This is a genomic window from Cohnella sp. CFH 77786 (genome assembly GCF_019400745.1).
In the GTDB taxonomy this organism is placed as follows: Bacteria; Bacillota; Bacilli; order Paenibacillales; family Paenibacillaceae; genus Cohnella.
In genome coordinates this window covers 173,015-288,357 of record NZ_WJIB01000002.1, presented here as the reverse complement: position 1 = coordinate 288,357, position 115,343 = coordinate 173,015, and the positions used below count along the sequence as shown (strand labels likewise).

70 protein-coding genes (1 of these 70 cut by a window edge) are annotated in these 115,343 nt (G+C 50.6%); 13 read left to right on the top strand and 57 right to left on the bottom strand.

Annotated elements, in window-relative coordinates; genetic code table 11:
• The first annotated feature begins 311 nt into the window (after window positions 1-311).
• Window positions 312-2,021, top strand: coding sequence for an RICIN domain-containing protein (locus tag GE107_RS04110; RefSeq protein ID WP_219638217.1), 1,710 nt, complete (start codon window positions 312-314; stop codon window positions 2,019-2,021).
• 53 nt (window positions 2,022-2,074) lie between these two features.
• Here the strand turns inward: GE107_RS04110 and GE107_RS04105 are convergent, their stop codons facing one another.
• Both GE107_RS04105 and GE107_RS04100 read right to left on the bottom strand, forming a co-directional pair.
• On the bottom strand, window positions 2,075-4,948 hold the full coding sequence (locus tag GE107_RS04105; protein ID WP_219638216.1) for an ABC transporter permease: 2,874 nt from the start codon (window positions 4,946-4,948) through the stop codon (window positions 2,075-2,077).
• Between the two features lie 45 nt (window positions 4,949-4,993).
• A complete protein-coding gene (locus GE107_RS04100) occupies window positions 4,994-6,052 on the bottom strand; it encodes an efflux RND transporter periplasmic adaptor subunit (protein WP_255570169.1) in 1,059 nt (352 codons plus the stop codon).
• 301 nt (window positions 6,053-6,353) lie between these two features.
• Here GE107_RS04100 and bglS point away from each other — a divergent pair, with 301 nt between their 5' ends.
• Entirely contained in the window at window positions 6,354-7,070 is a 717-nt protein-coding gene (gene bglS / locus GE107_RS04095) for a beta-glucanase (protein WP_219638215.1), read from the top strand.
• A gap of 109 nt (window positions 7,071-7,179) precedes the next feature.
• Here bglS and GE107_RS04090 read toward each other — a convergent pair whose 3' ends face one another.
• Entirely contained in the window at window positions 7,180-8,772 is a 1,593-nt protein-coding gene (locus GE107_RS04090) for an extracellular solute-binding protein (RefSeq protein ID WP_219638214.1), read from the bottom strand.
• A gap of 112 nt (window positions 8,773-8,884) precedes the next feature.
• Between GE107_RS04090 and GE107_RS04085 the strand changes: the two genes are divergently transcribed.
• Together GE107_RS04085 and GE107_RS04080 are read left to right on the top strand one after the other, a co-directional pair.
• The gene (locus GE107_RS04085) at window positions 8,885-10,612 is read left to right on the top strand and encodes a cache domain-containing sensor histidine kinase (protein ID WP_219638213.1); all 1,728 of its coding nucleotides are present in this window, start codon (window positions 8,885-8,887) and stop codon (window positions 10,610-10,612) included.
• Window positions 10,613-10,616: 4 nt separating this feature from the next.
• A complete protein-coding gene (locus tag GE107_RS04080) occupies window positions 10,617-12,263 on the top strand; it encodes a response regulator (RefSeq protein WP_219638212.1) in 1,647 nt (548 codons plus the stop codon).
• A 55-nt stretch (window positions 12,264-12,318) separates the two neighbouring features.
• On the opposite strand, the gene GE107_RS04075 is transcribed toward GE107_RS04080, so the two are convergent.
• The 8 genes from GE107_RS04075 to GE107_RS04040 all read right to left on the bottom strand — a co-directional run bounded on the left by GE107_RS04075 (window position 12,319) and on the right by GE107_RS04040 (window position 26,366).
• The gene (locus GE107_RS04075; protein WP_219638211.1) at window positions 12,319-13,176 is read right to left on the bottom strand and encodes a carbohydrate ABC transporter permease; all 858 of its coding nucleotides are present in this window, start codon (window positions 13,174-13,176) and stop codon (window positions 12,319-12,321) included.
• Entirely contained in the window at window positions 13,173-14,141 is a 969-nt protein-coding gene (locus GE107_RS04070) for a carbohydrate ABC transporter permease (protein ID WP_219638210.1), read from the bottom strand. Before GE107_RS04070 ends, GE107_RS04075 begins: the two co-directional genes overlap by 4 nt.
• Window positions 14,142-14,215: 74 nt before the next feature.
• Entirely contained in the window at window positions 14,216-15,637 is a 1,422-nt protein-coding gene (locus GE107_RS04065) for a sugar ABC transporter substrate-binding protein (protein WP_370636235.1), read from the bottom strand.
• A 138-nt stretch (window positions 15,638-15,775) separates the two neighbouring features.
• On the bottom strand, window positions 15,776-16,645 hold the full coding sequence (locus GE107_RS04060) for a glycoside hydrolase family 16 protein (RefSeq protein WP_219638209.1): 870 nt from the start codon (window positions 16,643-16,645) through the stop codon (window positions 15,776-15,778).
• A complete protein-coding gene (locus tag GE107_RS04055) occupies window positions 16,642-21,069 on the bottom strand; it encodes a carbohydrate binding domain-containing protein (RefSeq protein WP_219638208.1) in 4,428 nt (1,475 codons plus the stop codon). The genes GE107_RS04060 and GE107_RS04055 overlap by 4 nt, the downstream gene beginning before the upstream one ends.
• 199 nt (window positions 21,070-21,268) lie before the next feature.
• Window positions 21,269-22,903 carry a response regulator gene (locus GE107_RS04050; RefSeq protein ID WP_219638207.1) on the bottom strand — a complete coding sequence of 545 codons (1,635 nt, stop codon included), beginning with the start codon at window positions 22,901-22,903 and terminating at the stop codon, window positions 21,269-21,271.
• Window positions 22,896-24,641, bottom strand: coding sequence for a sensor histidine kinase (locus tag GE107_RS04045; protein WP_219638206.1), 1,746 nt, complete (start codon window positions 24,639-24,641; stop codon window positions 22,896-22,898). The genes GE107_RS04050 and GE107_RS04045 overlap by 8 nt, the downstream gene beginning before the upstream one ends.
• A gap of 18 nt (window positions 24,642-24,659) precedes the next feature.
• Window positions 24,660-26,366, bottom strand: coding sequence for an extracellular solute-binding protein (locus GE107_RS04040; RefSeq protein ID WP_255570168.1), 1,707 nt, complete (start codon window positions 26,364-26,366; stop codon window positions 24,660-24,662).
• A 414-nt stretch (window positions 26,367-26,780) separates the two neighbouring features.
• Here GE107_RS04040 and GE107_RS04035 point away from each other — a divergent pair, with 414 nt between their 5' ends.
• Window positions 26,781-28,490: a cellulase family glycosylhydrolase gene (locus GE107_RS04035; protein WP_219638204.1), complete on the top strand. Its 1,710-nt coding sequence runs from the start codon at window positions 26,781-26,783 to the stop codon at window positions 28,488-28,490.
• 84 nt (window positions 28,491-28,574) lie between these two features.
• On the opposite strand, the gene GE107_RS04030 is transcribed toward GE107_RS04035, so the two are convergent.
• Window positions 28,575-29,411, bottom strand: coding sequence for an AraC family transcriptional regulator (locus GE107_RS04030; RefSeq protein WP_219638203.1), 837 nt, complete (start codon window positions 29,409-29,411; stop codon window positions 28,575-28,577).
• Window positions 29,412-29,532: 121 nt separating this feature from the next.
• On the opposite strand from GE107_RS04030, the gene GE107_RS04025 reads away from it, so the two are divergent.
• Complete coding sequence (locus tag GE107_RS04025; protein WP_219638202.1) at window positions 29,533-31,029, top strand: alpha-L-fucosidase; 1,497 nt, start codon at window positions 29,533-29,535, stop codon at window positions 31,027-31,029.
• A 96-nt stretch (window positions 31,030-31,125) separates the two neighbouring features.
• Window positions 31,126-31,902, top strand: coding sequence for a hypothetical protein (locus GE107_RS04020; RefSeq protein ID WP_219638201.1), 777 nt, complete (start codon window positions 31,126-31,128; stop codon window positions 31,900-31,902).
• 451 nt (window positions 31,903-32,353) lie between these two features.
• Here GE107_RS04020 and GE107_RS04015 read toward each other — a convergent pair whose 3' ends face one another.
• The 24 genes from GE107_RS04015 to GE107_RS03900 all read right to left on the bottom strand — a co-directional run bounded on the left by GE107_RS04015 (window position 32,354) and on the right by GE107_RS03900 (window position 74,044).
• On the bottom strand, window positions 32,354-33,637 hold the full coding sequence (locus GE107_RS04015) for an alpha-L-fucosidase (protein ID WP_219638200.1): 1,284 nt from the start codon (window positions 33,635-33,637) through the stop codon (window positions 32,354-32,356).
• A gap of 23 nt (window positions 33,638-33,660) precedes the next feature.
• Window positions 33,661-34,611, bottom strand: a complete 951-nt coding sequence (locus tag GE107_RS04010; protein WP_219638199.1) for a carbohydrate ABC transporter permease — start codon at window positions 34,609-34,611, stop codon at window positions 33,661-33,663.
• A gap of 15 nt (window positions 34,612-34,626) precedes the next feature.
• Complete coding sequence (locus GE107_RS04005; protein WP_219638198.1) at window positions 34,627-35,544, bottom strand: carbohydrate ABC transporter permease; 918 nt, start codon at window positions 35,542-35,544, stop codon at window positions 34,627-34,629.
• The gene (locus tag GE107_RS04000; RefSeq protein WP_219638197.1) at window positions 35,541-38,093 is read right to left on the bottom strand and encodes a DUF5696 domain-containing protein; all 2,553 of its coding nucleotides are present in this window, start codon (window positions 38,091-38,093) and stop codon (window positions 35,541-35,543) included. The genes GE107_RS04005 and GE107_RS04000 overlap by 4 nt, the downstream gene beginning before the upstream one ends.
• A gap of 17 nt (window positions 38,094-38,110) precedes the next feature.
• The gene (locus tag GE107_RS03995) at window positions 38,111-38,734 is read right to left on the bottom strand and encodes a YIP1 family protein (RefSeq protein WP_219638196.1); all 624 of its coding nucleotides are present in this window, start codon (window positions 38,732-38,734) and stop codon (window positions 38,111-38,113) included.
• Entirely contained in the window at window positions 38,715-40,151 is a 1,437-nt protein-coding gene (locus GE107_RS03990) for a hypothetical protein (protein WP_370636256.1), read from the bottom strand. The genes GE107_RS03995 and GE107_RS03990 overlap by 20 nt, the downstream gene beginning before the upstream one ends.
• 48 nt (window positions 40,152-40,199) lie before the next feature.
• The gene (locus GE107_RS03985) at window positions 40,200-41,069 is read right to left on the bottom strand and encodes a carbohydrate ABC transporter permease (protein WP_219638194.1); all 870 of its coding nucleotides are present in this window, start codon (window positions 41,067-41,069) and stop codon (window positions 40,200-40,202) included.
• 8 nt (window positions 41,070-41,077) lie between these two features.
• Window positions 41,078-42,034 (bottom strand): carbohydrate ABC transporter permease, encoded by a 957-nt coding sequence (locus tag GE107_RS03980; protein ID WP_219638193.1) that lies wholly within the window; start codon window positions 42,032-42,034, stop codon window positions 41,078-41,080.
• Window positions 42,000-44,963 carry an extracellular solute-binding protein gene (locus GE107_RS03975; RefSeq protein WP_219638192.1) on the bottom strand — a complete coding sequence of 988 codons (2,964 nt, stop codon included), beginning with the start codon at window positions 44,961-44,963 and terminating at the stop codon, window positions 42,000-42,002. The genes GE107_RS03980 and GE107_RS03975 overlap by 35 nt, the downstream gene beginning before the upstream one ends.
• 44 nt (window positions 44,964-45,007) lie before the next feature.
• A complete protein-coding gene (locus GE107_RS03970) occupies window positions 45,008-46,399 on the bottom strand; it encodes an ABC transporter substrate-binding protein (protein ID WP_219638191.1) in 1,392 nt (463 codons plus the stop codon).
• A gap of 406 nt (window positions 46,400-46,805) precedes the next feature.
• A complete protein-coding gene (locus GE107_RS03965) occupies window positions 46,806-47,720 on the bottom strand; it encodes a family 43 glycosylhydrolase (protein ID WP_219638190.1) in 915 nt (304 codons plus the stop codon).
• Window positions 47,721-47,764: 44 nt separating this feature from the next.
• Entirely contained in the window at window positions 47,765-48,820 is a 1,056-nt protein-coding gene (locus tag GE107_RS03960) for a glycosyl hydrolase family 28 protein (protein WP_370636234.1), read from the bottom strand.
• Between the two features lie 621 nt (window positions 48,821-49,441).
• Complete coding sequence (locus GE107_RS03955; protein ID WP_255570166.1) at window positions 49,442-51,118, bottom strand: extracellular solute-binding protein; 1,677 nt, start codon at window positions 51,116-51,118, stop codon at window positions 49,442-49,444.
• On the bottom strand, window positions 51,115-53,448 hold the full coding sequence (locus GE107_RS03950) for an AraC family transcriptional regulator (protein ID WP_219638188.1): 2,334 nt from the start codon (window positions 53,446-53,448) through the stop codon (window positions 51,115-51,117). Before GE107_RS03950 ends, GE107_RS03955 begins: the two co-directional genes overlap by 4 nt.
• A 230-nt stretch (window positions 53,449-53,678) precedes the next feature.
• On the bottom strand, window positions 53,679-60,743 hold the full coding sequence (locus tag GE107_RS03945; protein ID WP_219638187.1) for a LamG-like jellyroll fold domain-containing protein: 7,065 nt from the start codon (window positions 60,741-60,743) through the stop codon (window positions 53,679-53,681).
• Between the two features lie 164 nt (window positions 60,744-60,907).
• Window positions 60,908-62,548 carry a DUF3502 domain-containing protein gene (locus GE107_RS03940; RefSeq protein ID WP_219638186.1) on the bottom strand — a complete coding sequence of 547 codons (1,641 nt, stop codon included), beginning with the start codon at window positions 62,546-62,548 and terminating at the stop codon, window positions 60,908-60,910.
• A gap of 55 nt (window positions 62,549-62,603) precedes the next feature.
• Window positions 62,604-63,485, bottom strand: a complete 882-nt coding sequence (locus GE107_RS03935; protein WP_219638185.1) for a carbohydrate ABC transporter permease — start codon at window positions 63,483-63,485, stop codon at window positions 62,604-62,606.
• Window positions 63,486-63,501: 16 nt separating this feature from the next.
• Window positions 63,502-64,482: an ABC transporter permease gene (locus GE107_RS03930; RefSeq protein WP_219638184.1), complete on the bottom strand. Its 981-nt coding sequence runs from the start codon at window positions 64,480-64,482 to the stop codon at window positions 63,502-63,504.
• 275 nt (window positions 64,483-64,757) lie between these two features.
• Window positions 64,758-67,142 (bottom strand): helix-turn-helix domain-containing protein, encoded by a 2,385-nt coding sequence (locus tag GE107_RS03925; RefSeq protein WP_219638183.1) that lies wholly within the window; start codon window positions 67,140-67,142, stop codon window positions 64,758-64,760.
• 247 nt (window positions 67,143-67,389) lie between these two features.
• Window positions 67,390-67,674, bottom strand: coding sequence for a hypothetical protein (locus GE107_RS26345; protein ID WP_255570164.1), 285 nt, complete (start codon window positions 67,672-67,674; stop codon window positions 67,390-67,392).
• A 242-nt stretch (window positions 67,675-67,916) separates the two neighbouring features.
• Window positions 67,917-69,533: a DUF3502 domain-containing protein gene (locus tag GE107_RS03915; RefSeq protein WP_219638182.1), complete on the bottom strand. Its 1,617-nt coding sequence runs from the start codon at window positions 69,531-69,533 to the stop codon at window positions 67,917-67,919.
• Window positions 69,534-69,587: 54 nt separating this feature from the next.
• On the bottom strand, window positions 69,588-70,469 hold the full coding sequence (locus GE107_RS03910; protein ID WP_219638181.1) for a carbohydrate ABC transporter permease: 882 nt from the start codon (window positions 70,467-70,469) through the stop codon (window positions 69,588-69,590).
• Between the two features lie 16 nt (window positions 70,470-70,485).
• A complete protein-coding gene (locus GE107_RS03905) occupies window positions 70,486-71,463 on the bottom strand; it encodes an ABC transporter permease (protein WP_219638180.1) in 978 nt (325 codons plus the stop codon).
• A 295-nt stretch (window positions 71,464-71,758) separates the two neighbouring features.
• Window positions 71,759-74,044 (bottom strand): glycoside hydrolase family 127 protein, encoded by a 2,286-nt coding sequence (locus GE107_RS03900; RefSeq protein WP_219638179.1) that lies wholly within the window; start codon window positions 74,042-74,044, stop codon window positions 71,759-71,761.
• Window positions 74,045-74,293: 249 nt separating this feature from the next.
• Between GE107_RS03900 and GE107_RS03895 the strand changes: the two genes are divergently transcribed.
• Complete coding sequence (locus GE107_RS03895; RefSeq protein ID WP_255570161.1) at window positions 74,294-75,052, top strand: AraC family transcriptional regulator; 759 nt, start codon at window positions 74,294-74,296, stop codon at window positions 75,050-75,052.
• Here the strand turns inward: GE107_RS03895 and GE107_RS03890 are convergent.
• Window positions 75,038-75,871: an AraC family transcriptional regulator gene (locus GE107_RS03890; protein WP_219638177.1), complete on the bottom strand. Its 834-nt coding sequence runs from the start codon at window positions 75,869-75,871 to the stop codon at window positions 75,038-75,040. The two genes, GE107_RS03895 and GE107_RS03890, sit on opposite strands and share 15 nt — an antisense overlap.
• A 123-nt stretch (window positions 75,872-75,994) precedes the next feature.
• Here GE107_RS03890 and GE107_RS03885 point away from each other — a divergent pair, with 123 nt between their 5' ends.
• Together GE107_RS03885 and GE107_RS03880 are read left to right on the top strand one after the other, a co-directional pair.
• Complete coding sequence (locus GE107_RS03885; protein ID WP_219638176.1) at window positions 75,995-77,818, top strand: alpha-galactosidase; 1,824 nt, start codon at window positions 75,995-75,997, stop codon at window positions 77,816-77,818.
• 1 nt (window position 77,819) lies between these two features.
• Entirely contained in the window at window positions 77,820-78,593 is a 774-nt protein-coding gene (locus GE107_RS03880; RefSeq protein WP_219638175.1) for a rhodanese-like domain-containing protein, read from the top strand.
• On the opposite strand, the gene GE107_RS03875 is transcribed toward GE107_RS03880, so the two are convergent.
• The 3 genes from GE107_RS03875 to GE107_RS03865 form a co-directional block, all read right to left on the bottom strand.
• Window positions 78,590-80,962: a glycoside hydrolase family 95 protein gene (locus GE107_RS03875; protein ID WP_219638174.1), complete on the bottom strand. Its 2,373-nt coding sequence runs from the start codon at window positions 80,960-80,962 to the stop codon at window positions 78,590-78,592. The genes GE107_RS03880 and GE107_RS03875 overlap by 4 nt on opposite strands.
• Before the next feature lie 21 nt (window positions 80,963-80,983).
• Window positions 80,984-82,549 carry a glycoside hydrolase family 43 protein gene (locus tag GE107_RS03870; protein WP_219638173.1) on the bottom strand — a complete coding sequence of 522 codons (1,566 nt, stop codon included), beginning with the start codon at window positions 82,547-82,549 and terminating at the stop codon, window positions 80,984-80,986.
• A gap of 197 nt (window positions 82,550-82,746) precedes the next feature.
• Window positions 82,747-85,464, bottom strand: coding sequence for a glycosyl hydrolase family 95 catalytic domain-containing protein (locus GE107_RS03865; RefSeq protein WP_219638172.1), 2,718 nt, complete (start codon window positions 85,462-85,464; stop codon window positions 82,747-82,749).
• 156 nt (window positions 85,465-85,620) lie between these two features.
• On the opposite strand from GE107_RS03865, the gene GE107_RS03860 reads away from it, so the two are divergent.
• Complete coding sequence (locus GE107_RS03860; RefSeq protein WP_219638171.1) at window positions 85,621-86,496, top strand: helix-turn-helix domain-containing protein; 876 nt, start codon at window positions 85,621-85,623, stop codon at window positions 86,494-86,496.
• Here the strand turns inward: GE107_RS03860 and GE107_RS03855 are convergent.
• From GE107_RS03855 to GE107_RS03845, 3 genes are read right to left on the bottom strand one after another with little or no spacing between them, the layout of a single operon-like run.
• Window positions 86,493-86,639: a helix-turn-helix domain-containing protein gene (locus GE107_RS03855; RefSeq protein ID WP_255570160.1), complete on the bottom strand. Its 147-nt coding sequence runs from the start codon at window positions 86,637-86,639 to the stop codon at window positions 86,493-86,495. The two genes, GE107_RS03860 and GE107_RS03855, sit on opposite strands and share 4 nt — an antisense overlap.
• A gap of 30 nt (window positions 86,640-86,669) precedes the next feature.
• Window positions 86,670-88,121 carry an alpha-L-fucosidase gene (locus tag GE107_RS03850; RefSeq protein ID WP_219638169.1) on the bottom strand — a complete coding sequence of 484 codons (1,452 nt, stop codon included), beginning with the start codon at window positions 88,119-88,121 and terminating at the stop codon, window positions 86,670-86,672.
• Window positions 88,118-91,135, bottom strand: coding sequence for a glycoside hydrolase family 2 TIM barrel-domain containing protein (locus tag GE107_RS03845; RefSeq protein WP_219638168.1), 3,018 nt, complete (start codon window positions 91,133-91,135; stop codon window positions 88,118-88,120). Before GE107_RS03845 ends, GE107_RS03850 begins: the two co-directional genes overlap by 4 nt.
• A 146-nt stretch (window positions 91,136-91,281) precedes the next feature.
• Between GE107_RS03845 and GE107_RS03840 the strand changes: the two genes are divergently transcribed.
• Window positions 91,282-92,154, top strand: a complete 873-nt coding sequence (locus GE107_RS03840; RefSeq protein ID WP_219638167.1) for an AraC family transcriptional regulator — start codon at window positions 91,282-91,284, stop codon at window positions 92,152-92,154.
• Between the two features lie 189 nt (window positions 92,155-92,343).
• Here GE107_RS03840 and GE107_RS03835 read toward each other — a convergent pair whose 3' ends face one another.
• From GE107_RS03835 to GE107_RS03810, 6 genes are all read right to left on the bottom strand, one after another.
• Entirely contained in the window at window positions 92,344-93,657 is a 1,314-nt protein-coding gene (locus tag GE107_RS03835; RefSeq protein ID WP_219638166.1) for a family 43 glycosylhydrolase, read from the bottom strand.
• Window positions 93,658-93,675: 18 nt separating this feature from the next.
• Entirely contained in the window at window positions 93,676-94,665 is a 990-nt protein-coding gene (locus GE107_RS03830) for a GNAT family N-acetyltransferase (protein WP_255570159.1), read from the bottom strand.
• Window positions 94,666-94,785: 120 nt separating this feature from the next.
• The gene (locus GE107_RS03825) at window positions 94,786-97,134 is read right to left on the bottom strand and encodes a glycoside hydrolase family 95 protein (protein ID WP_219638165.1); all 2,349 of its coding nucleotides are present in this window, start codon (window positions 97,132-97,134) and stop codon (window positions 94,786-94,788) included.
• Between the two features lie 45 nt (window positions 97,135-97,179).
• Window positions 97,180-100,332, bottom strand: a complete 3,153-nt coding sequence (locus GE107_RS03820) for a discoidin domain-containing protein (protein WP_219638164.1) — start codon at window positions 100,330-100,332, stop codon at window positions 97,180-97,182.
• 79 nt (window positions 100,333-100,411) lie between these two features.
• Window positions 100,412-101,917, bottom strand: coding sequence for an arabinosylfuranosidase ArfA (arfA, locus tag GE107_RS03815; protein ID WP_219638163.1), 1,506 nt, complete (start codon window positions 101,915-101,917; stop codon window positions 100,412-100,414).
• Window positions 101,918-102,095: 178 nt separating this feature from the next.
• Window positions 102,096-103,856, bottom strand: coding sequence for a cellulase family glycosylhydrolase (locus GE107_RS03810; protein ID WP_219638162.1), 1,761 nt, complete (start codon window positions 103,854-103,856; stop codon window positions 102,096-102,098).
• Window positions 103,857-104,098: 242 nt separating this feature from the next.
• Here GE107_RS03810 and GE107_RS03805 point away from each other — a divergent pair, with 242 nt between their 5' ends.
• On the top strand, window positions 104,099-104,959 hold the full coding sequence (locus tag GE107_RS03805) for a helix-turn-helix domain-containing protein (RefSeq protein WP_219638161.1): 861 nt from the start codon (window positions 104,099-104,101) through the stop codon (window positions 104,957-104,959).
• Window positions 104,960-105,058: 99 nt separating this feature from the next.
• Here the strand turns inward: GE107_RS03805 and GE107_RS03800 are convergent, their stop codons facing one another.
• From GE107_RS03800 to GE107_RS03765, 8 genes are all read right to left on the bottom strand, one after another.
• Complete coding sequence (locus GE107_RS03800) at window positions 105,059-106,570, bottom strand: glycoside hydrolase family 43 protein (RefSeq protein WP_219638485.1); 1,512 nt, start codon at window positions 106,568-106,570, stop codon at window positions 105,059-105,061.
• Window positions 106,571-106,589: 19 nt separating this feature from the next.
• Complete coding sequence (locus GE107_RS03795; RefSeq protein ID WP_219638160.1) at window positions 106,590-108,347, bottom strand: type 2 periplasmic-binding domain-containing protein; 1,758 nt, start codon at window positions 108,345-108,347, stop codon at window positions 106,590-106,592.
• A gap of 167 nt (window positions 108,348-108,514) precedes the next feature.
• Window positions 108,515-109,405, bottom strand: coding sequence for a carbohydrate ABC transporter permease (locus GE107_RS03790; RefSeq protein WP_255570157.1), 891 nt, complete (start codon window positions 109,403-109,405; stop codon window positions 108,515-108,517).
• Window positions 109,406-109,436: 31 nt separating this feature from the next.
• A complete protein-coding gene (locus GE107_RS03785) occupies window positions 109,437-110,171 on the bottom strand; it encodes an ABC transporter permease subunit (protein ID WP_255570156.1) in 735 nt (244 codons plus the stop codon).
• A 563-nt stretch (window positions 110,172-110,734) separates the two neighbouring features.
• On the bottom strand, window positions 110,735-111,679 hold the full coding sequence (locus tag GE107_RS03780) for a glycoside hydrolase family 43 protein (RefSeq protein WP_219638159.1): 945 nt from the start codon (window positions 111,677-111,679) through the stop codon (window positions 110,735-110,737).
• A 19-nt stretch (window positions 111,680-111,698) separates the two neighbouring features.
• Window positions 111,699-112,622 carry a carbohydrate ABC transporter permease gene (locus GE107_RS03775; protein ID WP_219638158.1) on the bottom strand — a complete coding sequence of 308 codons (924 nt, stop codon included), beginning with the start codon at window positions 112,620-112,622 and terminating at the stop codon, window positions 111,699-111,701.
• 14 nt (window positions 112,623-112,636) lie between these two features.
• The gene (locus tag GE107_RS03770; protein WP_219638157.1) at window positions 112,637-113,608 is read right to left on the bottom strand and encodes an ABC transporter permease; all 972 of its coding nucleotides are present in this window, start codon (window positions 113,606-113,608) and stop codon (window positions 112,637-112,639) included.
• 82 nt (window positions 113,609-113,690) lie between these two features.
• Window positions 113,691-115,343 carry the 3' portion of an extracellular solute-binding protein gene (locus tag GE107_RS03765; protein ID WP_219638156.1) on the bottom strand. 45 nt of this gene lie beyond the right edge of the window, so only the last 1,653 of its 1,698 coding nucleotides appear in the window; the start codon falls outside the window, past its right edge; the stop codon is at window positions 113,691-113,693.

Here is a 115,343-nt window from a genome sequence, read left to right as displayed (position 1 = left end):
TTTCCTTCGCATTCCCACACCTCGCATGCTCTCCTTGATCGTAATCTTCACCTTCCAAGATTAGCGCTTTTTTTCGCCCGATACGACCGGTCGGATCGGGCGAAAATACCTGACTAACCGTATTTCCATGCGCGAGAAGCCCCCGCAGGCCTTCTTCCGGGGAGAATACTCGCCCTTCGGGGTACGATCCGGCAACATGCAAATCAAAGGGTATATTTGACATAATTAGGCAGGTTTTCGCCTTCCTAATAGAAGTAGTAAATTCAGTTTGGCAGCGCATACATCCTAAAAATCGAAGGAGATGAGCAGTGATGAGGAAGGGTAAGACAAACTGGTTGACGAAGCTGTTTCTGCTAGCGGCGCTTCTACTGACGCCGTCGATGCTGAAAGGCCCTCCGGCGGAAGCATGGACGGGCATGCCCATGTCCAAGCTCCACGTAAGCGGCAACCAGCTGGTCAACAGCAGCGGACAGCCCGTGCTGCTAAGCGGGTGGCATCAGCCCACCGGCTCCTACTGGACGTACCAGAACAGCAGCTATTACCTGAATCAGAACGGCGGCAATCGGCATGCGGCGATTCTAGCCTACCTGAAGGACATCACCGACACCTTTACCAAAACCTCCAGCCTGTACGGAAGCACTCACGGATGGTACATGAATCAGGTACGCCTGTTCATCGACCGGGAGGACATGGGCGACGTCGCGGCCGGCACTTATAATTTCGCCGGGCTGCAGGCCGCCACCCAGAATGTCATCATTCCGTACATTAACTACGCCAAGACCAAAGGGGTTTATGTTACGCTGGGTCTTGACTTCACGATTCTGAATAACCAAGCCACCACGCAAGCCAATCTGGACAAGTTCAATCAAATCTGGGGATACCTTTCCTCCCAATCGGCCATTAAGAGCGCCGACAACGTCATGTTCGAACTCATCAACGAGCCCGTTCTGTCTTATGCGAATGGGGGCTGGGGAGGAAACCCCGCCGAGCCGGACTTCGTCGATCATTGGAACGCGCTTAGAACATTCCAGAACTCCATCATTTCAACCATTCGTAACAATGGGGCGGATAACGTCATCTGGGCGGCTGGCCTTGGCTGGGACCAATACTATCAACTGTGTGCTTCGCACCCGCTTACCGACCCCTTGAACAATGTCGGATATGCCGTTCACTGGTATCCCGGCTACGGCGCCCATGACGATTACGCGCCTCTTCAGCAGATTTGGGACAACACCATCAAGCCTTGCGCGGCGAATTATCCGATTAATATCACGGAGACAACCTGGTTCAAGAGGTTGCCGGGAGACTCTTCCTATTGGGAGCTGTTCAACGGCTCGAACGAAGGCTTCGGCAAGAATACCAAGGCGATCTTCACGGCGGCCGGCAATGTCAGCATCGCCGTCCATATGAACGGGTTCCTGTTGGAGTCCGGCACGAGGAGCTCATTCGCCGACCCGACGGCAGGCTTAAAGTATGATGGAGATCCGTCGAGGGATGGCATGGCCCGATTCCTCTTCGAATGGTATTACGAGCGGGCGCAGCTGCATCCATGGAACGGAATATGGAACGGAGTGCTATCCGGGTCAACCTACAAAATCATCAATCGCGCCTCGGGCAAAGCGCTGGATGTGCCGGGCGGCGCCAATACCAACGGCTTGCAGCTCCAGCAATATACCGACAATGGCGCGACCGCGCAGCAATGGGTCTTGACGGATATGGGCACGTACAACAACTACTACAAGCTGCGAAGCGTCAGCTCTTCCGACGGCAAGGTCATGGATGTCCGCAACGGAACGTCGAACAACGGCGAAGCGATTCAGTTAATGACGGATAATAACAATGCCGCTCAACAGTTCCGATTGTTCAAGCTGAGCAACGGGTATTGGAGCATCGTCAACGTAAACAGCAATAAAGCCGTCGAGGTGGCCGGATCGTCGACATCGAACAATGCGCTCATTCAGCAGAACCTTTACAGGGGCAACCTGAATCAGCAATGGCAATTGGTCAAGATCAACCCATGATGAACACCGCCGGAGCTTGCTGCTCCGGCGGTGTTTTTGTATTGGATCATCATTTACTCCTCTCCCAGCTTCAGCGCCTGGGCGATCCGGATCCGGCCGAGGCGGAAGCCGAGAATCAACAAACCGATCGCCAGCGTAAACGAGACAATGCCGTAAAGCTTGAGGTAATCGGCGAGCCGGTGCACGATCTCGAACGGCGGTACTTGCTCCCTTGTCGCAAAGGACATTTGGAACAGGGGGACGAACATCTCGCTGACCAGGTTGCCGATCAGCACGCCGATGACGACCGCCGCGCCGGAGGTCAGCAACTGTTCTCCGACGAGCATTCCGATGAGCTGCGGAAACGAGATCCCCATCGCCCTGAGCATTCCGTATTGAAGCGTTCGTCCGGACAAGACGAGCACCCAGAACAGTAGAAAGCCGAAAAAGCTGATTAGCATCGAAATGACGAACCCGAGCGTCATGACGCCATTGATCGCCAGGCGGAACGGATCGGACTTGGACCGAATCAACTCCTGCTTGGCATCCCGGAGACTGGTGACCGGTGTTCGGAGCTTCTCCAGCCGGTCATAAATCTGCTGGCTGGTTGCGCCGTCCTTCAGCTTCAGCCATACCTCATACGGTTCGGCGGCCAGGCGGTCCTGGATCGTGTTCAGATGGCCGACGACCAGATGAGGCAAAGGGGCTCCCTCGCGATTCGTTCCGTCTTCGCCGGTCGGAAGCGGATTCCAGCTCGGCCAATAATCGACGATTCCGTAAACGGTGAATGCCGCCTCGTCGAGGCCGTCCCACGAGAGGCGAATCGGATCCCCCGGCTTGATCTTGGCCGCATCGGCGAGCGAACGCGAGACCAGCACCGCTCTCGGATTCGGCGCGATCAGATTGAGATATCGGTTGATGTGGTGATCGAGCAAGTCCTCTTTCATCCAGGCCGTTTTGCCGAAATCCATCGTATCGATTCCGAACAGCGTGGTATTGCCGGTTTTATTGTTGCGTCCGGCGGCATAGGCGACCTTTTCCTTCTTGAAGACCCTCGCGGCCGCCTCCACTCCCGGAAGGTCCTGGAACGGCTTGAACGGCGGCTCGACATACCGGACTCGTCTCGTTGCCGCGAATTCCTCACCGGTCCGGGGCTGTTGAACGGAACCGTATGCCGCCGACGGCGGCGCATCGCTCTCCCAACGCGTCGTCAGCGCGATGTCGGCCCCGACGGCATATTGAATCTTGCTTTCCATGTTGTCGTTGATCGTTCGTGCCGCATTCGCGCTGAACAAGCCGGTAGCTGCCGTCATGATCAAGAAAACCATGATCGTCAGATACTGCCCGGACGATCGGCTGATCTGAATCAGCGTATGGAAGAGCGCCGGCGGCCACCAGCGCCGGCCCGCCCAATAGACGAAGCGGATGAACCACGGGTATACCCGCAGGACCAGAAGGCCCGCACCCAGCGCGAATAGCGCCGGCATCAGGAACAGCAGCGGATCCGATTGAAGGGCGTCGGCGTTCAACGCCAAGCGCTTCAGATCCTCCTGCCGGACGTTGAAATTGTACAGGAGATAACCGGACAGGCAGACAAGGAGGATGTCGATTCCCGTCTTATGCCAGAACGGCAGCTTGGTCAGGCGCGCCGCTTGCTGCTTGTGGGCTACGATGCTGACCCGCGTCGCCAAGAAAGCCGGAATCAGAATCAGCAGAATGGCCCCGCCAACCGCGGCTGCCGCCATCCGATAGGCGCTTCCGGTCAGGGTGACTTCCAGCGCCGAGCGTTGAACGAACTCCAGAAATCCGTTCGAAGCGCCCAGCAATCTCGTGAACAGGACGCCGAGGAACGGTCCGGCGGCCAGCGCGCCTAAACCGAGCAGCATACTTTCCAGAGCATAAGCCGTCATGATCTGGATACGGCTCGCTCCCCGGCTGCGGAGCACGGAAATTTCCGTTTTCTGCCGCTCGATGATGAGATTTGCCGTCATATACAAGTAGAAGACAAGCATCAGCATGACGGGAGAATACAGCGACAGCAGCATGACGTCGAGCTTCTCCTGTTTCCCCTGATAAGTAACGACCGTCTTGCTCGCGGGGATGTTGACTTCGGCTACTCCGAGACGTCCTGCGAAGTAGCGCCGGATATCGCGGTCCGCTTGAAGGAAAACGCCGATGCGGTCGATGTTCAGTTGCGTGTAATCCATGGCCAAACGCCATTCCAGATCGGAGACTCCGGCCTTGCCGCCTCTCGTAAATTCGCGTTCGAACTGCTCGAACGGAATCAGGAATCCGTCGGCGTCTTTCGATGTCAGAAACGGCAAATACGGATCGGCCATCGGATTCGTCTCCATGATGCCGACCGGAACGACCCGGTATTTGACTTCGTCCGGAGATTCCGCAATCAGCTCTTCCCCAAGCTCCCGTTTCGCTTTGAACAGGAAGCTCTGCGTGACCAGGGCCTCGAATACTCCGTCCGTTCGGACCGATGGCATTCTGCCGTCGATCAACCTCACGCGCTTTTCCATATCGGTAAGCGACTTGAAGCTGCCGTTCGTTTTCTGCGCTCTCTTCTCCTGCTGCGACGCGTCGGCTCCGTATACCTTCATTTTCTGCGTGGACCGCTGCCGGTAGAATGACAGAGCCTGAAGTCCCATCCGTTTCGGAATCGTCTGCACGAATCGGTCCGCGCGTTCGATCGCCTGCGCCGTCTTCCTGTCCATTGTCGAAGAAGAGACGGACGTGGCGATCCGAACGAAACCCGGGTACGTAACGCTCAGGCTTTGCACCTGCTGCAGTTCTTTCTGCAGCGTCCGCTGCAGGATGGCGTGAGAGTAGAGCGGCATGGAACTGAATAGGGCTACGCAAACCGTAAGGCCGAACCACAGGTTCAGCTGCAGCCATTTGTTGTTCGCCATCTTGCGGAAGATCATCAACCATAACGCCATGTGCATACCCCATTCTTGCACCCGGTTGTTCCGGGCCAGCATCGATCAGTTGTTCAATACGATCTTCTGACCCGCCTCCAGGCCGCGAACGATCTCTACTTCGGTCGGCGTCGTCAGTCCGACTTCGACATCGGCTTCTTTCCGGCGTTCCCCCTCCGCGACCTGCACGTAGTAGCGCCCCATGTAGGAACGGACCGCCGAACGGGGCAGCACGATGACGTTCTCCCGCTTCTGAAGCTCGATCGTAAGTTCGGCGACGTCGCCGGGGTGAACTCCCTCGGGCGTGCCGTCCATGCTCATGACGAGCGTCGACGCGTTGCGATCGGCCTTCGCCTTGTCGGTGGAGACAGGGGCGTTGGAAGGAGATTGCAGCACTTTGCCTTGATAGTCTTTGCCTTTGTATTTCAGACTGACGGGCATGCCGACTTCCACCGGTAGCAGGTCCTTCGCATTCGCGGCCGTATACGTCAGCTGCAGCCCGGACGGGTCCGCAACGGTGAGGATCGGCTGATACGGGTTGACGTTATCGCCCTCTTTGAGCGTATCGAGGAAAATGACGGTTCCCGAGATCGGCGCATACAGATTCGCTTGGTCGAACCGGCTCTCCAACGCCCCGAGCGAAATCTTCTCCCGCTCCAAGTCGATTTCCCGAAGGCGCAGATCGGTATCGTCCGCTCCGGACACCTTCGCTTGTTTGTACAGCAGCTGCGCGCGTTCCACGTTCAGCCTCTGCAATTTCACCTGCATATCCAAATCGCCCGTCTCCAGTTCCGCGAGCAAGTCGCCGGCCTTCACCCGGTCGCCCAGGGCAACGCGGATCGATTTCAGACGCCCTCCCGATGCTTTGAACGACAGCGTTTCGGTATGGGCGGAGACGAATGTCGCCGTGCCTTTGAGATAAGTTTGAATATTTCCCCTTGCCGCCTCGACCACGTCGAACGTCTCTTGTGCCGGTTGGACAAGCGGGGGCGCCAGCGCCTCGTCTTCGGCGGGAAAAAGCGAACAGCCGGCAAGCGTCAAAGAACCTGCAAGCAGCGCTGCCGCCATCGTCGCGGTGATAACTCGGCTTCCCGAGCGGCGATTCGTTGTTCGACTGCGAAACAATTTATCCATCCTCCAATGCGATAACTTAATCGGCAAGCTCCATTGCCCGGATCGTTCGTCGTCAAAGCAACCGTCATGCCGGGCCGATGAACCGGATCGCGATCAGACAAAACTTTATCGGTTTCATGCAAGCGGAACAACCTGCCGATGATTTCTTCCTTACCTTACGGATTTGCGCACAAGCTCCATGACCACCACCTTGAATTATTGTTATCGAACTTAAATCATTGTCATGGCAGCGCTATCATTTTACGCAGTATGATCAATTTGCATCTCTACCTAATTATAGGAGGTTTGATGGATGAGAAAAAGTCGTTTGACTGGCGCAATTTCGCTCATCGCTTTGTTGTGCATCCTGTTTGCCGCACCATCCTCGGCAGCAACGGTATTCTGGGAGCCGCTCACTTACTTTAATCCGGCAACCTGGCAGAAAGCGGACGGTTACTCGAACGGAGGCATGTTCAACTGCACATGGAGGGCCAATAACGCGACCTTCACGTCAGGCGGACAGCTTCGCTTGGCACTGACGAGCCCTTCATACAACAAATTCGATTGCGCGGAGTACCGTTCGGTGAATAGATACGGTTACGGGCGTTATGAGGTCAGCATGAAGCCGGCCAAAAATACGGGAATCGTCTCCTCCTTCTTCACCTACACCGGGCCCTCGGACGGTAAACCGTGGGACGAGATCGATATCGAATTTCTCGGCAAGGACACGACCAAGGTTCAGTTCAATTACTTCACGAACGGCGTCGGCGGACACGAGAAGATCGTCGATCTCGGTTTCGACGCTTCGCAGGGCTATCATACTTACGCCTTCGACTGGCAGCCCGGCTACATCAAATGGTACGTGGACGGAGTGCTGAAGCATACGGCGACAAGCAACATCCCTTCCAATCCGGGTAAGATCATGATGAATCTATGGAACGGCCAGGGCGTGGACGCATGGCTCGGCTCCTATAACGGAGCGAATCCGCTGTACGCCTATTACGACTGGGTTAAATACACGAGCAACTGATTCGGTCGCAAGCCGGTGAACCGACGACCCTGAATCACTCAAAAAAGACCGTCATCGCGGCAGCGGCTTCTCCGGGCGGAGAGGGCGCCATGCGATGACGGTCCCGTTCTTAAGGCGATTCCGAAACGGAAGATTTAGAGGCTGCATACCACTCGTTTACCTCCCGGGTAATCCGGGCGCCGCCGAATTCGAACCATCGGTTCGCGAATGCGTCGAACGCGTCCGCCGAGCCGTCTCCAAATAAGATGGCCTCGAACGACTTCTGCTCAAGCTTTTGCAGCAGTTCCCAATTCTTCTTCATGGTCGGCGTCGGCGGACCTGTGAACTGATCCTTGCGCGAGGCGTCCCGTTGCGATAATAGGACTTGCTCCACGTCTTTGGGCATAGCCTTGACGACTTGCGACGGGATGCGCGCTCCGTCGAACGTGAGCGTATAAGAAGCGACGCGGATACCTCCCAACGGCAAATCCGCCGGATCGTCCGTGGGCTTGCCGTCCTTGACCGTCCAATCGTAGCCTTCCGCGAGTCCGTATTGGAATTCTCCCTTGGAGGCTGCATAATAGTCGAACAAGTAATTTTGGTATTTGAAAAAAATTTCGGGGTGCTTCATTTTTTTGTTGATCAGGATGGCGCCGTTAACCGGCTGCGTGCCCCGCCGAAGCGCGATATGACTCGGGCCTGAGGGGATCGGGATCGCATCGTACCGGGCGCCGGCGTCCGTCTTCTTCAGTTCGGCAAGCGGCCAGCCGGACATCCAATAGGGTCCCGCTACGATGCCGGCTTTGCCGGTGACGAACAGCTGAGCCGCTTGCGTCTCGTCATACCATTGGCTTTCCGCCGGCACGTAGCTTTTCGCGATCCAGGATTTGAGAAGACGAAGCGCTTCCTTCATGCCAGGCTGAACGGAGCCGTAAGCAAGCATTCCGTTTGCCGATCGATTCCACTGTTTCGGTACGGCGCCGTATGCGCCGAAAATCCAACTGCTGTCGGCCATCCATGTGTTGGCCCCGTGTGCGAAGCTTACCGTCAAGCCGAACGTATCCTTCAGGCCGTCGCCGTCCGGATCCCGCTCGGTGAATGCCTGCATGACTCGCTCCAACTCTTCCATCGTTCGCGGCACGCCGAGATGGAGCTTGTCCAGCCAATCTTTGCGAATCCACAGGACCGGGTCGGAATTGTAATCATAGTCCAGAATCGGAATCGCGTATTTACGACCGTCCCGGGTCAAGGCATCCCAGGCCGCAGGGTCCTCCCGCATCGCCGCCTTCCATGTCGGAGAGGCATACCGGTCGAACAACCCGCCGACCTCCGCGAATTGCCCGGAATCGATCAGCTCCTGAATGACCGTTGACTCCCGAGTGGTTACGATGTCGGGAAGCGTGCCTTTGGCCAATTCAATCCGGAGCTTGTTGCCATAGGCGCCGTTCGTATCCTGTATCGTCCATTTGTAGCGGATGTGAATGCCCAGCCGTTCCTCGGCCCAACGAGTGTGCACATTATTTTCAAGCGTTTCCCCGTCCGCGAAGACGATGTTGGGGGTAACGGCTCCAACCGTCTCCAGTACGACCGGCGGGTCGAACTTTCCGAGCGCTTCGTCAAAAAAAGCATCCGGGTTATGATCCGTTGCGGTCGCTCCGCCCGGGCTGGATCCATCGCAGCCGGCGCATATGACGACCGCAAGCAAGAACGCGTACCAACGCATGCCGGTTCACTCCTATCGCGATCAACTTTCGACGACATCATAGCATATCCCTGCGCTTGCGGCATGATATAATTAAATAAAGTGCGAAACGTTTCCACAGAGGATGGTCATCTTGCGCAAGCATTTGAATCTCTTTGTCAAAATGATGCTGCTATTCGTCTCCGTCATCTTCATTACGCTGTTGCTTTACGGCCGTTCCTATCAGAACGACGTTAAAGTCATCACGCAGCAGGTGACCGCCTCTGATCTCAGCCATCTGAAGTTCTTCGTCCAGCAGCTCGACGGCAACATCGATCAGCTGGCGACTGCCGCTTATACGCTTCTTCGCGATCCCACCGTCCGCGACTACGAGCAGATCGGTCGGCTAGACCATCTCATCGACCGCAACCAAACCATCCGAAACGTGCTGGAGAAGCTGTCGCTTCAAGCCGTGACGAGCAACCTGGAGAATACCATCACGGTCTACAACGTGCAGGAGAAGGAATATCTCTCTTCGGATTCGGGTTCGCGTTTCGACGTTTCGCAATTATCGTCGCCTCTATCCAACGGATGGACCTATGCCGCCCAAACCGGGCAGCGTGCATCGGAAGGCGAATTCCGCATGCTGTTATCCGATCCGGCGGATTATGCGTCCAGCCCTCAGTCGGCCAACATGATCATGGAGATCCGATTTCCGGTCTCCAATTTGCAGAAGCTGCTGGGCGATATTCAATCTCCTTACGGGGGATTCACCTTTCTCTATCGTCCGGGGACGGGGCTTATCCATCCCCCGGGCACGGACTCGAACGTTGTTCAAGGGCTCGTGTCCAGTCTGGGCACTCTGTCCTCGCAGAAGAACGACTATTCGATTCTCAAATATAAGGACAAGCGCTATCTCGTCAGCACCGTCCGGTCTTCCTCGCTTGGCTGGCAGGTTATTCACTGCTCGCCGCTGGAACAGATGCTGAAGCCGCTGGAGAGCAGCCGCGGCTATTTTTTCACGGCATCGCTCGTCCTGCTGGGACTTGGCATCCTGTTCTCGCTGCTGCTGTTCCGCCAAATCCAACGCCCGATTAACGCGTTGCTGAGAGTGGTTAACCGGCTGAAGGAAGGGGATTGGTCGTCGAGGATCAGGCTGAAAACCAATAACGAATTTTCCTTGTTGAACGAGTCTTTTAATGATATGGCCGCGCAGATCCAATCACTCATCGAGCGAGTCTACATGGAGCAGCTTCGTGCCAAGGACGCATACCTGAAGCAACTGCAATCTCAGATTAATCCCCACTTCCTGTACAACTGCCTTTTTTTCATCAAGAGCAAAGCCGGCGTCGGAGACACGGCAGCCGTGACCGCAATGGCGCTCAATCTCGGCGAGTACTATCGTTATATCACCCGTCTGGACCATACCATGACGACAGTAGCGGAAGAGTTGAAATTGCTTGAAAGCTACCTTTCGATCCAGAACTTGCGCAAACAACGCATCGATTATCGGATCGAAGCGCCTCAAACGGTGCTCGGCGTGGCGATCCCGCGCTTGCTCATCCAACCGCTCGTGGAGAATGCCATCGTTCACGGCATCGAGAAAAAGGCAGGCGCCGGCTACATCGGCATTACAGGCGAAATCAATGGCGATGATTTGGAAATCACCGTTGAAGACAGCGGCGCCGGCATGAGCGACAACGATATCGCCGAATTGCTTGCCAAACTGAACGAGCCCGAACGGGGCGAAGTGAGCTGCGGCCTGTGGAACGTACAACAGCGCCTTAAGCATCAATTCGGTCCCCGCTCGGGGCTGTCGATTCAACCCTCCGAGCTGGGCGGCATCCGCGTGAAACTTCGTATTCATAAGAAAGAGGGTTAACCGCTTGCTGCAAATATTGCTGGTAGACGATGAACCGTACGTCGTGGACGACCTGTCCGTCACGATCCCCTGGCAGGAGCTCGGCTTCGAGCAGGTGCATATAGCCTATTCCGGTATGGAAGCGCTGGAGATTCTTCAGCGGCATCCCATCGATATCCTGGTTACGGATATCAACATGCCGCAGATGACGGGAATGGAATTGATCGATCTCGTTCGCGACCGTTGGAAGCATATCAAATGCTTGTTGCTTACGGGCTATGCCGAATTCGAATACGCCAAGCAGGCGATCGAGCGGCAAGCAAGCGCTTATCTGCTGAAGCCCGTAGCCGACGAACAAATGATCGATACGCTAAGGCAACTGCAACAACAGGTTCGCCTGGAATGGGAGGCCTGGTCCTCCCAGCAGCGAACGACGCAGACGCTTCGAGAGCACCTGCCGTTGCTGCGGGACAAATTGCTAAACGAGCTGCTCCTGGGCAGGCGCTTACCCGGGTCCAAGCTCGCGGACAAGATGGACAAGTTCGGTCTCCCCTTCTCCATCGGCGATCGCGCTTCGCTGCTCGCCATTCGGCTCGAGGCGTTCTTCCAACAGCAGGACGTAAACAGTCTGCTGCTGTTCGAATTCGCCATCGTCAACATCGCCAGCGAGCTCCTTCAGGATCACTTTCGCTTCTGGTCGTGCAAGGATACCCACGATTATCTCGTTTTCTTGGTGGCTGCGAAGCCTGGCGCCGATAGGGAGAGCGAAACGCAAGCCGATTCGGAGGCCGCCGCCGCGAAGTCGAATGCCGCTCTTCTCGAGCGAATCGCTTATCAATTGCAAAAAAACGTAAGCGCGCTTCTCGGCGGGGGCATCTCCGTTGTAACGACGGATTGGGGCGTCTTTCCGGATCGGACGCGCGAGCTGTACCTCTCCGCCGTAACGACGATTCGGCAGCGGATCGGACCGGAGACCGGCGTCTGCCTGTCAGGCGGTGAGCCGGCGCTCCCTGCCTCGATCCCGTCACTCCAATCCCTCTATGAGCCGCCCACGCTGTTCCACCTGTTCGAGACCAATAACTGGGATGCGATCGAGGATAAGCTTGCTTCCATTGCCGCCGAGTTGAATCGTCGGGAGGATCTGTCCCCCGAGCATGTTCAGGAAGCTCGCCATTACCTCGAGAGCGTCTTCTACTACATCGCCCATAGGGGCAGCAGGCTTCTCGGAGAGATTGTCGACCTGCCTCAATTGGCGGTTAAGCCCGTTCATACGGCGGATCAACTGCGGGAATGGGCGTCTCCCGTGTTGGCCACGTTAAAGAACGAATTCGATGCCGAACGGATGGACCAGCGCAAGCAGTTGATCTCGCAGGTGCATGAATTCGTCGATCAAAACCTTCATTATGTCTCTCTTCATGCGATCGCGGACCATGTAGGCTTGCATCCGGTTTACTTGTCCAAAATTTACAAGTCCGAGACGGGCAGGAGAATCAGCGATTACATTCAGCATTTGAAGATGGAGAAAGCTGCCTATCTTCTCTCGCATTCGCATCTCAGGATATACGAAATTTCGGCGCAGCTCGGTTATTCCAACGCGCATTACTTCATCAAGCTCTTCAAAGATTTCAACGGACTTACTCCTCAGGAATACCGGGATTCGAGAAAGAGTTGAGCACAGCCGCGCTACGAACCGGCGTCCGCCTCCACCGGTTCGTAGCGCGGCTTCTTCAACCTTTGACCGCGCCTGCCGTCATTCCGCTGATAAAGTAGCGCTGCGTCAGAAAGAAGACAGCCATGACCGGAAGCGTAACGACGGTCGAAGCCGCCATGAGAAGGTCATACCGGGTGTTATACTGGCCGACGAAGAGGCGTATGCCGACCGGAATCGTCTGCACATCCGAGCTGGTCGTCAGCACCCAGGCGAAGAGCAGCTCGTCCCAAGCCGTCAGGAAAATATAGATACCGGTCGCGATCATGCCGGGCACCGACAGGGGCAGAATGATTTTGTAGAAGGCCTGGAACTTCGTGCAGCCGTCGATGACCGCGGACTCCTCGAGATCGCTGGGAATCGACACGAAGAAGCTGCGCATGATCCAGATGCTGATCGGCGTATAGAAGGCCGTGTACACCAGGATCATTCCCCAGTAGGTATCGATCATCGGAATTCCGAGTGCCTGCTTGATCCACAGGAACATCAGGTAAATCGGGAACAGGAACATGATGCCCGGAATCATTTGCGTGGAGATAATGCTCATGCTGATCGTGCGCGAGCCCGCGAACCGGAAACGAGCGAGCGCATAACCGGCCATGACGGCGAATGCGCCGGCAAACACGGTCGTTAACCCGCAGATGACCAAGCTGTTTCGGAAATAAACGGCGAAGTTGATCATATCCCACATATTTCGGTAATTGGACCACTGGGGTGACGGAAGCGAGAAGGAAGTGATGCCTTTCATAATCTCGCTGTTCGTATGCAGAGAGGCGAACACCATCCAGAAAATCGGAAACACCGTAACGATGACGATAATCCAAGTGAGCGTTGTAAGCGATAAGCTCGCCAGTTTGGCGGAAGTGCGTCTCGTCATTGCGCGTTCAACTCCGATCTGAACATTCGATACCAAATGCCTACGAATACGAGCATCACGACCATGAGCAGGAACGAAGCTGCCGATCCGGACCCGAATGCCCAATATCCGAACGATTGCCGGGTGAGCGCCGTCATCAGCAGATCGCCCCATTCGCCCGGATAGCCGGCTCCGTTGCCGAACATGGTAGAAACGATATTGTACGAATAGACGTTGTTAATGAACTGGAACAACAGCTGCACGGCGAATACCGGCTTCAGCAAAGGCAGCGTAATATGAACGAACTGACGCAGCTTGTGCGCTCCATCGATACGTGCTGCTTCGTAGATATCCTCGGGAATCGTTTGAAGCGCTGCCAGGAAGACGATCATGAGGAACGGCCAACCCCGCCAGATCGTCGGGATGATGATCGCCCAGATCGTATTGTGGCCGATGAGCCAGAACGGTTTTTCTCCCATCAGATGCAGCACGTCGACCAGAAGATAATTGATGATACCGTCTTGCTGCCACATGAATCCCCACAATACTCCTACCACGTAAGACGGTACGACCCAGGGGAGCAGCATGGCGGTTCGGGCAATTCCGCGTCCGGGAAAAGGACGGTTCATCAGCATCGCGACTGCCAGCCCCCAAGCCAGCACGAGAAAGGTGACGACGATCGTGTAGATGACCGTGTTGCGCACCGCGAATCCCATGCCTTGGCGAACGGGATTGCTTCCGTCGAACAACAGCGACTTGTAATTGTCGAGGCCGATGAAAGGCGCATGCAAATATCGGGCGAGCGTAAACTGGTTCAGCTTCAGCGTCGACATGATGATTCCCTGCGCCATCGGCAGGAAATGGACGAGCAGCATGAACAGAAGGGTGGGAACGATGAGCGCATAAGCGAATCGGTGGGTTCTGAAGCCCTTTTGGAAGTAAGCGAAGCCTCGGGTCTTGCGCTTAGCCGCGGTTTCGGATTGCATCGGGTTGTCCTCGCTTTCGGGAAAAGAGCGTCTCACGCCGGTTGCGGTGCGAGACGCCCCTATGTTCGTCGTTCTTATTGCTGGATAATGCTATTGACTTCTGCGGCCGCGTCATCCATCTCTTTCTGAATGCTGTCTTTGTCGTATTTGCCCTTCACGCCTGCCACAATGTCCCATATATTGGCGAAATGCTTTTGGAGCGCCGTCTCCGTCGGACCCCATTGCGGGATGGACGGGTAGGATTTGCCATACTTCGTCGCCTCGGCGAATGCTTTCATGTTGGAATCGAGGTCCGGCGATTCGATCAGGCTCTTTTTCGCCGGCAGTTGACCGGATATATTCGCGTAAGCCTTCTGAGCCTCTTCCGAGCTCAAATATTTGATCACGTCCCAGGCTTCGTCTTTATGCTTGGAGCCCTTGAACACCGTCAGATCGCTGCCTCCGATGAAGGTAGACTGTCCGGCAGGCCCCGCAGGCAGCGGAGAGATCGCGAATTGCTTCGCCGCCGCCTTATCGCTCATGCCGCCTGCGTCCTTAGGCGTCGCGAAGTTCTTCGCCAGCCACGGACCGGTGATGATGACGGCAGACTTGCCATCCCCGAAGTCGCTTTCGATCTGGGAGGAGTTCTTCTCGAGCGAGCTTTTGTCTACGAGCCCTTTGTTGGCAAGGCCGGTATAGTACATGACGCCGTCGATTCCCTTGCCTTCGTTGAACACGGCCGACTTGTGATCCGCGCTCAGAACGTCGCCGCCTGCCGCCCAAATCCACGGGAAGATGTTGTGCACGACGTTCCAGTCGTTTTTGCCCGGAATGCCGAGCGCCGCGACTTTGTTGCCGCCTACCGTGACCCCGTTGACTTTCTGCAGCGCGGCCTCGAACGATTCCCACGTCTTGAACGCTTCGGCCGGGTCGACGTTCGCCGCTTTAAAGGCCTCCGTATTGTAGTAGATGGCACGCGCGTCCACGAACCACGGAACCGCATAAATGTCTTCCTGGCCTTCGATCTTCGTCGTGTTCCAGCTGGCGGACAGGTAATTCTCTGCGCCTCCTACGTCGCTGATCTTGTCCGTGATCTTGTCGATTCCGCCCATGCTGGCGATCGCCGGCACCCAAGTCGTGCCGAGCTGCAGGATGTCCGGACCTTCTCCGCTGGTCGCCGCCGTCGTGATCTTCGTCCATGCGGATCCCCAGTCCAGTACGGTTACCTTCAGCGTAACGTTCGGATGCTGTTTCAGATACGGGTCCATCACCTTGAGCAAGTCCGCGTCCGGCTTCGGGCTGTTCGGCATGATCCAGGCCGACAACGTCACGGGAGCCGATTGCGCGGAGGACGATGCTTGTCCGCTTGCGCTTGCGGACGGCGAGGACGATGCCGCCGCGGAGCCGGATGCCTGGCTGCCGCTTCCGTTGCCGGAATTGCCCCCGCAGCCCGCGAGCAGCAAGGTCAAAGCCATTACGGTTGAGAATAAAGTCCATTTCGATTTCTTCTTCAGCACGGTAAATCCCCCTATGGCATGATATGATTTCGGCGAAGGCCGGGACTTTCGGCCCTGCAATTCGATTATAGGAGCGAAGGTCAGGCACCTAAAATAACAAATACAAAGCCTCCGTAACAAATAAACAACAATCCGCCGCTATCGTTCGGGCTGATAGACCCTCACGTAATCGACAACCATCGACCTCGGGAAGATCGAATCGTCGACCCCTTGCTGGCCGCCCCATGAACCGCCGACCGCGATGTTCAAGATGAGATGGAAGGCTTGGTCGAACGGCCAGGCGCGCGATCCGTCCCCTTGATCTTCCGGTCCCGGCGCGTAGGTAAAATAAACTTGGCCGTCCACGCTCATCCGCACTTCAGACGGCGTCCAGTCCAACGCGTAAACGTGGAACGCGCGATCCGCATCGGGAACCGAGGTTTGAGCGGACTTCTGATTGTTCTTTTTCCAGTAATACTTCTCGGTATGGACCGTCGCATGCACAACGCCCGGCTCGAATCCGACATGCTCCATCAAGTCCATTTCCCCGCTCGAAGGCCAGCCGCCATATTTCGATTCGGTCGGCATCATCCAAATCGCCGGCCAGACGCCGATCCCGGTCGGCACCTGGGCACGTACTTCGATATGGCCGTACTTCCAGTCTCCCTTGCCTCGGCTGACCAATCGCGTCGAGGTATAATCGTGCCCCTCATATGCCTCTTTGCGCGCGGTGATCGTCAAATAACCGTCTTTGACCATAACGTTTTCTTGCCGAGCCTCCGTATAATACTCGAGCTCGTCATTGCCCCAGCCGCCTCCGCCGACGTCGTAACCCCACTTGCTGCTGTCAGGCAAACCGTTCTTGTCAAACTCGTCGTGCCAGACGAGCTTCATGCCCGGCAATTTCGGGATTTGACGCTCCTCTCCGGCGGAACAGCCGGAGAGGATGACCCCGAGGGCCCCAAGGAAGAGCAGCGGACGCGCCCAGAGCGCTTTCCGGCTTATTTTCCCGAAGCTTCGCCGCCTCATGACGCTTCACCCTCGTCGATCAGCACGATATCGTCGATATCGACCGCGGCGGCGCCGTCGCCGGCTGCGACTAGGCCCAGCTCGAACGACAATCTGCCGATCGCCGTGCTGTCCGGCCCGACATCGAACGTGAACTCGTAAGTCTGATCTCCCGTACCCAATTCAAAGATCTCGCTGCCATAGCCGTGCCAAGCATAATTGTTAGCCGCGTCCAGCCAACCGACGCTGACATTCATACTGCGCGGAACCGTCGCCTTCGCCTTGAACGTCAGCTTATAGCGGTGGCCGTTCGTGTAGGGCAATCCCTCGTAATATACCTGCCGATCATAGCTGTTCTTGCCCGGACTGGACACGTCGATATGCAGCGTGCCTTTATCTCCTTGGCGAACGGCTAATTCTCCCGCGTCAACCGAGTAGCTGCTCCAGCCGGTTATTCCGGCCGTGAAGTCGCCGTTCGGCACCAGGTTGACGCCAGCGGCGATGCCCGCAAGCGAAGGATCGACGCGATGCAGCGAAATATTGCGCAGGCTGATCTCATGCGCCCCCGACACGTCACCGATCTTGCCCATGCTGAACTGCAGCAATGCGCTTGGTTCATCGCTTGACGCCACGAAGACATAGTCGAATGCCTGCATATCGGCGCCCAGTGTCGTCTTTCGCTCCAGATAGGTCGTCCAGTTGCCGTCCCCGCTGCCGTCGTGCTGCAGGAGCGCGGTGATGTCGCGGGGGATCGAGGAAGCCGCCTCGAACCGCAGCCTGTACACCGCCCCTTGCTTCAGGGGCTTGCCTTCCTGCTTCACCTGTACGTTCCACGCCTCCGTGCCGGGGCCGCCAAGCTTGACGCGAAGCGTGCCGTACACGGCCTCCGCTACCGTATCCTTGACCGGATCGGATGGTTCCCAGTCTTTTTTGAACAATGTCCACCCGGTCATTCCTTCGCTGAAGTCTCCGTTGACGGCGAGTTCAGCCGACAATTCCAGCCAAGCCAGGCTGAAGCCGGTTCCCGAGACGCGCAGGAAGCAGGTGCCTGCCGGTATTTCCAGCGCGGGCAGCGAGACAACCTGTCCGCCGCTCCCGGCGAGCGTGCCCGTTTCGACGGTCTTGATCTCCTGCAGATCCGAATCCAGCAAGGCGACTCGCACCTTGGCGTCAAGCGCGGCGTCCTCCAAACGTAACGTCGGCACATAAACCCCGCCGCCAGTCGCGCGAAACTTGTATTCCGCGAAGCCGCCGGCATCGAACCCGGTCAGCAGCCGACCTCCGCTCGCTGCCGTCTTCTCGGTCATGCCTTCGGCGCTCCAGTAGGAATTGGCGGCCCAATGCAGATAGCCGTCCAGAGAGGGAGGCGCGGCGCGCCGGACAAGCCTGACGTTGTCGATCACGACGGTGCCCGCCGTGCCGCCGAGCTGGAAGGAGAGCGCCGAGGCGGACGCCTTCTCGCCCGATTGAATCGTGATGTCCTTGGTATACGAGCGCATGGCCGTCCCCAATCCGACCGAGTCGCCGCCCGCAATACGGACGCCGCCGGGCGTACCCGCGGACAATGCCAGACGTATCGTCCTGGCTCGATCGGCCTTCGCGTCGAAGGTGAGCGTGTACGTCTCGCCCTCGGCGAGCGGCAATTCGTCCTGCGTTAGCTGAACGTCTTCCGGCTGCCCGCCGTCTTTCGGCGAATTCGCCGTGAACTGCCTCTGCATATACGGGAAGACAAGCTCGTTGCTTACCGATGCCGAGGCGCCGGCCGCATCCGAGCTCAAGAAGCGCCAATAGCCCATTCGGGCCGCCCCTTGGTCGAAGCCTCCGTTGAAGATCAAATTGCCGTCCGGAAGCGCCTTCCGCGGCTCGACGATCGGCGTCGTCTCCGTCACGCGCACGTTGGCGAAGTATGCCGCCGCCGTCCCCTGTCCCAGATTGAACTCGAACCTCGCGTTGTTGTCGCTCGCCGAGTTCATGTTGAACGTATATTCATATTGCTGCCAATCTCCGGTCAGCGAGAAGCTGCGCTCTCCGGAGTAGGCCGTCCAGCCCCCGCCGAACTCGGTCACTTTGCTCATCAGCGACCTGGGCTCGTCCGCCTTCGCCTCGAAGGTCACTTTGTACGTCTTCCCCTTCTGCATATATAGCGGCCGCTGCGTCAACTGAATCGAATACTTCTGGACGCCCGCCGACGTAACGGTCACCTTGGCGGCCTTGTCCTTGCCGGCGTCGCTTACGACGGAGACGCTGCCGGCGCCGCCTTCATTCAACAGGAAATCCCAATCGGCCGGTGCCCCGCCCGCTCCCGTCCCGCCTGCGAAATCGCCATTGTAGATTTGGTTGCCGTCAGGCAACGGATTGCGCTGCGGCTCCACTCCGGCTGACGGGTCCGGACGCTGGCCCGTAACGTCCGGCCATTCGGAGAGGCGTTCATACTGATACACGCGTACGTAGTCGATATCCATCCGGTCGGTCTGGAAATCGGGCTTCGGATCGCCCGGCCAATCGCCGCCCACGGCTAAATTGAGAATCATATAGAAGGGCCGGTCGAACGGCGCGGGATACGTGTAATATTCCGCCTGTCCGTCCCTCTTCGTGCCCCAGTCGCGGCTTTCGAAGTAGAGATGATCGTCGACATAATAGCGGATCAAGCCGGGCAGCCACTCCATCGCGAAATCGTGGTAGTCGTCCGCAAATGTCTGCCCCTCCGGCAGCATATAGGTTTTCGTTTGCGAAGACCTCGGAAAATCGTAATGAAGCGAGCCGTGCACCGTTCTAGGATAATCGTCCGCTTTGGCCGGATCGCTCGCCTTCGGTCCGGTCAGCTCCATGATGTCCATTTCTCCGCTGCCCGGCCAGGGTCCGTATTGTTCCATCTCGTCCGTCGGCATCATCCAGATCGCCGGCCACATCCCCTGCTGAATCGGCAGCTTGGCGCGTACGACGAACTTCCCGTACGTCCAGTCGCCCTTCATCCTGGAGGTCAGCTTGGCAGACGTGTACTTGCGGCCGCCGTAATCCTCGCGCTTGGCGGTTAGCCGAAGCACTCCCTTCGTGCCGTCCTTGGCGAGCGAGGCATTGCCGGGCCGATAATATTCCAGCTCGTTGTTGTATACGGTTCCCGTATCGACGAGATTCCACTTGGACGTGTCGATCGCGTCGCCGTCGAACTCGTCGTTCCAGACGAGCTTCCAGTCGCCGGAGGTCGCAGGGCCTCCGCCGTTGTTGCCGCCCGACCCGCCAGTGCCGACGGTGCCGCTTCCCGCGTCCTTCGTTTCCGAGGGCTGGAAATTGGCTCCTTTGGGTATGGCTTGGCCATTCAGACTAGCGTTCTCAGCTTCGGATACAAGCCGGCCGAGCTTCCCTTTGTTCGCAATCTTCGTCCCGGCCGCCGCCGTTTCGATTCGGAGCTCCTCCACCTTCGAATCCTCCGAAATATCGATCGTCGCCGGCCGATCAACCACAAGCACCTCGGCCGAGGTCCCTTGTTCAAGCAAGATGCGTACCGGCGAACCCTTCTTCGCGGCGGATACCTTGCCGAGTTGGGATTGCCGAAAATGCACCGAGTTTTCGCCGCCGCCCTCGACGACCGTAAGCCCCTTGACCTTGATCTCTTCGAAGGACGCATTTCCTTCGCCGACGCCGTCCGTTACGTACAGATTGCCTTCGATGTTCGCGCCGTCAAGCTCAATTCCGGGCAGATTGACGAAAGCGTTCCCCTGAATCGAAGCCTCCTTGTAGTTCCCCGGCTGAACGGCCATCCATCCGATCATCCGGTCGAGCATGACGGCTGCCTCCGCCCGCGTGATCGGACTTAACGGATGCAGCATTCCCCTGCCGTCGCCCTTCAGATAACCTTGTTCAGCCGCAGCGGCAATGGCATCCCGCGCATACGCAGCGATTTCATTCGCGTCCGAGAACCCGATCTCGGCTTGATCTCCTCTCTTCGATTCAAGCCGGAGGGACTTCGCAAGCATGAGCGCCGCATCTTGGCGGGACAACTGTCCGAGCGGCTTAAACGTGCCATCCGGGTACCCCGTGATGATGCCTGCCTCGCGCGCCTTGAGCACATCCTTCTCATACCAATCGGAAGCGGTTACATCGGCAAAGCCGTTCGTCCCTTCATGGACGAACTTGAAAACGCGGTTCACCATCGCGGCGAACTCCGCACGACTGACCGGTGCGTTCGGCCTATAGGCTCCTCCGGGATCCCCCTTCACAATTCCGAAACCGTTTAGGCGTTCGGCAGCCTTATTCGCCCAGTGACCTCCCATATCCGCGAATGGCGAATTTCGAGAACTGTCGTCATCCGTTGCGGCTGCGCTTGCGATTTGCTGCGTCCGGAACGACGCCGGGACGTCCTGCGCTGCGGACGCGTTTTTCACCCATGGTACACCGGACAAGACCAGACTCGCAGCCAGAGCCGTCGACACAATACTGCGGATCAAAGCAACCCCTCCCAAGCTGTTATGCAAGGCATGACTCCTGCCTCGATTTCAGTATAGGTTCAGAACGAGCTTGGCTATATACCAATTCGTTAGCTTGGATAACAAAGTTCCAAACCGATGCTGCTTTTGGGTACGCAAAGAATGATCGCGATCCCTTCGGCCCATGGACCGGGATCGCGATCTTGGCAGTGTTTATTACTCAATCTGCGTAAATGCTGTCTCGGTAATCTTGCGGCGTCAGCCCCGCGGTTTTCTTGAAAAAACGCGTAAACGAGTGCGCGGAGTCGTAACCGACCATCAGCGCCACTTCCCTCACCTTCAAATCCGAATCCCGCAGAAGCTCTTTCGCCTTTCTGGCCCGGCATTGATCGATGTATTCGGATAAATTGATTCCCCGCTCCTGCTTGAAAAAACGGGATAGGTACGATGGATTGAAATTATGGACCTCCGCCAATCGCACCAAGGATAAGTCATCATGCAGGTGATGGTCGATATATTGGCAAATCCGGTCGATCACCGACGAGGCTCTTTCCCTTTCGTTCGCATGCTTGATTTCAAAGATACATTCGGCGATTTGGCGCAGGTATTGAAACCCGTCCTTCATGGAGGCATGCTCATCGAGACGCATAAGTTTGCCGTATTTTCCGAAACGGTCTCGGTCTTCCAATCCCCATCGATGGATGCAGGCAAATAGAACGAGAGCAATCGTATAGTAGGCCTCCATCGTGACCGGAACCGCGTTTCTCGTCTGGACGTACCGCATGACTTCCTCGGTGCATTCAAAATACTTCTCCGCCCTGCCCGCTTCGAGATGCGCCTCCAATATTTCCGCTTTCCGGCTGATGCGAAGCTCCTCTTTGATGCCGGGAACATCCTTCGAATCCGTTCGATCCGTTACGATAACGGATATGCCGTCGCCAATCTTCCATTGCTGGAGTTGGCGCAATCTTTCATGCTGCCGCGTAATGGCCGTCCATTCACAGGCGGTTCCGCTAATCGTGAAAGAGATCGTTAGCCCAAGGGATTCCAAACAGGTTTCTTGGATCAGCTCCAATGTGCCTTCCAAGTAACGGATCATGTGGGGGTAGAACTTCTCCTCGGCAATTTCCGACGGTTGCAGCAGCCATAAAGCGTTTTCATATTTATCGACAATCCCGATATGAAGGGTCTGCTCCGACAAGTAAGAATTCCACAGCATGCCGGAGGAACGCAGAATCTCGCTCCGTTCGGAATAGGAAGCGCCTGCCGGGTAGGATAAATGACCAAGGACCAGAACGACGGGAACCGTCGGATCCAATCCGATATTGAGCTTGCGGAATTCCTTGACCAGCACCGCTTGATCCACGCAATGCGCTTGGCTGTCTTGAAGAAGATGACGGATATAATCCCCTTGCGCCATGAACTCCAACGCATGCAGCTGTTCCCGCGACTGTTGCAGAAAGGCGTTCATTTGGTTTTCGCGCTGAATTTCATCGATTGCGGCTTGCACGGTTTGGATAACCCGATCGTATCCTTCCGTTTTCAACAAATAACGAACGAATGGCATTTGAATGGCTTTGTAGGCGTAATCGAATTCGCTGTAGCCCGTCAGGAAGATGATTTTGCATCTTGGCCAATAAGCCCGTATTTCTTCCACCATGTCCAATCCGCTCATCCCGGGCATGCGGATATCCGTAAGCACGATATCGATTCGAGTCCGCGCCAGCCAATTCAGAGCTTGCTTGCCGGAGTAGGCTTTGCATACATCCAATTTCTCCGGCATCCATCGATTGAACACTTCGAATAATCCATCCGTAATGATCTCTTCGTCGTCGACGATTAACAGTCTATACAATCCCATTCTCCTCCCGCAGCTTGATTCGAATGACGACCTGGAGACCGTTCATCCCTCCTCTTGCCAGGTCCAGACCGCTTCCTTCCCCGTAAGTCAGAAGAAGCCGCCGGTGAATGTTGATCAAGCCCGTCATTTCCTGGGCATCCGGGGCATGCTCGAGCCGATTCCTCAGCGCTTCGATTTCCGAATCGGGAATTTCCCCGTTATCCTCGACGACGATTCTGACTTCGCCGGAATCCATCCCGAACCCCACCCGGAGCTTCCCTTCCTCCGTCATTCGCTCAAGGCTGTGTTCGTAAGCGTTTTCGATGATCGGCTGAATGATCAGCCTGGGCACTCGAATCTGTTCCATTTCCTTGGGGAGATCGTCGAATTGCACGAGGATCCGCCTGGAGAAACGGAGCTTCTGAATTTCGGTATACGTGCGGGAATGCTTGACCTCTTCGGACAGGTATACCGTGTCTTGCCCATTGCGGGTGATAAACCGGAAATACTCGCCTAACATGTTCGTAAACTGTTCAATTCTCTCGACATCCCCCGTTTTCGCCAATGAGTTGAGGATAAAGAAACTATTGTACAGAAAATGAGGATTGATCTGGGATTGCAGCTGTTTCAGCTCCGCGCGCTGCATCATCAGCTTTTGCTTAAAATCCTGCTCGATCAAGGTCTGCAGATTGGTCAGCATTTGGTTGAACCGCTGATATAAATACCCGATTTCATCTTTGCGATTGTGTTGGATCTGAATGTTTAACGTTCCTCCTTCCATCCTCCTGAAGCTCTGAACGAAAAGAAGCAGCGGCTTATGCACATACTTATAAGTGGAGTAGGCGTAGATCACGACCGCGAAGAAAGAGGCGACGGAGAATAGCCAGGCCCACATTTCGAACTTGTTTAACGGCTTGCGGAGCGACTTCTCAGGCAAAATCGTCGCGACCGTAAGCCCCAACGGCTCGGAATCGGCTTTGTCGATGTGGTACTTCTTGCCGTCGCTCTTCATGATGAATGTGTTCCCGCCCGTTCCGCTTGCTTCCCTAAAATAGTTGTGCATAATGCGGTTGGAGTCGGAATCGCTGGCCAGCGTGAAACCTGACGTTTCCGAATAGATGAAGGATCCGCTCTCGGGATACAACCGGATTTGCTGCAACGATTGTTTCAATTTGTCCGAATCCAATTCGATCTGCACCATGAATAACGGCTCCGTTCCCTTCTTGCCGCTTTGCTTGGAGGCACTCAGATAAAGGGAGTCGTCCAATCTCGATAGACGGTTTTCTTTCCCGTGCGTAATCGAACGAAAATGATCATATCTAACCAGATCTAAAGTATCTATTCGGTTAATAGCGGAGATCGTTTTATGGATCGAGCGGATATGTACATAAACATCTTTCATATAAGCGCTGCTGTTTTTAAAGGAAACGAGACGATGCAGCAAATAATCCATGCTTGCCTTTTTGTCGACGCTGTCCATCATATCCCAAGTGACGGCAAGCTTATTTAATTCGCTATCCTCCAGGATATCGAATTGCTGAATTTCCAGCCATTCGATTTCCCGGTTCAAGTCCTCCAAATAGAACGATAATTGCGCTAAAGTCGCTCTCGAGAGATCTTGGCTGGCAATCCTGTAGCTCCAGTTATATAAATACACGCCTAATGAAATGATGGGCAGAATGACCACGAGATAGGTCAATACCAGCCTGACGAATATCGTATGGCGAAAGGACTGGGCGGGAAATTTGAACAAGTCATCTCCTCCGGTTGCTTATCGGCCTCTTCGAGTACTCGCGAAGGCTCTTGCCGCGAACCATTCGTTTACCTCGGCCGTAATCTTGTCCCCGCCTAACTTTCGCCAATCCGTTACGAACCGGTCGAACTTGTCGATGGGGCTGCCGAGAATGATGCCCGTGAACGTTTCGTCCTGCAGATGGGTTAGGATGTCCTGCTTCTCGATCATCGTTTCCGTCGGCGCGCCGACGAACCGCTCGAACAACAGCTGGCCATTATGCTCGTATTGATCGAGAATCGCCATAGCGCCGTTCGGACCGTAGGTTCGCTCCCACCCCCAGCCGGATTCCCGATCGCCGTTTCCGGAAGAGTAGGCATCGATCTTCTTCTGTATGAATTCGGCTTCGTCCTTTAATACCGAACGATTCCCGGTCCGGCGAGCTTCTTCGAGTTCACGGAACGCTTCCAGGTTTTTCAGCGGCGGATAAGGTGTAACCGGAGATAATTGCCAGACGGGGATCGTGGTATTATAGTAGGTTTCATATTCGGCCGTCTTCCCCCAATTCTTCTCGAGATGCAAATTGATGAGCTTCACGATCGCTTCGGGATGCGGATAATCTTTGCGGACGGCGAAGTACTGGTAGGTGCTGAACCGCAAAGGAACCTTGGGCGCTTCTCCCGAGACGGTAACGAGCGGGAACGCCTGCCATTCCGCGCTCGGATTGCGGGATCGGCTCGCCTGAACGAAGAAGGAACCCCACTGCTGACCGTACATCATGCCGATTTTCCCTTCCGCAATCTGCTCCTTCACTTTTCTGCCGTCCGTATAGGCGAACTCGCTATAGATTTGACCGTTTCGGTACATCTCTTGAAGCGCCTGTAACGCGGTTTTAATTTGCGGCTGGATTCCCCCGTACACGAGTTTTCCCGACTTGTCCAGGATCCAAAGATTCGGAAACGCATCGTAGCCGGCCATGAATCCCGTTACCCCCATCACGGGATCCCACAAGTAATTCGTAGCCGCCAACCCGAACGTATCCTTCTTTCCATTTTGATCCGGATCCTTTTCTGTAAACGCTTTCGAAATTTCCATCAAGTCATTCATCGTTCGCGGCGGCTGCATTCCGAGACGCTTCAGCCAGTCCGTTCGAATCCAAAGAAACAAAGCTTGTTCGTACGAAGAGTTCGTTTCCGGAATTCCCATCAATTTTCCGTCGATCGTCCCCGAGTCGAATGGGCCGGTACCTTCCTGGGACAGGATTCGCTTCGTAAGCGGCGTGGCAAATTTGTCGTAAACTTCGGACAAATCCTGAATCAACCCCGCGTTGCTGAGCTGCCTCAATTGCTGCGCGCTCACTTTCACGACATCGGGAATATCCCCCGAGGCTAAAGAAACGCCCAGTTTCTGACGAAATAATTCGCCTTTTTCGATCCAATCATATTTGATTTTCATACCGAGCACCTGCTCGTAAAGCCGGCTCCATCGGTTATCGGTCAACGTTTCGCCCGGCAATCCGCTTAATAATTCTTCCAATCCGTCTGCGTCTCTTACGAAAGAGACTTCAATCGGCGGGTCATATCGGCTTAGCCCCGGCTCCAAATAGGGAATGAGGTTTTCTTTCGCGTCCGGAAACGGTTTCGGTTGAATGGCGCCGGAGCCGCCATGCTCGCATGCCGATAAGAGGAGAACGGACCCTAATGCCGCCAATATACGCTTGAGCTTGTACCTGATTGGCTTCCGCAAATGAACGAACCCCATTTCGCATTTGTGGATTCAAGCGACCCTTATTATTTTTATTATGAAAGGATGACTTTGAGAATACAACGTGCCATTGTTGACCTCATGGCCCGTTCTTTACCTCATCATACCGATTCTTTCCTCTATCTTAGCGGGAAAATGTCGAATGGCTAGCTTTTCATCAACGTCATTTCGGACAGTTTCATCCAAAAAAATTCAATTTCAATGTGCTTTTTAGGTTATTTCATGTTGTTTTATCGGTAACCTCACACAGTTACAATAAAAATGGCACCGCTTACATCTGACAATTACTTAGGAGGTGCATGAAAAACAACATCTTAGCGTTGTCACAAGGACGTTGTAAATCGATTGACTCGAAAACCAGCTATGCCGTATCTAAAAAAACAAAGGAGACTATTCATGCGCACAAAAAGATCATATCTATCCGTCTTAGTGGTCGTTGCCCTGCTGTCGGCGTTATTCTCATCCATCGGCTCGGCCGCTGCTTCCCCGAAAGAATCCAAAATGCAGGCTTATGTAGACGCGATGCAGCCTGGATGGAACCTGGGCAATACCTTTGATGCATTGAGCTATTGGGGCGACATTCAATTAACCCAAGATGCCGCAAACAAAAACTTCCTTAAGGAAATACGGAAGCAAGGCTTCAAAAGCATCCGCATTCCGATTACATGGTACGAACAAACGGGCGGCGCACCGGACTATAAGATCAATCCGGATTATATGGACCGGGTGCAGAAAGTCGTCGACTGGTCGCTTGAAGAGGGCCTGTATGTCATGATCAACCTTCACCACGACTCTTGGAATTGGATCAACAAAGCGCCGGCGAATCACGACGAAGTACTGGCCCAATATAATGCGACATGGGCGCAAATCGCCGACCGCTTCAAGAAATATCCCGACAAACTGATGTTCGAAAGCATCAACGAGCCGAAATTTGATAACGTTGATGTGGCGACGGAGCACGCATTGCTTGATGAATTCAACAAATCCTTCTTCCATATTGTAAGAGAGTCAGGCGGCAAAAATAAAGATCGTCCGCTCGTGCTGCCGACGTTATATACGAACAACTCTCAAGAGCACGTGGATTCGCTCGCAAGCACGATTGCCGATTTGAACGACCCCAATATCATCGCGACCATTCACTTTTACGGCTTCTGGCCTTTCAGTATAAACATTGCGGGCTTCCCGAAGCTGGAGGCCGAAACGATTAAAGATATCGACACAGCGGTTGACAATGTAAGTAAAGCGTTTGTCTCGAAAGGAATTCCCGTTGTCGTTGGCGAATTCGGACTTCTTGGCTGGGATGCGACAAGCCCCGACACGCCGCTTATCGAAGGTGTGCCCGAGCATGGCGAGATGTTGAAGTTTATCGAGTATTTCACCTATAAATGCGTAGAGAACAAACTTACTTTTATGCTGTGGGACAACGGCAATCGTTTTGACCGCAAAAAGCTTCAATGGAACGATCCGGAGCTTTATAACATGATAATGGCATCCTTGAATAGCCGCTCTTCCACAGCCGAATCCGATCTGATCTTCATCAAGAGGGGCTCTCCGGCTCAAGATACCAGTATTAACCTGAACCTGAACGGCAATCAATTCGTCCGCCTCATTGGAAATGATAGAGAGTTGAAGAAAGACGTCGATTATACGCTGGACGGCCAAACACTGACGCTCAAAGCCGGTTATATCGCCAGGTTGATCGCATACGATATGCCGCGCGAGGTTGCCGTGCTGAAAGCCCAGTTCGATAAGGGTGCCGATTGGACCTTCCACGTATTGTACACGGACACGCCGGTGCAGAATAACGCAGAAGGAACGACATCCTTTTTTGTAATACCGACCGCCTTCAATGGCGACCGTCTTCAAACGATGGAGGCCGTTTACGCGGATGGGGGCAACGCCGGTCCGCATAACTGGACTTCGTACAAGGAGTACGCCCGGACATACAAACCCTATTATTCTGCCAATGTAATTGCTCTGACACCGGACTTCTTTAATGAAGTGAAGGATGGCACCGTCATTCTGAAGTTCCACTTCTGGAGCGGCGTCACCCTCGAGTACACGCTTACGAAGAATGGCACGAGCATCACGGGCAAGGCATCGTAGAACAGGAAACGATCCATTCGGGAAAGAAGGAGTCCTGCCTTGCGCCCCGTGCGCTGGGCAGGACTCCTTTGCTGCCAGACCTCGTTACGGATTCGTACGATGAGTCAATCGATAAGCGGTCGGAGATAAGCCTGTCGAGGATTTGAATAATTTGGACAAATAAGAAACGTCGGGAATGCCGACTTTGGCGCCGATTTCCGCCAACAGGAGGTCCGTGGAGGCCAACAGCCACTTCGCCTCTTCGATCCTTTTTCTGTTCACGTACTGGATTGGAGACGTGCCGAAATGCCTTCTGAACACGCGGATAAAATAATTGGGATGCAGATGGGCGCGTTCAGCCAGCTCGTCGATCGTTAAGTTTCGATCGTAGTGAAGATGGATGTGCTCGATGACGGCTTGAAGCGGCACGGACGATTCAGCGGGTTCGACGCCGGCCGCGCCGGCCGCTGCATGCTCCACATAGTAGGCGATCAGCTTCATCATGGCGGCTTTTAACAGCAATGGCGAAGTCAAGGACGTATCGGCTTCACAGGAAAGCAGCTCCTGGAACAGCCGCTGCGGTTCGCCCTCGACTCCCGATTCGAGCAATACGGGAATATGCAGCAGATTGAACAGGTTGTTCTCCCCGACCTTGGCCGTAAAATGGCACCAATACTTCGTAAACCGCGGACCGGCCGTATAAGAGTACGATTGCTTCACCCCTTGCGGCATCAGGAACCACTGTCCCGGATGGGGAGCATATTCCTTGTCGCCGATTTTCAACCAGCCTTCGCCATCGCAAATCAAATAAAATTTATTATAATCCGGCGTGTAATCAAGATCCCGCCAGTCGGGCAAAACCTGATTATATCCCATTTCGGTTACGCGAACCTGAAGGTTATCGAGATAAAGCCGGATCAGTTGCTGCCTGGCATTGTCCATGGTCAGTCACCTTGTAGGGTAGATAATTTTATACATAAGGAAGTTAGGATTCTATATTCAAGAGTATACCATGGTATTGCTAGGATAAACCTGAAGCAAATAAATAGGAGGCTTGGTCCGCATGGTGAAGGCGCAAATCGCCAAGGGTCCTTTCGAACCCACTTTTGAATCGCTCAGGACATTCGAGTGCCCGGATTGGTTCCGGGATGCGAAGCTCGGCATATGGTCGCACTGGGGCGCACAATCGGTGCCGATGTACGGGGACTGGTACGCCCGGAACATGTATTACGAAGGTTCCGACCAATACCGGTACCATATTCGCCATTACGGACATCCGTCGAAATTCGGCTACAAAGATATCGTGCAATTGTGGAAAGCGGAGAAATTCGATCCGGAATCTCTGATGGACTTGTACGTTGCGGCCGGTGCCAAGTATTTCGTCGCGCAGGCGATGCACCACGACAACTTCTTTAACTACGATTCGAAAATCCACCGCTGGAACTCGGTCAACATGGGCCCGAAGAAAGATATCGTTGCCCTGTGGAAAGCTGCCGCTTCCCGCCGCGGACTGCCTTTCGGCCTGACCGAGCATCTGGGAGCGACGTTCAGCTGGTATCAATTTAATAAAGGACAGGATAAGGAAGGACCTTACACAGGTATCCCTTATGACGGAAACGATCCCGCCTACGAGGATTTGTACTTGCCGAACCGCGAGCATTATCACCCGGACAAACCGCAGTGGGATCCGAAGGACCCCTGGTATACCCCCAATCCCTGGTGGCATCAGCGCTGGTTCGACGTCATGAAAGAAGTCATCGATCTGTACCAACCTGATCTGCTGTACTCCGACGGCGGACTGCCGTTCGTCAGCCTGGATCAAACGGACGTCCCCCTTACGGATCCGGCGTTCGCTGCCGGACTGCATGCGGTCGCGCATCTGTACAATACGAGCGCTGCGGCAGGCGGCGGGGTGAATCGCGCCGTGTATAACCAGAAAGACCGCAGGCAGGAAATATACCGCCTTGGCATCCTCGACATCGAGCGCAGCCAGTTGCCGGACATCAGGCCTGACCCTTGGCAGACCGACACATGCGTCGGGGATTGGTTCTACAATGTGAAGACCGTATATAAGAAACCGGGTCACGTGATCGAAATTCTGGTAGACATCATCGCCAAGAACGGAAACCTTCTCCTCAATATTCCACAGAAGCCGGACGGCACGATCGATGACGAATGTACGCATATTCTGAAAGAGATGGCCCTATGGATTCAGGTATGCGGGGAAGGCGTGTACGGCACCAGACCGTTCCGCGTATCGGGCGAAGGTCTCTCCCGCGTGGTCATTGATCATTTCAGGGAGGACAGGGTGGAATGGAACGCCAGCGACTTCCGTTTTACCCGGAAGGGAAATACGCTGTACGCCTTCCAGATGCGGTGGCCTGAAGATCACCGGGCGGTCATCCGTACGTTGACTCCTGCAGACCAAGTGCAGTCTGTCCGGTTGCTTGGCGTGGGTGAAGTTCCGTTCGAGCAGCCGTACGGAGCCCTGATCGTTTCGCTGCCGGACCGGGCGCCGACGCCCTACGTCAACTGCCTGGCGATCGAACTTAAGCCTTAACTAGGAACCTCAAAGCAAAGCCGGCTAACGTGATCCACGCAGCCGGCTTTGTCGATGTTCAAGCGAGATGGCTATGTCGGTTCGAGGGGGCGCAGCATGAAAAACATGTCCATTTTGACCCAATTAATTTTCGGATTCAGCGTGATGATGCTCGCTTTAACGATGGCCGTCAGCTTTTTTTCCTATCAGAAGTCTTCGGAAATTCTCTATCGGAAATCCACCCAGTTCTTGCTGTACTCTATCAATCAAATGAAAGAGCGTATGGACAACACCCTAGAAGATTACGATAAATTTTCCAAGCAACTGGCCTATAGTCCGGCTGTATTGGACTACTTGACCCAGATCCACATGAAAAAAAACACCAAGATTCCGAAATACGAATTGGAGAAAGAGATCGCGCGGCAGAGCCAGACATTCGCCCGTGACATCATCGTTCAGATTTGGGATGAGCGCGACACCGCTTATACGGCTTATAACGGGTTCGACTTGGCGTGGTCGAATATTAACCAATTGAAAAATATGGCCTGGTATCCCCAAGTCGCTCAAGCGGAGGGCAGCATCGTCTGGGCGGGAGGCGAGATGAAAAATACGATTCTTGTTCCGGCCGTAATCGGCAGCCGGGTTATTCATAGTTGGATCGATCTGAAGCCTATCGGACAAATCCTCGTGATCATCCCTGCTAACGTCATCGAAACCATAAGCCAGGACAAACAGCTCTCGGAGATCGACAACATTCGGATTGTCGACCGCTATCACCGAATCGTATATTCCAGGCGGACGTCCGAAATCGGCCAAACGTCCGGGCTTGCTTTACGCGTATATAAGCATCGGCATTATGGTGCCGATCCACTCGACGCTTGTACCTTTGGTTAAATTGGTGTCGTCGATAGACGGATATAATAGTTACTCTACGATCATCGCCATTTATGCGACTTTTATATCCATGCCGATTATTTCTACGACTGGGATTTTGACGTTTCTATTCATTTACAATGAATTGATTTTCGCCGTCCTGTTCTTAACCAAAAAAGAAATGTACACGATCTCGCTCTCCATGCTTTCTTTTGTGGGTGAACGAAGCAGTCTACTTGCTCATGCAGGAGAAAGTGGTAGGCGGGCTGAGCAGCGGTGCCGTGAAGGGATAACAACTGCTGGTCAATTGCCGAATCTGACTAAGAATTGACGAATGCGGAAGTTCATGAAGTTGAAAAGGGATTGTCCCCATGGAACTAACCTGGGACAATCCCTTCTTCCGTTAAAGCGAATTACGAATTCAAGTATCCCGCCATGACTGTCTAAGCACCGCCGCTGTAATCCCTGCGCTTCATTCTAGAATGTCCAGCCTAACCACAGTATCGAGCGGTTCCCATTTCTCCTTCGGAACGCGAATTTCAATCCCCTGCTCGTTCTGCTCGAAAGGAATCTCGCTTCCGTCCAGCAACCGGCAACGCGCGATTCGCTGTTCAAGCGGCAGCAGCCCGATGTTTTCGAATGCCTGCATGTCTTGCACATGGAGATAAAGTACATTTCCTCTTCGGGTCATTCCGCAGATATGATCGACCGGCTCAAGCGGCCCCGCAGTCGTCCCGTAGATGGCTTCGCCGTTCTTCCGCATAAACGCTCCGATTTGCTTAAGCCGTTCGACTTGGCTGGAGGGGATCTCCCCGTCCGGATTCGGAGCAACGTTCAGCAGCACATTGCCTCCGCGGACGAAACAGTCCATCATCAACTTGATGATTTCTTCCAGCGGCATCACAAGTTCTTGCGGGTCATAGGACCAATGGGTTCCGATGGAAAAACATTTCTCCCAATCGATCGGAAGGATATTCCCGGTGATGGCGTGCGTGCCTTCGTCGCATTGAAAATCGCCGATCCATCCGGACCGCGGATTGATTACGCATGCCGGCTGATGGCGCCGGACCATCCCGTTCAGCTTCACCGGATCCCAGAACCAAGCCGCATCCGCATCCGTTCCGCTATGTGCCAGCCAGCCTCCGTCATACCACAGAATATCGATCTGCCCGTACCGGGTGGTCAGCTCCTCGATCTGAGCGTAGCACTGCTTCTTCATCAGCTCCGCATTGTCGGCAAGCTCCAGCGGCTTGAAGTAACCCGGAAACCGCCAATCCATAGGCGAATAATACAAGCCGACGCCAAGTCCGGCGTTCCGGAAGGCGTCCGTGTATTCTTTCACGAAATCGCGTTTGGCCGCGGCGTGCATGCTGTCGAATCGTCCGTAGCTGCCCGGACTGTCCCACATCGCGAATCCATCGTGATGGCGGGTGACCATGACGGAATAACGCATGCCTGCTTCCCGGGCAAGCTGTGCCATTCGTTCCGGGTTCCAATGCAGCGGGTTGAACCTTTCAGCCAGCTTCGCGTATTCATCCGCGGGAATCTTCTCATTAAACATGGCCCATTCGCCGCGTCCCACAATCGAATAAAGCCCCCAGTGGAAGAACAATCCGAGCTTCGCATCCCGCCACCACTGCATGTCTTCGTCGCTCAGCTTTAACTCGGGCGCTTCAACGCCATCGAGGCTTTTGAGCTGAATGCTGCTCTTCAACATGGACGCAAGCTCCGCGCCGCTTAGTTCTTTCTTAACCATCCCCGTTCTTCCTCTCGCAATGTTTAGCCAACGACTCCCGTGCGTTCGATGCTTTCCACGAAGTATCGCTGCACGAAGAAGTACATAAGAACAAGAGGCAAGATCGCCAGAAGAATGCCGGTATCCTGCACCATGCTCAGATAGAAAGGATCCGTTTGCATGGCTAAGCCGCCGCCTTCGGCAAGTTTACCTATATTGAACGGCAGCGAAGACAATTGCGTCGCCATGACCTTGCTGGCTGTCAAATAGGTGGTCGTAAAGAAACTGTCGTTCCACTGCCATACGAACGAGAAGAGCAGAACGGTGACAATGGCCGGAATGGCGTTCGGCAGCATGATCCGGGTGAACGTCTTCCCTACTCCGGCGCCGTCGATGTAGGCCGCTTCCTCAACTTCCTTCGGAATGTTCCGGAAAAATTGCCGGAAAATATAAATGTAGAGGCCAGCTTTCAGGGAATTCGCCGTCGCCGAAGTTAAGATAAACGGCCAGTACGAGTTCAGCAGACTCACCGGTTTCCCGGTGAACAGCGGAATGATTCCCAGCAAGGTGAAGTTCTTCAGGTTCATGTAAATCGGGATCAGAATCGTCGTGGGCGGAACCAGAATCGTGAGCACGACGCCTGCGAAGAGCAGCTTGCTTCCTTTAAACTTCAACCGGGCGAACGCATATCCGGCCAACCCGCACGAAACGGCGGTCAGAATCGTCGTCATTCCGGACAGCATAACCGTGTTCGCGAGCGTATGCCAATAGTCCATAATCGAGATGGCTTTCTTGAAATTATCAAACGTAAAATGCTGGGGGATCCACACCACGATCGGGGAATAGAGATCCTGTTTGTCCTTGATCGCCGTCGATATTTTCTGAATGATCGGGTAGAGAATGACGAACGACATGCCGAAGATGAGTCCGAACCGAACGAGCGACCAGAGCCACCGTTTCCAGATTTCCAACGATAACAATCGAGCCAATATCAAATCTCTCACTCCCCCTTAGTCTTGGTAGAACACTTTCCTGGATACCAGATAAGACGTGATCCCCAAGATGATCATGATCGCCAGGAAATAGATCCAAGCCATCGCCGAGGCTAATCCGAAGTTGAAATTGGCAAAGCCTGTCGTCTTGATCAAATCCGTCATGGCATTCCGGGAGAACGAGTCAATAATGGTGAAGATCACATTGACGAGGATAAGCGGACTGACCATCGGAAATGTGATTTTCCAGAACGCTTCGTAGCCGGTGGCGCCTTCCACCTTGGACGCTTCGTAGAGCTGCGGCGAGATCGTCTGAATGCCGGCCAGGAAGATCAGAATTTGCACGCCGGATTGACTGACGATCTGGTTGATTCTATCGACGGCATCCGTCAAATAAAGGACGATCGACTCGTTGACGCCTGCGCGCAGCATAATCCGTTCCAGCGGGGAGTCGCCCAGCACCTGGACAAAATTGCCCGCGACCGCGTTCTGTTCGGTTAGTGCCTGGACGAGACTCCCGGTCTCCAGATTCGCGATAACGCCGGAGGCCAAAATGACCGGGAGGAAGAAGACGGATCGGGCCAGCGCTCTTCCGAAAAATTTCTGATTCAACAAGACGGCGATGAACAAACTGAAAATGACGATTAACGGCACGCTGACGACCATATTCACAATCGATTCCGTTAACGCGCGGTTAAAGCTGGTGTTCACCGTTAAAGCTTCCACATAGTTCGAGAAGCCGATGAATTGGATGATCATGCCATCCGCATTGGCCTTGATGGAGCTGAGGCTGTATCGGAAGGAAGACACGAAAGGAAGGAGGAAGAATAAGAGAAAACCGATCAGCCAGGGGAGAACGTAAATAACCCCCCAGAATGCTTTCTGACCCTCGTGCGTCCACTGCTTCTTGCCGAATGCCGCGAAGAAGGATTTCAAGACCGTTCACCGCCCGTCATATAGCTCTCGCCTGCCAACGTCCTGCCTTCTACCGTCACCGGCGATAGGTTGTAATTCACAACGACATAACCGCCGCTTTCATAGACGGTCTTATAGACGCCTTCCTCCAGCTTCTCATGCGCGACGATCCGCTCATTCCGGAAGTTCTTCAATGTCTCGTTCACTTCCCGGTAGATTTCCGCAGCCTGGTCGATCCATTGTCCGTAATGGACGGCAAATAGTTCGCTGTGCTCCGTATCCTGGATCTTGTAATTCGGCTCGTAGATCCATTCGAAATAGACACCCGCTCCGTATTCCAGGCATTTCAACATATATTGCTTATAATCCGTGTAAGCGGACAAATTATACGGTTCTCCCGTATAGTCGATATATCCGCGAACGACCATCGGATAGAAAGGAACTTCTTCGTCCTCCAGCTTGAATCCGCTGCTGGCGAGCGGCGCATTCGTAATGTCCGTCAAATAAGGAAGCGCATAGGCGTTTCCGCCGTCGGCCATCATCTTCAAGTTCTCGCCGCGAATCCGGTTCAGCGCTTGAACGGAGATCTCTTCCGACTCGGCCCGGTCGATCAGACCGCCAATGCGATAATCGCTGTTCAGTTGATCGGCCAGGTCTCGCAGCGAAATACCGCCGGTCTTGTAGCCTTTCAGATCCTCCAGCATACCGTCCGCATATTTTCCGACAAGGCGCGGCGATACGACATAGGATGGAGACCGGCTCCTGTCGCGTCCCTGGGTGGCCAGATCAAGCGGATAAATCTTGGCGGGAATGCCGCTTAGCGTGACGGCCGCTTCCTCGTTCTCGTTGAAACCCTTGCCCGAATGAGCCATGACCATGGCAACGTCGGGATAGAATGCGACTCCCTTCTCCTGAGCATACGCCGCAAACTTGCGCAACCCCTTGCTTCCGCCAACCGCCCGGTCGACCGCAACGTTGTCCGGTACCTGGTGATCCAGTCCGCCGTTGAACCAGCCGGAATATTTGACCCGAATCGGGCCGACCCCGCGCTCTTGCATCTGTTCGACGATGCTTTGCGCCTGTTGGAACGTTGTAAGCGGTTCGAACGCTTGATACGGAATGCCGACAAAATGCTTCCGTTTGGAAATGCTCCCTACCAATTGCAAATAGAAGGGGGTATCTTCCGAATGGCCGCCCGTCTTCCGCTCGGGAAGTCCTTTATGTTGCTCCAAATATTGCTGGTAGTACCGGGCCATCCCTTGCCAGGAAGCGTCTTTCCCGCTCAGGAAAGCGTAACGGATCGTGAAGTCCGTCTTCACCGGGCTTTCCTGAAACTTCGGCAGCGTGCGCTCCTTCCCTTTCGCATTCAACGTCACCTGGCCTTTGTTCACCACGTTGAAGCTCGGATAGACGTAGTTATAGCTATTTAACCTGCCGCTGACATCCGCATTAAGGGTGGCGACAGGCGCACCATCTTCAATGATGCCGAGAAATGCGTCGCTATCCTTGATCATCCCGAATACCGGCAGTCTGACCGTTTGCTCTCTTCCGGCCGTTTCGGTTCGCTCCATCGTCAGATCCGATCCGTATACGGACTGCTGGTAGGCAGGATATCGGATTTTGCCGTTGTTAAAGTGGATGAGCGCGCCGGAGCCGTCCGGAACGAATATCGTTCCCTCCTCGTTCGCCCCTCCCGCGCCGAAGAAGCTCAGCACGGAAATGCGGTTCACGGGAAAGTTGGCAGGATAACGGATGCCGGATGCCGGAACGCGAACGACCAGACTGTCGGCATCCAGGACGTATTCGACCGTTACCTTAAAGATTCGCCCCTCCGGCTTTTCCTGTGTAAAGTTCAGTTCCTCCATATCCTTCTTTAAGTCTTCTTCCGTATACCCCGCGTCCTCGAAAGCTTTCAACGTCCGCTTCAACTGCGAAGCACTTTTGACTGCATCGTCGTTTCTCACATAGACCGATTTGGCCTCGTCCTTCCGGTAGGCGGTCATCAGCGCGCGCCGCCCCGCTTTGTCCACCTTGCCCGACAAGCTCTCGAATCGTTCGAAGCTTAACATCAGGGGCAGATCTTCCGCCGTTTTCGCGGCCGTGCCGAATGTATAGACCACTCTGAGGCCGCCCTGAATGGCTTCAGCCTGAATTTGTTTGTGAGCGAAGCTGTCCGCGTAGGAGTTGACCGAGCCGATTTGGCCAAAGCTGTTATAGAAATCGAGCTTCAGCTGCGAGGACAACAGCTCTTTGTTCACGCCTGCGGCAAGAGAGTCCGAGTCGCGTTCGGGCGGGTTGCTGTGCCAGATTTCGCCGCTTTGCTTATTGCGCACGGCAATGGCCCCTGTTTGATCGTCTGCGAACAATTGCAGCCGGTCGTTCTCTACGATCCCCTTCATGCCGTCGACACGGGAGTCTGTGAAGGAAGCACGGAGCGGTTTTCCTTGCGCGACGGCCGATACCGCTTCGCGGTTCTCTTCCGAGCGTTGGGGCGAGCTTGCGCCGGAACAGCCCGCAACAAGCGCGGGAAGCAAACACGCGGCCAGCAAGGCGCAAGTGATCTTGCGCATAGGTAATCTCCTCCCTCTTATCTTAGAACAATCTCTTGATACAGGATGGAAAAGAAGGAAACGACCTGTTGGATCAGGCTAAAAAACAACATGCAAAGAAAAGCCATAAAGCCCATCGCCGCAACGGACAGCAGCATCGTGCCGATCGTCTTGGAAGGTGTAAATTGATGCACCGTCATATTCCCGACGAACAACAGATACAGAGACCAGCAAACGGCGATGTTGCCCGAAAAGGAGTAAAAGGCCGTTTCCTGCAAAGAAATGACGTTGCTCAGCCAGATCCACGGGAAGTTGATGAGAATCATTGGAATGAGCGCAAAGCAGGTTGAAGTAAAGATCTCGACAAACTTCCCTTCGCCGTCCATTAACGTCGTAAGCGACCAGTTCGCTACGCACCAGAACAAGACGGGGACGACCACATACAACACTTCCATCAGGCTGTTCATCTCGGCCGGATTATACAGACGGACCAGAAAACCGCTGTACTGGCTGCTCATCACATTGGTGATGACCAGCAAGAACAGGATCAGCATGGAAAGGATCAGATTCGCCTTCTTGCTGCGTTCGTATTTGAGGTCCCAGAAGCCGTTAAAGGGATGAACGATGAGATATAAAGGGAATTTAAACAGCCCTTTGCTCATTGGCGGCAACCTTCTTTCCCCTGTTTATTATCCGGAACTTTCTGGCAAGCAGGAAGCCGATCGCCAGGACGGCGGCGACGGTCATGATGACCGGAAACCGCTCCCGCAGCACTTCCTTGCGGTAGAGAAGGAACGCCTTCGAGTAGTTCTTTTGATCCTTGCCGCGTTTGAAATACTTCATGGCTTCGGCATAATCCCCTTGACGAAGCAGCGCTTTGCCGATCCCGACATAGGCGAATTCCAGATTCGCGTTCATGTTGATCGTCTTCTGATACATCTCGTATGCCTTGTCTTCATCCCCGCGATAGTAGCTTCGAACGGCCTCGTTAAGCGTCCTGCCGTATTCCGTCGTCCGGAATACCGTGATCTCCCCAAGCGCCTTGTCCAGTACGAGAAAATCTTCCCCGACCCGCTCGATGGCTGTCGGCGTGTTGAATTCTCCCAACTGATTGCCCAGGCCGCCGAACTCGTACATGAAATGCCCGTCTCCGTTGTAAGTGAAGATACGGCCTTTGTTGGAATCGAGAACGGAATACATATCGCTGTCTCCGACATCGATATCGATTAGTCTGGAAGGACCAACAGCGGGGGAGAAACGAATGTCCCCTCTCGGGCTGAAGTACCCTTCCCTTCGCAAGATATCGTTGCCCTGTGCGTTCAGTTTCTTGATGGTGTCGCCAAATCGATCGCCATTCGTCGCATAGATGAAGCCTTCATCGTCGATATCCAGATTTGTGAATTCCGTCGGGGTAAACATAATCATCTGGCTCCGCTGCTTTCGGGTGGACAGCATCTTCCAGAAATAGTCGGCCGGATCGACCTGGACCTTGTTCGCGCCCATGAAGGACGTGAACTCTCCGTCGGCATTGAATTCCATAAAGCCGTCGAAGACGCCTGATGACATGACATAAATCCGTTGCGCGCGATCGGCCGCTACCCGAACGGGTTGAAATGCGAAGTTGGCGTTAAGCATTTCCGATTTGGGCGCTTCAACGATCTTCACAAGCTTGCCTTCCGCATCCAGATGCACGACTCGTTGATGTCCCGTATCCGCAACGATGATATCGTTCCGTTCGGTGACGAAGATTCCCTGAGGGTTCGCGAACGTATCCGCCTGCCCGTCCCGGACGAAGGAGTCGATCATTCGCACCGGCTTGAATTGCGAATCCAGTACGACGATCCGGTTGTTGCCGGAGTCCAGCACGTAAATCAGCCCGTCTGCCGAGACGTACAAATCGTCAGGTTCTTTGAACGCCCCGATGCCCAGACCCTCGCCGCTCAATAAAGCGGTTGCCTTGTAGGCGGCTGGCGCGACGACCGTGTCTCCCCAGAAGGAATAATGATAGGAACCCGGTTCCGCCCGGGCGATCTCCCCTCCGCCGATCAACCCGGCCAGACAGCCCAAGGCGGCAAGCAGACATAGAGTCGCTCTTCGTACGATTTTCAATTTCGAGCACGCCCCCTTCTAGTCTTTCATCCCGGAAGTCGCCATCGTCTGCATGACGCTGCTCTGGGAAATGATAAAGAGCGTGATCGGAACGATCATCAAGAGCAGCGCGATCGCCGCTCCGACGCCTGCCCGGGCAATTCCGCCCGCCGTAATCTGGCCCAAGGCATAGTGAAGCGTCTTCAAGTTCTCGCTGTAGATAAAGTTTCCTCCATCCGAACCCCACAGCATCGGGAACTGCAAAATCATGAGCGTCAACCACGCCGGCTTCACATTCGGCATGACGATGCTCCAATAAATCCGGTATTCGTTCGCTCCGTCGATCTTGGCCGCTTCCAATAATGCGTCCGGTATTTGTTCCATAAATTGCTTCATCAGGAACAGACCCAATGGGAACGCCAGGGAAGGCACGATAATCGACGCATGCGTGTTGATCCATCCGATCCAGGACATCACCATGTAGTTCGGGATGGCGGTAACATGTCCCGAGAACATCAGGGAGAGCACGACAATGGCGAAGAGCGATCTGGAGCCGCGGAACCGGTATTTCGCGAGCGGATAAGCCGCCGCGGAAGCAAGCAGAATGTGGCCGGCGGTTCCGACAATCGTAATGAGCAGCGTGTTGGCGATATATCGGGAGAGCGGCACCCACGAGTTGCCCATCAAGGCCACCAGATCGAAGAAGTTATCCATAGTCGGATTGTTTACGAAAAGCCGCGGCGGGAAAATGAACAATTCGTCCAACGGCTTAAAGGCGTTGTTCACGGTAAAGATTAACGGCAAGGCCATAAAACAGCCGAACAGGCCCAGCAGCACGAACAACAAGAAGCTGACGGCAAAGGAGCGATTGAGCCTTCTGGGCGTTCGAATGACCGAGAGCATCCGCATGTCCAATGTCACTCCCCTACCTTTCTCAACATGGATTGCGTGAGCTTGTTCGTTCCGAGCATCAAGACGAACAGAAACGTCGCGATAGCGGAGGCGTAGCCCATCTCGAATCGGATCGTTCCGTAATCCATCAGGTGGGTCACGACCGTATGCGCCGCGTAGTTGACGCTTGGAAAGCCCGCAAGGTTGATCGAAACTTCAGCAACCGCGAACGACGCCGTAATCTGCATGACGGCCCCGAACATCAGCTGCGGCCGCATGGACGGCAGCGTAATAAACCAAAGCTCCTGCCAACGGTTGCGAATGCCGTCAACGGTTGCGGCTTCCACCAGCGTCTTGTCGATCGTCTGAAGGCCGGCGATAAAGGCCAGAAAGCTGGTGCCGAGGCTTAACCACAGCTGGACGATGATGACGATGGTCATAATGTATTTCTCGTTCGTCAGCCATTGGATCGGTTCCAGAATAAACCCGAGCTTCATCAGGATGCCGTTCAAATAACCGTAGCTGTCTCCGGAAAACAGAATCAGCCAGACGAAATACACGTTGCCGGAAATCGACGGCGCATAAAAAACGAGGGTCATGATCGCTCGTACTTTGGGCGACAGCTCGTTAATAATCCAGGCAAACAGGAAACAGGCGATGTAGCTGATCGGCCCGGTGATGAGCGCAAACAGCAAGGTGTTTTTCAATGCGATCATAAACACGTCGTCGCTCAGAAACAGCCGCGAGTAATTCTGCCACCCGATAAACCGCGGAGCCTCCAGCATATTGAAATAAAAGAAACTGAGCACTAAAGAACAGACAACCGGAATGACCGTAAACAAGAAGAAAATGATCATGAACGGGCTTAACAGCACGTAATAATGCTTATCTCTTTTGAACTCCTTCAGGGCAACGGACCATCGCGATTCCTTCTTCGCTTGTAACGGGTTAAGGTTGGTCTGAAGCTTCGCTTCCGTTTGCATCGGCCCTCACCCCCAGGTTGAATTCCTTGCGCTTGATCTTGATTTCGTCGTTGATGTACAGGATATAGTCCGACAGAGCTTCACGCGGGTTCTCGCCGTTATTGACGACTTTGCGGAACGCATTATCCAGATGCCGGCCGGTAAAGTATCCGCCCGGAACTTGCGGAATCCCTTTGACCCACTTCCATTGATGGTTCAGGTTGTTATAATCCCGGATCGGCCACGGCAGTTGCTCGAGCGCTTCGATGTTGGCGGTCGGATAACGCGCCGCTTCGCCCATAAGGCCTTCCATCTCCCGTCCGAACGCGACCTGGGTTTCCTTGTCGGTCCACCATTTCATAAACTCCCATGCCGACTCCTTGTCGTCCGCGTTCTGAAGCATCATCACACCGGTCGTATGGCTGGGGACCGTGTGATTAACCGCTCCGTCCGGCGTCACCGTGCCGGGCACGACGGTAAAGTCCCATAGCCCTTTGATTTCCGGAGCGAGCACCGACAAGGTGTTGTAGGTCGTATAATCCGCAATGCCGAGCGGCATCTCGCCCGTGCGGAACCGGTTAGGGAAATCCGCGGTCAGCGGAAATTTGTAGTTGGTGTAAAATTGGGTCCACGTTTTGAATGCATTCATGGATACTTCGGAATCTAGAGCGCTCCTGCTGTCGCCGTCCCGATAAAACTCGCCGCCGTTCTGGAAGAGCAGCATGGCAAACGTTGAATTCGGAAGCATGTCGATCGGCAAATAAAACGCCATGTTGCGTTTTTGCAGAACGGATATCAGGTTATTGACGTCCTGCCACGTTTCGGGGGGCGTCAATTTAAGTTCCTTCAATATATCCTTGCGATAGAACAGCATCGGGAAGGTCTGCTGCTCAGGAAGGGCATACAACCCCCCGTTATACTCGTAAGGCTTCAAAGCGCTCTCGCGAAATCGGGAAACGACCTCCTTGTAATCGGGAAAAATCGACAAATCAGCCGCAGCTTTGCGCATGGCATAGTTGACGGGCGTTTCTTCGCCGATTTGCATCGCGACGTCCGGCCCCTCGTTGGCAAGCGTAGCCGGCAGCAGAATGTTGGCCGGAACGAGCCGAAGCTTAACGGAAATATTCGTATCGGGCGTGAACGTCTCGTCAATCAGGCTCTTTAATACCTGCGCCTGATCTCGTCCCGTCGTGATCCAGACCGTGATCGAGCGTTGCTTGCTGGCGGTATTGCCGATGCTGTCATAATCTTCGGTGTAGGATGAGACAAGACTGCCCAGCTCGTGTTTCAGCTTCTGTCCGAACGTGGCCTTCGCCTGAGGAAGCTTCTTATCGGGCGAAGAGATAACCAGATAGTCCAGCGTAAGCGGCTGTTCCCGAACCGTGAGCATCCAGGTGCCAAGGCCGCCGATATTGACTTTGAACGAATTCAATCGTCCTGCAACCGTTTCCGGCTCTGCCGCCATTTCCCGGAGCTGGCGAACCATCGTATGAAGTACGGCAACCTTATCGCTACGCTCCCCTGTCGATTGTTCCAGATAATCGGCAACGCGTTGAATCGTATCCGCCTGTTGAAGGAAGACCTCGATCATGTCGGGGATTCGCTTCTCCAATTGATAATCGCGATAAGTATCGGGCGTATTCGAGGTGATGACCAGAATCTTGCGATACATTTCATTCAGCTGCAGCACGCTGGACTCGATCGTTCGAAGCAGCGGAGCGATCTCTCCCAGCGCAACCTCCATGCGAATCCGATGCTTGCCCTTGGCCAGATAGAACAAGTAAGGCTGCTCGTCTCCGAGCACATCCGTCTGCCAGTCCATATTGAAATCAAACCTCAGCCGCTTCAGTTCCTCGAACGGATATTGTCCGTCAATCGTCAGGCTCCGCGTGGCGTATATGCCGCGAAGCTGATCCTGCTTCCGCTTCAAGGCAATTTGATACAACCCGTCCTCTTGCACATCGAATTCCCATTCGATCCATTGTCCGGGCAGCTTCCAGTTCAAACCGCCGATCGTATTGATCCTCAGCTTGGACACATCGTACGGCATCACCGATGGGCTTGAGCGATCGGACAGCGGATATAAGGTCGGCGAAGACTTCAGCTTCGCCTCCTCCGCCTGGATGAGTATGTATTGATCTTTCGCCGGTTTTAAACCTTTCGCTTCATACTCGTTACTGACCTCTGCGTAACTCTTCGGCGCTTGCTCCTGATACAGCTCGATATAATCGATGACCATCGGTTCTCTTAAAGAGGTCAGCGTCAGGCGATTGCTGCCGCGACCAAAGTAGAATGAATAAGGTTCGTCATAATAGCCTTCGCTGTCCTGAAACGAGGCGATCTGCCATGCCGCCTTCTCGACCTGCCTCGGTCTCAGATCGTTCCCCCGGTCGTCTCTATGGATTTGTTCGTCCCGATTGCCCCACACCCGGTCGAACGAGACGATTGCGGCGCCCTTGAACGGCACTTCTCCGTTAATGGCGAACTGTCTTTCAATGGCGGAGCTCTTTCCTTCCATGGGGAAATAATGAATCCGGACATTGTACAGTCCCGGACGATTCACTTGAACGTCCCAACCGATCGTTCCCGTCTCCGGCGTGATCACGGCTTTGCCGCTTTCCCCTTCATACCGGTCGACGACTTGAAATCCGTCCCCGTCATGGTCCGCGAAGCTCTCCCCCTCGATCCGAATGACCTGGTCGGGCCGCTCCTCGGACGAATAACGCTTCAGGTAATGGTCATAGCTGTCGCGATCGTCCGCGCCCGTCATCGCTTCAAAATCGGACATCGCCTGAACGCGCCCCCCTGGAGAGGATGTGGAAGGATAGAAAGCCCAAACCGACAACAATACAGGAACAACCAGCAGGAGCGCAATGTAGCTCTTTCTTTTGAGATGCAACGTTTCTCTCCTCCCGAAGCCAAAGGTCGATGACTCAGAAACAGTCCCCATTCACAGTTTGAACTGGACGGGGACTGTTCGGCCTTGCTGGATTGTTACTTCTTATACACTTCGTCTATGGCCGATTGGGTCACGGCCTTGTACTTCTCGACGACGGTAGATACCGATTCGCCGTTAAGAATATCCCCCAAAATCTGGAAATACGGGTTTTTCGGGAAAGTACCGTATTTGAGAAGCACGTACCCTTTGGAGGTCAACAGGGCATTGTTGATGTCCGCCTCGTTGGTGAAGTTCTGCTCCAGTCCTGCTTGTTCCGGATAGTCGTATACGGAGTCGATATCATGAATTTTCTCCCAAATGTAGATCAGTCTCTCCGGATGCTCGACCGCCTTCGGAATGGTCAACATCTCATATTCGGTTGTCCCATAATGATATTCCGATGCGCTCGGCCCTTTAGGGTACGGAAGAAATCCGATGTCGGAATTCTCCATATCCTTCTTGATATTGCCAATATCCCAGTTGGGGCCAGGATACAACAGGACGTTGCCTTGCCGGAAGAATCGGCCTGGCTCATCCCATGCCCCGGTTTCCTGCGGCCGGGCAACTTTCTCGGTAAGAATTCGGGATACCAGGTTCAGCGCCTCAACGGTCTTCGGATCATCCAGACTTTGCTTATCGCCGTTGACCAGGTCCGCTTCGTTGGAAATAAGCGCCTCCGTAAAGAAATTGAAGTTGGTCAGTCCCCATGTATCCAACTTGCCGTCGTTATTCGTATCTCTGGTCGCCTCTTTGGCCACTTGCATGAACGTATCCCAATTCCACTGGTCATTATCTACATACTCTTGCAACGGCTTCATGCCGAGTTTGTCCATCAAGGTACGATTATAGTAAATTCCTCCCCACGGGTTCGACAAGTCCGCCTGGAAACCGTAGCTTTTGCCGTTATACTGCGACATCTCATTCCGGATCTTCTGATTGAATACTTTACCGTTCGTCGTATATTCATCTACCGGCCACAACAGCCCCTGCTTCGTTAGCGTCGGAATCGTATACGAGATCCCCAGGGCGACGATATCGCCGATCGGCTCGCCGGACAACAGAGATGCCGTAACCTTGCTTTGATATTCGCCCCAATCGACGGAAACGTATTCCATTTTAAAGTTATGTTTTTTCTCCAAGGCTTCTAGGTTCTTCTTACGCTGTATATTGTCGGGATTATCCTCTTTGATGGACTTGTCATACCATGCGACGACCTTGATCGTTTTCCCGCCCATATCGAAATCCATCTCTGGCGTGCCATTGGAATCTACCGCATCTTCTTCAGCGACATTGGTCTCCTCGGAAGCGTTCGTCGCCGCCGGATCGCTTGAAGCTGCTTGAGAAGGTGTATTGGTGCTTCCTGCGCTGTTGCTTCCGCTGCCGCAAGCCGCCAAAGAAAAGATCAACATCAAACCAACAAGCAACACAACCCATTTTTTGCTAATCATTTTCATCCCCCTGGAATTGAAATGTAATCGCTGTCACTTGCTTGCAAGGTTAAAGCTTGACCGATATCTCGGACAATTCCGAATCACTCCCCCGATCTTATAGTTGTTGACTGAGTGCCGCTTCATCGAACAATCGATGGAAGCGGTATCATAGCTATTCTATCTTCGAGAAGATTCTGGAAACACACCCTAATTCCAACCAATAATCATATAGAAAATAACTATTTTTCTGAAAAAAAAGAAAAGCGCTACACCACCCGCAAAGGCGGCGAAAGCGCTCAATCGTCCAGGAAGGTTCTTCGAAGGGGTCAAACGATTCATGTCGAAGCTCCGGTAAGCACGATTCCGGTATTTTTACGGGACGGAAAACAAGCGTATCTCAACGGAAAAATATAAGGTACGCCCGTTAATCTTCCGCTCCAAGATTTAACTCAAACTCCTCGTCGCGGTCACAGATCAGCACACCGTCCTTAACCTCCAGCTTGGCAACCTGAATGGACGAGCGGCGCATTTCATAGCCCGTATCTTCGTTATGCCCATTCACACGGCCGGGATGAGTGAAATAAAAGATATACCCCTCATCTCCTTGTACGACCACATCTGCATGAAGGCCGATCGTCCCGTCATCCTCACGTTTGCCGGGTTGGTCGAGAATGATGCCGTTTCGTTCCCATGTCATCAGATCGTCGGAGCGGAAAACACCTTGTCCTCTCCATTCGTCTACGATAAGCCAATAATATCCTTTGAACTGAAACACATTCGGTCCTTCGTGGCCTCTTTCGGTGATCACCGGACCCATCGGCTGCCAATGATACAGATCCTTGCTTTCGGCAGCGTAGGTATGATTCCGTTGCTTAAACCACATGCGAAACGTGCCGTTCGGCAGCCGGTACACACAGGCATCGATCACGTTCTCGTCACTAATGCCAAGCGTGGACTGGAACTCCCAGCGAATAAGATCGGGGCTTGTATAATGCCTGATTCGAGCCTTGCCCGTCCAATCATCCGGTACGCCGTGGACGTAAGTGACATACATATGGTACAGCCCGTCATGCCAAATGATTTCAGGCGCCCAGAACGTATTTCTGCCCCATTCCGTTTCGAGATCTTGCAGGATTCCCCGGTATAACCAGGTTGATCCGCCATCCGATGAAGAAGCGACACCGAGATCGGTGCCATGCACCCATCCGAATTTCGGACCTTCCTGCGTTGCGCGGCGGTTCGTATAAACCATCCACCATTCCTTGGCCTGACGATTCCAAATGACGACAGGATCTGCCGCTCCGTCATAGATGGGATCCCTGAACAATGGCGATTTCATTTCTTCTTCACTCCCCTCATAATACCCGACCGTTCCGGACCGATTCAGGATTCTTCTATACGAAACTGAATGCCATAGGTATGTTCGTTGATGTCGAAATTCCCCTGTTCCGCACTTCGAATCAACTCGCCGTTAATCCGCAGATTTGTAAAGGTCACACCGCCCACGGTCCTTTCAGGGTTAAACCCGTATATGCGGTTTTTGTTTTCATTTCTTCCGTTATAGGTCACATTGCGAAATTCGATGTTCTCAATTTTCTTGCCGGCTGCGGGATTATATTTCTCATTAAATACCACGCGCAGGTCCACAAGCTGCCCAAGCTCAAAATCCTCCACGCGGATATCCTCGTAGCAGACATTCCGTACCGTGTTATTATCCCCGACGTTAATGTTCATGGCCCCCCAATATCCAGGCTGGGGTTCATGGTGCTCCAAAATATCGATATTGCTGAACTTGATGTCTTCGATCAGATCGCCGCCCCGACGGTAGTCTCCATGCCCGCCGATGTTCATCGCATGAGCTACGTCGGCCCAAAGGACGGAGTTTTTGACCGTTATGCAGCGCGAATCTCCTTTATAATCCCAGCGGCTTCCGTATATGGCGATGCAATCGTCGGATGTGCGCAGGAACACATCGTCAATCTCCACATGCGAGCTGGACATCATGTCGATCCCATCGGACCATCCTCGCGTGCTGAATGACTTGAAGTTGCGGATCCGAATATGCTCGGACTTGCCGATGTAAATGCTGTAGTGAGGCGGATCGAGCAGCACGATACCCTCCACGGAAATATGATGCGAGAACATGATCCTAACGCCACGGAAAGCGGAGAACCGGTGGAAATCGGATAAATAGAGCACCCCTCTGCCGCGAATGGTGACATCTTGTACATGATCGCAAACAAGGGAACCGACAACAATAGCGCCGCCGGCGATATAGACGGTTTTCCCGGACGGGATACGGAAGATCGTCTCCTCCAGATAATGCATCCCTGGCCCGAAATAGATCACTTCAGGTTCCGCCCCTCCAGGCTGCAGCGGACTGTTCGCCAAACGGTCGATATCCTCCTTCCGATGAATGGCAGGCTTCAGGAACAGCACGTTCGGTGCGTCCGGTTGCGGGGGATTCTCCTCCGGAGCATTCGCGAAAAGATGAAGATTGCCAAACCGGTCCCCGTTCACTTCAATCGACAGCTTGCATGGTTCTTCCAAGCGGAAGGTCATGACCGCATCTTCCACTTCGAACGGAATCCGCTTCGAGAGCGGGCGGATGACAGCTTGGCGAATAGGTCCCTTCCGGCTCTCGACCCTTACCTCCACCGTTCCCTCCATGTCAAAATAAGACATGGAGGCTTGTCTGACATTGTGCATGTCCACCTTCGCTTCATACACGAATAACGGCTCCCAATCCTCTCCCGGGATGCGGACGCTTACCTCAAAATCATCCCGACCTACCGCCCCTTCGGGCGCATTCCATATTTTTAAATAGCTCATCGATGTTCTCCTCCTTGGGCTTATCAAATGACAGCCTATAATACAATGATCTCAAAAACAGAGGTGAGTTGAATAGTTTAAGTATCTGCAAAGTCAACGGTATCCGGATTCTGCAACACTTTAAAACCCATCAAAATGTTTAATTAATACGAAATCAACCTAAATAAGCAGTACATAACGAGCAGGCCCATCGCAATTGCATGGGCCTCTCACAGAGACAGTTGCTCATTACTTCCCACCGGCATCAAGATACGCTTGTACCTGTTTCACGACCTCTTGGCGTATCGTATCGAGACCTAAGGAGCGCCATTTCTTGTTTTGTTCCTGTGCGTACTTCTTCCAATCATCGACCATGCCGGTCATCAGCAGATCGGATGCTTGGAGCATAGCAGGTTTGACCTTCGCGATTTCCGTTGCGACCGGCGTTGAATGAAAAACGAATCCGGATAGCGGGAGTTGGTAATAGCTCTTCTTATCCCTTGCCCATTTCATGTAAGCCAATGTCTTCGGATCGGTATCCGTCAAGATGCGGGACAGGGTTGGATTCAGTGTTAGTTCATACCCGGGAAAGCGGTAGTTGTCGGATTGGGCAGTCAACTTATAACCGTTGTCGCCATCCTTAACCCAATGTTCACCTTCAATCCCAAGTTCGAATAAATCATGGTTCGCTTGACTGCCGAACAGCCAGTCCAAAAACTTCATCGTACGCTCCGTATTACGGGATGTAACCGGGATCACCAGGCTGTTATTCGCGCGGAACGTCGTTCCGATGGATGCCGGCTGCATTTCGCGTTGAGCCTGGCTCTCGATAAGGAATGGCTCATAATCCGCTTGGGGATCAACACGGTTCAAATCCTTCCTATTGGCGGCTATCCCGGAGATCGTTGTATCGGCTAACGAAGCCTCCCTGGTGATATCAAGAGCATCATCTGCTTCGAGCGATAGCGGATTCGCGTTGTTGTACTTGCGAAATTGAACCCGGGTCCCGAAATGTCCGTAAATCGAGTCATGGGAATTGAAAGGAGCGGGAAAGTCAGCAAATTCCGAATCGGGATCGCCGATGGTCGCAGCACCGATTACCTTCTTTCCATCTTTGGACAACGCCACATTAAAGGGAATGCCGCCCGTAAACGAATAAGACATGATCGGGGCTAACCGAATGTCGTTGTGCCCTTTTGGATCAGGCAATCCCAATTTAAAAATGCCTCTGCTGCCGATCGCCGCCGGAATATCATCCGGATATTGATCAAGTACTTTATCGTAATAATGGGTCAGGTCTTCCAATGTTTCCAACGGTTTCATCCCCAGTGACTCCCGAATATCCTTCCGAATCGCAATCGCCGGCGGGTCGTAATAGGAGTCGAACAAAGGGATGGTATAGATATGGCCGTTAATTTTATTGGCCTCCATGATCTCCTGCGGAAATGCTTTCTTCAATCCTGGATAATCATCGTTGTTAAAGTACTTGTCTAATTGTTGATAATAGCCCGCGCTCACATTATTGAATAAATTTTTCGTCCATGGCGCATCGAACATCAGGTCGATGGGCTCCCCGGTAGACATTCTTAGCATCATTTTTTGTTCAAATTCCAGGTAAGGACTAATCTCGATTTGAAGCTTCGTGTTTAAGGAATCACTCGTCAATTGCTCAAACTTCCGTAAAATTTTGTCCATGTCGGCGGGTTTATTTCCGAATAGCATCACTTTTAAGGTGACCGGATCCGGAATTTTCTCTGTCAACGATTGCGTTTCTTGCACATCTGACCCACGATTTGCGCTGTTCTCTTGCACTTTGGTTGAGCAAGCGGACAGGAACAAACTAAGACTAAAGACAATCATCAGACCTAAAGCAAGTCTGAATCTTTTGAATCTCATTTGTCTGCCCCTGTTATTCGCATCCATCATACTAGCATCTCCAGTTTATGCTCTCTGCGGTAATGGTCAGGAGTCATCCCCACATGCTTTTTGAATAACACGTAGAAGTAGTTCGTATTCTCAAATCCCACGTTTGCGCCAATCTTCCTGGCAGGATCGTCTGTTTTTATTAATAGCTCCTTGGCCTTTTCCATGCGAAGCGTCGTAAGATATTCGGAAACGGACATACCCGTCTCCTCTTTGAATAATCGTCTCATGTAATTGGTGGATAAGCCTACGGAATGGGACATCTGATCGACCGAAAGATTAGGGTCCAAATAATTTTCTTTCATGTATTCAACCATGGAAGCAACCGTCTTGCTGTTCTTTGATTTGGATTCCTGATCGCGAAGCTTGATGATCTTATAACATAGATCCATGTACCATTCTTCCATTTGTTCCAGCGTGTCAAGGCACCATAATTCTTGCTGACAAGTATGGATTTCCATGTTAAAGTCTGCCTGCTCAAAGTTCGACATGCTCTTCGCTACTCGGACTGTCATGATCAGCAGTTGGGTAAGGGAATGGGTAATCTCGTAATACTTCAATGACATCATGACTGAAAAAAACTCGGAGATATATTCCTTTAAGGTCTCCCTATCCCCAGCTTTGAGATTGGACATGATTTGCTTCTCCAGCAATTCGGGATATTCATACTCTCTGGATTCCGCCTCGATCCAATCATCGTAGGATAGGATACTATTCGTTCCATATATTAAACGGTATTGGACGGCTTGGTAAGCGCAATCCCTCGATTCGCGCATTTGTTCTATTTTGTGCGCGACGGAGCCAATCCCTACAGAAACACTGATTTTCAAATAGCTTTTTATGTTTTTTTGGATTTCGACCCACATACTCCTGAGCACGCCTGTAAGTTCTTCCTCAGCGGTACCCATATTGAATACCAAATCCAACGAGTCGTAACCGTTTTCAATCACTTCCAGTTTAAACACATCTCCGACGATCTCTTCACTAATATTCTGAATGGCGAATTTGAAGAGTGAAATATCAACCAAATCATATTTCTGCGAGATATCCTGGAACCCATCGATTTTAAGCACGCAAACGACATAACGATCCATCGCCGACCCGATCTGCAGATTTTCCATTGCTTTCTTCATTTCCTCATTGCGATTGACGTTCCCGTTGAGGACCGACCGAAGAAGGCTTTGTTTGCGCATGGGTACAGATTGATTGAAGTCCTTTTGCAAGGTTTGAACTTTACCTTCCAATAGCGAGAAAGATTTATCAATCAGATCATATTCGTTCAGGACAACCTTGTCTTTCGCCTCTGTGTTTGTTTTGATTCTATTGAGCAGTCTGGCGATCGGTACATAAATCATTCTTGTGAAGAAGGCGGATGTAATCGTAATCATAAGAAGACTAACTACCGTCATGGCAAGTATGAAGTTCTGTAAGGTATGGACGATCCCTAACAATTGGTTTTTTTCCGTAAATACAATGAAATTCCAGCCTAGTTTATCCGACTTCACATAAGAAATACGATACGTTTTTCCTTGGAATGTTTGATCCATCTCTCCGCGTTGACTGGCGGAACGCACGATTGGCGAAAGAATTTGACCGGTTGACGTGTCATCGTAAGACCAAGCCGGCGGTTTGGAAATCATGAGACCTTGATCGTTAATGATCATCATCTTATTCGGTCCTGCATCGTTTCCCTTCAATATTAAGGATTGAAGCACCGTCTGATCCAGGTTCAGAACCATGCTGTTTTGCTGTTCACCCGAACCAATCCTTGTATAGATGATCGAAATATAGTTTTCAGTGGACTTCTTATTAGATTGCGATGTAAAGGCTAAGGTCGCTGTTCTCGGAATAAACAAGCCGCTTCTTGATAAATCCCCCTTTTTCAAATAGTCCGTCATGCCTTTATCATAAAAATGATCCACCGTGCTAAAGTCCTTGGCCGAATTGAAAACAATGCCCGCTTTATAATTATAGACATAGATCGAGGCTACCAATGGGTTGGTGTCTTTAAACCCTGTCAATTGGCTGTTAATTTCGTAGATATCATGCGTATCAAATGATGTCCCATTCAACGCTTTGGATATATATTCGTTATTCAAATAAATTTGAGAATAATAATTGTACGTAAAGGTAAGCAGAATATCTGCCGTATTATAGGTCTGATTCATCATTCTTTTTGAAGCTTCAACAATTTCCTGCGTCATCTTTGAGGATACCGTCTTGAGAACCACGTAGGAAAAGCAGCCAATCACCACGAATCCGATCAACACGTAGGACAGAATGATCTTAAACAACATATTCTTTTTTCGAAAAACAGCTAGCACATGTTTCATGTTTACGCCGCCCAGCAAATGATTTCTGTTCTTTTATTATACACTTAAACAGCACTTTTTCGGGAGTTGGAGGATTTGGGAATCCCATAGCCTTCAAGATAAGAAGCCCCCAATTTGGAATTCGATTGGGGGCATCGAAAAAATATACCGGTTGACTCTATTGATCAACCTTCTTGCTTCTTGACGGTAATCATAACCGTCTCGCTGGATGTCTCACCTGCCGCATTGACCTATACGGCGCTGTACTCGTATACGCCTGGAGCACTGCCGGCCGGCGCCCCTCCCGCCAGCGGCGTCTCATCGTGCAGCCACTGCGTCCAGCGGACCAGCACGGCCGCCTGCTCGCCGCTCAGCTTTTTCCCGCTTTGAGCATTCACTTCATGGATATATGCCTGCAGCATATTGCGCGCTTCCTTACCCTTGCCTTCAGCGGCTTTCGCTTTGGCACCTGACAGCTTCTGCTGAAGCGATGCCGCGATGTCCTGCCATCCTGCCGCGCCGGTTTCGGCCGCGAAGGTACCGGTTAGCGCGGACAGACTGTCGAACGTCGCAACCACGCGGTACGAATGCGCGGCCGAACCGCGGTGACCCGCGGCATCTTCCGCTTCCGCCGTTACGGAATGAACGCCCGGCTCAAGCGTATACGCCTTGATTGCCACGATCGGTGCTTCGCACGGCGAGTAAGTGACGCCGGATACGGTGTCCACCGCGCTGCACGTGATGGTGATCGTCTGATCAATCGTATACGATGCTTCGCCCGTAATCGTGACCTGCGGCGCAGTCAGATCAATCTTCGCATCCACCGATTTCGGATAAACCGCACCGGTTACGGTTGCCGGACGATACAGCATTTGGTTCGAACCTTCCTGGCTCAGCGTAACAGGCGCGTCATAGGCGAACCAGCTGCTGCCGCCGTCCACACTGTACTGCACATTCCCGTAAGTGGACAACGTCACCGTTGCCGGCGTCGTGTACCACCCGTTCAGGCCGTTCGGAGCGGAAGGATTGAGCGATGCCGTGATCTTGAGCTCCAATCCTTCCAGTGCCTCCAGCAGGCTTGCGCCCGCCGCGTCGACCTCGGCCTGTGCTGCAGCGGTATTGTCGTACACCGCTTGCGCCTCCGAAACCTCCGTCCGGAGCGCAGCATAGCTTTCCTCCGTATAATGCTCGGCGATGATGGCTGCCGCTTCTTCCAGCAGGACCGGAATTAACGTTTTGTCAATCCAGACCTTCGCCGTGTTGTTCATGGCCGCTTTGACCTCGTCTGCGCTCAGGACGTAATTGTAGACGCGGAATTCGTCGATCATCCCATTGAACAATGGATCGTTATACTGGCTTTTGCCGATGTAATTTACCCCTGGCTTGAAATCGCTCGGCCTGATGGTCGTGTTGGTATTCGTCGCCTTCAGCTCTCCGTTCACATACAGCTTCGCCGTATTCTCGCCAAGCGTCACCGCGACATGTACCCATTGATTCGCCGGAAGCGTCGCGGTTTGCGTGATCTGCTCGCCGCCGCCGTTCTTGATCGCGAAGCGAAGCGTATTGTTGCCCGATCTTGGCGTCAGGAACATGTTTTGATTCGTATTGTTTCCGAAGTCGAATATTCTTTGCCAGTTGCCGCCGCCTCTCCAATTGACCCAGGTTGCCAGGGTGATCTCCTTGTACCCGGCCAGAGCATGCGTCGAAGGCAGTTTGACGTAGTTATCCTTGCCGTTCAGATTGATGGCTTGTCCGACCTTTCCTTCCGTGTAAACCGGAGGTCCGAATACGGTCGCTCCGGATGCGGACGAGCCGAACGAATTATTCGCATTTCCATCAAACGCATAGAGCGAGAGAGGGATGAGAACAAGCGACTTCTCCGCTTGGTCAAGCTGAGCGGCAAGCTGCGCCTTGTCGGCACCCGGCTTCGCCATCTCCCTTTCGATACGTGCAACTTCCTTCAGATACAGGTAGTAGCTGCCCTTCGTGTAGTCTTCGGCCGGAAGGATACCCAGCTTCACCTTGAACTCCACGGTCTGGCTGACCGCAAATCTTCCGTTGCTAGCCGTGAACGTAACCGGATGGCTGCCGTAATCCGCCTGGCCCGGCTTCCAGCTGAATACGCCGGTCGCCGCGTTGAACGCCGCCCCTGCGGGCAAATTCGCGGCGCTGTAAACCAACTGCTCGCCAGTCGGATCAGACGCCGGAACCTGATAGCTGAAGTCCTGCTTCGCCGTCAGTTCGACCGTCGTATCGGGAGCGATAACCGGCTGACCTTTGACGGTGATCTTGATCGTTTTCGAAGAAGACATTTCACCTGCCGTCGCGGTAAAGGTTACGGCATGCACGCCGCCCTGTTCTTTACCCGGCGTCCAGACGAACGTTTGAGTTGCTGCATTAAAAGATGCTCCTTCGGGCAAATTTTGTACCCCATAGACAACTTCGGCAGCCGCATTGACGGCTTGAACCTTGAATGAGAGCGTATCTTCCGCCATGACGGTCTTGTCGGCAAGGGATTCAAGAACCGGCATGCCGGGAATATATTGAAGTCCTTTCAAAGCCGTCAGCAGGTTGTTATCCGCAGTGTCAACCTCTTCCTGCGTCGCATCCGGGTTATCTCGTACCGCAGTCGGTGCAGCTATCTGCTGCCTGAGCGTTTGCAAGCTTTCTTCCGTGTAGACTCCGGCATCCTGCGCCGCCGCCGCTTCATCCAGCAAGTACGCGAGCAGCGTCTTGTCAATGCCGATTTCGAGGAACTCGATTTCTTCGAAGTTCACGAAGCCGAAATGGTTGTCGTAAATGCGAATATAACGGTAGGGGGTCCTGTCCGGATTGATGGCGGAATACCATTCATATACGCCTACCCCTTTAATGCGATGCAGATCCGTCCAGTTCACGCCGTCATTTGAACCCATGAACACGGTGTCGTTGATACGGTGGGTAGCATTCCTCCTCGGCAGGTAGCGGAACGTATCCACCACTTTTTCGTTTCCTGCACCAAAGTCCACGTCAACCCAGCTCTCTTTAGACCTGGTGTGGGCAATCGTGTCGGGATTTTCATCAAATAAATACCATGCGTTCTGTTCCTCGGAGATGTTATCATTCTGCCAGAACTTCTCGGAGGCTCTGGCCATCGATGGATCCATCCGAATTTTCGTCAGCAACGACGTCCTAGCCGAAACGAGCAGCCTCTTCGCATCGTAGACTTCGTCAATCAGCTGCTTCTCGTCAAATTCGGGCCTCATCATCTCCGCTTCGATCCGATCCAATTCCTTAAGGAACAAGTAGAAGCTCGCCTTCGTATATTCGTAGGCCGGCAAGCTCCTCGCGTCCTCCAGCACCGCCGAAATCGAATCCGCATCAGCGGAAACCGTGGTCGAGAACGGTTGCGGGGAGCCGTCGTCATGAACGGCCAGCACCTTATAATACGCACTGCCATACCGTAAGAAGTCCTGGAATGGCCTCGCTCTGGCACCCGTGAGGACCTCCTCCCAGGGGGAGCCGTCTTCCAGTTCGGTCGTGCCTGCCTTGAATACCGGATCGGTCAAGCTCGCCTCTTCATCATAGGTGCGGTATACGTTGAACCAGGAAGCTTGCTTTGGTTTATTCCAATGCAAAGTGATTTGATCTTTATCTTTTTCAATAAACGGCATCAGACTCTCTCTCGGCATACCCGATACGGTTACTTCACTGAATGCTGCCTCTTGGGACGATATGAGCCCTGTATAATAGGCATATGGGAATAAACTTTCTGTCTTCGCGACGTATTCCCAATCGACTCCATCTTTCGATACAAAAGCATAGGCCATCTGCGAATCATGATGCCACAACAGCTTGATATAAGGATAGTCATTGATATGATACCCTTTAATTCCATGATTGAACGGACTTACAGGTATACCGCCATTCCATACCACAAAGGATACTCGATTACGATCTTGCAATACCAGGTTCCCATGGTCATCCGCGCCAAAATAAAGATAACGGGAATTTTCGGAAAGCTTTTCCCTTAACATGATACCGCTGAGAGCGCCGCTATTCTGATCAATCCTGGCACTAATAGAGCTATTGCCAACCGCGACCTGATGGACAAAGTGAAAGGAATCATGAATATTTCTTTTATAGATATTAAAATCGTCCCCTACTCCCAGGCCTTTCCCATCCACATTCCGGATGGTAATCACATCACCGTTAACGGTTGCGTTGCCTTGGGTGGTGCCAATGAAGTCCTGCTGCCAAGGAGAGGCAAGGTTTTTGGATCCGGCATCGCTCAGATCAGCTTTTGCGCGCCATGACTCCCAACCTGATCCATGTTCATTAACGGCCGCCACTTTATAATAATATACTTTCCCATCGACCACATCGGTATCTTGATAGTGATTGCCAGTTAACCCTTCTGCAATCACGGCATACGGACCATTTTCCGCTTCCGAACGTTTGATTGTATACGTTTTTCCTCCGGCTGTGGTTTTCCATATCACATCTACAAATCCATTGCCTTCAACGGCTTTGGCGAAATCCACATGATTCGGCTTTGGAGCCGGATCAAATTTGGACGATAATTTTAAAACCATTCCTCTTTCGGGTCCGATGGTTACTTTTCCATTGGTTACGGGAATATTTGATCTTGTAACGAAATCGAAGATCTCATTTCCTGTATAATCGGAAGGCAACTCCACCTCAAAGGAGCTTTCATTCTCGTATTCGGCACGAGTGGTATTCATAAGGATGAAATACTCCCCATATCTTGCAACCCTTAAATCCGACAAAGATGAATAGGGGTGATCGACTTCAAGATTGTCCCGCACTACAATACCAACCCCCGGCTGATAAGCAGTGGGTAATATTTCACCTGCCAGGGACTGAGGCGCAAACCCTTTGGTTGCCGGATCCGATCGCTGGTAAAACAGATCCACGTCATGAGGTCTGATGTAGTAATCTTTATATTGGAATTGATTGTTGTGAGCAACTTGTACCGTTCCCACATACTTAGGGGTAACAATATGAAGCTTGCCGGTGGCCGAAACTCCCAAATTCAGCCATGCTAAAGCCCCGAACATTCTAAAGTCCCCATCTCGCATGGAGATGAATGCATTATCTACATCGATCCACGCAAACTGTTCATAATCCTCCGGATTCACACCTAATGCGGCAATCTCTTCTTCCGAATAATAATCAAAATCGGTCTGAGGAATGACAACCCCGGCCTTTACATCATGAAATCTTGCATAGTCCTTCCGGTTTTTAAATATATACTCATAGGTGTCACGCAGATGGAAATCCCTCGAAGACAAATCACCCATTAAGCGATTATCCATCTTCATCTGCTGTACGGCCGCTACGGTATATTTGGCGTAGTCCCAATACCGATCCCATTCCGGACCGCTGTAACGCTCCTCATGATCCGCCATATACTTTTCCAAATAAGCATAGGACGTGCCATATCCGAGCATTCTGGCGCCATAAGCGGGAGTTCTGGAAGGCATACCCCCATTTCGTGCATCTACAGTGGCATTCATCGCGATGAGTCGTTTGCCCTCATCATCCAGGTCTTGGATTCGAGTCCACACACGAGCATAAAAGTTGTGAAGAGCTTGTTTCAGAAGTTCATCATTGAGTTCTTCATCCCCAGGCTGATCCAAGGTTTTATAGAAGTAATCCAGCATATAATTGGCTACTTCCCCATAAATACCTACATAGTGATTTTCTCTTGTCAACCCGGCTTTGGTTAGATTTGTATAATGTTCTCCATAAGGCTTGCGCCGTACAACATGACCCTCTTCATCCAATTTGCTTTTTGCAAGCCCTTTTCCGACAATGTGTACATAGTCATCTGTAAAGACAGCTGAATTATCATGAGCAAACAAAGAATGATAGAGATCCAATTCTTCCCCGTTAGGACCAACCAATACTTCTTCTCCTAACCATGGTCGTACCCCAAATATTTCCAATAAAATTTGATGACTGCGCTCTTTCCCTTCATAGAATTCGGACCCTACCATCCTGAGCCCTTCATGCGCTTTCCATGCGCCTTCGTACGTATAGAACACCTGATTCGTAATATACGATTGTCTGGAACGGGCGAAATCAAAATTCGCTTTCAGTACCCGTTCCCATGCCATGCGACGGGTTAATGGTTCACCATTCCACCCTGCGCTGGCAAGGGAAAATTCTCCTTCAACCGATCCCGTATCAAAAGGTTGATCCAGAAAAGCATGATAGGCTTCTTCTCCTAGCACGTCTTCATCAAAGATCAGGTTTTCCGCAAGATACAAAGCCTCTCCTAATTCGCCGTAAAAACCGCCCCAATCCCCCTGGTGTCCTCCGCGAAGCACCAGTCTTGTATCTCTGTAATAGTTTTTCGTATGAACATCAATGGCTTGAAACATACGCATTAACGCTTCACGCTTCGCTTCCGGGGTTTTCATCGGAGATATGTCCGATTTCAAGACCATGGCATAATACCGAAGATGATTTGTGTATTTCGCGATATTTAACGTGTTATTCGGATGATTGCCAAGATGGTTATAAAGATTCATAAAGGTGTTAATGGGTTCTTGTGTTAACTGTTCAATTCTTGCTTCAATTTCCTCATACGTATCGCCAGATCGCAATACGGTCTCCGGTCCCTGGCCTTCTTTAAATTTATACCCCTGCACTTCATCATCTACATCAATATAAGCCTGGGTATGGGTATAACCGGTATAGTACCCCCTTGATGGTTGATCTACCTTCCCCATAGGATCCGTTGTATTCATTGTGATTTCAACGATTCCCTTCCCTCTCGTTGACTCCAGAGGAAGCACAATGGTGCTGTATATAAATTGATTCTCTGCTCGTTCGCCGCCAAACAGAGGACCGTAATCCCCCCCTCTGAAATACCCGATCTGTTCGCCATTGATCACAAGTTGTACTCGATCTCCCGGAGCAATAGACTCATTTCCTGAAAACTTCACGGTAAAGTAATTTTGCAAATACGGATCCACCTTCATGGAAAAGGTTAAAAACCCTCCCGTATCTGAAGCAGGAATACGCGGCTCAGATACCCTGGCCGTTTCTCCCAAGAAACCGGTGATCACTCTCGTAAATTCGCCCCTGAAATTGTGAGCGCTTTCGGAATCGGCATTGCCGAAGTCGATCTTGTCCAAAATCCCTTTAGCAGGTTCAGACTGCGCAGGTTCAGGCTGCGGATCTTCATTAGCCGCGAATACGCGATTGTTCGTCACGGGGACGAACAATTGCAACAGCATGACTGCCGCCAGACAGACGGCCAGGGCGCGCACCGCCCAGGTTGCTTTCTTGTTCTGTAAAACCATTATTAATGTCCTCCTTTGTAATTTCGTTACTGCTGTTTCTTTTCCCAATCTGGCTTCGTATACTGTTGAATGGTCTCACCTTTCTTTCGGCGCTAATTTATTTAATAGGGACACCTATAGATTTGATTTAGCTGAATCTACAGATGTCCCTCATTTACTTCAAATTACTTCTTCTGAGCAAGGAAGGCGTTGATTTGATTTTTCAATTCCTCTTTAATCTTATCTACGCCTGAAGACTTTAAATCCTTATTCATCTTCGACAAGTTCTCATTCACGTCGCCGAAACCGGACAGTAGTAATGGAAGATACTTATCCATAACGGTGTTGCATTTGGCAATTTCATTTTTTACAGGCTCTGGATCAAATGTATATCCTGCCAATACATGTTTCTTATACGTATCCGGCTTATATTGATATTCATAATATTGTTGAATCTGCTCCGGCAATCCTGCGGGAAATCTGGTTAATGTCGGATTCCAGGTTAACTGGTAACCGGGGAACATGTAATTTTTCGTCTTATCGACTCCATCCGGAATCTTAAACTGTTTATCTCCTACAGCCTCCCAGTTTTTACCTTCGATACCGTAAGTGAATAAGTCGTTGTTCTCCTGGCTGGAGAAAATCCAATCCAGGAATTCCATGGTTCTATCAATTTTTTTAGAAGAAGCAGGTATAGCTATGAAATTCCAAGCCTTGCCATCCGTAGATTGCGTTCCAGGCGCCATTTGCTGATTGTTCTTGAAGATCGGCCAGAAACCGATCTCCGCATTCGGATCTTTCGCCTTTTGCTCGGCTTCTTTCCCCTGGAACATGCCTACGGTTGCGTATCCGGCAGCTTCGGGCTTGCCTGTTCCAGTCGTGTTTGTCAAGGTATCTGCCGGAATAAATTTGTTAAATCGCTTCGCTTGGTTAAACTGGTTCATAAGATATTTCAGACCGTATTCGGGATGAAAGTTCGCCCATTCGGATGCCGGATCTCCATAAGCTGCCACACCCGCGACGGATTTCCCGTCATCGGCGATTTGAACGTAAACGAAATTTCTCTTCGGATTTCCTTGGCCGGTAAACGGAAATACTTTCCCCTCCAGCTGTTGCGCGTTGATATCGGTAAAGAGTTTGAAGAAAGCCGTATTTCCATAGTTACCAAACGGGATCATGTCTTTTTCGTTTTCTTTTACTTTTTCAAGGAAGTTGTACAAATCGTCATAACTGCTGATATCGTTCATTCCATACTTCTTTAACAAATCTTTTCTGTACCATACACCTTCCATATCCATGAAAGCGTTTGTAATCGGAATCGCATAGGTTTTGCCAAAGATCTTATTATCGTTGATATACTCTTCCGAGAAAGCCTTTTGTAGTCCGGGATATTTGGGGTTGTTAAAGTATTCGCCTAAATCTGCCAATACGCCGTCTTTGGCAAATTTAGCCAAGTCCCACGGGATAAAGAGGTCGATGTCCTCTCCCGATGTCATCCATAATTGATGCTTTGTTCCATAGTCGGCAGCCGGTGTCCATACAACGTTCAATTTCGTATTCAGCGTATCCTTCGTCCGTTTCTCAAACTCTCTAAAGATGGGATCGACATCGCGATAATGCCCGTTTTCATTCCCGAAGAAACGAATATTAAGCGTAACCGGATCCTTCTTTTTTTCGGACGCAGCACTTTCTGTCGCATTGCTGTTAGGCGTATTGCCGACAGGCGCAGTGCTTTCAGCCTTCTCGCCTGATTCCTTGCTGCATCCAACGATGGAAGCAGCAAGCAGTATTGCAGCAAGCGGCAATACCATAAACTTTCTGTACATGTCTTTTCCTCCCTTAATGAAATATAACGATATATACTAAACCGCTATAGCGGGTTTAGCCCTTGACCGCTCCAACGACTAATCCCTTAATAAAGTACTTTTGCAGAAATGGATAAACAAAAATAATGGGACCTACAGTGACTACGGCTGTAGCCATTTTGACGGTATTTTTTGGGGCTACATAATCAACTACAACTCCTTGCATATAATCCATTTGATACATAAAGTCCACTTCTCTCAATACCTTCATGATCAGATATTGCAAGGAGTACAGGTCTTTATCGTTAATATAAAGGGTGGCTGTAAACCATTCGTTCCAGAAACCGAGTCCATAGAACAATCCGATCGTGGCCATTGCAGGTTTTGCCAATGGAAGGATGATTTTAAACAATATATAGATGTCATTCGCTCCATCTATTTTGGCGGACTCCGCCAGCGAATCCGGTATTTGCTTGAAGAAGTTTCTTAAGAGAAACATATTAAACGGATTAACCAATCCCGGTAAAATATAAACCAAAATATTATCACTTAAACCTAAATATTTGGAGATAAGAAGGTACGAAGGTATCAAGCCTCCGTTAAACAGCATCGTAAAATAGACGAAAAAAGCAATCTTGTTTCTGTGAGCAAACGTTTTGACGGAAATGGCATAAGCCATCGCACTTGTAATGATAAGGCAAAGGATTGTACCCACAACCGTGAAAATGATCGTTGTCTTGTAAGCGGTGAATATGGTGTTATCCTGAAAAATGAGCTCGTAAGCAAACAACGAGAAATCTTTTGGAATAAGGGAAAAACCGGTCAATTGTACAGCTTTTTCGTCCGATAGGGAGCTTGATAGAATAAGGATAAAAGGCACAATACAAAATATGGAAAATATAGCCATGAAAAGATAAGAAAATAGATCTAATGCTTTATTCTCCAAGCTGCTTTTCATTTTTTATCTCCTTCCTTTAGAAAATGGCTGAATCCGAATCATATTTCTTGGCAAAATAATTCGCGATAAATACGATGACTAAACCTACAAGGGATTGATAAAGTCCGATCGCAGCAGACATGCTGATGTCGTTCATTTGCCTGAGCATTCTGAATACATAAGTGTCAATGACATCGGTAGTCTCATACAAGAAAGGGTTGTCGCCTACAATCGCATAAATCATTCCTAAATCCCCGTAGAATATGCCTCCGATGCCAAATAAGGTCAAAAGCACTACTGTTGTTTTAAGCTGCGGCAACGTAATCTTCGTAATACACTGCATACGGCTGGCTCCGTCAATTTTGGCAGCTTCATAGATTTCCTGGTCAATGCCTGCTATAGCTGCCAAATAGATAACGGAGCCGAAACCCGCTCCTTTCCATATTTTTAAAACAATCAGTATTCCCACCCATAAACTCGGATTGGAATAAAAATTGATTTCCTGTCCTTCCTGAATAAAACCCAACGTTTTTAAAACTGCATTAATAAATCCTACTTCCGTCGACAGTAGGGCAAATACGAACATGGAAACTAATGTCCAGGAAATAAAATGCGGCAAAATGACAACCGATTGCGTCACTTTCTTGAAATATTTGGAGTTGATTTCCGATAGAACAAGGGCAATCAGGATCGAAAAAAACAACCCGGTAAAAAGAAACAATAGATTTAAATACACCGTGTTCCAGGTTACAACCAGCCAATCCTTTGAAGTGAAGAAATACTGGAAGTTTTTCAAACCGACAAATTCGCTATGAAAAAGTCCTTTCATCACGTTAAAGTCTTGAAAAGCTACGATGATTCCTACCATCGGCAGGTACTGGAAAATCACAAAATATAAAACACCTGGAAAAACTAATAAGTATAAATAGAAATTTTGTTTCACATCGGATAGAAAGGTCTTTTTTTTCTTCTTCATCACTACGCTGTCTGCTTTGTTATTGCTCAAAGCTACATTCACATTTATCATTCTCCTTTAAGCTTGGTTGGTTTACATCTCCCCAGAAAACGATTACAGGTTTTGCACTTTTGACTTTAGTACCGAGTCTAGGAGCGTTCAAGTTCTCGTTTTGTCAAAATGCCGATTTGATGGTTTTCGAACTTGTTCAAAATGTCACTGTAGAGGCTCTCGATGCTTTTTGAACTCCACGGTTTCTGGCGAGCAACGGCAAATGAAAATAAGCACCTGTTTCCTTGCGGAAACAAAGTGCTTATTCCGGCCCGGGTTCCTGTCCGTCACCCGCTTTTTGAACTCGCATGATTTTGGATGCAATTTCTGTAATTATCCGGAGTTTTGCCAAAGTGTTTTTTAAATATGGTATAGAAGTGTTTACTATTCTCCGGATACCCAACCATTTCAGCAATCCTTTTGACAGGATAATCCGTTTCAATCAGAAGTCTCTGTGCTTCCGACATCCTGCATTGCGTAATATAATCTGATAATGAGATCCCAGTTATCTCCTTGAAAATAGACCTGACATAGTTGGGAGAGAGCTCTACATACTTTGCAACGGTATCCGTTGATAAATTTATGCCATCATAATGCCTTCCAACATAATCTTTGATTTTATTTGCAATCATTGTTTTGGCATCTTCTTTAGAGTCATTGCCTTTAGCCTTTACAACTTCGGAACAGAGTGAATAGAGATACTTCTTTATTTCCTCCAAGGTTTCGCAAGTTTGTATCTTGGAAACCAGCACCTTAATGCTGTATTCTCCATTCTCAACACTAGTCTTGGCTATACCGCTTAGTGTCCTTGTAAGTAACACGGCTAGCTGCAGCACGGTTATTTGTATTTCATCAGACCTATATAAAGCAAGCGTTTCAAAAAACTCATTAAGGCTTGTGTCTATTTTTCTCAAATTGCGCTCCTTAATGGCTTCGATTATTCTCTTCTCAATATCATAAGGATATTCATGTAGATCATGATTACGATTTCGTTCAGCGATATCGCGATATTTGATTACTGCTTCTCTTCCGAAAATAATTCGGTAATTCGAAGCTGCCAGCGCATTCTGGAAGGAATTACTTATCCCTTCAACTCCTTCTACAATATCACCCATTCCCGCTGTTACGGAGATCTTCAGATATTTGTATACTGTATCTTGTATTTCCTTTGTAGTCTCGATTAATTCATTCAAAACCTCATCATTTCCACTATTTACATTTAAAATAATACTTACATAATCCGGTCCGTTATCAATGCCCTCTACCTTACATCGTTTTTCACGAAAGAGTTCATTTGCAATGTTGAGAATAGCAAATCTAACTAAACTTACGTTTTTCGACCATGAACCTGTAAGAACTTTTTCAAAAGTATCTATTTTAAGTACAATGGTCAAGAAGAATGGATTGTCAAAAGTAACCCCGCATTCCGTCATATAATCTTTGTCGTAGATGCTAATATCCCCATCAACCAATTTCTCCAACAATGTCTTCTTCTTATTATTCAACATTCTGCTTGAATCCAGTCTGTACTTATCAACATCGTCAGCCAGTTCATAGAAAATATGTTTCAAATCGTATATATCAAGAAATGTATTTTTTTTCTGATTTCTAACTCTCAGTTGGATATCATGAAGCAATTTTCTAAACGGATTATATATACTTGATGTAAAAAATACAGATAAAATGATCCCCACGAATATAAAAATAATTGTAAAAATCAATAATGTTTTTTGCATAGAAAATGCTGACGATAAAAGCTTGCTATATTCGCCAATGCCTATAAATATCAAGCCTAAATGCTTTGCTTTCACATAGCTGACAAGTGATTCCTTACCATTAATCTTGGATATAAAACTGCCTCTTTCATTGTTAGACTGCAGTATTTGTTTCGTAAAGCTTTCATTGGCAAGGTTCTTATTGATCATAGAAGTGTCATCATGCGATAGTACGTTACCGTCTTTATACATAATCAATACCTGATTAAGATCCCCGGCACTTCCACTGGTAACCATCTGCTGTAATATTCTTTGATTTAGATTAATCACCAATGACGATTCAATTTCACCATGATTTGCAGCGCTTGCAAGAACCAAGGTTAAGAAATTTTCGCTTATTTTTCTATTATTTATGACATAATCCACTTTTCTTGTGAAATATTCATCTGAAACGAAATTTTCCGGTTTTCTCAGGATCTTAATTATATCTTGATCCAAAAAATCTGCAGTAGTCTGAATCCCTTCCCCGATCTCAGATATGCTGAACATTACTCTGTCAGCCTTTGAATTATAAATATAAATCGAACGAATAAGCGGATTTGACATCACATATTGCTTTAGTTTCTTTAATACATCTTGATCGGCGAACAAATCTGATTGATCAACATATAAACCATAATTAAGATCACTATCCAGATTATTAATAAATAATTGATGAAAATTATAATAAAGATTTATGAGCATTATATCCGCAATATAATATGATTGAGATATAAAATTTTCAGAGGATTGACTTACTTGCTCTATACTTCTATTGCTGTAAGTACGAAATAATACAGAGGAAAATACGGATAATAGAACGATAACAATAACGAAATAGGATGATAGGATTTTTATTAATAAATTATTTCTTCTATAGAGTGATTTTACCCTGCCCCTTACACGATCTACTTTCATTTTGCAGCCCCCCCAGTTCGCCTAAGGCCCGTTCTTCATGACCAGGTAGAAACTACGCTTCAAATTTGACAAGCCAAGGAGGCCTGTCTGATCTCTTCTCGATGGTTTCAGTATGAACAAGATAGCGCTTGCAAACTACTTTAAAATATAACGAACACTGTGATCCATCCGCCATATTTTCCCAACGCCCCATCTGAAGCTCCATCCTGCTTAAACCGTGTATAAACGATCGATAACAAATTCATGTCTACCGGAGCATTGTGATAAGAAAACCGTTCCCTTCTTGGAATAAATACTCCCCTGCTGCCGATTTTCTGTCATGATTCATGTTATAGATATAAACCGATTCTATTAAGGGATTCGCTGCTTTTAAATCCACAAGCTTATCCCGGATTCGCTTGGATTGCATGCCGGTAAATTCATCCCCGTACATCGCATTAAATATCTCCATATCATTCGTATAAAGCTGGCCGAAGTAGTAATAGGTAGATTTCAGCAGCACGTCAACCGTGTGGTAAGCTTGCTCTGTCATGGTATCGACAGATGCTAACCAATATCAGCACGAGAATGGAATGAAAAAACACAGTTTTCCCCAATAATGAATATTTGAAAGGAATACTCCTGATTCTTTTCATCGCCAACCTCCGCCTTAACGAAAATGACGACCGTTTTACTCTTCACCCGGACTGCATATGCATTTCATTACTTATATTATACACTTAAATGCCTGCACAGACTGTAAGAGTCCGCACAGGCATTGGAAAATTCAAAATTTTATTTCTTTTGAGCAAGGAAGGCGTTGATTTGATTCTTCAATTCCTCTTTAATCTTATCTACGCCTGAATCCTTCAAATCCTTATTCATCTTCGCCAAATTCTCATTTACGTCGCCGAAACCGGACAATAAGAATGGAAGATACTTGTCCATAACGGTGTTGCATTTGGCCAATTCATTTTTTACAGGCTCTTGATCAAAGGTAAATCCTGCCAATACATGTTTCTTATACGTATCCGGCTTAAATTGATATTCATAATATTGTTGAACTTGCTCCGGCAATCCTGCAGGAATTCGATTATATGTCGGATTCCAAGTCAACTGGAAAGCGGGGAAAAGGTAATTTTTAGTCGTATCCACTCCTTCCGGAATATCCCACTCCTTATCTCCTACAGCCTTCCAGTTTTTACCTTCGATACCGTAAGTGAACAAGTCATTGTTCTCCTGACTGGAGAAAATCCAATCCAGGAATTCCATGGCTCTGTCAACTTTTTTGGAATTAGCAGGGATAGCAATGAAATTCCATGCCTTGCCATCCGTAGATTGCGTACCAGGCGTCATTTCCTGATTGTTCTTGAAGATCGGCCAGAAACCGATCTCCGCGTTCGGATCTCGTGCCTTTTGCTCGTTTACTTTCCCCTTGAAACCGCCTATGGTTATGAATCCGGCAGCTTCAGGCTTACCTGCTATACCCGTCCCATTCAAGGTATCTGCCGGAATAAATTTGTTAAACCGCTTCGCTTGATTAAACTGATTCATCAGATAATTCAGACCGTATTGGGGATTAATGTTCGCCCATTCGGATGCCGGATCTCCATATGCTGCCACACCCGCGACGGATTTCCCATCATCGGCGATTTGAACGTAAATGAAATTTCTCTTCGGATTTCCTTGGCCGGTAAATGGAAATACTTTCCCCTCCAGCTGTTGTGCATTGATATCGGTAAATAGTTTGAAGAAAGCAGTATTTCCATAGTTTCCATACGGGATCATGTCTTTTTCATTTTCTTTTACTTTTTCAAGGAAATTATACAAATCGTCATAGCTGCTGATATCCTTCATTCCATACTTCTTTAGCAAATCTTTCCGATACCAGACGCCTTCCATATCCATAAACGCGTTTGTAAGCGGAACGGCATAAATCTTGCCATTGATTTTATTGTCATTGATATATTCGGGTGAAAATGCCTTCTGAAGTCCGGGATATTTCGGGTTGTTAAAGTATTCGGTCAAATCCGCCAATGCGCCGTCTCTGATGAATTTATCCTTTGACCACGGGTTGAAGAGGTCGATGTCTTCGCCCGATGAGATCCATAATTCATGCTTTGGACCATAGTCGGCAGGCGGTGTAAAGGTAAGATTCAAGGTCGTATTCAGCGTATCCTTCGTCCTTTTCTCAAACTCCTTAACGACGGAATCGACATCGCGATACATCCCGTTTTCAACCCCGAACAGACGAATATTAAGGGTAACCGGATCCTTCTTGGCTGCGGGTGCAGAGCTATCTGCTGAAGGCGCAGCGCTTCCAGCCGGCTCCTTGGATACTTTGCTGCATCCAACGATTGAAGCAGCAAGCATGGTTGCAGCAAGCGGCAATACCAAAAACTTTTTGTTCATCTTTCTTCCTCCCTTATATTGTCCAATCATCTATACTAAACCGCTATTGCGGGTTTAGCCTTTAACAGCTCCAACTACTAATCCCTTAACAAAGTACTTTTGCAGGAATGGATAAACAAAAATGATGGGACCTACAGTGACTACGGCTGTAGACATTCTGACGGTATTCCTTGGGAGTACATAACTAACTGTAGCTCCTTGCATATAATCCAATTGATACATAAAATCCACTTCTCTCATTACCTTCATGATCAGATATTGCAAGGAGTACAGATCTTTATTGTCAATAAAAAGGGTGGCTGTAAACCACTCGTTCCAGAAACCGAGTCCATAGAACAATCCGATCGTGGCCATTGCAGGTTTTGCCAATGGAAGGATGATTTTAAATAAAATATAGATGTCATTCGCTCCATCTATTTTGGCGGACTCCGCCAGCGAATCCGGTATTTGCTTGAAGAAGTTTCTTAAGAGAAACATATTAAACGGATTAACCAATCCCGGTAAAATATAAACCAAAATATTATCACTTAAACCCAAATATTTGGAGATAAGTAGATACGAAGGGATCAAACCTCCGCTAAACAGCATCGTAAAATAAACGAAAAAAGCAATCTTGTTTCTGTGAGTAAACGTTTTGACGGAAAGGGCATAAGCCATCGCACTGGTAACGATCATGCAAAGGATCGTACCCACAACCGTGAAAATGATCGTTGTCTTGTAAGCGGTGAATATGGTGTTATCCTGAAAGATGACCTCGTAAGCCGTTAACGAGAAATGTTTCGGAATAAGAGCAAAACCGGTCAATTGTACAGCTTTTTCGTCTGATAAGGAGCTTGATAGAATAAGGATAAAAGGCACAATGCAAAATATAGAAAATAGGGCCATAAAAAGATAAGAAAATGTATCGATTGCTTTGTTCTCCAAGCTGTTTTTCATTTATAATCTCCTTTCTTTAAAAAATGGCTGAATCCGAATCATACTTCTTGGCAAAATAATTCGATACATATACGATGATTAAACCTACAAGGGATTGATAAAATCCGATCGCAGTAGACATGCTGATGTCATTCATTTGCCTAAGCATTCTAAATACATAAGTGTCAATGACATCGGTCGTTTCGTACAAATTAGGGTTGTCGCCTACAATCGCATAAATCATTCCTAAATCCCCATGGAATATGCCTCCGATGCCGAACAAGGTCAAAAGCACTACCGTTGTTTTAAGCTGCGGCAACGTAATCTTTGTAATACTCTGCAATCGGCTGGCTCCGTCAATTTTGGCAGCTTCATAGATTTCCTGGTCAATGCCTGCTATAGCAGCCAAATAGATAACGGAACCGAAGCCTGCGGATTTCCATATTTTCAAAACAATCAGTATTCCGACCCATAAATTCGGATTGGAGTAAAAATTGATTTCCTGCCCTTCTTGAATGAAACCAAACGCTTTCAAAATGGAATTAATATATCCTACATCCGTCGACAATAATGCAAAAACAAACATCGAAACTAATGTCCAGGATATAAAATTCGGCAGAATGACAATCGATTGCGTCACTTTCTTGAAATGTTTGGAGGTGATTTCGGATAGCACAATGGCAATAAGGATCGAAAAAAACAACCCGGTAACAAGAAACAATATATTTAAATAAAGCGTGTTCCACGTTACAACCAGCCAATCCTTTGAGGTGAAGAAATACTCAAAGTTTTTTAATCCTACAAATTTACTTTTAAAAAATCCTTTAACAGAATTAAAGTCTTGAAAAGCTACCACTAACCCCACCATTGGCAGATACTTGAAAATAAAGAAATATAAAACACCCGGCAAAACTAATAAGTACAAATAGAAATTTTGTTTCACATCGGTTAGGAAGCTCTTTTTATTCTTCTTGATTACTACGCTGTCTGCTTTATTGCTCAAAGCTACATTCACATTTAACATCCTCCTCGTATTCGCCTGATTCCGTTTACTGTGTTGAACCGGCAGCCCCTGTGCCCGGCTGATAAGGGTACTATCGCAGATATCCGGTGCATTCCATAGTTTAAGAAGCTTCAAAATCAATGAATTGCAGCCATTCGAGTTCTTCAAAAAGCTTCAAATTGATTATTTTGATGCGAACTTTGCTTGTGAGTCACGCGCTTCAGCATACTCTTCGATGAATGATCACAAAAAAACGCCTGAACAGGGTATTTCCTGTTCAGGCGAACGTCACTTCTTGACTTTTTTATTAACGATGGGCTACATCCTGTTTAATCATGCGAAGAACGCCATAGATGCCATTCTCCTTCTGGCGCGGCACGAACCTGACGGTTACGGCTTCCTTGCCTGCCGTTAATGCGTCAGGAAGGACGAAGATTCGCTCATAGAACATCCGCTTCCATTCTTGCGGGAACATCTCGGTGACCAATTGCTCTCCGTCAATCAAGATGTCCAAGCTTCTATTGGTGTGCATGTGGTTAAAGGTCACGGCTAATACAGCGCCAGGCTGAACTTTCATCCGATAGCTGAACCATCCGCCGGCTTCAACCTTCCTTCCGTTCAATCCTTCCCAAGTGCCGCCGTATGTCCGTTCTCCCTGTACCTGATGCTCCAGTTCGTATTGGTCATTTCCTATTTGTATAGCATCAATGGTTGCTTCTCTTATGCGCCGTTCCCGTTCCGCTTTGTCCACATGCTTCTTCAGCTCTTCAGATCCCTCTTCCAGGAGGCTCCAGTAGATGCCGTATCTTTCGCGATGCTGCTTGTAATGCGGCGTAAAGACAAGCCGTTCGTCTTCATCCGTATGTTTAAGGGTAAACGCCAAATCCTCGCCCCGACGAATCACATGCTCGTCGAAACGGCCCAGCCATTCCTCGACTCTCATTCCTTGCGGAACGATATAATCTTTGACCGTCATTCGCCTGGTCGCAACGCTGACATTTACGCCGGTATTCGATTCGACCATATCTTCTGTGCCAAGCGCCGCGCTTAAGACAACCGGGCCATATTGGAGCCCAATGACATGTGGCGCATCAGGCAGGCGGGAATAGGCAACCTTCATCGGAATTCGCAGCCCGATCGTATCGCCGTCCATCCAAATACGGTTGAGAATCGCATAACCCCGCTCCATGACAGGTGTAACCCGTTCTCCATTAACCGTCATTTCAATGGCGTCAACTGCCCAATAAGGGATACGAATGTGAACGGCAAGCTGCCTTGGCTCGTTCGATTCGAATGAAAATTGAACCTGATCGGTTTGAGGGAGCGTGGTGGACTGCGTAATCGTCACCTTTTGCTCCTGCCAATGCAGCTTCGAGCTTACGAATTGATTGACATAAAGCTTGTTATCGGCATGGAAATAAATGCTGTCATTCAATTTGGTGAAGCTTTCCATTCCCGTACCGGTGCAGCACCAGAAATGTTCGAACGGGGAGCTGTAGATTTTGAAATATCCGGTTGCCATAGGCTGAAAATACATCGTCATGCCCGTATCCGGATTTTGGGATGACAAGATGGCATTGATATACGTTCTCTCGTAAAAATCGGCGTATTTGATATCTTGCGTAAGCTTGAACAGTTCTTTGGTCAGCTTCAGCATATTATAGCTGTTGCATGTTTCGCAGGTAACATCGGAACGCTTGCTGTCCAGCACATCAGGTTCGCCGAAATGCTCGCACTCGCTGTTTCCGCCCGTGATATAGCTGTGGTGGTAAACGACGGTATCCCAGAAGTTAACGGCCGCTTCAAAGTAGCTGCGTTCGCTCTCCCCAAGGGTCAAATACCGGTTCAATGCGCCGATAAACTTCGGAATCATCGTGTTGGCATGTTTGCCCTTCAGTACATCTCTTCCCTCCCGAAGCGCTTCGAACAGGCTGATCTCATCAAACCGGTGGGCGGCCTCAAGATGGCGGCTGTTTCCCGTCAGCTTGTAAAGATCGTACAGGCAATCGTTCATGCCTCCGTATTCGACAGCCAGCACGGTTGCTTGCACCTCGTCTGTCCATGCGCAAGCGCGGTTCGCCACCCAATCGCCCAGACGGTTCACCACATGATAAGCTTGCTGCAGCTTCGCAGCATGATAGACGGCAATCAGGCCTGCAATAATTTTATGCATGGTATACCATGGCACCCAAGCGGGTTTGCGATTCTCCACATTGTCAAACAGCGTTTCGGGAAAAGCCGATAAATAACCGCTATCCTGTTGGCATTCGGCCAATTCGGCCACAAGGTATTCGATTCTGGCGAGCAGATCCTGATCTTTCGTTTGCGAATAAGCTTGGGCGACAGCGGTCAAATAGTGGCCTAACGTATGGCCTCGAATTTCAGTATTCTCCCATCCCGGGTATTTATCCGCTTTCGGCTGCAAGCCCTTCGTTTCACGGAAGCCGGCTAGAAGGCGGTCGGCTTCGTAGCGGGTCAAATAACTCCATTCTTTCTTGAATGCATGGGTAAGAACTTCATCCCTTAATTGCACTTGATCAAGCTCGAAATGCTTTAATGGGGTATGGCTGAAGTGTGCTTTCAACGAGATCATCCTCTCACGATTTGAATACTAGCTTATTACGAACACGTAATTCAGGTAAATAGCGTAAGGTTGGATTGCATGTCAAAAGGTAAGTTTTTTTGAATCGTTCTTTGAAATTTGCCTCTTTTATAATAAGATTAATTGTGAAAAAGGCAGAAAGGATGGCAGCTTGTGACCTGCTACAGCTTCCGTGTCGATTCACCCGTATCCCTCGTTATGACCGGCAAATTCGTTGCTCCCTCATCAGAGTGGAAGCACATGTACCGTGTATTATTGGAATTCGAACTGTTTATTCAAACCCGCGGGACCTTATATATTGCGATGGACAAGGAACGGCATGTCCTGAATGAAGGAGACTTCCTGCTCATGCCGCCCCAAGCCGTGCAATACGGTTATCGGGAATCGGACTGCAGCTTCTATTGGCTGCATTTCACGGTTCAAGGCGGCTATGAAACCCTGGAAAGCGGCGCGGCCGGGTATCAGCCCGGCGTCATAACGATTCCCGCCCAGGGGACGCTTCGAAGTCCCGATAAGCTGATCGTCATGATGAAGCAGCTTCAGGATTCCGTCCGCAGCTATCGGGAACAAACTTTGAACAATTATTTGACGACCAGTATTTTATGCGAATTGTATAATCAGCTGTCTATTGTCCAAAACCAATCCAGGAAGAATCGCAAGCAGCAGCTGTATAACGACATCGTGGATTATATCAAGTGGAACCGGATGGAGAATATGAAGGTGAATCAATTGGCCGAACATTTCGGCTACAATGCCAAGTATTTATCCTTCTTGTTCTCGGAGATCGCGGGAATCTCTTTAAAGCAATTCATGTTGCAGGAGAAGACGGATGCCGCCAAGTCGCTATTGACCGATACGAATCAAAGCATAAAGGAAATATCGCAGCAGCTAGGGTACTCGGAAAGTCATCAATTTACGCATAGCTTTAAGAAGATGACCGGCCTTGCACCAACCGATTACCGTAATGCATACTCCAGTCGGTTGTTATTTTATAAGTGAATAGTTATTGATGGACTGTTGAAAGAACTCTTGCTCTCTCCATTGCGTGGGAGTCAGATGAAAGTGTTTTTTAAACAGCTTTGAAAATTCCATCTGATTTCCATATCCGACACTATTGGCAACCTCTTTAATGGTCATACTGCTTTTTTTGAGCAACTGTGAAGCCATCTCCATTTTAAGAGAAATGATAAACTGCTGTGTGCTTATGCCGCAAATGCTTTTGAAGGTACGCGCCAGATGACTGCGATCTATGTTTAGAAAATGTGCAATTTCAGAAATGGATATTCTTTTGTGAACATTGCTTCTTATGAAGTTTTTTGCATTAGAGACATAGGTTTCTGCCGTATTCTCATCTTTCTTCAATAATTTTCCCTTCGTAAGTGCCGCGATAAAAGACCAAAAATGGCTCATGATTGTTTCAAAGTCAGACCAGCCTAAATCGATGATATTCTTAAGTGCGTTTCCAACGCCATGATCATCATTTATAACGTGGTTTTCGTGTGAGAAGCCTGTCACAGTCATAAGCTTTTCCGAAAAACTGCCGTCAAACTCAATCCAGCGATACAGCCATGGCTCATGGTCATCTGCCTTATAGTATGCTGTTTGTTTCGGACGAATCAAAAAAAACTGTCCTGCATGTACCTTATAAGCTTTTTTATTAATATGCAGCTCGCCTTGCCCGCTATAAACATAGTGGATTAGATAGAAGTTGCGCACTGCAGGTCCGAAGGAATATCCGCTATCGCACTGCTGTTCACCATATTGCATGGGATAAATATCGGATGACGTAAAAGGGCTTTTGGCATAATAGAGTTTCATTGAAATCAGCTCCTGAAATTAATATATCACATTTTCCCATAATCACTCGTTAAAAACATATGTATTTACCCATTTATTTGTCCTATCATAACAATGTAAATCCAAGCTTAAGGAGGATTTCTTATGGACAAGCTTATGAATTTAAAGGCTAGAACTACATCAAGGACTGCGCCTGACGAGATCACGGATCCTGACTATATGTTTCCGGCTTTCTCAAACGGCAAGGTGCTTTTAGATAAAAAGCGGGGACGTCTCCCTGCCATGGGCTGGAACAGCTGGAATGCTTTTGGAAGCAAGAACAATGAGGAACTCACAAAAGCAATGGCAGACGCGATTGTTGATTTGGGACTTGCGGATCTGGGATACAAGTATGTCGTGCTCGATGACGGCTGCTACAAGTCCGAGCGCGTAAACGGCTTACTTTCAAATGAAACGATTAAATTTCCAAGCGGCTTTAAGGCATTATCCGATTACATCCACAGCAAGGGACTTAAATTCGGTATGTACAATGATATAGGCACGAACCTTTGTGCAGGCTCTGCGGTAGGTACGTGCGGCTTTGAGGATGTCGACACGAGGTCTTATATTGACTGGGGGGTTGACTTTATAAAGGTTGATAACTGCTACTACCTCTGGGACAATGCAACGTTCTCAGACTCAGCGAATGCAAAGTATTCCTATGCCCCGAATATCAGAAGCATAACGGTTTCGGGTGAAGGGCTGAAAATCACTTTAAATGCAGTTAAGGACGGTGTGCTTTTAGGCCAGGGTGCATCCAAAAACAGTGGCGACTATGTAACAAATATCGGTACATTCGACGGAACAAACGTGGGTACGACGCCTGTGGGCGACCGTTGGGGCGAGCTTCAGTTTACTGTGAACGCGCCGGCTGGCGGAAAATACGCCATAACCGTAAATTACGCAAGCGGCGAGGAGGAAGGCATTGGACGCTGGCTTCAGCTTGCAGTAGGAAGCGCAGATCATGAAACTAGATATTTTGATCATTTGCTTCCTCTTACCCCAAGTACAGCTGCATTTGAAGATTCGGAAGAAATAACGGTATCCCTAAGCGAGGGAGAAAATATCATACGTCTCATGAATCACAGAAGGCAGGAAAATACCCTTAATTCCTATGCGGCTCTGCTTGAAGGCCTGAACAAGGCCGACCCTGATCATGATGTTGTATTCTCCATCTGTGAATGGGGTAAGACACAGCCCCATAACTGGGGATATAAAGTCGGGGACTCATGGCGTATTCTTAATGATATCACCTTCTGTGTCGGCTCTGACGGTGATCCGGGCTCCGCCGAATGGAGTTCAAATCATACCGCAAGCATAACCTCGCAGTACAGTAAGGCGGTTATTATGGACGAGTTTGCCGGACTGGAAAAGGGTTGGAACGATCCCGATATGCTTGTAATCGGTATGAACGGAATTACAAATCCCATGGATAAAACGCATATGACGATGTGGTGTATGATGAATGCTCCGATTATGCTTGGATTGGATTTAAGACGGGTTGCCAAGGGGGACGAGCTATGGAAGATTATTGCGAATAAAGACGTAATCGCCTTGAATCAAGATCCCCTCGGTATTCAGGCAAAAAGAATTTACTGCTCGCTCGATAATACCAATCCCGATACGGCTTATATTACGAATACCAACCGTGTTGATATTCTTGTAAAGCCTCTTGCGAACGGAGATCTTGCAATATCCTTTATTAATCTCAGCGACTCAAGAGATACGAAGGAGCATTCCGTTGATGTAAGCCGTATTATCGATTACATTGGGCATAAAATGATTAGCGATGTAAAATTTAAAAATTCTAGAAGTTTTTATGTAAGGGATTTATGGACAGGCGAGGTTACAACGAACATTTCAAGGACCTTCTCTGTTACAGGAATTGACGCCTACGACAATGTTACCCTAAGAGTAACTCCTGTTTAATATGAATGGCGGCTTATTTCATCCCGAGGATCATGTTACGACCGAACAGTTTGTGACAATGGTAATTAGAAGCAGTAAAGGCATTATAGAGCCGACGCGTGGCAGTTGGTCATCAGGATATATGGATTACGCGTTGCATAAGGGAATAATAGAGGACTATGATCTAACAAACATAAACAAACCCATTGAGCGTCGTTCCGCTGCAAGAATCGTTCATGAGGCGCTTAAAACCGATTTCGGAGAAAGAGATGAGCATGAATGGTCGGCGGCAGAAAAGCTGAGAGACTTATATTCCTGCCATACCTGCGTTATGCATATCGCGCAGGTGTATGTTAAAGGTATCATGCTCGCGCGTGACAATAACGTGTTCGACGCTGTGGGCAGCTTAACTCGCGCGGAGGCTGCAGCAGTTGTTGTAAGAATGCTTGACAGAGACCAACGTATTCCTCAGACTGGGGGCAGAGAAATTCAAAGTAAAAATCTGTCCCCCGATGAAGCATGGCAACTGTTGTTAAATGATAAAACTGCAATGCTTGTTGATGTGCGGACTCATGAGGAGTATAAGATCGGACATATACTGGAAAGCATTTGTATACCGTTACAGAATATATCCAATAACCCGTTCTCGGTATGCAATAGAAAGGATACTCCAATAATCCTTTACTGTCATAAGGGGTATAAGAGCTCGTTGGCTGCCCAAGCACTTATAGATGCAGGCTATAGCAGAGTGTACACAATTCCAGGTATTGGGCAGTATCCGTATCATTTAATTTAGGAGAACACAACGTAACGATGCCCGCTTATTACGTGGAATCCGATGCAGCCGTTCTCCATTATCGAATAAGTAACTTCTTCTCCTTCTTGCGTAATCCGGACCTTTTGCTTGACGAGCACTCGGCAAATCTGCGTGATGGAAACTTCGATTTCCGCCTTCGACAACGAGCCGTTGTTCCACTCCAGATCGACTTCATAGCCCCCTCGCGCCCGTAATCCTTTGACATACCCGTTCTTCCAGGAATCGGGCAGCGCCGGCAGCAGTTCCAGCCATCCTTGATGGGATTGCAGCAGCATCTCGGCAATCCCCGCCGTGGCAGCGAAGTTCCCGTCGATCTGGAAAGGCGGATGCGCGTCGAACAGATTGGGATAGACACCGCCTCGTTCATAGTTAATCGGGCCATCACTTTTGACGAGAGTTAGCAAATTCGAAATCAGCCGTTCCGCGCGATTGCCGTCCTTGAATCTGGCCCATAGACCGATTTTCCAGCCGAGACTCCACCCCGTACCTCCGTCTCCTCTGATTTCAAGCGATGTCTTCGCAGCATGGAACAGGGCGGGAGAAGACTGCTCCGTGATCAGCCGCCCGGGGTAAATCCCGACCAGATGGGAGACGTGACGATGATGAACGTCCTCGCCTTCGAAATCTTGGGACCATTCCTGCAATTGGCCTTGCTTGCCGATTTGAAGCGGCAGCAGCCGTTGCTTCGTTTCCTGAAGGGTTCGGACGAAATCTTCGTCGATCTTGAGCTGCTGTGCGGATAAGATACAGTTGTCGAACAGTTCCGCGATCAAGGACAAATCCATCGTCGTCGCTTCGCTTACGGCGTGTCGGTGATCCGCAGCCAGAAATTTGTGCTCCGGAGAGGTGGCGGGCGAAGTGATGAAATAACCGTCCTGATTTTCGATCAGCCAATCCAGACAAAACAACGACGCTTCCTTCATGATCGGGTATGCCGTATGCCGCAAATAAGCTTCGTTGCCACTGAAGGCGTAATGCTCCCACAGATGCTGGGTCAACCATACGCCGCCCATCGGCCAGAAGGCCCAAACCGGGTCCCCGTCTCCATAATCGCCCACCGGCGCCGTTTGTCCCCACAGGTCCGAATTGTGGTGCGCGACCCATCCCCTTGCGCCATAGTTCGTTTCCGCCGTCTTCTTGCCGTGAACGGCCAGCCTGCCGATGAAATCGATCAGCGGCTCGTGCAGCTCCGCCATATTGCACGTTTCCGCGGGCCAATAATTCATTTCCGCGTTAATATTGAGCGTATAATTGCTGCTCCAGGGCGCCCTCGTCTCTTCATTCCATATGCCTTGCAGATTGGCCGGCGTGGTTCCCGGACGCGAGCTGGCAATCAACAAGTAGCGTCCATACTGGAACAATAGCTCGACCAGACCTGGATCACTGCTGCCGTATTGGGCAATCCGCTGATCCGTAGGCATCTCTGCGGGCGCTTTGCTTTCGCCCAGATGCAGGGCAACCCTGCCGAACAGCTGGAGGTGATCGTCCAGATGACGATGAAGAACCTCCGTATATTCCTTCCCGCATATGGATTGAATCGCCTCGGCGGTCCATTGTTCCGGATCGCGTTCGGGGCTGCTTGCGCCAATGCCCGGGTCGAAACTTGTCGCCGCGCTGAAGTACAAGGTGGCAACCGTCGCTCCCTTGACGTGCAAGCCGTCGGCATCGGCCCGCGCCGTTCCGCCTTCATGCGTGACCGCCAGGCGTCCATGGAATTTCAAACCTTTAGACGTATGGGGATCGCCGTAACGCACCGGATTTTCCGCATCACGGTAACTCGGCTCCACGTGCTCCGGCGCATGCCCGGATATCGTAAAGTGACCGCCATCCGGTTTCGATGCATATCGCAGCGGACTGTCCAGCTTGGCCCGAAAGCTCAGGAAGCCCTCCTTGCCCGCCGTTAACCGCACGACAATCGCCTGGTCGGGATGCGAGGCGAATATTTCCCGAGTGTATGGAACGCCGCCGACGTTATAGTCTACGGTCGCAATCCCGGTGGAGAGATCAAGCTTCCGGCTGTAGCCCCGGCGGCTTAGCTGACCGTGATCCATCACGATGTGCAAATCGCCGAAAGGCAAATAGGATTGCGTATACGGCCCCATCATTTCCTTGCAGAGCCGATCCGCTTCCCCGTACTTTTCTTGCGCGATCAACTCCCGTATTCTCGGCAGCACTTCTTTCGCTCCCGGATTGTTCCAATCCCTGGGGCAGCCCGACCAAAGCGTGTCTTCATTCAACGCGATGCGTTCTTTCCCGATGCCGCCAAAGACCATCGCGCCGAGTCTGCCATTGCCGACGGGCAGCGCTTCTACCCAATAAACGGCCGGGGAACGAAACTGAATATGCATATGGATTTCAAGTCCTCCTATTTACGTAGTCGAGGCTCCCGCGACCTCATGACAAAATTGATCTACATCGATATAACCTCGTTCACTCTCGCGATTATAGCTGTATAATCCGATCCGGTCTCCCCGATAATGCCCCCAACCCAGCTGATAGACGTCTCCAAAACCAGTGAAATTCACCCCATCGATGCTATATTCGAACCGGTTGATGCCGTCCAGGCCCCACACAGACTTTAACCAAAGGGTGGAAACCGTTATTGCAGGGCCCCATTCGAACTTGCCCGAATCGTTAAACTTCAGAACCCTTGTCCCCTTCTGTTGATGAACGCCAATCGTGCAATAGGTTCGCGCAAAGTGGCAAAGCCCCGCTTCTTGCCCGTCTGCCATGCCGCCGATCTCTATTTTTACAGTTGCCGTATTGTGAACGGTTCTGAACGCTCTTTGTGTAATGACGTTGCAGACGGTAAAGAAATTATCCTTATCCACCGGTTGGCATGCGTATAGGCGCAAATAGCCAGGGCGTTCTTTTAACGACCATTTGCCGGCTCTTGGCTGATGATTCCATTCCCAATACGGCTCAAGCACCGCTCGGTCAAAATCGTCGTTCGCGGAAAGAACCGTCATGGGATACCCGTCAATCGGCTTCTTGCCTCCCCATACCATCTCCCCGATTCCGTCGCCGTCCGTATCTTTGCCGATGATCGGCCATCCCTCCACCCACGTTACGGGCAACAAATGAAGGGTTCTCCCCTCATAATACCCGCCTGTTCCTTGATGACTGATGAAGTACCATTCCCCGGAAACCGTCTGTACGAGTCCGCCTTGATTGGGCTCCCGGTCTACCTCCATGCCGTGCGTATGGATAAGCTCCTTTTCCTCGTAGGGCCCGTAAATATGTTCGGACCGCAACATCATAACGACTCTGACCTGGGCGCCTTCCTCAAGTCGAACCTCGCTGTGGAAAAAATAGTAATACCCGTTTATTTTGTAGAGCTTATTGGCTTCGCTTCCTTTGTACCGATGAATAATCGTATCGCTGTCATGCAATAGCTCTTTGCCGTCTTCGCTAAGTTTAAACAAATGAATATTGTAGTTACCGGCAAAATGGGTGGCAACCAGGTAGCCTTGTCCGTCATCGTCCCAAAACGGACAGCAGTCGTCCCAGCCGCTAACCGCCCAAACCTGATGAGGCGGCTCCCAAGGTCCCGCCGGATCGGAAGACGTGCTCATAAACAACCCCTCATCGGGCGTGAAAAAATACACCCAGTACTTATCCTCGTGGAATCGGATCGCGCCCGCCCAGACTCCTCTGCCGTAACGGTTCATTCGATCATAACCGTATTCCGGGCCGATGCTCGTCAAATCTTGAACCACATGCCCGATCATTCTCCAATTGACAAGGTCTTTGGAATGCAGCACCGCCATCCCCGGAGAGCAATGCAAGGTGGAGGAAATACCGTAATAATCATCCCCGACCCGAATGACGTCCGGATCGCTGTAATCTCCCGGCAAGACAGGGTTGATATAAGTGCCGTCCCCTTGATCCCCCCAAGCTCCCTTCTTCGATAACAGATGATCGTTATCTTCCATAACGGGGACATCCTTTCCATGACGTTTTTCCAGCCTCTTATGTATCGATTGTAAGCGCTTATCCATCCGGAAACAATTCATTAACATGACAAGCAACTAACCTATCGTGCTTTTTTGGGATCGGATATATTAACAATGAAAAAAAGACAGCTTCAAGGGGAGATTATCCCCTATTCGCTGTCCGGAGCGGTATCCCGTCAATCGGTCAATGTAAATTCGACTGTAACGTCTAATGCGGAATTCAGCGATAAGCGAATATGTTTGCCGAATCCCTCTTCAAGCACCGTTGCTTCTTTTCCGTTGACCGTTGCTTTCATCCAAGGAATACCCAATTTTAATTTGATTTCGTTGGGAGGAGCAATGGAAATCAAGGTAACGCTCACCGCTTTGGATAAGAGATCCCATGATAAAGCGGCGACCTCCACCTGGGTTCTCGCCATGAGCCCGTGAATGGATCCCGATGTCCATTCGGATGGCAATGCCGGAAGCACCTCAATCTCACCCGTATTGGAGAATAGCAACGCTTCATTGACCGCTCCCACCGTACCGAATAAAGTATCCGTACAGTAGGTATCGCATCTTCCGTTGGTGTCATGATCCGTCATCAGGGATGCGTAGTAACCGGAATCCGTCATCATCGGGAGAAGGGAAGCCGCGACTGCGTTGCCGTCTTTTAATCTCGCGCAGACCAGCGCCTTGTGCATCCAGCCGTGCCCCGCCGTGGCGTCCAATGTATTGTATTTATTTCGGTTCTCCAGTGCGATCACGGCGGCTTTCGCGAGCTCTGCATCGTTCTGCGTCTCATAGGCGGGCCATGCCGGATAGAGGTGGCTCAAATGACGGTGGTTGTTGTTCTCCGTATATTCGTTCATCGCCCATTCGCGCAAAGCGCCGTCCTTGTCCACCTTGTAGTCCGGCAGCAGCTCCAGCAATGACTCCCATTTGGCTGCTGCGTCTTCATATCCGTCGCGCTTCACTGCTTTTTCCATGGTGATGACCATAAGCAGTCCGTCCCGCGCGGCTGAAATATCCATGGTCGCATTGGCCGTAATCGTACTGTTGTAACCAATGGGATGATTCTCCGGCGAGTAGGTGGGGATAAACATGTATTTCTCACCCGGATGCAGCCTTATCTTGCCTTGCTCATAGCACGCATTGCCGTTTACATCCGTATAGAACTCCGGCGTGCAGAGCTGCTCCCAGAAATTCGCCTGCTTGGTCAACAGCGGAAGCAAAATATCTTTTTCCAAATCCAAATATCCCTTTTCGAGCAGCCTATCGAATTCTTCATCCGTCAGCCCCCCATCCTTAACGCTGAGAATCGGCTTCAGTTCATGGATTCTCATGTGATCGTTGATCGGGATCTGTTGGTTGCCGAAGCACTGCCAATATTCGAAGATGGGAAGCAGACACCAGCTTGCCCCCGCGTTCCAATATTGAAACGGGTAGTCATTGTCGTATTCCACATGCATCCCGCGGTCGCCGTCCGAGTTGACCGATACCTGCAGCGCATCATGCATCCCGTAGGCCATTCGCGCATTGGATTCAAAATCGGGCGTATTTCGCAAGAAGAAGGTGATATACCCAAGCGGGGCATACGTCAAATGGCCTGTATTCATGGGAGAAACCTGCAAATTCACGTTGGCGTCGAGGGTATAGATGGCGCGCCAGCCCGGATTCCACTCTCCGGTCCACATGCCATACAACCGCGGCGCGCTTGAGCCGCTGCAGCAAATCAAGGCATATCGTCCCTGGTTGTACACCTGCTCCATGAAAGCATGATGGATTCTCGATTGGGATGCCTTCTGCGCATTGATCAACGTTACATTGTCTGCGCTCTTGTCATCTTCGTCGCCTGCAAGGGAAAAACGTACGGCGTTAAATTCCGCGGCATGCTTCAGCGCATGAGGCGCAAGGGCCGCGTAGTAATCGAAATTGCCGGTAACGTCCCGATATTTAATTGCGACAGCATTCGTATTCCGAAACAGACTGTCCACGATAGCGTACTGCGTCATGCCGGCAAAATCATCGATTTTGCCCATGTCGAAAGTTCTGTTCGATTGCGTGATTAAATATACGGCGTCGGCATCGCTCACTTGAATCGCAGGATTCTGTTCCTCTCCGACATTCATCGATTCATCCGTGTCGGCGAGCAGCACTCGCTTCTGGGTTCCGTTCACGACCACAACCCGGGTCAAGCCGGCGTATCCCCCATCGATCAGCTCGCTGCCCGGGTAGGACGGATAATGGGCAACCTGCGCGATATATTCGGCGTTTGGATCTACCAGCTTTTTGTATTGGAGTGCCGACAACTCGGACGCACCGTCCCGCGCCTTGTACATGCCTGAAATGTCATCGATGGAGATGATCATGTTGATCTTGGCGCCGGCGGACGATTGCGCGATCTTCGTAATGGATACATTGTCTTCCCTGGACGTGAATGAGGTTCGGATCCACTCGCCGCATTCATCGGAATAACGCACGCCGGTTTCCGCCGTTTCATAGTTCGTCCATCTTTCGTAGCCGGACACGGTTCCCTTATTCGTCACGCTTAGTCTGAGCTGGTGTCCCGGGTGATAGCTGTAATAAAAGGTTCTTCTCCGGGTTGTCCCGTCCGGAAACGTAATCTTCCATTGATCATTCAAATGAAATACATTCCGCCTGGCCTCGGCCAGCTGCCCCGTCAGCTCTTCCGGAATCACTCTCGGATCGCGGGATGGATAGTTGAACCACATATATTGAAAAATAAAGGTGTCCGAATACGGCGATCCGGACGTGACGTATCCGTTCTCGCCGTTTCCGCTCACCATGCCGTCCCGCCACGCCCGACCGGGATTGGACGCCGGAACCTCCGTATAGGTGCCGGCGTAATTTCCTTTATCATACAGGCGTACAGATTTCGAGTCATTGGTCATGCTATCATACCCTCCTTCAGTTCGTCGTGGCTCTTATTATAACGATTCCGAATAGAAAGCAGCATTCGCCTGCACGACAGATCCTCGTTGCAGATGTCGCAATTTCGCAGATCGGGTTATAATGAGAACACATCCGGCCTGAGGAGCGAATGAAACATGAATTTGCCGCCGATCCACCTGGAAAATACGAATCTGAAGATCAAGGTCGGCGGATTGGCACTGAATGTGCCCTATATCCATTTCGGCACGTTTTATCGTTCTTTTCCGGAACATATCCATAGCAAACGAAGCTATGAGTTGCACTATATCCCTCTCGGGCAAGGTACGTTGATCGCGAACGGCCATCGTTATCCGATCGTCCCCGGCACCTTGTTTATGACCGGCCCTGATGTCGTCCATGAGCAGATCACCAATCCTTCTGCTCCCATGTCGGAATACTGCATTTGCTTCGAGTTACTGGATCACGAGCCTACCCGGGATCCGGAACTTGATCTCATGACCGAAACCTTCGTGCAAACTCCGTTCTGGTTCGGCCAAGATACGCAAAACCTGATGTCGCTGTTCGATCAGCTTTCCATCGAGACGACTCGCAAAATCATCGGATATCACCGGTATATAGGCACCATTCTCGAACAGATTGTCCTAAAACTCATTCGGAATTATAGGGGGGATCAGGCGGCTCTCTCGTCAACACCGCTGCAAACGCTGGACGACAAGCGGCTGGCCACCATTGAACAACGTTTGCTGCATCAATATCGCACCATTACCGTGCAAGAGCTTGCGAGCGCATTGGGTTTAAGCGTAAGACAAACGGAAAGAACGATTAAACATAATTTCGGCATGACATTTACTCGAAAACGCAACATAGCCAGGATAAGAGCTGCCGCTCATTTTCTTACCACGACGACCATGACCGTCAGCCAGATCGCGGAAACGGTCGGCTACTCGTCTCTTGAGCAATTTTGCTCGGCTTTTAAAAAACACTATGGAATGCCGGCAAGCCGGTATCGATTGTCGCGTTCGGAAAGTTAACTGTTCCGGTATTCGATCGGCGTCTTGCCGATCACTTTCCGGAATACTTTCCTGAAATAAACATTATCCTCGTAACCCGATTGCTCGTCGATGCTGTTTATCGTCAAATCGCTCGTTTTCAGCAGCATGCAGGCATGCTCCATCGAACTCCATCTCGTTAAAATGATATCGAATCATGATTCTTTTTCCGTTTCCGAGAATTCCCGCGAGCCAAGGTAAACCTCGAAAGCAGAAAGGGTGGGGTACCATCTCGATTCCAGAACGGTAAGGCGAACATGTCTTGCCGTTACTTTCGGGAACCGGCAGATGCGTTTGTACCCTACAACCGTGCATACGTAGAAACGCTGCCATACGTCACCTTTCAGGTATTCCAGGCAAAGCTTTTCGATTCGTTGACCGGACTGGATATGCTCCTGGAGCACGATCGTGTCGAAGGTCCGTTCCTCATTCAGATCGATTTCAATCGCGGCTTGTTCCGTGCCTTCTTGTGGACACCAGAAAGTCTCTTTATTGCCGTCCAATATTCTGCCGGCATCATGGTTCTCGTTGAGCGCTTCCGTTGCCGTCGCATGGGCGTTCGAGGCGAGGTTGTGCCGGAACGTCGACCGAAGAATTTCTCCAACCTCGGCCATTCGCACCGCATCATTCTCATGTATAAGTCCGCGCCGATCCGGGGGAAGATTCAGCAGGAACGTCGCGTTCCCTCCAACCGATTTATAGTAAATATCCAGCAGCTTTTCTACGCTTCTCAACTTGTCATCCTCAGCGGCATGGTAAAACCATCCCGGACGAATCGAAGTGTTCACTTCAGCCGGATACCAGACAAGCTGCTCCACTTTCCGAATGGCTTCCCTTCCGCCCAAATCCGCGTCACGGGTATTTACACGCTTGGAAAACTCCCCGTCGTCCACATGCTGCGACTCTTCCTGAATCTTCTCGCAATTCTGAAGCGTTGCCGGCACGACGCTCCATTCCGATTCACGGGTATGGCCGGCTTCGTTACCGCACCAGCGAACATCCGGACCGCATACGGAAATGACCGCGCCTGGCTGTAATTCGCGAATGACATCGTAATACCCGTCCCAATCATAAACTTGCTTTAACCCATTAGGGCCCTCGCCGCACGCGCCGTCGAACCAAACACAGAAGATATCCCCATAACCCGTCAACAGTTCTCGTAATTGGTTTTTGAAAAATTCGTTGTAGAGCGAAGAGCCATAACGTTGATCGCGGCGATCCCAAGGGGATAAATACACGCCGAACCGGATCCCGACTTCGCGGCAAGCGTCTGCCACTTCCTTCACGATGTCGCCGTTGCCGCCGCGCCAAGGGCTGTTCCTCACCGAATGCTCCGTATAGGCGCTAGGCCAGAGGCAGAATCCGTCATGGTGCTTGCAAGTTAAGATCAAGCCCTTCATCCCGGCTGATTGGCACACTTGAACCCACTGCTTCGCATCGAACGCAGTAGGATTGAATAGAGCGGGATCTTCGTCTCCAAGCCCCCATTCTTTATCCGTAAAGGTGTTGATGCCGAAATGAATGAAGGCATAGAACTCCAGCTCTTGCCAAGCCAACTGTCTTGCAGACGGCACAATTTGCGCCGCATAGCTGATCCTGTTGTTCATCCTTGACGCTCCTCTTCGGTTGGCTTAATCCAAAACTCAAACTCGAACTCTTTCTCGTTCAATTGATACTGATCCAATAAGAAAGGCCCGCAGCTGGCTGAGCCAATGCCGGATTGCTTATAATCGATGCACACAACCGAATATCCGCTCTTCTCCAGCTCGTAATGATGTTTCTTGGCAGCCAACTCTTCTTGCGTGTATTCCGAAGCGTTGAATGAGAACGGTTTCTCCGCTTCGAACGTAACCAGAGTATCGCGGGAGTTGATTGTGACGTAGTCGCACCCCCAATGGGAGGAGTTTTCCTGCGGCTTAATATAATCCTCATGCATCTCGGAAATCGCTTGCCTGAATACCCCTTTATAGGATGCTTGATGCTTGTCTATATAGCTTTCATAAGGTCCATAGCCGTAATATTCCACCTGGTCGAATTGGCTGTTCATGAACATTCTCACGCCAAAGCGAGGCAAGTAAGGACGTTTATCCGCAACTTGAACGGTATATTTCATCTTGATTTCACCGCTGTTATAGATGACGGTTTCCGTCTGCAATTGAAACGTGTTGTGGTAGGAATGGCCGCCAAGCGCGATTCGGGAGCTGATCAAGACGTGCGTATCCGATTTCTTCGCCGATATCTGGTACACCTTGGTCGTAAGCTTCCCGAAACTGAACATATTCCATTTCCCTTTGATCCATTCATTGTCCGTCGGAGCTCTATAGGCATTGTATTCCATCGGCTTCTCGATTAACGCTCTACCATTAAAGAACAATCTGTCAAACAGCGCGATCGATTTATTGAAGCGATATTCGAATTTATGACCTATAATATGAATGAATTTCTTATCCTCCGAATACTCAATAGGCGCGTTCTCTTCGGAAGGCTCGATGAGTTTGTGTTCCTGACTGATGAGAATTTGATCGAAACCGATCTCATAGCCTTCGCCGGACCATGGGGTATCGTGCTTTTGGGTGAAAATAAACCGCGCATATACGCTTGATCCGGTTAAACCTACAAAGCCTGGGATTGTAACGATTCTCGAGGACTTGGCCGGAACTTGAATATCCAATTTTTCTTGTAAAATCACTTTTCCAAAGTCTGTAACCTCCACCGTACAATCAAGCTTGTCGGACAAATCGGAAAAATCGTACGTATTGATGAACTCGAATGTCCCTTGAGTGACGGAAACGGGCTTGACTCGAATCGGACGATACACGTTTTTCGCTTCTTTCAATCCGGTATGCGGAGTCCGGTCCGGATACACTAATCCGTCGATACAGAAATTCCCGTCATGGCGCGCTTCGTTAAAATCTCCGCCATAGGCATACTTGGCTTTGCCATGGCTGTCTTTCCCGATTTCGATTCCGTGGTCGCACCATTCCCATATAAAGCCGCCACTGAATCGGTCGTCGGAATAGATGACTTGCCAGTAATCCTCCAAATCCCCGGGTCCGTTCCCCATGGCATGACTGTACTCGCATAGTATCAATGGACGCTTTTCGTTTTCCCTTTTCAGGAAATCATTTTTCATCCAATCCGTTGATGTATACATCACGGAGAAGACATCCAATACGGCTTCGCTGTCGTCCGCTTTCTCTGCGCCTTCCAATTCGTGCATGCTTTGATAATGGACTAATCTTGTTGGATCGTATTCCTTAACGTATTTGGCCGCCTTCTCCATAATTTTGCTGTAACCGGCTTCATTGCCCAGCGACCATAGCAGGACGCAAGGACGATTGAAATCTCTTGTAATCATGAGATCGACGCGATCCATGATCGCTTTCTCATAGTCGTCGCGAGCTACCAGCAGAGCAATACCGGAATAATCGCCGTTGTTGTCCTGGGTATGAGCGGCTTCTACTGAACCGTGGGATTCGAGGTCTGCTTCGTCGATCACGTAGAACCCAAGCTCATCGCATAACTGAAGGAAGACGGGGCTGTTCGGATAGTGCGAGGTCCGGATGCTGTTGATGTTGTGCTGCTTCATCAAATAGAGATCAACGAGCATTTGCTCCCTGCTAATAACGGCGCCTGTTACAGGGTCGCTGTCATGACGGTTGACTCCTTTGAATTTAATCGCCACGCCGTTCAACAGAATGGCCCCATTATGAACTTCTATGTCCCGAAGACCCACTTTGTCGCCAATGATCTCCTCGTCAGTTTGCAACGTGACCTTGTACAAATACGGATGCTCCGCATTCCAGAGGCTCGGATTCTCCAAACGGAATATGGCAACGGTTTCTCCATCGCGAAGACGTTGTTCACCAAGGTGTCCGCCGCTTTCATCATAGAGCTTGACTGTCACCTCCGAGTTTGCCTTTACGTCAACCCTAATCTCAGCCTTCGTGTAGGAATCATAGAGCTTGGAGGTCAACTGGAAGCTCTCGATTTTACGCCGCGGCCTTGAGAGCACATATACATCTCTGAAAATGCCCGACATCCGCCATTTATCCTGATCTTCCAGGTAGGTGCCGTCGCACCATTTGAGTACCACGACCGTCATGGAATTCGTGCCGTTTACGAGGTATCGGGTAATATTAAATTCGCTTGTCATGTGAGAAACCTGGCTGTAACCGACAAACTGCTTGTTGATATAAAGGTAAAAGCAGCTGTCGACACCCTCGAAGTTTAAAAACCGCTCGAATCCATCGGTTAAATCCACTGTGAATTCCCGGTTATACACGCCTGCCGGATTCTGATCGGGCACGAATGGCGGATCATAAGGGATCGGGTAGTGAATGTTCGTATATTGAGGAACATCATAACCGTGCAATTGCCAATTGGCTGGAACGGGGATTTCCGCATATTCATTGATCTCAAGAAAATGGTCCTCCAAGTCTCCAAAGCTGTCATAATACCTGAAGTTCCATTGTCCGTTTAATAAATAGAAACGATTGGATTGTTCTCTTCGCGCAAACGCATCTTGTTCGGGAGAGAAGGGGATATAATAGTTGCGATTCCTCTCCGTATTCACATGCAGCTGCTGAGGATCTTCATGATATAAGTTGTTCGGATTCACGTTAAAACCTCACTTTGCGGAGTTTATTCGTTATTTGTCATGCTCCTCTTTGCCTTCCATGATAGGCGATGGCTCGCGGATATGAAATCTTGTATAATTCTTGTGGCATATAAAAATATGAAAGTTGTGATCCGATGCGGCATTACATGAAACAGATGATGGTCACAGCTTTGGATCGGACCCTGCCTGTTTACATCGAAACGATGGGATGGAATGAATGGCAGGATGAATTTATACGTCCCAAAGGCTACCACTGTTATCATTGGCTGCAGACAACCAGCGGAGCTGGATTATTTGAATGTTCCGGCAAATCCGTAACCCTGTCGCCAAATCAAGGGGTTTTGTTGCCCCCCAACGTTCCGCACCGTTATGTGACGACTTCGCATCCCTGGTCAACCTGGTATATCACCTTCAATGGGAATCACGCGCCTTTCATCGTTTCTTCCCTCGGTTTGGCCACTTCTACCGTTATTCGATGGGAACCTGATTCCCCACTAACGAATCTGCATAGAAGGAGTCGAAAGCTGGTCGGACGGAACTTCGATTTTAACGGAATGGATGGTTCTGCCTTTGTCTATCGCTTTCTGATCGACCTAAAAAAACATGGGCAGGTCGATAACCAACGTTCCCTTTCCCAACATCATGTCCGATTAATGCCTCTCTTTCGTTTCCTTGAGGAGAACTATTCGAATCCGGCTCTTGGGTTAGCCCATATGGCAGCCTTCATGGGTGTCAGCCCGCAACGATTAAACTCCCTGTTCAGATTGTCGACAGGAATGAGTCCATACCAATTCCTCATCAGCCTGCGCATTCAGAAAGCCAAAGAGCTCCTGATAAACGAAGAGAACATCACCGTCAAAGCGGTCGCTACTTTGGTGGGCTTCTTTGATGCCAGTCATTTTATCGTTACTTTCAGGAAGCTCGAAACCATAACTCCCGAGATATATCGGGAACTGAATAAATATAGCGCCGGCAAGCACATCCAAAACTCCAATACTTGGGATGCTCGTGATGAATAACTTGACCGAAGCCGAATATATTGCTTGCTGCTGCCGAATCCGGTCGTTCCGTATTGTAAATCGTAGGAATACAAACCATAAAGAAGCGCTATGCCTCTCCTTGGAGGAGCGAGGCATAGCGCCTTACCGACTTCGTTTACCTCGGTCCAATGTGATTCGAACCAAGGCCGCTAACGCGGAGTGCATTTTTTATTTGTGGAACACAAAGCTCTCGAGCTCGCAAATCGGCCTGTCTTTGAAAAATTCAGCAAAGTACCCTTGATACTCATCGTCGAACACAAAAAATACGGCATGTATTCCAGTTACGGATTTCACGACCGCATGCACGATTCCGTTATCCGGCCCAATATCGCATGCTCCGATTTCTTCGCCCGAGCGATAATCATCAATAAGGATTTTCATTTTCCCCTTGTTGCCGCATCCTCTGACCTTGGCCGAGAACTCCATCGTTACGCTGGAATTATCTTCGCCAAAATCAAAAACCTTATATCCAATGACACATCCTTTTGTAATCTGGACAACCGATCTCTCCAGAACGTTCCTCTCTGTAATATAACATCCGCCTTTAAGAACACATGCCACGTCTGCCGAAGTAGGCTGATAGGGGGAAAGCGACTTTTCAAATCCTAATGAAGTCATCTCCACCTGCGGAATGCTGCCGTCGGGAAGAATCTCTATGCGTTCAACGCAAGCACGCCTTGACATAACCGTGTTATTGGTCATTCTGTGATAGAAAATATACCACTGTCCATTGATTTGGCAGATGGAACCATGATTATTGCCGCCCGGATAGTCCACTCCGTTATCGACAATCGTTCCGCCATATTGATAGGGTCCTGTCGGCGATTGACTCGTAGCGTAATCGAGCCTGTTGCCGTTTTTCGGCGAATAGATTAAGTAATACGTATCCCCTACTTTGCGGGGCGAACATGCCTCGAAAAAACCATCCTCAGGAATAATGTCTGCCTTATAGGAATGAGGTAAAATTTCATACATATTATCTGCGCTAATCTCAGCCATATACGATTTTAAGTATCCGCAATAGATATAGACTCTGCCGTCATCATCCACCAATACTCCCGGATCGGTAAAAATTCCTTCTTTTAAAATATCTTCAGCATTTTCCGGAACTTGATATTGAGAGACGAGCCGAAAAGGCCCTTCCGGTCTATCGCTTACCGCCACGCAGCCTTTGGAATGAACAATATAGGCATACAAGTAATATTTACCGTCTTTCTCGACCACATCCGGAGCATAGAGCTCCTTGTCTGACCAAGGTGTATCGCTTGCATGATCCCGATCCATTCGCGTATGAAAGCTGTCTCCATGGCAGGTCCAGTTATTCAGATCGTTAATATCCGCTGACCATACCTTCAGCTTATAGTCGCAAAACCGATCTGAGCCTGCCAAATCGTGCGATCCGTACAGGTATACTCTGTTACCGAACACCCTTGGTTCCCCATCGGGGATGTATTCCCAATTCGGCAAAAATGGATTAGCCACCATCATTCTCCTCCATAATCAGAACTTATCGACCTTGTACCAAAATATCGGGAGCGGGAACCAGCCTGCTGGTGCAGGCACAGGCATATAACGGCCGTGCTGCGTAAGCAGCAGCGTCTGCGCTTGCTCCTTGCTAAGGATGACTGCGCCAGGCTTAGCCGACCGCTCCACAGCTACACCGCTCGCATCCACGCGCGCAGTGACTGGCTGTCCATCCATTACCGCGGAGAATTCCCCGGCAGCAAGTCCGGTAGTCTTATGCTTAAGGGTCAAATACGCCTTCAATACATTTGCGAAGTCATAGATATTGTACATATCGGATGTCTCTATAACGAAATCCTCTGCGAAGCTGCCTAAGGCTGCATTCAGCGAAGTCTCGTATTCCGGAGCGTAAATAACTACCCGCCCTTTGCCTATATGCGCCATATAGGCCTTGATGGCTCGCGAGATGTCTCCCGTATTTTCCATCGCGATTTCTGAGATTTCGTCGCCAGTATCGTTTACGAGAAAATATCCGATCAGTTTCCCGTTATCCAGAACGCCCAGCGCTTGCTGATAGAGAGTGGTTAAGATATAAGGCAGCTGCTGCAGTTCTCGATGCACATAAGCAAGCCGCGCAGCGTTGAGCTTATGCGCAAAGGCTTCTGCGCCTTCAACCTCGAACAGCGGTAGAAAGGATAGCCCCTTGTCGTCCACCTGCTTCAGCGAATGTCGTACGTTGGCATCTCCCACCGTATACTTGAACTTTACTCCGCCTAGCGTGAAGCCGAAATACTCGTATCTTTGACGCTGTCCGTACAGGACGACCATATCATACAATTTACACAATTCCTCCAAGCACAGGTTCATGAGCGCCTTCATATGTCCTTCACCGCGTGCCCGGGGATGCGATGACACCGTACCCAAATATCCGATTCGCAGCGTTTGGCCGCACACCGACAAATCCTCCGGTAAAATGGCCACCTGAGAGCGCAGCCTGCCTTGCTCGTCCACGGCAACCGCATGCATAGCCGGAGATTCGACTTTCTTGCCGATACTTTCGGCATCAGGGTTTCAAAATCCAGGCGGAAAGCGAAGTTCGCCAAATCAATGCAATCCTCGCGTTCATTCAGCCTCGCCATTCTGTATTCAACCATTGCGTTCCACTCCGTCATTTATAATATCTACCGTGATCCGATAAACGGCTCCCGCTTCCGCATGGAACCGATGACTGCCTTCCCTGGTTGTCTCGACTTCGACCGCCGCACCGTCATTCGTGATCAGGACTCGTTCACGAACCCGAACAGTGCATGGACCGCCGACTTCCGAGCTTATGACCGCCTCCGTCAACATGCCGTTCTCCCAAGCGATATCGGCCGTAAAGCCGCCTCTGGCGCGTAATCCTGTGACAGAGCCTGTTGACCAGGCTTTAGGCAATGCCGGGAGCAACTGCAGCTCGCCGGCATGGCTTTGCAGAAGCATCTCGGCAATCGCGGCCGTGCCGCCAAAGTTACCGTCTATCTGGAACGGCGGGTGATTGTCCAGAAAGTTAGGCAGCGTCGAGTGCGTCAGAAGCGCCGCCAGATTGCCGACTGCCTCCTCTGCGTCCTGCAACCGAGCCCAGAAGTTGATGATCCAAGCCCGGCTCCAGCCCGTATGTCCGCCGCCGTTCGCCAGCCGTCTCTCCAGCGTGCATCTGGCTGCGGCTGCCAGCTCCGGCGTGCCGGTCGGCGTAATCTGGCTGCCGGGATGCAAGGCGAACAGATGGGAGATATGGCGATGGCCCGGCTCCTCCTCCTCGTAATCCTCGTACCATTCTTGCAGTTGGCCGTACTTCCCGATTTGGGGCTGCGGCAGCTTGTCCAGCACCCTGCGAAGCTCCGACCCCAGCGCTGCGGGCTCCTGGATGCCGAGCAACTTTTCCGTCTGCAGCACCGCGCCGAACAATTCGCGAATGATCTGCGAGTCCATCGACGGTCCCGCGCACAATACTCCCGACTCGCCATTCGGCAGAATATACGTATTTTCCGGCGACACCGAAGGGTTAGTGACCAACTCGCCGCTCTTCGTCTCCACGACGTAATCCACCAGGAACATCGCGGCCTCCCGCAAGGTCGGGTATGCGGCATGCAGGAATTCGCCATTCATCGTGAATAGATAATGCTCCCACAGATGCAGAGAGAGCCAGGCGGCCCCCATCGGCCAGTAGGTCGCGGGCAGCCACGTATCCTGGGGCGCGGTGTCCCCCCAGATGTCGGTATTATGATGGGCCGTAAATCCCCGGCACCCGTACATGACAGCCGCCGTATGCCTGCCCGGCTCGCGCATCCGCTCCAGCAGCTCGAACAAGGGCTCGTGGCACTCGGACAACGCGCACGATTCCGCCGGCCAGTAATTCATCTGGGCATTGATGTTGATCGTATACTTGCTATCCCACGGCGGCTGGAAATGCTCGTTCCAGATGCCCTGCAGATTGGCAGGCAGCGAACCAGGGCGGCTGGAGGCAATCAGCAAATAGCGGCCGAATTGAAAATAGAGAGCGAACAGGCCCGGATCAGATTCGCCGTTAGCCAGCCGTTCCATACGTCTCCCCAACGTCATGCGTTCGAGATCCTGTTGACCTGCCTTGCAGAGCGACAGCGTGACGCGGCTAAACAGCGCCCGATAATCGTCGATATGGCGCCTGCGCAGCTCGTCATAGCCGAGCCGTACGGCCATCGACGTCCGATCCAGAGCGCTTCCCACCGGGTCGGCAACGCGGAATGTCGTCGCGGCGGCAAGCACCAGCGTAACGCTGTCCGCGTTCTCCACGAGGAGGTGCTCGCCGATCGCCTTCACGGTTCCGCCTTCCGCGGACGCCCGCAGTACGGCTCCGAACAGGCTGCCTCCTTCGCCGCCGCAGCTGCCGCTCATCCATATGGCGTCGTCACCCGTTCGGCCGATTCGGTCGGCATACCGCCAGCCTCCCCGTTCCAGGCGCGCGGTAAAGCTTACTGCACCCGGCCGGTCAGCCGATAGTTTCAGTACGATCGCTTGGTCCGGGAAGCTGGCGAACAACTCGCGACGGAACGAAACACCCCCTTGGCTGAAGGAAACCGTAACGATGCCGGAGTCCAGATCCAGCACCCTCTCGTACCGCTCGGTTTCGCCGTCCGGAAGTTCGAAGTCAAGCAGCAAATGGCCCAGCGGCAAATAGTGCCGCTGCGATTCCGGCAGCCCGGACAACGCCAGACGGGCCAAGCGCTCCGCTTCCTTCAGCCTTCCTTCGAAGATCAGCCTCCGGATCTCCGGCAAATTTGTCAGCGCGTCCGGATTATTGCGGTCCCGCGGTCCGCCGTACCACACGGAGTCTTCGTTCAATTGCAACCGTTCCTGCCGCGGCTGTCCGTATACCATTGCTCCCAGCCTGCCGTTTCCTATGGGAATCGCTTCCTCCCATTTCGACGCCGGACTATCGAATAACAACGCAGTGCGTGCCTTTACCGATTGTTGCTCCATTAAGTCTCACTCCTTTTCCCATAGACAAACCGATAGATGAAGCCGCTACTCCGTAATAATGTCCATTTCCGCTATAGTCGCCATTTGATTCTCTCCATAGCACGAACGTGCCACAAAACGAATATACTTCCCTTGCTTGCTGCGGGTGGAATTGAAGCCATCATTGACCCAGCCCAGCTGAATACGCTTCGGTTCCGCGTTCGAATCGAACGTTCCTTCGGCAACCGGCTCTCCAAAGTCGTCCGGATCACGGCTTACATACCAAGCATAGTCGGCAATTCTGCCCACGCTTCGTCCATCTTGAAGCGGCTTGTAGAGGAAGCCCTTAACCGTCACTTCACGGTCAAGCTCAATAACAATTTCATGCGGACAGGCAGCATCTCCGCTCATCCAATAGGTATCGGGATTGCCGTCTATCAAATTCTTCACGTTACCAGTCCAATGATAACTCGATGCCTTTATCGTCTTCACAAATGTTCCCAGCTGATTTTTTTCTTTATTTCTCAGCACCTCTCGAATCGCATCGAGTTGCCATCTGCATTCCGGTCTGAATCCTTCCCCTCCCATATAGGCAAGAAGGCTGGAAAGCAATTGACGTGCCGCCGGTCGGTTTTCCAAGTTCGACATCAGATCAAAGCCGCTTACCAGCAGCCGGCCTTCTCCAACCGCACATTCAAACAGCATGCCTAGTTTGCGGTTTCGGACTGGATGGTCGATTGCCTGTACGATCGGGGCCAACTCTGACGGAGCTTTGGTTAGATCTACCGCCTTAGCGCCAATGAGCGCATCCCACCATTGCCAGTCCGTATGGAAAGCGGTCGGGAAATCGGACAGCGCTTCGTGCTCCGGATCACACAACAGGCCCATCGTTTTGGGTTGGTTTGGAAAAAGCTGGGTGTTCCAGAATGGCGTCGTGAAAGCCGCAGTCTCGCCGTTTTCGGTTTGTGTCGCGATAAACAGCACACGGTTTCCATGCAGAAGTTGACGTTCAACCTCTTCGTTCCAATCCTTCGTTATTATCATTTCGGCGCTTCCCGATATTTCCCTGTCTTCGGGATACACCCAGATATCCCAATCGTTCGCGATATGAATTTGATCGATCGACAACTCGATCGTCAGCCTTTCCGCCTTTGCAATGCCAGTGAGCGAAACCTCAATCGTTCCCGCTTGAGATACCGTTCCTTGTTCTATGTCTACATTATCAAAAGTGCCACTCGCTTTGACGCTGCCGGACGAATCTTTCAATACCCATTGCATAGTTAGGTCTCGAAGGTCGGTACGGCTATAGTTGGACAGCTCCGCAATCGCCGTTAACGATTCATTGCTGCGAAATACCCGCTTCGGCATCCGCAGCAAAGGAACGACCGCATTGCAAAACCGGCGGAACCGCTCGGGCGACACCAAGCCTTTGGAATCCCAGAACGCATCCAGAATACCGACAAGCGCTGTGCCTTGTCCCGGATAGTCGTGAATATCGAGCAGCTGAAAGCCGCCGTAATGAGGCGTACGCAATGATCTTTCGATCTCCTCCCGGTATAAGGCCAAGGAGAGCGCGCCCGATGCTTGCAGAAAATCATCCGCCTGATGCAACATCCCATTCGCCTCAAGAGAGCTTCTAAACTGCTGCAGGTTGCGAGGCTCCAACACGCCGGTATACTTCTCCATTTCTCGATAATTCGGATATACTGCCCATTGCCCCACTTCATGCGAAACGGTCGGAACGTCAATGCCATCGAGCGTATAGCCAAAGTCGCCCATTGTCTCGGGGAATTGATCATTGAAGATGAGTTCACATCTTCTCAGATGCCGGACTCCGCCTATTCTCGCTTCGTGCGCGACATAGAAATCTTCGGAGCTTCTGGGCTGAATGCCTACGCTGGGTTCGGCCGCATTGTTGGCAACCGTGCTATATAGATGGCGCGCATCGAGCTGGCGGCCGTCGCGTACAAAAGAGTCCAGAATCTCGTAGTTGCCCTTCAGCTCATTCCCCATGCACATCATGCAAAAGGACGGGTGGTTGCCGTAAGTCTCCAGAATCTGTTCGAGTTCCTCTCTCAGGAAGGCATCCCTGGCGGCATCTGCGCCGATCGGTACCGCGCCTATGCTGAATAGCGGAAGCTCGGCCTGCAAGATGATGCCTGCTTCGTCCGCTGCCTCGAACGCCGCCTCGGGAGGACACCAGGAATGAAACCGAAAATGGTTCAATCCATAAGATTTGGCCGTCTCGTAGATATGAAGCCAATGCGCCTTGTCCATGGCAGGGTACCCTGTCAGCGGAAAATTCCCCGCGTCATGCGTGCCTCTCAGAAAAACATAATAATCGTTTAGCCGAAAGCGGGACCCTTCTGCTTTAAAATCCCGGATGCCGAAACGGTCCTGCCGCTTGCTCCGGAACGTGCCGTCTCTCGTGCTGACATTCAATGACGCCGTCAATTCATACAGATTGGGTTCAAATTCATCCCAAAGCCGCACCTGATCACCCAATTCAAGTTCGGCGCTAATGTTCCATTCCGCATCTCCCGACCCGACCTCCAATACCGCCGAGCCGACGCTGCCTCTCCCAGGCAATTCCGCCTGGAAGCTCAAAGTGCCGGTTACAGCCTCTCCAGTGTGATTTTCAATCCTCGCTTCCACTACCGCTTTTCTGTTCGGCGCATCCGGATAAACTTTTACGTTTTTGATAAACACCGAATCGGTTACGCGAAGCTCTACCTTCCCAACGATGCCATTCCAGATCGTTTGTACTTCCTCCGACCAACCATGGCTCCATGCACCCAGATCAACTTGAGCAGTGTTATCCACTCGAATGCATATCGCATGTATTCCTGGCGTAAGCCATGGGGTCAAGTCGTATACATGCGCCGTTGACAGACTGTTGCGGCTTCCGGCAGGCTGTCCGTCAACCCATACCCTGGTTTCCCACATGCATCGTTCCAGGTATAGCGTAAGCCGTTTCCCCGCCCAGTTCGGAGGAATGACGATTTGCTTCCGGTACCATGCCGCCCCTAAGTACCTTTTTTTCCTGCTTAGCCGTAATGAGTCGGCCGCTTGCGTCGTTTCTCCATAACCGCCTTCGTCCGTTGTCCCCGGCAGCGCTATAGCATTCTCGAGAACGTGATCGAACCAGTTCTGATTGAGGCCAATATTATGAGGGTCAAGCTTGAATCCCCATTTCCCCGCCAAATTGATCGTTTCCATGACTTCTCCTTTTTTAGGTCGAGTAATTGTTGCTAGGCAACCTAATCAAATGGAAATACGTTCAAGGTTGTAATCTTATCTATCTAGCCAAACGGATCACATTCCATGAAGTTCGGGCCAATCTCGCGCTCAGCATACCGCCGTTCACTACGGCATTACCGTCTTTATGCGGAGCAACGCTCTCTTCGCCGGCTTTGTTTACGGCTTTCAGATCGTCATGCTCCAACACGATATGCTCCACAAGGCGGTACCCTTCAAAGCTTCTCACGTCAACCTCCAGCTCCAGTCCTTCGGACAGGTGGCGATTAACGGCGAAGATGGTCAGCTCCTCCGTTTCCTCATTATACACCCCTGTGGAATCCAGGTACGGCACATCGGTGAAGGCCTTGCAGTCGTAGACCGGCGAGGAAATAACCGGGTTCAAGGCGTACCCCCGGCCAAACTTCGAGGCGTGCAGGAACGGATAGAAAATGGTCTGCCGCCAGGCGCGTCCGTTTACTTCGGTCATAATCGGGGCGATCACGTTAACGAGCTGGGCCAAACATGCCATCTTCACGCGGTCCGCATGCTTCAGAAGGGTGATCAGAAGGGAGCCTACCACAAGCGCATCCTCGAAGGTGTAAACGTCCTCCAGCTGAGGGGGCGCAATGGACCACGGATCCAGCTTGGAGTCGGCAGCATGGGAATGATACCAGACGTTCCACTCGTCGAAGCTCAGGTAGATGTTCTTATGGCTTCTTTTTTTCGCTTTCACGAAATCGCAGGTGGAAATCACCGTCTTAATGAATTGATCCATACTTACCGAGCTGGCGAGGTAGCTGGCAGGATCGTTCGCCGAATTGCTGTAGTACTGATGCAGCGAGATGTAGTCAATCGCTTCATAAGTATGCTCCAGCACGGTCGCTTCCCAATCGGGGAAGGTCGACATATAGGGGTTAGAGCTTCCGCAGGCTACGAGTTCAATGCCCGGGTCAACTTGTCGCATGGCTTTGGCCGTCTCCGCCGCCAAACGTCCGTATTCGCCGGCGGTTTTGTGGCCGATCTGCCAAGGGCCGTCCATCTCGTTGCCGAGGCACCAGGTTTTGATCTTGTGCGGAGCCTTGCAGCCATGGGATTTGCGCAGGTCGCTGAAATAGCTTCCGCCTTCGATGTTGCAGTATTCGATCAGGTTACGTGCATCGTCAATGCCGCGCGTCCCCAGATTGACCGCCATCATGACCTCGGTGCCCGCCAGCCTCGCCCAATCCATGAACTCGTTGGTTCCCACCTGGTTGGTCTCGATGGTTCTCCATGCCAGATCCAGCCGGCGAGGGCGGCTCTCGCGGGGACCTACTCCGTCCTCCCAGTTGTAGCCGGATACAAAATTGCCGCCCGGGTAACGTACGATCGGCACGTTCAGTTCACGAATAAGTTTCAGCACGTCACGGCGGAAACCGCTTTCATTTGCAGTCGGATGTCCCGGCTCGTATATTCCTTCATATACCGCACGACCCAGATGCTCAATGAAAGAGCCATAAATCCGGTTGTCGATGGTTGCAATCTTAAAATCCTTGTCCAATACCATTGATGCTTTCAAACGATTCATAGGTGTCATCCCTTCATGTCCGCTTTTCTACTGATTGTATAGAACGACATCATAGATGTCCTTGATATTAAAGCCGTGAGATAGCATATTATGGACAAGTCCTTCCGCAAAAAAACACAGCGCGCTGTTTCATAGAGAAACAATGCGCTGTGTTTATCGTAGATTTGGTTCCAAATAATCAGTTAACGACTCCGATTCCTGTTACATCCGTTCCATTTTTTTGAACCGCATAGTTAATGATTTGCCCGTCGTAGAACTCAATCGTGATCTTGATCGTTCCATCCAGTACGGAACTGTCAAAAAAACGGCTTGTCAAACTAAATGTACCATTTGTATAGTCCGCACTAAATTCACCTGGGTAGCCTCCAAAATGCATATATTTGAACCAGGAAGTAGCGCCAATTCTGTTGCCGGCTTCATCAAAGGCCGCAGCACGTCTTACTTTGGAACCATTATAAGTTACCGGAATCGTTATTCCTTCTGTTGTTGTGCCTGTCGCCGTTTGGAATACAGGCGTAGCATATTTGATTAGATATTGATGCCAATCAGCGCCTGCTGAGAACTTGATAACGAAATCAGCAATGGTGCCGTATCCGCCGTCTTTGAATTTCTTATTCACGAAGTTTTTGGAAAGAGTAATCGTTGCTGTTTGTTCATCATAAGTGTAATCTTTATGTTCTTTTAATCCCTCAATGCCTGCAAAGCGATTCCCATTCAGGGTAAGCGGAATCTGAATACCGCTTGTAACCTTCTCATTGATATAGGTTTCATTTAACCCCGTTGCATAAGAAGAGCGTTGTCCCTCTATCGCTGCTTTTATTACAGGTCCGTATGAAGGCATCCAGTCATATGGCGGAACTCGCTCAAATGCGGGTGGCCAGATCATGGGACAAACGCCATATTGCTTCGCCTTATAGTTCAGATATTCCAAATATTTCTGCTTTTCACCCGGCTGCATCTCTGACGCTCCGCTATCAGGGGATAACCAACCATATTCGCCAATGACAACTCCGACTCCTTTAGAAATTAAGGATTGCTGTAAGGTATTGAGCATCAGATCAATATTTGATCTGGGCGTTTGAGTGGAACCGTCGTAAAGCTGCTCGTCAAAGCCGGTAATTCCAATATTGGCGCTAAATACCCAGTCCGTGTAGAAATGTACGGTTGCAATAATGTTCGGGTCATTCAGACCGGCAATAAAGTTATACGTAGCATCCGCTTTATCGGCATCAGCGCTTGTATAGTACGTTGGAATGACAATCATTCTGGTTGCATTATTTCCGCCCGAGCTGCGAATCACCTGATGTGCCGCTTGATTAATCATATTCAATTTGTCCTGGGTAGTGATACTCCCTGTAGCTGTTTTAAATCCAGGCTCATTCATCGTCTCAAACATGACGGTATTGGGTTCATCCTTGAAATAATCCGCAAGCTGCGTCCATAAATCAACATATCTCTTGTATTCCTCTGATTGCGTATTTCCATCCCAGTCTGAAAGCCAGGACCAGGAATCGTGATGAAGGTTGATCATCACATAGAATCCTGCATCAACGGCCCAGTCCACAACTTCCTTATATCTTGCCAGCCATGCTTCATTAAAGACGTAGTGTCCATCAGCGCCTAAAGTATACCTTGTGTATGCGGTCATGGGTATACGGATACTGTCGAAGCCTTTGGCTTTGGCGTTTAATATCAATTCTTGCGTTACCCTCGGCTGCCCCCAGGAAGTCTCATCGGACAGCGAGAAGTCGTCCGTTCTAAAGCTGTCAAAGGTATTAAATACGTTCCAGCCAGTGCCCATTGCCTGGACATAGGCCTGCGACGGAGATACCGCTGCAGCCGATACGGACTTCAAATGGCCAATCCCTAACCCAAGCACCATAGATAATGCGAGCACACAAACGGTCAGGCTCCTTAAACGACGAATTGTTCTTAACATCCTGGAATCCCTCCTGAAAGAATGAAGTAATCGCTTACAAAATTGCACGAAACCGACATTCACCACGCTTCCTTGTAATTGTTGCTTTCACCCGGATTATATGACAGGAAACGAAAGATTTCCTTCATCTTCAGGACAATAACTAGCATAATCCGGTCACTCCCCCCTGCAATCATTGATCGAAGCGTTATCCTTGATTATCAAGTCATCGAATAGCATAATATAGACAAGGGGGGGTCATTTTGAGCATTACCTACTTGGAATGGTTCACACAGGACGAGCAATTCCCTTTCTTTATTCATTATGGCGAGCACGACCAGGACGTGGAGCTGCACAGGCACATCGACTTCTCCGAACTCGTGATTGTGTTGAATGGGAACGCTACGCATATCGTTAACACCGAAAGCTCCTTCATTAAGAAGGGAAACGTATTTGTCATAAACGGCGAAACCCCCCACGGTTACAAAGATCCTCATGATTTCAAAATATGCAATATCATGTATCGGCCTGAAATGCTGAGGTCGGCCGGTCCTGATCTTAGGACCTGCAACGGTTATCAGGCGCTTTTTGTTTTGGAACCGTTTTACCGCAATATTAACTCGTATAATAGCAAGCTCAATCTGCCGATCCCTAATTTAGAGTTTGTCTCATCGCTAATCTCCGCCATGATCGACGAATATCACGGCAGACTTAAGGGGTATCAGACGATGCTGATTTCCCGTTTTATGGAGCTTGTCGTCTATTTGTCAAGGCAGTACGACAGTCAGGAGAAGGGGATGCACAGCAACATGATGCATCTGGCGAACGCAATCTCCTATATTGAAGATCATTATCTCGAGCCGATAACCCTGGAGGAAATTGCGGCAATATCCGATATTTCGGTCAGGCACTTGAACCGGATCTTCCAGTCCTATTATCAAACGACCCCTATCGCCTATCTGCAACGGCTTCGTTTGGAGCGGGCATGTACAATGTTGAAGCAGACCAAACGCACGATTATGGAAATCTCCTATGAATGCGGCTTTAATGACAGCAATTATTTCACCCGTCAATTCACCAAAGCTTACGGGCTTTCCCCTAAGGCCTACAGACTGAATCGATAAGATGGGCAAAAAACCAGCGCACAGTTTCTCTGAGAAACTGTGCGCTGGTTTTTTAATAGTCGCCTATAGACTCATGGGACAGCCACACGGCGCGTTCACCTATTCGTCCGCAGGCTCATAATCGAACCAATCGAAGAGCGCCGGCGTACTTGATCCTGCTTCGGAAACGGCGTACATCGCGATGAATAACCCCGTAAATCCGCCCGCCACTTCCGTAGAAAGCAGATGGGTTTCTCCCGAGCCCACTCCAAAGGAAGATTGCTCTTGTTGAACGTAGAAAACAAACCATTCCGGCTTAGCCCTAATCTTAAGCACGACCGGTCCCACTGAGCAATCCAGCATGCTTTCCGTTCTCATCGATCCAACGGTTCGCCGGAATACGATCGTCTTGCGTCCCTCATGCAGCTTTACGGCCAGATCGTAATGATACCTTTCGTTCATAAACACCGTGAGTCCGGCTTCCTCGCCTTCGTATGTCGGTTCGAAATTTAGCGAGACGGCGATGTCGCATGACAAATGGCGCAGACGACGGCCCACGAAAGCCGGGGATCCGGCAACGTCAAGAGAAACCTTCGTCCCGCGCAGCATAAGATGCCCTGGATACTCACGCAGCGACCAGCTTTCGGGCGCCGGATTCCGAAGGAAAGTCCAGTCCAATCCCAACGCTTCATCGTCAAAATCATCCCGGATTGCCTGAGGAGGAAACGGATTTTCCGTTATCGGCGGAGCGTCCATGAGTGATTCGACGCGTCCGCCATGGCCGATGATCGGCCAGCCGTCATCCGTCCATGACACGGGCGCCAGAAAAGTCTCTCTGCCCAAATGATGCCGCTTGGGATAAGATACGGGCCTGATGCCCAGGAAAACCGCCCACCAGCTGCCGTCCTGCGCTTGTACTAGATCCGCATGCCCGGTCGCGTGTATGCTGCTGTCTAAGCTTCTGTGGGACAAGATCGGGTTATGGGGACACGAAACATAGGGCCCGTAGGGAGCTTCGCTTCTCGCGATGGTCACCATATGGCCGTATTCGGTCCCGCCTTCCGCAATCATTAAATAATAAAGTCCGTTGATCTTGTAGAGATGAGGCGCTTCCGGATGCGCTCCGCCCGTTCCCTTCCAGAGCAGACGGCTCTCCGTCAACATGCGGCCGGTGGCAATGTCGAACTCGCATTGATAAATGCCTAAGCCCTGATCGCCAGTGCATGTCGACTGAAAATACACTTTCCCGTCATCGTCGAACAAGAGAGACGGATCGATGCCGCCCTGTGCAACGAGAATGGGATCAGACCACGGTCCGGCGGGGTTTCGGCTTCGAACATAGAAGTTGCCCATCCCGCTAACGTTCGTCGTCGCCATGTAGAACCAGCCGTCATGGTGGCGGATCGTCGGAGCGAAGATCCCGCCCGAGCTCCAAGAGTTTGCGAGCGGCAGATGCCGCTCACTCGTGAGACAATGGCCGATCTGGCGCCAGTTGATCAGATCCTTGCTGTGAAAGACAGGAACGCCAGGGAAATACTCGAAAGAGCTGGTCACCAGGTAGTAATCCTCCCCAACCCGGCAAATGCTCGGATCGGGATAGAAGCCGGGTATAACCGGATTCGTATACTGCACGAAGCTGCACTCCCAATCGTTACGGGTTTTGAGCAAACGCCGTCTTCTTCGTTTGTTCAGCTTCCCAAGCAAGGACTTCGTCGTATCCGAGGCCTTTGGCTTTCTCGATCATTTGTTGCTTCAGCTTGTTGAAATCGGCGTCGTTCTTCGCAATGACCATCTTCCAGGAGAATTCTTTGATCACTTTGCCGACTTCGTTCTGCTTCTGCTGGATGTCGGTAGTAAGCTGAACCGGCGGTTCGCCTGTGAAAGTCTGTTTGGTTACGGCGATCATGTTGTTCTTGGTGTAGTATTCGTTCATTGTCTTGGCGCCCATCGCTTCACGCCAGCTGGAGAGGACCGGGTTCGGCTGATGGTCGAGCGTCGACGACCACATGTCGTGGTGATACGGTTCGCCGGTTTCCGGGTTTATCAAATTGCTGTTAAGCGTGGAGTTATTGATTTTCACACTGCCGTTTTTGTACGTGTTGCCGCCGTATTCGGCCGGAACTTCCGTGTCAGGGTTCTGGTACGCCTTCCATCCGAATTCGGTCACGTACGGTTTGCCATCCTTGAGATCCCAAGTAAGGCCCTTGGGTCCGTTTTGGAGCACCATCATGCCTTCGGGCGAGTACAACCAGTCAATCAACATGAGGACGCGGGCCGGATCTTTCGCTTTGGCGCCGATCGCCCATTTACGTTCGCCGCCATACGGAGTATAGCCGAACGTAATTGCCTTCTCTTCCGCGAACGGCACGGGCATGATGCCCTTGCCTGCCGACGTATGATTTTCGGTATTGTAAGTGTCGTCCAGCCAAGTCCACGGAGTGAAGAAAACCTGGCCGTCCTTGAGCTTATTGGCAACGTCCCCGAACTTCTGCGTCACCGAATCCGGATCGAGCAGGCCCATCTGATTCGCTTTATTGTAGAATTGCAGACCTTGGATATAGTAACCGTTCTCGTCGAGAAGGCCTTGGTATTTGGGTTCCGTCGCGGATACCAGGAGCATATCGCCCGGATTGAAGCCGTCGCCGCCCTGATAGCCGTAGTAGGATCCGATGGTTCTCGCCAGATTCATGAAGTTGCCGTCCCAATCCGACCACAACGAGAACCCGTATGTTTTCCGGCCGGAGTCGCTCTTCGGCTCCAGCTCCTGCATCTTCTTCAGGAGAGGCAAATAATCCTCCAGCTTCGTAATCTTCGGGCTGCCCAGCTTCTGATACAGGTCCCAACGGATACTCGGCCCCATCGTCAATTTATTCAGCTCGGACGAGCCTTCGCCGTCACCGACCGATTCACCGATGCCGTAAACGTGCTTGCCGTCGCCGAACATCTTCATGTTCGCTTCAATTCCCTTGCTTGCGTATTTCTTAATGTTCGTCCCGTACTTGTCCAGCAGGCCGTCCTTGGTCCAATCCAGCAGCAAGCCGCCTTGAATCGAATCCGAATACTCTTTTCTATTCTCGTTCCCGAACACGACAAGATCGCCCAGGTCGCCCGAAGCCATCCGGGAAGGAACCACTTCTCCCGTGCTGTTAACGAGATTGAGTTTGATATTGAACTTGTCTTTGACGATCTTGGCGAACCAACCCTCTTGCGGGCCGGCGTAGTCAGTCAGCATGGAAAGTACGTCGATCGTCAGTTCCGGAAGTTGTTCGGAGCCGGAGCTGCCAGATGGACTATTCGAAGCCGACGACGTGTTCTTGGCGTCGTTGCTGCCGCCGCTGCATGCCGATATAACGAGTACCAGGCACAATACACTTAGGACGAATGACAATTTTCTTCCCTTTACGATCATCCTGTTTCACCTCAAGCATGATTTTTGTGCTTTCCGTTGACCCTTGTCCCTGCTCTTCCCGTTGCGATAATATCCGTTGATTCGGGCGGTGCCGTCTCCGCCAATTGCTGAATCACCTCCCCATGGAGTTCACATGATCCGGCGTTCGCCTGCCTCTAGACGAACGCTTAACCTTTAACGGCGCCAATCATGATCCCTTTGACGAAAAAGCGCTGGAAGAAAGGATATACGAGCAGGATCGGCGCAACGACGATCATCGTAACGGTCGTCTGTATCGTCATCGGAGTCGGCATGAGCGAAATGTCGATCCCGGTCGACGAGTTCTTCATCATATCCGCAAGCGCATTCGCCTCGTTCAAATAGCGGTACAAAATGAACTGCAGCGTGAACAGCTTGGAATCGTTAATGAGAAACAGCGTATCGGTAAAACTGTTCCATTGGCCGACAGCCGTAAATATAGAGAGTGTGGCCAGAATCGGAGTAATCAAAGGCACCACGATCTTATAAAAGATCGTGAAGTAGCCTGCTCCGTCGATTTGCGCCGATTCCTGAAGCGCGATCGGCGTCGACTCGATGAATGTTTTCACGAGGACAACGTTAAACGGTACGACGATGCCCGGAATAATGTAAGCGAGGAAGCTGTTCATCAAGCCCAGATTTTTCATGGTAATAAACCAAGGGATAATCCCGGCATTAAAGTACATCGTAAGAATGAGGAACCGGTACCAAAACCTGCGCCCCCACATCTCGTTCCTCGTGAAAACGTATCCGAGAAACGCGGATACCGCTACGGTCAAAAACGTCCCGATGACGGTCCGGCTCACCGATACGAACGCCGCGGTTTTAAGCCCCGGAACGCTAAACGCTCTCAAGTAATTCTGAAAATGGATCCCTTCCGGATAGAACCAGATCAGCCCTCTGCTGCTTAAATCGTTGTTGCTGATCGTATTGATAAACAAGTAGTAGAACGGAAAGACGCAAAGCAGAGTAAACAATCCGAACAGGCTATAGTTCACGATTGAAAACAAACTGAATCGTTTTTTTGCCCTCATGGCCATATGGGGCTCTCCTTTCTTGGCGGACGCCGAATTAGATAATGGATTCTCCCCGGACCATTTTCGATAACCGGTTCGCAATGAAAAGCAGGAACACGCTGACCAACGATTTCAGGATGCTGACAGCCGTCGAATACGAGAAACTGGAATTCGCGATCCCGATGTTGTAGACGTACAGATCCAGCACTTCGATATCGTGTGCGTTGACCGCATTCTGAAATACGTAAAATTGCTCGAAGCCTGCGCTGATGAACCCGGCGATGGACAACAACAGCAGAACGAAATAAGTCGGCATCAGCCCCGGCACGGTCACGTGCCACATCAATCTGAACCTTCCTGCGCCATCCACTCTGGCGGCTTCGTACAATTCCTGATCGATCCCGGCAATGGCTGCGATATACAAGATCGCCCCCCAGCCCAACCCTTTCCACAAGCCCAAGAGTGTCATTTTGATCCAAATATGGCTATCGGAAGCCAAAAAATTGATAGGCTCCGAAATCCATCCCAAATCCATCAGCACTCCGTTAACAAAGCCGGTCTGAGTGGAAAACATCATGAACACAAAGGAGTAGACGAGCACCCAACTGACGAAATTGGGCAACGTCGTTAGAATTTGAACCATTTTTTTGTACCATGTCGATTTGATCTCCACCAGGAAGATCGCGAAGATGACCGGAACGACAGAAGTCATCAGCCCCAATAGGTTCATCCCGAAGGTATTGCGAAGGACCCGAACGACCTCCGCCCGCTGTACTTCATTCGATACCATGGTGGTGAACCACTTAAACCCGACATAAGGCGAGTGGGCAATTCCTAGGGCCGGTCTGTAGTCGTAAAACGCATAAATCCAGCCATACAAAGGCAAATAGGAAAATAAAAAAGCTAAAATCAGGAACGGCGAAGCCATAAAAAACAACTGGTACCTTCCATGTTTTGTCGGTTTGCGTAAACGCTTACTTTTTGCCGCGGTCGGATGGAGTGTTGCGGAATCGGCTTGCACGCCATTTCCCCCTTCTTGTCATTAAAACTTGTCATCAAAATCTTGAAACCGCTCGCAAGAGTCCTATAAAAAAGAAAAGTGCGATTTTTAAAGTCACGCTTCAGGTTGCATAGGAAATTACAAACAAACCTGCATCACTCCTACTATGACTTGTTGCTCTCTCATTAACTATGAATTGTACAGGAAGTGTTCGAAGCCAGCCTTGATTTTCAAGTCATGGAATAGCACAATATAGACAAACGGTTCATGGAATCGGAATCGGTCTTGCGCTGGCAATTAAATTCAAAAGAACTGACCCTGAGAGAATTGATTCCATACAGGGTCAGTTCTAATCATCCAGATTGAAATTTGTCGGCAAGCAATCTCTCGTATTCAGAGCGCGTAACCGGCAATACAGATCCGTGGCGCGGTTTGGCCGGCAACGCATATTCCGTGGGCATCGTCCATACGCCCGAATCCAGATCCGTTGTCACCAGAGGGATGTAACCCCTGAATCCATATTCATCGATAAACAAATACCATTTGTTTTCCACATTCGATTTGAACACCAAAGGGCCTTCGCCGCGTTTCATCCATTGCTGCCCGATATTGTCGCAGACCAGCGTAAAGCTCTGGGAATAGAGCGAATCCCCGGACTCCTGAAACACGGCGGAGCTGCCTTCCCCTTTTGAAAACCTGTACAGCTTCCCATTCGCCTGAATCATTGTCGTATCAATAACGGAATGACCGTAGTCGATATAAACCTCCGGCTCCGTAAAATGCACGAAATCCTTCGTTCTTGCCGCCAATATTCGGTGATAAAGGCCTTTACCGCCTTCCGACTCCTGATCCCCAAGCATGGAAGCCCAATACACCCAATATTGCCCCGAATCGGCGTCGTAGATCGCTTCAGGCGCCCATGCGCAGCCAGCTTCGGGAGGCGCAATTTCAACCCTCCTCTGCTCGGACCAATGAATCAGATCGTGCGATTCCCACACCAGGATGGATCGGCTGCCTTCGTTCACGGCGCGATGCCAATCCCCTGTTCCGTGTGCTTTGAGGTCCGTTCCCAGAAGGAAAAACTTATCCCCTTGCGGCGACCGGATGAGGAACGGATCGCGCACGCCCTTTTCTCCTAGCTGAGAGACAAGAACAGGCTTGCCGCCGTTCAGCTCACGCCAATGCAGCGGATCGTTCCCCTTGCTTAAAGCGAAGTAGATTTCCTCGCCGCCGCCCTCGCCTTCATCGTCGGTGAAATAGACGAACAAATAACCGGCATATGGTTCATGATTGGACATTTCCGCAGTTGCCTCCCGATTATTCTTTTAAAGACCCAAGCATAACGCCTTTAGTGAAATAGCGCTGGGCGAATGGATATAAGACGATCATCGGTATGGAGGAGAGGACCATTGCTGCCAGTTGAATGGTTTGCGCTGTTATCAGTCCTTGACCCTGGGCATTGTTCAGCAAATCGGCAATTGCTGTGCTCGAGTTGGCGGCCAAGCTTTTCATCTGCTCAGACGCATTGCTCGTCTGCACCAATTTCAGAATCATATACTGCAGCGTTTGCAAATCAGTCGATTGCGTAAAGTATAGCGTGGTTCCAAAGTCATTCCATACCCCAACGGCCGTGAAAACGGCCAATGCGGCCAAAACCGGCTTGGACAGAGGCAGGACAATTCGGAAAAAGATCGTAAATTCGCTAGCCCCGTCCAGCTTCGCAGATTCGAACAAAGAGTCGGAGATCGCCTTGTAATTGGCATTGAGAATGATGACATTCCAGAATCCCCCAAACAACGAAGGGATAATATACACCCAATAGTTGTCATACAGCCCGAGCCAATTGATCAGCATAAAGGAAGGGATCAAGCCGCCGCTGAAATACATGCTGATAAATCCGATTATCATATATAGCTTCTTGCCTTTTAAATACGGTCGTGAGAAGGCATAAGCGAACATCGCCGTGTATAGAATGGACACCACGGTAACGATGACCGTTCGCGATATCGTGATCCATGCTGTATGAAGCAGTCCGGGATCCGCCAGAACGGCCTCCCAGCTGGCCCACGTAAACTCCCGGGGCCACATAAATAAAGGCCCCCGCACCAGATCCGCTCCCCCGTTCAAAGAGCCGATTACCGAATACCAGAACGGATAGATGGTCGCAACCATCAGCAAAATCATGATCACGACATTCGATTTATTAAAAATACGCTCTCCAAGAGACTTGCCGCCAACCATTATGCACGCCTCCTTTAGAAAAGCCCTGACTGGGTCAATTTTTTCGATGCATAGTTGCCTCCGAATAACAGGAGCAACGCCAATACCGACTTCAACAGGCCGATGGCCGTCGCCGTAGCGAATTGGAATTGCAGAAGTCCCGTCTGATACAAATACGTATCAATGACTTGGCTTGCCGACATGTTAAGCGTATTCTGAAAGACGTAAATTTGGGTAAAGTTGTTGTTCAACATACCGCTTATGGAGAAAATAATCATAATCATGACTGTCGGCTTAATGCTGGGAATCGTAACATTAATCATTCTCCTGAAACGCCCTGCTCCATCGATGGCGGCGGCCTCATATAACGATTGGTCGACACCGGCGATGGCAGCCAAATATAAGATGGCCCCCCAGCCCAAATCCTTCAACAAACCGGTGCCAATGGCAACTCCCCAGAAGTATTTCGGATCTCCTAGAAATAGAATCGGCTCATCAATAAGATGAAGCTTCACCAGCAATGCATTGACAATGCCGCCTTGCGGATCCAACAGGGTAATGAATAACCCGCCATAAATGACCCATGACAGAAAATGCGGCAAATAAGTGATCGTTTGTATGAACGATTTGAACCTGCTGCTCGTAATTTCATTCAGCAGTAAAGCGAACAAGAGTGTTACGGGAAGACCTACCAGCGAGCCGAACAGATTGATTCCAATCGTATTTTTTAACATCGGCCAAAATTGAAAGCTATGAAAAACGACTGTGAAATTATCAAAGCCACTCCATTCGCTTGTAAAAATCCCTTTTATCCCGCTCATCGGATTGTAGTTCTTGAATGCCATCAACAGGCCGAATAACGGAAAAAAACTAAATATAATAATGAGAACGATCGCTGGCCAAATCATGACCTGCAATTCCAACTGAGTTCGCCAATCACTCCCTAGATAATGGCCCTTCCTTTTCCTTTCCCAAGGCACTCTTATACTCTCCGGAGTCTTCTTCATCTGTTTAACTCCTCCTATCCGTCTTATTATGGATCATGCCAAAGTGCAAGCACTTTGGCATGATCCGACTTCCCTGCAACAATTAGGGATTAATTGCTTTCACCGTTATGCCCATCTCTTGCTCCTGCTTATGGAACTGTTCATTCTTCTTCGCATCAAGTTCAAGCTGACCGAGTTCCTTGATCTTGCTGATCATCTCATCGTAATTTTTATTAAATGCCGCCTCATCCTTGGACAAGATGATTTTGGAGATCTGCGCTTCCCGATAAAGCTTGATATCTGCCTCAGCCTTCGCCTCTTTGCTGTCGGGCGGGAAGAAGCCTTGCGGCATACCGAGCGGTGTAGCATCATAGAGGGTCGATGCCTTTACAGCCGCCGTACCCACCTTAATAACCATAACATCAAGCGGATCGGTTGGAGGAGGAGTTACGTGGTCGGTCCAGGCCGTGTTGGCAAATTCCCAGAACATGTCAATCCCTGTTTTCGTACGGTCATCTTGATTCTTTTTGCCTTGCTCGGTTCTGACAAAGAGCCCATTCTGCACATTGTAATCCTTGCCTTCAAATCCAAAGAAGAGCAGCGCTTTCCCTTCATCGCTCATCATGAAATCGATCCATTTGGCAATACGTTCCGGATGCTTGGCCGTCTTGGAGATGGAGGTTTGCATCCAGCCTGCATACGGCTCTGACCAACGAGCAGCAACCGGTTTGGTCCCCTGATTCGACTGGATCGGTCCCGGATTGATCCAAATTGGACCGGGATTCCCTTTTTCTTTCATCCCTGTTTGTGCCACATTACCGATAAAGCAGAAGACACGCCCGGACATTACAGCCGCTTTCATAGCCGCATCATCCTGGGTCATCTGAGCCGGATCAAAGTATCCTCCTTTGGCTGCCTTGAACAAGAATTCAATCGCATGCTTCGTTTCAGGAGCAAAAATCCCGTCCCGATAGTTCCCATCCTTGTCCACCCCCATGGCGCCAAAATGATCCGAAAGTGTAGGGAGCGTAGCAGACTGGTACACCTTGCCGTTGATTTGCAGCGGGATGACAGGCGCGCCATCGACCTTCAGGTTCTTGACCTTTTCGAAAGCAGCCAATACGCCGTCCTCGGTTTTAAGATCATCTACCGAAATACCGGCCTCTTTCATGATTTTCTCATTGAACATGGCGTTATTGTTGGTGGAATATTTCTGACTGTCGGCTACAATTTCATTCGCCGCAGGATAGATTTTTTGTAAATCCGGAGAGTTGATATGGCTTGGAATGGCAGCGAAAGCGCCATAGTTTCTAATTATCGATTTCTTTACATCTGCCGGGAAAGACGTCAACAAAGGCGAAGAAGGATTGTACTTCTTCATAAATTCATCCAAATCCCAAATTTTCCCTGAATTGATCAGCTTCTTATGCAATTCGCCATCCGTAATCGTCATGATATCCGGAAGATCCTGCGAAGTAGCGAGCATCAAATTGAGCTTCGTCCCCGCATCCTGCGCCGGAATGTTAAATTCAAACGTAAGCCCTGTCTTCTGGGTAATGACCCCTTCTACGGTATTCGGGTCGGTGCTCCAAGGCTGTGGAGGATTCCAGAAGCTTGCATCCGCAAACCAGGTCAGCTTCACCGGTTCTGCCGGCACTGCCGAATTCGTTGCGGCTGCCGATTCCGCCGGCGATGCGCCATTGCTGCTTTCGTTCTTTTTCGAGGAGCTGCAGCCCGTAAGAGCTACGGCGCCTGC

Bases quoted from the DNA above. Each gene is read 5' to 3' on its own strand.
- GE107_RS04110 (WP_219638217.1), top strand. From the start codon at position 312: ATGAGGAAGGGTAAGACAAACTGGTTGACGAAGCTGTTTCTGCTAGCG.
- GE107_RS04105 (WP_219638216.1), bottom strand. From the start codon at position 4,948: ATGGCGTTATGGTTGATGATCTTCCGCAAGATGGCGAACAACAAATGG.
- bglS (WP_219638215.1), top strand. From the start codon at position 6,354: ATGAGAAAAAGTCGTTTGACTGGCGCAATTTCGCTCATCGCTTTGTTG.
- GE107_RS04090 (WP_219638214.1), bottom strand. From the start codon at position 8,772: ATGCGTTGGTACGCGTTCTTGCTTGCGGTCGTCATATGCGCCGGCTGC.
- GE107_RS04075 (WP_219638211.1), bottom strand. From the start codon at position 13,176: ATGACGAGACGCACTTCCGCCAAACTGGCGAGCTTATCGCTTACAACG.
- GE107_RS04070 (WP_219638210.1), bottom strand. From the start codon at position 14,141: ATGCAATCCGAAACCGCGGCTAAGCGCAAGACCCGAGGCTTCGCTTAC.
- GE107_RS04060 (WP_219638209.1), bottom strand. From the start codon at position 16,645: ATGAGGCGGCGAAGCTTCGGGAAAATAAGCCGGAAAGCGCTCTGGGCG.
- GE107_RS04035 (WP_219638204.1), top strand. From the start codon at position 26,781: ATGCGCACAAAAAGATCATATCTATCCGTCTTAGTGGTCGTTGCCCTG.
- GE107_RS04030 (WP_219638203.1), bottom strand. From the start codon at position 29,411: ATGGACAATGCCAGGCAGCAACTGATCCGGCTTTATCTCGATAACCTT.
- GE107_RS04025 (WP_219638202.1), top strand. From the start codon at position 29,533: ATGGTGAAGGCGCAAATCGCCAAGGGTCCTTTCGAACCCACTTTTGAA.
- GE107_RS04020 (WP_219638201.1), top strand. From the start codon at position 31,126: ATGAAAAACATGTCCATTTTGACCCAATTAATTTTCGGATTCAGCGTG.
- GE107_RS04015 (WP_219638200.1), bottom strand. From the start codon at position 33,637: ATGGTTAAGAAAGAACTAAGCGGCGCGGAGCTTGCGTCCATGTTGAAG.
- GE107_RS04000 (WP_219638197.1), bottom strand. From the start codon at position 38,093: ATGCGCAAGATCACTTGCGCCTTGCTGGCCGCGTGTTTGCTTCCCGCG.
- GE107_RS03995 (WP_219638196.1), bottom strand. From the start codon at position 38,734: ATGAGCAAAGGGCTGTTTAAATTCCCTTTATATCTCATCGTTCATCCC.
- GE107_RS03985 (WP_219638194.1), bottom strand. From the start codon at position 41,069: ATGCGGATGCTCTCGGTCATTCGAACGCCCAGAAGGCTCAATCGCTCC.
- GE107_RS03980 (WP_219638193.1), bottom strand. From the start codon at position 42,034: ATGCAAACGGAAGCGAAGCTTCAGACCAACCTTAACCCGTTACAAGCG.
- GE107_RS03975 (WP_219638192.1), bottom strand. From the start codon at position 44,963: ATGGGGACTGTTTCTGAGTCATCGACCTTTGGCTTCGGGAGGAGAGAA.
- GE107_RS03970 (WP_219638191.1), bottom strand. From the start codon at position 46,399: ATGATTAGCAAAAAATGGGTTGTGTTGCTTGTTGGTTTGATGTTGATC.
- GE107_RS03965 (WP_219638190.1), bottom strand. From the start codon at position 47,720: ATGAAATCGCCATTGTTCAGGGATCCCATCTATGACGGAGCGGCAGAT.
- GE107_RS03955 (WP_255570166.1), bottom strand. From the start codon at position 51,118: ATGATGGATGCGAATAACAGGGGCAGACAAATGAGATTCAAAAGATTC.
- GE107_RS03950 (WP_219638188.1), bottom strand. From the start codon at position 53,448: ATGAAACATGTGCTAGCTGTTTTTCGAAAAAAGAATATGTTGTTTAAG.
- GE107_RS03945 (WP_219638187.1), bottom strand. From the start codon at position 60,743: ATGGTTTTACAGAACAAGAAAGCAACCTGGGCGGTGCGCGCCCTGGCC.
- GE107_RS03940 (WP_219638186.1), bottom strand. From the start codon at position 62,548: ATGTACAGAAAGTTTATGGTATTGCCGCTTGCTGCAATACTGCTTGCT.
- GE107_RS03935 (WP_219638185.1), bottom strand. From the start codon at position 63,485: ATGAAAAGCAGCTTGGAGAATAAAGCATTAGATCTATTTTCTTATCTT.
- GE107_RS03925 (WP_219638183.1), bottom strand. From the start codon at position 67,142: ATGAAAGTAGATCGTGTAAGGGGCAGGGTAAAATCACTCTATAGAAGA.
- GE107_RS26345 (WP_255570164.1), bottom strand. From the start codon at position 67,674: ATGACAGAGCAAGCTTACCACACGGTTGACGTGCTGCTGAAATCTACC.
- GE107_RS03915 (WP_219638182.1), bottom strand. From the start codon at position 69,533: ATGAACAAAAAGTTTTTGGTATTGCCGCTTGCTGCAACCATGCTTGCT.
- GE107_RS03910 (WP_219638181.1), bottom strand. From the start codon at position 70,469: ATGAAAAACAGCTTGGAGAACAAAGCAATCGATACATTTTCTTATCTT.
- GE107_RS03900 (WP_219638179.1), bottom strand. From the start codon at position 74,044: ATGATCTCGTTGAAAGCACACTTCAGCCATACCCCATTAAAGCATTTC.
- GE107_RS03895 (WP_255570161.1), top strand. From the start codon at position 74,294: ATGTACCGTGTATTATTGGAATTCGAACTGTTTATTCAAACCCGCGGG.
- GE107_RS03890 (WP_219638177.1), bottom strand. From the start codon at position 75,871: ATGAAACTCTATTATGCCAAAAGCCCTTTTACGTCATCCGATATTTAT.
- GE107_RS03885 (WP_219638176.1), top strand. From the start codon at position 75,995: ATGGACAAGCTTATGAATTTAAAGGCTAGAACTACATCAAGGACTGCG.
- GE107_RS03880 (WP_219638175.1), top strand. From the start codon at position 77,820: ATGAATGGCGGCTTATTTCATCCCGAGGATCATGTTACGACCGAACAG.
- GE107_RS03875 (WP_219638174.1), bottom strand. From the start codon at position 80,962: ATGCATATTCAGTTTCGTTCCCCGGCCGTTTATTGGGTAGAAGCGCTG.
- GE107_RS03870 (WP_219638173.1), bottom strand. From the start codon at position 82,549: ATGGAAGATAACGATCATCTGTTATCGAAGAAGGGAGCTTGGGGGGAT.
- GE107_RS03865 (WP_219638172.1), bottom strand. From the start codon at position 85,464: ATGACCAATGACTCGAAATCTGTACGCCTGTATGATAAAGGAAATTAC.
- GE107_RS03860 (WP_219638171.1), top strand. From the start codon at position 85,621: ATGAATTTGCCGCCGATCCACCTGGAAAATACGAATCTGAAGATCAAG.
- GE107_RS03855 (WP_255570160.1), bottom strand. From the start codon at position 86,639: ATGGAGCATGCCTGCATGCTGCTGAAAACGAGCGATTTGACGATAAAC.
- GE107_RS03850 (WP_219638169.1), bottom strand. From the start codon at position 88,121: ATGAACAACAGGATCAGCTATGCGGCGCAAATTGTGCCGTCTGCAAGA.
- GE107_RS03840 (WP_219638167.1), top strand. From the start codon at position 91,282: ATGAAACAGATGATGGTCACAGCTTTGGATCGGACCCTGCCTGTTTAC.
- GE107_RS03830 (WP_255570159.1), bottom strand. From the start codon at position 94,665: ATGCATGCGGTTGCCGTGGACGAGCAAGGCAGGCTGCGCTCTCAGGTG.
- GE107_RS03825 (WP_219638165.1), bottom strand. From the start codon at position 97,134: ATGGAGCAACAATCGGTAAAGGCACGCACTGCGTTGTTATTCGATAGT.
- GE107_RS03820 (WP_219638164.1), bottom strand. From the start codon at position 100,332: ATGGAAACGATCAATTTGGCGGGGAAATGGGGATTCAAGCTTGACCCT.
- arfA (WP_219638163.1), bottom strand. From the start codon at position 101,917: ATGAATCGTTTGAAAGCATCAATGGTATTGGACAAGGATTTTAAGATT.
- GE107_RS03810 (WP_219638162.1), bottom strand. From the start codon at position 103,856: ATGTTAAGAACAATTCGTCGTTTAAGGAGCCTGACCGTTTGTGTGCTC.
- GE107_RS03795 (WP_219638160.1), bottom strand. From the start codon at position 108,347: ATGATCGTAAAGGGAAGAAAATTGTCATTCGTCCTAAGTGTATTGTGC.
- GE107_RS03790 (WP_255570157.1), bottom strand. From the start codon at position 109,405: ATGGCCATGAGGGCAAAAAAACGATTCAGTTTGTTTTCAATCGTGAAC.
- GE107_RS03785 (WP_255570156.1), bottom strand. From the start codon at position 110,171: ATGGTATCGAATGAAGTACAGCGGGCGGAGGTCGTTCGGGTCCTTCGC.
- GE107_RS03780 (WP_219638159.1), bottom strand. From the start codon at position 111,679: ATGTCCAATCATGAACCATATGCCGGTTATTTGTTCGTCTATTTCACC.
- GE107_RS03775 (WP_219638158.1), bottom strand. From the start codon at position 112,622: ATGGTTGGCGGCAAGTCTCTTGGAGAGCGTATTTTTAATAAATCGAAT.
- GE107_RS03770 (WP_219638157.1), bottom strand. From the start codon at position 113,608: ATGAAGAAGACTCCGGAGAGTATAAGAGTGCCTTGGGAAAGGAAAAGG.